General features: G+C 65.4%; 96 protein-coding genes, 1 tRNA gene and 1 riboswitch (1 of these 98 running past the window's edge). Of the genes, 51 read left to right on the forward strand and 46 right to left on the reverse strand.

Annotated elements, in window-relative coordinates; all coding sequences use genetic code 11:
* Positions 1-119: 119 nt before the first annotated feature.
* The 7 genes from MLE18_RS07050 to MLE18_RS07080 form a co-directional block, all read right to left on the reverse strand.
* Positions 120-848: an adenosylcobinamide-GDP ribazoletransferase gene (locus MLE18_RS07050; RefSeq protein ID WP_243368700.1), complete on the reverse strand. Its 729-nt coding sequence runs from the start codon at positions 846-848 to the stop codon at positions 120-122.
* Positions 845-1,645 (reverse strand): SAM hydrolase/SAM-dependent halogenase family protein, encoded by an 801-nt coding sequence (locus tag MLE18_RS07055; RefSeq protein ID WP_243368701.1) that lies wholly within the window; start codon positions 1,643-1,645, stop codon positions 845-847. Before MLE18_RS07055 ends, MLE18_RS07050 begins: the two co-directional genes overlap by 4 nt.
* Positions 1,646-1,768: 123 nt before the next feature.
* Entirely contained in the window at positions 1,769-2,410 is a 642-nt protein-coding gene (locus MLE18_RS07060) for a redox-sensing transcriptional repressor Rex (protein WP_243438214.1), read from the reverse strand.
* A 78-nt stretch (positions 2,411-2,488) separates the two neighbouring features.
* Complete coding sequence (gene atpE, locus MLE18_RS07065) at positions 2,489-2,809, reverse strand: ATP synthase F0 subunit C (protein WP_243313628.1); 321 nt, start codon at positions 2,807-2,809, stop codon at positions 2,489-2,491.
* Positions 2,810-2,864: 55 nt separating this feature from the next.
* Complete coding sequence (gene atpB / locus MLE18_RS07070; RefSeq protein WP_243368704.1) at positions 2,865-3,551, reverse strand: F0F1 ATP synthase subunit A; 687 nt, start codon at positions 3,549-3,551, stop codon at positions 2,865-2,867.
* 4 nt (positions 3,552-3,555) lie between these two features.
* Positions 3,556-3,975 carry an ATP synthase subunit I gene (locus tag MLE18_RS07075; protein WP_243368705.1) on the reverse strand — a complete coding sequence of 140 codons (420 nt, stop codon included), beginning with the start codon at positions 3,973-3,975 and terminating at the stop codon, positions 3,556-3,558.
* Positions 3,968-4,318: an AtpZ/AtpI family protein gene (locus MLE18_RS07080; RefSeq protein WP_243368706.1), complete on the reverse strand. Its 351-nt coding sequence runs from the start codon at positions 4,316-4,318 to the stop codon at positions 3,968-3,970. Before MLE18_RS07080 ends, MLE18_RS07075 begins: the two co-directional genes overlap by 8 nt.
* 372 nt (positions 4,319-4,690) lie before the next feature.
* On the opposite strand from MLE18_RS07080, the gene MLE18_RS07085 reads away from it, so the two are divergent.
* From MLE18_RS07085 to MLE18_RS07100, 4 genes are all read left to right on the forward strand, one after another.
* Positions 4,691-8,305 (forward strand): hypothetical protein, encoded by a 3,615-nt coding sequence (locus MLE18_RS07085; protein ID WP_243368707.1) that lies wholly within the window; start codon positions 4,691-4,693, stop codon positions 8,303-8,305.
* An 86-nt stretch (positions 8,306-8,391) separates the two neighbouring features.
* A complete protein-coding gene (locus MLE18_RS07090) occupies positions 8,392-9,579 on the forward strand; it encodes a glycosyltransferase family 4 protein (RefSeq protein WP_243368708.1) in 1,188 nt (395 codons plus the stop codon).
* A gap of 361 nt (positions 9,580-9,940) precedes the next feature.
* Complete coding sequence (locus MLE18_RS07095; RefSeq protein ID WP_243368709.1) at positions 9,941-10,825, forward strand: EamA family transporter; 885 nt, start codon at positions 9,941-9,943, stop codon at positions 10,823-10,825.
* Positions 10,826-10,873: 48 nt separating this feature from the next.
* The gene (locus MLE18_RS07100; RefSeq protein ID WP_243368711.1) at positions 10,874-12,070 is read left to right on the forward strand and encodes a glycosyltransferase family 4 protein; all 1,197 of its coding nucleotides are present in this window, start codon (positions 10,874-10,876) and stop codon (positions 12,068-12,070) included.
* A gap of 196 nt (positions 12,071-12,266) precedes the next feature.
* Here the strand turns inward: MLE18_RS07100 and MLE18_RS07105 are convergent, their stop codons facing one another.
* Positions 12,267-14,183, reverse strand: coding sequence for a potassium transporter Kup (locus tag MLE18_RS07105; RefSeq protein WP_243368713.1), 1,917 nt, complete (start codon positions 14,181-14,183; stop codon positions 12,267-12,269).
* A 47-nt stretch (positions 14,184-14,230) separates the two neighbouring features.
* Positions 14,231-14,468: riboswitch (cyclic di-AMP (ydaO/yuaA leader) on the reverse strand.
* Between the two features lie 99 nt (positions 14,469-14,567).
* Between MLE18_RS07105 and wrbA the strand changes: the two genes are divergently transcribed.
* Positions 14,568-15,179, forward strand: coding sequence for an NAD(P)H:quinone oxidoreductase (gene wrbA / locus MLE18_RS07110; protein ID WP_243368715.1), 612 nt, complete (start codon positions 14,568-14,570; stop codon positions 15,177-15,179).
* A gap of 211 nt (positions 15,180-15,390) precedes the next feature.
* Positions 15,391-15,978, forward strand: a complete 588-nt coding sequence (locus MLE18_RS07115; protein ID WP_243368717.1) for a hypothetical protein — start codon at positions 15,391-15,393, stop codon at positions 15,976-15,978.
* Here the strand turns inward: MLE18_RS07115 and MLE18_RS07120 are convergent.
* Positions 15,975-16,250: a helix-hairpin-helix domain-containing protein gene (locus tag MLE18_RS07120; RefSeq protein WP_243368719.1), complete on the reverse strand. Its 276-nt coding sequence runs from the start codon at positions 16,248-16,250 to the stop codon at positions 15,975-15,977. The two genes, MLE18_RS07115 and MLE18_RS07120, sit on opposite strands and share 4 nt — an antisense overlap.
* Before the next feature lie 30 nt (positions 16,251-16,280).
* On the opposite strand from MLE18_RS07120, the gene MLE18_RS07125 reads away from it, so the two are divergent.
* Positions 16,281-17,705: a cobyrinic acid a,c-diamide synthase CobB gene (locus tag MLE18_RS07125; protein WP_243368721.1), complete on the forward strand. Its 1,425-nt coding sequence runs from the start codon at positions 16,281-16,283 to the stop codon at positions 17,703-17,705.
* The gene (locus tag MLE18_RS07130) at positions 17,702-18,826 is read left to right on the forward strand and encodes a cobalt-precorrin-5B (C(1))-methyltransferase (RefSeq protein ID WP_243368723.1); all 1,125 of its coding nucleotides are present in this window, start codon (positions 17,702-17,704) and stop codon (positions 18,824-18,826) included. The genes MLE18_RS07125 and MLE18_RS07130 overlap by 4 nt, the downstream gene beginning before the upstream one ends.
* A gap of 74 nt (positions 18,827-18,900) precedes the next feature.
* Here the strand turns inward: MLE18_RS07130 and MLE18_RS07135 are convergent, their stop codons facing one another.
* Positions 18,901-19,206, reverse strand: a complete 306-nt coding sequence (locus MLE18_RS07135) for a Dabb family protein (protein ID WP_243368725.1) — start codon at positions 19,204-19,206, stop codon at positions 18,901-18,903.
* A 96-nt stretch (positions 19,207-19,302) separates the two neighbouring features.
* On the opposite strand from MLE18_RS07135, the gene cbiE reads away from it, so the two are divergent.
* The 5 genes from cbiE to MLE18_RS07160 all read left to right on the forward strand — a co-directional run bounded on the left by cbiE (position 19,303) and on the right by MLE18_RS07160 (position 23,919).
* Positions 19,303-20,547 (forward strand): precorrin-6y C5,15-methyltransferase (decarboxylating) subunit CbiE, encoded by a 1,245-nt coding sequence (cbiE, locus tag MLE18_RS07140; RefSeq protein WP_243368727.1) that lies wholly within the window; start codon positions 19,303-19,305, stop codon positions 20,545-20,547.
* Positions 20,548-20,623: 76 nt separating this feature from the next.
* Positions 20,624-21,493 (forward strand): hypothetical protein, encoded by an 870-nt coding sequence (locus MLE18_RS07145; RefSeq protein ID WP_243368729.1) that lies wholly within the window; start codon positions 20,624-20,626, stop codon positions 21,491-21,493.
* Positions 21,490-22,251, forward strand: coding sequence for a precorrin-4 C(11)-methyltransferase (gene cobM / locus MLE18_RS07150; protein ID WP_243368732.1), 762 nt, complete (start codon positions 21,490-21,492; stop codon positions 22,249-22,251). Before MLE18_RS07145 ends, cobM begins: the two co-directional genes overlap by 4 nt.
* A gap of 126 nt (positions 22,252-22,377) precedes the next feature.
* Complete coding sequence (locus MLE18_RS07155) at positions 22,378-23,352, forward strand: chemotaxis protein (RefSeq protein ID WP_243368734.1); 975 nt, start codon at positions 22,378-22,380, stop codon at positions 23,350-23,352.
* Between the two features lie 165 nt (positions 23,353-23,517).
* The gene (locus tag MLE18_RS07160) at positions 23,518-23,919 is read left to right on the forward strand and encodes a secondary thiamine-phosphate synthase enzyme YjbQ (protein WP_243368736.1); all 402 of its coding nucleotides are present in this window, start codon (positions 23,518-23,520) and stop codon (positions 23,917-23,919) included.
* Positions 23,920-24,298: 379 nt separating this feature from the next.
* Here MLE18_RS07160 and MLE18_RS07165 read toward each other — a convergent pair whose 3' ends face one another.
* Positions 24,299-25,291, reverse strand: coding sequence for an NAD(P)H-dependent glycerol-3-phosphate dehydrogenase (locus MLE18_RS07165; protein ID WP_243368738.1), 993 nt, complete (start codon positions 25,289-25,291; stop codon positions 24,299-24,301).
* 127 nt (positions 25,292-25,418) lie between these two features.
* Between MLE18_RS07165 and ahbB the strand changes: the two genes are divergently transcribed.
* From ahbB to MLE18_RS07180, 3 genes are all read left to right on the forward strand, one after another.
* Positions 25,419-25,898: a siroheme decarboxylase subunit beta gene (gene ahbB, locus MLE18_RS07170; RefSeq protein ID WP_243368740.1), complete on the forward strand. Its 480-nt coding sequence runs from the start codon at positions 25,419-25,421 to the stop codon at positions 25,896-25,898.
* A gap of 131 nt (positions 25,899-26,029) precedes the next feature.
* Entirely contained in the window at positions 26,030-26,278 is a 249-nt protein-coding gene (locus MLE18_RS07175) for a hypothetical protein (RefSeq protein WP_243368742.1), read from the forward strand.
* A gap of 422 nt (positions 26,279-26,700) precedes the next feature.
* Positions 26,701-27,426, forward strand: coding sequence for a nucleotidyltransferase family protein (locus MLE18_RS07180; RefSeq protein ID WP_243368744.1), 726 nt, complete (start codon positions 26,701-26,703; stop codon positions 27,424-27,426).
* A 31-nt stretch (positions 27,427-27,457) separates the two neighbouring features.
* Here the strand turns inward: MLE18_RS07180 and MLE18_RS07185 are convergent, their stop codons facing one another.
* From MLE18_RS07185 to MLE18_RS07225, 9 genes are all read right to left on the reverse strand, one after another.
* Positions 27,458-28,204 (reverse strand): TylF/MycF/NovP-related O-methyltransferase, encoded by a 747-nt coding sequence (locus MLE18_RS07185; protein ID WP_243368746.1) that lies wholly within the window; start codon positions 28,202-28,204, stop codon positions 27,458-27,460.
* Positions 28,205-28,700: 496 nt separating this feature from the next.
* The gene (locus MLE18_RS07190) at positions 28,701-31,235 is read right to left on the reverse strand and encodes a B12-binding domain-containing radical SAM protein (protein ID WP_243368748.1); all 2,535 of its coding nucleotides are present in this window, start codon (positions 31,233-31,235) and stop codon (positions 28,701-28,703) included.
* Between the two features lie 84 nt (positions 31,236-31,319).
* Positions 31,320-32,342 carry a GHMP family kinase ATP-binding protein gene (locus MLE18_RS07195; RefSeq protein ID WP_243368749.1) on the reverse strand — a complete coding sequence of 341 codons (1,023 nt, stop codon included), beginning with the start codon at positions 32,340-32,342 and terminating at the stop codon, positions 31,320-31,322.
* A 37-nt stretch (positions 32,343-32,379) separates the two neighbouring features.
* On the reverse strand, positions 32,380-33,126 hold the full coding sequence (locus MLE18_RS07200) for a methyltransferase domain-containing protein (protein ID WP_243368751.1): 747 nt from the start codon (positions 33,124-33,126) through the stop codon (positions 32,380-32,382).
* An 8-nt stretch (positions 33,127-33,134) separates the two neighbouring features.
* A complete protein-coding gene (locus MLE18_RS07205) occupies positions 33,135-37,526 on the reverse strand; it encodes a glycosyltransferase (protein ID WP_243368753.1) in 4,392 nt (1,463 codons plus the stop codon).
* 485 nt (positions 37,527-38,011) lie between these two features.
* Positions 38,012-38,527, reverse strand: coding sequence for a hypothetical protein (locus MLE18_RS07210; RefSeq protein WP_243368755.1), 516 nt, complete (start codon positions 38,525-38,527; stop codon positions 38,012-38,014).
* A 162-nt stretch (positions 38,528-38,689) separates the two neighbouring features.
* Positions 38,690-38,980, reverse strand: a complete 291-nt coding sequence (locus MLE18_RS07215) for a hypothetical protein (RefSeq protein ID WP_243368757.1) — start codon at positions 38,978-38,980, stop codon at positions 38,690-38,692.
* 228 nt (positions 38,981-39,208) lie between these two features.
* On the reverse strand, positions 39,209-39,535 hold the full coding sequence (locus MLE18_RS07220) for a hypothetical protein (protein ID WP_243368759.1): 327 nt from the start codon (positions 39,533-39,535) through the stop codon (positions 39,209-39,211).
* Between the two features lie 43 nt (positions 39,536-39,578).
* Positions 39,579-40,829 carry a biotin--protein ligase gene (locus MLE18_RS07225; protein ID WP_243368761.1) on the reverse strand — a complete coding sequence of 417 codons (1,251 nt, stop codon included), beginning with the start codon at positions 40,827-40,829 and terminating at the stop codon, positions 39,579-39,581.
* Between the two features lie 141 nt (positions 40,830-40,970).
* Between MLE18_RS07225 and MLE18_RS07230 the strand changes: the two genes are divergently transcribed.
* The 11 genes from MLE18_RS07230 to phoU all read left to right on the forward strand — a co-directional run bounded on the left by MLE18_RS07230 (position 40,971) and on the right by phoU (position 56,729).
* Entirely contained in the window at positions 40,971-43,634 is a 2,664-nt protein-coding gene (locus tag MLE18_RS07230; RefSeq protein WP_243368763.1) for a valine--tRNA ligase, read from the forward strand.
* 139 nt (positions 43,635-43,773) lie between these two features.
* The gene (gene hemL / locus MLE18_RS07235) at positions 43,774-45,042 is read left to right on the forward strand and encodes a glutamate-1-semialdehyde 2,1-aminomutase (protein WP_243368765.1); all 1,269 of its coding nucleotides are present in this window, start codon (positions 43,774-43,776) and stop codon (positions 45,040-45,042) included.
* A gap of 24 nt (positions 45,043-45,066) precedes the next feature.
* Entirely contained in the window at positions 45,067-46,113 is a 1,047-nt protein-coding gene (locus MLE18_RS07240) for a cobalt-precorrin 5A hydrolase (RefSeq protein ID WP_243368767.1), read from the forward strand.
* A complete protein-coding gene (gene cobJ / locus MLE18_RS07245) occupies positions 46,110-46,877 on the forward strand; it encodes a precorrin-3B C(17)-methyltransferase (RefSeq protein ID WP_243368769.1) in 768 nt (255 codons plus the stop codon). Before MLE18_RS07240 ends, cobJ begins: the two co-directional genes overlap by 4 nt.
* 142 nt (positions 46,878-47,019) lie before the next feature.
* Complete coding sequence (locus tag MLE18_RS07250) at positions 47,020-47,409, forward strand: cytochrome c3 family protein (RefSeq protein WP_243368771.1); 390 nt, start codon at positions 47,020-47,022, stop codon at positions 47,407-47,409.
* A 63-nt stretch (positions 47,410-47,472) separates the two neighbouring features.
* Positions 47,473-48,708 carry a hypothetical protein gene (locus tag MLE18_RS07255; RefSeq protein WP_243368773.1) on the forward strand — a complete coding sequence of 412 codons (1,236 nt, stop codon included), beginning with the start codon at positions 47,473-47,475 and terminating at the stop codon, positions 48,706-48,708.
* A gap of 33 nt (positions 48,709-48,741) precedes the next feature.
* Entirely contained in the window at positions 48,742-53,061 is a 4,320-nt protein-coding gene (locus tag MLE18_RS07260; RefSeq protein ID WP_243368775.1) for a BadF/BadG/BcrA/BcrD ATPase family protein, read from the forward strand.
* Positions 53,062-53,201: 140 nt separating this feature from the next.
* Positions 53,202-53,885, forward strand: coding sequence for a response regulator (locus tag MLE18_RS07265; protein ID WP_243368777.1), 684 nt, complete (start codon positions 53,202-53,204; stop codon positions 53,883-53,885).
* 11 nt (positions 53,886-53,896) lie between these two features.
* On the forward strand, positions 53,897-55,264 hold the full coding sequence (locus MLE18_RS07270; protein WP_243368779.1) for a sensor histidine kinase: 1,368 nt from the start codon (positions 53,897-53,899) through the stop codon (positions 55,262-55,264).
* Positions 55,265-55,288: 24 nt separating this feature from the next.
* Complete coding sequence (pstB, locus tag MLE18_RS07275) at positions 55,289-56,050, forward strand: phosphate ABC transporter ATP-binding protein PstB (RefSeq protein ID WP_243368781.1); 762 nt, start codon at positions 55,289-55,291, stop codon at positions 56,048-56,050.
* Between the two features lie 10 nt (positions 56,051-56,060).
* Positions 56,061-56,729, forward strand: a complete 669-nt coding sequence (gene phoU / locus MLE18_RS07280) for a phosphate signaling complex protein PhoU (protein ID WP_243368784.1) — start codon at positions 56,061-56,063, stop codon at positions 56,727-56,729.
* A gap of 156 nt (positions 56,730-56,885) precedes the next feature.
* On the opposite strand, the gene MLE18_RS07285 is transcribed toward phoU, so the two are convergent.
* Positions 56,886-57,119, reverse strand: coding sequence for a hypothetical protein (locus MLE18_RS07285; protein ID WP_243368786.1), 234 nt, complete (start codon positions 57,117-57,119; stop codon positions 56,886-56,888).
* 177 nt (positions 57,120-57,296) lie between these two features.
* Here MLE18_RS07285 and MLE18_RS07290 point away from each other — a divergent pair, with 177 nt between their 5' ends.
* A complete protein-coding gene (locus MLE18_RS07290) occupies positions 57,297-58,895 on the forward strand; it encodes a lytic transglycosylase domain-containing protein (protein WP_243368788.1) in 1,599 nt (532 codons plus the stop codon).
* A gap of 102 nt (positions 58,896-58,997) precedes the next feature.
* Here MLE18_RS07290 and MLE18_RS07295 read toward each other — a convergent pair whose 3' ends face one another.
* The 9 genes from MLE18_RS07295 to MLE18_RS07335 all read right to left on the reverse strand — a co-directional run bounded on the left by MLE18_RS07295 (position 58,998) and on the right by MLE18_RS07335 (position 65,643).
* Positions 58,998-59,543 carry a hypothetical protein gene (locus MLE18_RS07295; protein ID WP_243368790.1) on the reverse strand — a complete coding sequence of 182 codons (546 nt, stop codon included), beginning with the start codon at positions 59,541-59,543 and terminating at the stop codon, positions 58,998-59,000.
* Between the two features lies 1 nt (position 59,544).
* Positions 59,545-60,072 (reverse strand): hypothetical protein, encoded by a 528-nt coding sequence (locus tag MLE18_RS07300; RefSeq protein WP_243368792.1) that lies wholly within the window; start codon positions 60,070-60,072, stop codon positions 59,545-59,547.
* Positions 60,073-60,383: 311 nt separating this feature from the next.
* A complete protein-coding gene (gene aroE, locus MLE18_RS07305) occupies positions 60,384-61,232 on the reverse strand; it encodes a shikimate dehydrogenase (protein WP_243368794.1) in 849 nt (282 codons plus the stop codon).
* Positions 61,219-61,761: a 2-oxoacid:acceptor oxidoreductase family protein gene (locus tag MLE18_RS07310; protein WP_243438215.1), complete on the reverse strand. Its 543-nt coding sequence runs from the start codon at positions 61,759-61,761 to the stop codon at positions 61,219-61,221. Before MLE18_RS07310 ends, aroE begins: the two co-directional genes overlap by 14 nt.
* A complete protein-coding gene (locus MLE18_RS07315; RefSeq protein ID WP_243368796.1) occupies positions 61,755-62,516 on the reverse strand; it encodes a thiamine pyrophosphate-dependent enzyme in 762 nt (253 codons plus the stop codon). Before MLE18_RS07315 ends, MLE18_RS07310 begins: the two co-directional genes overlap by 7 nt.
* Positions 62,513-63,583: a 3-methyl-2-oxobutanoate dehydrogenase subunit VorB gene (locus MLE18_RS07320; protein WP_243438137.1), complete on the reverse strand. Its 1,071-nt coding sequence runs from the start codon at positions 63,581-63,583 to the stop codon at positions 62,513-62,515. Before MLE18_RS07320 ends, MLE18_RS07315 begins: the two co-directional genes overlap by 4 nt.
* Positions 63,580-63,816, reverse strand: a complete 237-nt coding sequence (locus MLE18_RS07325; RefSeq protein WP_243438138.1) for a 4Fe-4S dicluster domain-containing protein — start codon at positions 63,814-63,816, stop codon at positions 63,580-63,582. The genes MLE18_RS07320 and MLE18_RS07325 overlap by 4 nt, the downstream gene beginning before the upstream one ends.
* 34 nt (positions 63,817-63,850) lie before the next feature.
* Positions 63,851-64,948, reverse strand: a complete 1,098-nt coding sequence (gene queA, locus MLE18_RS07330) for a tRNA preQ1(34) S-adenosylmethionine ribosyltransferase-isomerase QueA (protein WP_336605568.1) — start codon at positions 64,946-64,948, stop codon at positions 63,851-63,853.
* Positions 64,945-65,643 carry a glycosyltransferase family 2 protein gene (locus tag MLE18_RS07335; protein ID WP_243438139.1) on the reverse strand — a complete coding sequence of 233 codons (699 nt, stop codon included), beginning with the start codon at positions 65,641-65,643 and terminating at the stop codon, positions 64,945-64,947. The genes queA and MLE18_RS07335 overlap by 4 nt, the downstream gene beginning before the upstream one ends.
* A 116-nt stretch (positions 65,644-65,759) precedes the next feature.
* On the opposite strand from MLE18_RS07335, the gene MLE18_RS07340 reads away from it, so the two are divergent.
* From MLE18_RS07340 to MLE18_RS07355, 4 genes are all read left to right on the forward strand, one after another.
* A complete protein-coding gene (locus MLE18_RS07340; protein ID WP_243438140.1) occupies positions 65,760-71,264 on the forward strand; it encodes an alpha-2-macroglobulin family protein in 5,505 nt (1,834 codons plus the stop codon).
* A gap of 155 nt (positions 71,265-71,419) precedes the next feature.
* Entirely contained in the window at positions 71,420-73,714 is a 2,295-nt protein-coding gene (pbpC, locus tag MLE18_RS07345; protein WP_243438141.1) for a penicillin-binding protein 1C, read from the forward strand.
* Positions 73,715-73,898: 184 nt separating this feature from the next.
* Entirely contained in the window at positions 73,899-74,765 is an 867-nt protein-coding gene (truA, locus tag MLE18_RS07350; protein WP_243438142.1) for a tRNA pseudouridine(38-40) synthase TruA, read from the forward strand.
* Positions 74,662-76,731: a hypothetical protein gene (locus MLE18_RS07355; protein WP_243438143.1), complete on the forward strand. Its 2,070-nt coding sequence runs from the start codon at positions 74,662-74,664 to the stop codon at positions 76,729-76,731. The genes truA and MLE18_RS07355 overlap by 104 nt, the downstream gene beginning before the upstream one ends.
* A gap of 577 nt (positions 76,732-77,308) precedes the next feature.
* Here the strand turns inward: MLE18_RS07355 and MLE18_RS07360 are convergent.
* Both MLE18_RS07360 and MLE18_RS07365 read right to left on the reverse strand, forming a co-directional pair.
* A complete protein-coding gene (locus MLE18_RS07360; protein WP_243438144.1) occupies positions 77,309-77,887 on the reverse strand; it encodes a hypothetical protein in 579 nt (192 codons plus the stop codon).
* 59 nt (positions 77,888-77,946) lie between these two features.
* A complete protein-coding gene (locus MLE18_RS07365; RefSeq protein WP_243438145.1) occupies positions 77,947-78,264 on the reverse strand; it encodes a hypothetical protein in 318 nt (105 codons plus the stop codon).
* A gap of 396 nt (positions 78,265-78,660) precedes the next feature.
* On the opposite strand from MLE18_RS07365, the gene panC reads away from it, so the two are divergent.
* From panC to MLE18_RS07400, 7 genes are all read left to right on the forward strand, one after another.
* Positions 78,661-79,506 carry a pantoate--beta-alanine ligase gene (gene panC, locus MLE18_RS07370; RefSeq protein WP_243438146.1) on the forward strand — a complete coding sequence of 282 codons (846 nt, stop codon included), beginning with the start codon at positions 78,661-78,663 and terminating at the stop codon, positions 79,504-79,506.
* Positions 79,507-79,635: 129 nt separating this feature from the next.
* The gene (gene metK / locus MLE18_RS07375; protein WP_243438147.1) at positions 79,636-80,805 is read left to right on the forward strand and encodes a methionine adenosyltransferase; all 1,170 of its coding nucleotides are present in this window, start codon (positions 79,636-79,638) and stop codon (positions 80,803-80,805) included.
* A 449-nt stretch (positions 80,806-81,254) separates the two neighbouring features.
* Positions 81,255-81,725, forward strand: coding sequence for a hypothetical protein (locus MLE18_RS07380; RefSeq protein WP_243438148.1), 471 nt, complete (start codon positions 81,255-81,257; stop codon positions 81,723-81,725).
* Positions 81,726-81,933: 208 nt separating this feature from the next.
* On the forward strand, positions 81,934-82,440 hold the full coding sequence (locus MLE18_RS07385) for a nucleoside/nucleotide kinase family protein (RefSeq protein ID WP_243438149.1): 507 nt from the start codon (positions 81,934-81,936) through the stop codon (positions 82,438-82,440).
* Positions 82,440-82,877 carry a DciA family protein gene (locus MLE18_RS07390; protein WP_243438150.1) on the forward strand — a complete coding sequence of 146 codons (438 nt, stop codon included), beginning with the start codon at positions 82,440-82,442 and terminating at the stop codon, positions 82,875-82,877. The genes MLE18_RS07385 and MLE18_RS07390 overlap by 1 nt, the downstream gene beginning before the upstream one ends.
* 23 nt (positions 82,878-82,900) lie before the next feature.
* On the forward strand, positions 82,901-83,239 hold the full coding sequence (locus MLE18_RS07395; protein WP_243438151.1) for a hypothetical protein: 339 nt from the start codon (positions 82,901-82,903) through the stop codon (positions 83,237-83,239).
* 84 nt (positions 83,240-83,323) lie between these two features.
* Complete coding sequence (locus MLE18_RS07400; RefSeq protein WP_243438152.1) at positions 83,324-84,181, forward strand: dienelactone hydrolase family protein; 858 nt, start codon at positions 83,324-83,326, stop codon at positions 84,179-84,181.
* Positions 84,182-84,348: 167 nt separating this feature from the next.
* On the opposite strand, the gene MLE18_RS07405 is transcribed toward MLE18_RS07400, so the two are convergent.
* The 3 genes from MLE18_RS07405 to MLE18_RS07415 are packed head-to-tail and all read right to left on the reverse strand — an operon-like array spanning position 84,349 to position 86,205.
* Positions 84,349-85,035 (reverse strand): MotE family protein, encoded by a 687-nt coding sequence (locus MLE18_RS07405; protein ID WP_243438153.1) that lies wholly within the window; start codon positions 85,033-85,035, stop codon positions 84,349-84,351.
* Positions 85,028-85,468, reverse strand: a complete 441-nt coding sequence (gene fliJ, locus MLE18_RS07410) for a flagellar export protein FliJ (protein ID WP_243438154.1) — start codon at positions 85,466-85,468, stop codon at positions 85,028-85,030. The genes MLE18_RS07405 and fliJ overlap by 8 nt, the downstream gene beginning before the upstream one ends.
* A gap of 32 nt (positions 85,469-85,500) precedes the next feature.
* Positions 85,501-86,205, reverse strand: coding sequence for a Crp/Fnr family transcriptional regulator (locus MLE18_RS07415; protein WP_243438155.1), 705 nt, complete (start codon positions 86,203-86,205; stop codon positions 85,501-85,503).
* 85 nt (positions 86,206-86,290) lie between these two features.
* On the opposite strand from MLE18_RS07415, the gene MLE18_RS07420 reads away from it, so the two are divergent.
* Positions 86,291-87,631, forward strand: coding sequence for a 4Fe-4S binding protein (locus MLE18_RS07420; RefSeq protein WP_243438156.1), 1,341 nt, complete (start codon positions 86,291-86,293; stop codon positions 87,629-87,631).
* A 100-nt stretch (positions 87,632-87,731) separates the two neighbouring features.
* Positions 87,732-88,748 carry a radical SAM/SPASM domain-containing protein gene (locus MLE18_RS07425; RefSeq protein ID WP_243438157.1) on the forward strand — a complete coding sequence of 339 codons (1,017 nt, stop codon included), beginning with the start codon at positions 87,732-87,734 and terminating at the stop codon, positions 88,746-88,748.
* Positions 88,749-88,839: 91 nt separating this feature from the next.
* On the opposite strand, the gene MLE18_RS07430 is transcribed toward MLE18_RS07425, so the two are convergent.
* The 7 genes from MLE18_RS07430 to MLE18_RS07460 form a co-directional block, all read right to left on the reverse strand.
* Positions 88,840-90,144 carry a glycosyltransferase family 4 protein gene (locus tag MLE18_RS07430; protein WP_243438158.1) on the reverse strand — a complete coding sequence of 435 codons (1,305 nt, stop codon included), beginning with the start codon at positions 90,142-90,144 and terminating at the stop codon, positions 88,840-88,842.
* Positions 90,145-90,147: 3 nt separating this feature from the next.
* Positions 90,148-91,557: a B12-binding domain-containing radical SAM protein gene (locus MLE18_RS07435; protein ID WP_243438159.1), complete on the reverse strand. Its 1,410-nt coding sequence runs from the start codon at positions 91,555-91,557 to the stop codon at positions 90,148-90,150.
* Positions 91,554-92,429, reverse strand: a complete 876-nt coding sequence (locus MLE18_RS07440) for a class I SAM-dependent methyltransferase (protein ID WP_243438160.1) — start codon at positions 92,427-92,429, stop codon at positions 91,554-91,556. The genes MLE18_RS07435 and MLE18_RS07440 overlap by 4 nt, the downstream gene beginning before the upstream one ends.
* Before the next feature lie 33 nt (positions 92,430-92,462).
* Entirely contained in the window at positions 92,463-93,704 is a 1,242-nt protein-coding gene (locus MLE18_RS07445) for a glycosyltransferase (protein WP_243438161.1), read from the reverse strand.
* An 8-nt stretch (positions 93,705-93,712) separates the two neighbouring features.
* Positions 93,713-95,227, reverse strand: coding sequence for a hypothetical protein (locus MLE18_RS07450; RefSeq protein ID WP_243438162.1), 1,515 nt, complete (start codon positions 95,225-95,227; stop codon positions 93,713-93,715).
* Between the two features lie 98 nt (positions 95,228-95,325).
* A complete protein-coding gene (locus tag MLE18_RS07455) occupies positions 95,326-96,582 on the reverse strand; it encodes a sensor histidine kinase (protein ID WP_243438163.1) in 1,257 nt (418 codons plus the stop codon).
* 228 nt (positions 96,583-96,810) lie between these two features.
* The gene (locus MLE18_RS07460; protein ID WP_243438164.1) at positions 96,811-97,461 is read right to left on the reverse strand and encodes a TMEM175 family protein; all 651 of its coding nucleotides are present in this window, start codon (positions 97,459-97,461) and stop codon (positions 96,811-96,813) included.
* A 322-nt stretch (positions 97,462-97,783) separates the two neighbouring features.
* On the opposite strand from MLE18_RS07460, the gene MLE18_RS07465 reads away from it, so the two are divergent.
* On the forward strand, positions 97,784-97,942 hold the full coding sequence (locus MLE18_RS07465) for a hypothetical protein (protein ID WP_243438165.1): 159 nt from the start codon (positions 97,784-97,786) through the stop codon (positions 97,940-97,942).
* Between the two features lie 234 nt (positions 97,943-98,176).
* On the opposite strand, the gene rbr is transcribed toward MLE18_RS07465, so the two are convergent.
* The 4 genes from rbr to MLE18_RS07485 form a co-directional block, all read right to left on the reverse strand.
* Positions 98,177-98,752, reverse strand: a complete 576-nt coding sequence (gene rbr, locus MLE18_RS07470; protein ID WP_243438166.1) for a rubrerythrin — start codon at positions 98,750-98,752, stop codon at positions 98,177-98,179.
* 67 nt (positions 98,753-98,819) lie between these two features.
* Entirely contained in the window at positions 98,820-100,433 is a 1,614-nt protein-coding gene (locus tag MLE18_RS07475; protein ID WP_243438167.1) for a DNA repair protein RecN, read from the reverse strand.
* A gap of 50 nt (positions 100,434-100,483) precedes the next feature.
* A complete protein-coding gene (locus MLE18_RS07480; protein ID WP_243438168.1) occupies positions 100,484-101,317 on the reverse strand; it encodes an ABC transporter permease in 834 nt (277 codons plus the stop codon).
* The gene (locus MLE18_RS07485) at positions 101,310-102,305 is read right to left on the reverse strand and encodes an ABC transporter permease (protein WP_243438169.1); all 996 of its coding nucleotides are present in this window, start codon (positions 102,303-102,305) and stop codon (positions 101,310-101,312) included. The genes MLE18_RS07480 and MLE18_RS07485 overlap by 8 nt, the downstream gene beginning before the upstream one ends.
* A gap of 133 nt (positions 102,306-102,438) precedes the next feature.
* On the opposite strand from MLE18_RS07485, the gene MLE18_RS07490 reads away from it, so the two are divergent.
* The 9 genes from MLE18_RS07490 to MLE18_RS07530 all read left to right on the forward strand — a co-directional run.
* Positions 102,439-102,514: transfer RNA gene (locus MLE18_RS07490), tRNA-Ala, on the forward strand.
* Between the two features lie 424 nt (positions 102,515-102,938).
* Complete coding sequence (locus MLE18_RS07495) at positions 102,939-104,747, forward strand: class I SAM-dependent DNA methyltransferase (protein ID WP_243438170.1); 1,809 nt, start codon at positions 102,939-102,941, stop codon at positions 104,745-104,747.
* Positions 104,740-106,059, forward strand: coding sequence for a restriction endonuclease subunit S (locus tag MLE18_RS07500; protein WP_243438171.1), 1,320 nt, complete (start codon positions 104,740-104,742; stop codon positions 106,057-106,059). Before MLE18_RS07495 ends, MLE18_RS07500 begins: the two co-directional genes overlap by 8 nt.
* Positions 106,056-106,916: a DUF3553 domain-containing protein gene (locus tag MLE18_RS07505; protein WP_243438172.1), complete on the forward strand. Its 861-nt coding sequence runs from the start codon at positions 106,056-106,058 to the stop codon at positions 106,914-106,916. Before MLE18_RS07500 ends, MLE18_RS07505 begins: the two co-directional genes overlap by 4 nt.
* Before the next feature lie 13 nt (positions 106,917-106,929).
* Positions 106,930-108,696: a GmrSD restriction endonuclease domain-containing protein gene (locus MLE18_RS07510; protein WP_243438173.1), complete on the forward strand. Its 1,767-nt coding sequence runs from the start codon at positions 106,930-106,932 to the stop codon at positions 108,694-108,696.
* A 3-nt stretch (positions 108,697-108,699) separates the two neighbouring features.
* Positions 108,700-111,840 carry a type I restriction endonuclease subunit R gene (locus MLE18_RS07515; protein WP_243438174.1) on the forward strand — a complete coding sequence of 1,047 codons (3,141 nt, stop codon included), beginning with the start codon at positions 108,700-108,702 and terminating at the stop codon, positions 111,838-111,840.
* A gap of 752 nt (positions 111,841-112,592) precedes the next feature.
* Positions 112,593-113,294, forward strand: a complete 702-nt coding sequence (locus MLE18_RS07520; RefSeq protein WP_243438175.1) for a DUF5131 family protein — start codon at positions 112,593-112,595, stop codon at positions 113,292-113,294.
* Between the two features lie 85 nt (positions 113,295-113,379).
* Entirely contained in the window at positions 113,380-113,643 is a 264-nt protein-coding gene (locus MLE18_RS07525; protein WP_243438176.1) for a hypothetical protein, read from the forward strand.
* Between the two features lie 283 nt (positions 113,644-113,926).
* A protein-coding gene (locus MLE18_RS07530) for a hypothetical protein (protein WP_243438177.1) crosses the window boundary here: on the forward strand, positions 113,927-115,085 show its 5' portion. It continues 998 nt past the right edge of the window; only the first 1,159 of its 2,157 coding nucleotides appear in the window; its start codon is at positions 113,927-113,929; its stop codon lies beyond the right edge, outside the window.

Genomic DNA, 115,085 nt, shown 5'->3' on the forward strand with positions numbered 1-115,085 from the left:
CGGGGGCCATTCGATATTCTTCAAATATATCGGATGGCCCCCGCCAGCGGAGCGCCCCAAGGAGGCTACAATAAGCGAAATATTCAATATCCAGGCCGGATCAGGCCGACCAAGCCGGATCAAACCAGCGCGGCCAGCGCCCCCAACAGTTCCCCAGCCACGATGGCCGCGCCCATGAAATCCCCGTTGAACCCGCACTGCTTGCGGGAAAGCGCGCTCATCCTCCAGAGCAGCACGCCGCAGAGCGGGGCGGCGATCAGCACAGTGCGCCAGCCGTCCAGCAGCAGCCCAGCCGCCAGGGCCTGGGCCGCAACGCACCCGGCGACGGCGGTCGTGGCCCCGGGAGCGAACAGCGACGCCAATCCGGGCCGCACCCGGTTCCGGTTCGCGGCCAGGGCGAGCACTGACAACGCCCGGCCCAGCACGAAGCACCAGGCGATGGCCCCGAACCGTCCCTGCCGGGCCAGTTCCCCGAAGGCCAGCACCTGCCCGCCCAGGCCCATCAGCAGCCCCAGCACCCCGAAGGGGCCGGCGCGGCTGTCTTTCATGATGTTCCAGAAGCGTTCGCCCACAGCCCCGCTGCCCCAGGCGTCGGCCACGTCGGCCAGGCCGTCAGCGTGCAGGCCGCGCGTGAGCCAGAGGCTCAAACCCACGGCCAGCCAGCCCAGGATCAAGGGGTACCCGGCGAACAGCCCGAGCGCGCCGGGAGCGGCGGCCGGCAGCCCGACCGCAAGCCCTACGACAGGGAACCAGGGCAGGGTGCGCGCGAACTCGCCTTCGGCCAGGATGCGCGGTCTGCCCAGGCGCGTCAGGAAGGAGAGGCTGGCCCCGAAGAGTCCCAGGCTCACGATATCCCGCCGGAATCGAAATGGAGGTTCAGGGTGTCGCCCAAGCTCAGGTTCAGGCGTTCGGCCGCGCTGGCCTGCCCCATGGCCAGCTCCATGACCCCCTGGCTCCCGGCGATGAAGCCCACCTCTCCGGGATTGAGCGATGCGTAGGTTGTGGCCAGCCTGAAGGCCGGACCGTTCCCCATGCGCAGCGTCCTGGTGGATGCGAGCTTCTCTTCCCATGTGGCGATGTCCATGTTCAGCAGGCAGTTGCCGAAGCGGTCCACATGGGCCACGTGGGCCATCGCCCCGTAAGGCGTGGCCTTGGCCTGCGCGTTGTCCAGCCGGACGAGGCCCGCCGGGTCGATGGCCTGGGCCAGCACGTCCGGGGCCGCCCCAAGGGCCAGCCGAACGGCCAGGGGGGCGAAGATGTCGCGGCCGTGGAAGGTGCAGGAGGCGCGCGGGAAATGCGACATGTCCACCGAGTGGGCGCGGCATGACGGCGATGCATCCAGCATCATGGTCAGCAGGCCATTGTCCGGTGCCAGGAAGAAGCGGTCAAGGGCTTCCAGGATGACGATGCGCCGGTCACCGCCCACACCAGGGTCCACCACGTTCACGAACACGGTGCCGGGCGGGAAGTGGGCGTAGCTGGCCCTCAGGATGAAACCGGCCTGGAGCGTGTTGTAGGGGGCGACGTGGTGGCACAGGTCCACCACGGGCACGCACGGCCCGTGCATGGCCAGCGCACCCTTCATCTGGCCCACGTAGGGGTCTTCCAGGCCGAAGTCGGTCAGCAGCGCGACGTGACGGTGCATGGTGCCTCCTCAATGAGCGAGTCTCGGCTGGGACGCCGGGCGATGATGGGGAGATAGCCGAAAACGAGGAAAATGTGCTCGAGAAAATCAGGCCTGAAAATTGAGGGACCCGTTGGAACGACGCTATTCTTTTTCGGCCTTGTCCAGGGTCAGGTTGAAGGCCACGGCGTAGAGGTGGTGGAAGAAATCGACGTATTCCACGTGGATGTCATCGGGCAGGGTCAGGCGGGCCGGAGCGAAGTTGATGATGCCCCGAACGCCCGCGTCCGCCAGGTAGTTTGCGGCGCGCTGGGCGCGCTCGGGCGGGGTGGTGATCAGCCCGATCTCGATGTCGAGCTCCTCAACCTTCTCCTTGAGCCGTCTGGAGCAGATGACCTCCAGCCCGGAGACCTCCTCGCCGATCTTGAAGGGGTCACAGTCGAAGGCGCCCACGATGTGGAAGCCCCTGCGCGGGAAGTCCTGATGGCGCAAGAGGGCCTTGCCCAGGTTGCCCACGCCCACCAGGGCGGCCTTCCAGACCCGGTCAACGCCCAGGGCCTGCTTGATGGAGGAGATGAGATCCTGGACGAAATAGCCCACCCCGCGGACGCCGAACTCGCCGAAGTAGGCGAGATCCTTGCGAATCTGGGAAGGGTTCACGTTGCACGCCTTGGCCAGGGTCTCGGAGGAGACGACCTCCGATCCCTCCCGGCGGAAGGTCTCCAGCACCTGGACGTAGAGGGCCAGTCGCTGGATTGTGGCGCGCGGTATGTGTTCGCTCTTCACCATATGGGCAGTTGGGGGGATCGGGTGGAAGAAAAAACCGGGAGGTCCCAGCGGGACCTCCCGGCGAACATGTCGTGATTAAGCGCCGAAGGGCTTAACGAACATGAGCAGCAGGCAGACGACCAGGGCGTAAATGGCCAGGGATTCGATGAAGGCCAGGCCCAGAATCAGGGTGGTGGTCAGCTTGCCGCCGATCTCGGGGTTGCGGGCCATGCCTTCGCAAGCGCCCTTCACGCCGATGCCCTGACCGATGCCGCAGCCCAGAGCGGCCAGGCCCATGCCGACGGCGGCGCCCCAGGCGGACATGGCGCCAACGGCGGAGCCGTCAGCGGCGAAGGACAGGGAGGCCAGGCCCAGCAGGGCGACGGTGTTCAGAGCGGTGAAAAGAACCTTACGCATGAGTAGTCTCCTCGAATGTGGTATGTTGTTTGGTCAAATGACCATTTCCCCCGGTTTAGTGGGCGTGTTCGAAAGCTCCCTTCAGGTAGATCAGGGTCAGCATGAAGAACACGAAGGCCTGGATGAAGTCGGCAAGCGTGAACAGGAAGTAGATGGGCAGCGTGGCGGCGATGGGCGCCAGCATGAACAGCAGCATCAGAACCAGTTCTTCGCCGCGGACGTTGCCGAAGAGTCGCAGGGTGAGCGACAGCGGCCTGGCCAGGTGGCTCATGAATTCGAGGATGAGCATCATGGGAGCCAGCGCGGGCATGGGGCCCATGAAGTGCTTGATGTAGCCGGGGCCCCAGTTCCTGATGCCCCAGTAGTTGTAGTAGACGAACACGAACACGGCCATGGCCGCGTTGGTGTTGATGGCGTTGGTGGCCGAGTCGAAGCCCGGGACCAGGCCCATGAAGTTACAGGTCAGGATGAACATGAAGATGCCGGCCAGAACCGGGAATACGCGGCGGCCGTCTTCACCCATGGTCTCCACGGTGAAGTTTTCCAGCCCTCCGATCATGTACTCGAAGAAGTTCTGAAGCCCGCCGGGCACCATCTGCAGCCTGGAAGAAGTGATAAGGCCCAGGGTGATGAGCAAGGCCATGGCCAACCAGGCGAAGAGAACCTCGTTGGGGATGTTCAGCCCCGCACCTTTGGCCGCCATTTCCAAAAACAATACCGGATGTTCCAATCCGCCAGCCATAGCCCTAGGCCTCCTTCGCGCTGTTAGACCTGGCCCTTTTACGGGCCCCCCACACCAGAATGGTCACCATCACAGTGATCGTCCCCGCCACGATGGCCCACACAGGCCACCCCGCCTCGACGATCATCGCATAAAGCCCCGCCCCGGTGACGCCGAGGCGCACGAAAAACCTGAAGAACGCTCCGCCCGCGGCTCCCGCCGCGTTGCTCATCACGTTCTGGGCGTACTTGACCAGCCACCAGAAGTTCACCGTGATGAGCGCCGCACCGCCCATGAAGGCCCATCCCCAGTCCGACAGCTCGGAGATGGACACCGCCGCGAGGCTCAGCCCCGTGGCAATGGCGATCTGCATCCGCACCAGTTCGCGGCCTTCCGCGTGGTGGAACCCGGCCCGCTCCAGAAGAGAATCGAGGCGCTCACGCATCCTTCTTCCCTCCGGGCTTCTCCTCCGGGGCCACCTCTGGCTTGGCGGCGTCCGCCTGGGACTTGTCCTGGGTTGTATCCTGCCCCGCGTCCTTAACGGAATGCGGGCCGCCCAGGGACTGAGAGCGGGTGATCTTCATGGCCTGCAGGTACATGTCGCGGAAGCCCGCCACGATGCCCAGCAGCAGCCAGACGATCAACCCCCAGGGCGCGGTGTTCAGCCACTTGTCGAAATAGTAGCCGATCACCAGGCCGACCACCGTGTGGGCGACGAAGTTCGTGCCCATCATGGCGGCTTTCTCGATGCCGTCCCAGTTAGACTTGTCTCGTTTTTTAAGGATCATCCGGGCCTCTCGCGTGCCTCTCGGAGGCGTTCCCGTGCGGCCCCGGAACTCGTGCATTGCTTCACAAGTCCGGCTGGCCTACCACAAGGGCGCTCTTTACGTCAACGCGCCAAAGGGTTCACGCTGGTTTTTTTCAGGATTTTTTTTGGGTATGCCCCGTGGGCGGGCGGGGTCCGCCTCATGGGCGCGCCGCTGCTTGTGCAATTTGTAACAAGTCGTCCCGGCCCTCACCGGCCCCGTGGAACGTCAGGCGCCCTCCCTGAGTACCCCAGCTCCGGCAAAAAGAAAATCGGGAACTGCTCCGGGCGCGCCCGTGCGATCCCGCTCCTCCCGGCCCTTTTCAAAACCTGCCGGGCGTGGCACTGACCCGGCGTGACAAGCGCACGCCCCAGCCCCCCGCACCGCTCCGTCCCCGGGTCGCCCCCGGGCTCGTTGTGGGGCCTCCTCGCCGCCTGCTGCCTGGTGGCGGGCCTGTTCGTGGTTTCGTACCGGGGCCTGCTCTTCGAGCCGGGTTACGTCTACCAGAACTGGGACCAGACCATCCCCCCCTATCCCACGCAGTTGGAGGCCTACGGCTCCATCTCCAAGGACGCCTGGTCCTCCGTGTTCGAGCTGGGCTCCCCGGCCACGTTCAACGGCATCTACTGGGCCTTCGACGCCCTCATGCGCCGGGGCCTCTCCTTCCTGGGCGGCGCGGCCCTGGCCCGCTTGCACTTCCTGCTCTACGCCCTGGCCGGGGCGGCCGGATACTGGCTGCTCTGCCGCAGGCTCGGGCTCGGGCTCGTGTCCAGCCTCGCGGTATGCCTGCTCAGCCAGTTCAACCCGCGCACATACACCATGGCCATCTCGGGCCACGGCTTCGAGATCGGCTTCGCCCTGGCCCTGGCCCCCTGGGCCGTCTACTTCGCGGAGCGGGCCGCCTCCGCAAGAGGCCCGGCCTTCTGGGCCTGGGCCCTGGGCTGCGGCATGGCCGGGGCGCTGGGGTTTTCGGCCTCGCCCATAGGCATCGTGCTCACGGCCGCGTTCCTGCTGGTCTGGGCGGTCGCCGCCGTGATCGCGGCGCGCGGGGCGCGGCCCCTGGCCGTGCTGGCCGTGGCCGGGTGCGTGGTGCTCGGGGCCCAGGCCCACTGGCTGCTGCCCGCCGCCGCCACCGGCTCGGCCGGGGCCAAGTACAACCAGCGCATGGAGGACGTGCGCGCCCACTACCTCCATCTCTATAAGGACTTCTCCGCCCCGCCCCGCATGGCCATGATCGGACACACCGACAACCTGGGCATGGGCACGGAGCAGGCCTACCCAGTGGAAGGCGCGTTCCGCGAGCCCTGGATCGTCTCGGCCTTCGCCCTGCTGGGCCTGGCCCTGCTGGGTCTCATGGCCCCGGTGAGGCCGCGCTCGCTCAAGTGGTTCGGGGCGTTGTGCCTGCTGGGCGGGTTCTGGATGCTCTCCGGCGTGCAGACCTGGCCCGGCCGCATCCTCTATGAAGGGCTGCTGGCCCGGGTGCAGATGGTCTTCTTCCTCATGGCCCGGCCCATGCGCTGGCTGCCGCTCTACCAGGCGGGCCTGGCGCTCATGGTGGGCCTGGGGCTGGAGGCGGTGCGCCGGCGATCCTTCTGGCGGGATTACCGCTGGCCCGGCGTTCTGGCCGGGCTGCTGGCCGCCTCGGCCGCCGGAGTCTACCTCTGGCCCTGGTGGAGCGGGGCGCTCACCGTGCCGCGCAACGCCACCACCCAGACCATGTCGCTCATGCTCCAGCACCTGCCAGGCGAGGAGCGCGAGCTGGTGCGGGCGCTCCACGACGACCCTGGGTTCTACCGCATCACGGTGCTGCCCACCGTGGCAGGGCCCACCGGCGACGTGCCCGCGCCGCCCGCCACCTCGCTCACCCGCAACTTCGGCCTGCTGGGCAAGGACAGCCTGATCGGCCCCACCTTCGTGGGCCAGCCATTCGGGCGCTTCCTGCTCTCCATGGTCAACCGGCCCGAGCCGCTCACGGACTCCTTCGGGCGTCTGCTGGGCCTGGGCGCGGTGCGCCGCGTGGTCTACGACGCGGCGGTTCCGGCGCTCAGCTACTCCGATTTCGGCTGGATGCCCCGCGTGAAGCGCGGCCCCGAGACGCTGTCCGATCCGGGCGACAGCCTGCCCCGTTTCCTGGCGGCCCAGCGCGACCTGCGCCCGGACCCGCAGTGGAGCCGCGGCCCGTTCACGGTGCTGGACAATGCCGGGTACCTGCCGCGCCTGCGCACCGCCCGCACCCTGGCCCTGGCCTCCGGGGGCGCGCCCCTGCTGGCGGGCCTGGCCGAGCTGCCCGGGGATCTTTTCGCCGCCGAGGCCCAGGTTTTCGGAACCGATGCGGAGGGAGAGACCCTGGCGGGCCTGGGCGACGCTTCGGGCGGCCTGCGCTCCTGGGGCGCATCCTGGCCGGAGCTGCTGCTGCCCTGGCTGCCCGCCGGCTCCTGGATTCCCGCCGCGTCCGCCGGCCGCGCCCTGCCCCCGGGCTGGGCCTCCCTGGCCGAGCGCTGGGACCGGCACATCTGGTTCGAGGGCTCGCCGCTCAACGGGGCCGCGCTGGTGAGCGACGGCCCTGCCCGCCTTGAGGTGCCCCTGCCCAAGGGCGGCGCCCTGCGCCTGCTGGCCCGGGTGGCCGCCGTGCCCGGCCAGTGGGGACCCTCCGCAAGCCTGGACGGCCGCGAGCTGCGCCCGGCGGACAGGCCCGAGCTGCTGGACCGGGGCTGGCGCTGGGTCGACCTGGGCCTCGCCCCTGAATCCGGGGGCACGCTGGTTTTCGAGTCACCCGGGCGCGGGGCCGTGGTCTCCGGGGTTTTGGCCGTGCCCGAGGCCGTCCTGGGCGAGGCGCGCGCCGCCATGGACGCCGCCTTCCCGCCCGCGCGCGGCTCGCTGGCCCTGTTCGGGGCCGCGTCCTGCGCGCTGCCCGGTTCCCATCTGGCGGCCGACTCCTGGGACGAGCCCCTGCTGGCCGAGCTGCCCGGTATCTCCCTGGCCACCGCGAACCTGCGCCAGGAGTCCGTGGACGGCGCGGGCGCGGGTATGCTGGCCGCCGAAGGATCGGACGTCGGCGTGGCCGAATTCGCCGTGGAGCTGCCCCGGCCCGCCTCCGGTTTCGAGCTGGAATGTTACCCGCGCCTGTTCGGGGACCCGGAGGGCGTCTCCTTCGTGCGGGCCGAGTGGTCCGTGGACGGCGGCCCCTACCGCCCGCTGTTCGAGCTGGCCGGGGGCATGGGCAACGCCTGGGAGGACGTCTACGGCCGCCGCATGCGCTCCGACGTGCAGGCCGCCTGCCGCACGGTGCGCATCCGCGTGAGCATGCGCCAGGCCCAGCTGCACTCCCTGGCCAACTCTCCCAACACGCCCATGCGGCTGCGCCTCAAGGCCCAAAGCCCTGTCGGCCCGGTCTGCATGGGCCAGGGCGTGGCCCTGCCCGCAGCCTTCGAGGCGTCTCCCCCGCGCCCTGGCCAGTACCGCGCCAGCGCGCGCATTCTCGGCCCCCAAGGCCCTCACTGGCGCGACCTCGGCCCGGTGGACGCCGGGCCGGACGCCCCCGCGCGACTGACCGTGCAGGGTGCGCCGGGCGGGCCGGACGAAGCCTGCGATCTGATCGTGCTGCGCCAGGGGCCGGAGGAACTCCACGAGCCGACGCCGCCCCTGGCCCTGGAGCGCGTGGACCAGGCCCACTACAAGGCCGTGGCCCCGCAGGCGTCCGGGCGGGTGCTGCTCTTCTCGGAGAGCCACAACCCGAACTGGCGGGCGGACGAGCGCGCCCCCATCAAGGCCTACGGGTTCATGAACGCCTATCTCTCGCCCGCGGAAACCGGCTGGCAGGGGCCTGTGGACGTGCTCTACGCGCCGCAGCGCCTGCGCTCCCTGGGTGAGCGCGTCACCCTGGCGGTCTGGGCGCTGGCCGGGTCGGCTTGCCTCGGGCTGGCCGCATGGGCCGTGCCGCGCGGGCGGCGCAAAAAACGAACCCCTTGACGCCGGGGCGCAATCCGGCGAACGTCCCCCGCGCGCCAAGGCGCGCCGCCGCACATAATCCTGGTTGAAACGGACGAGACCCCACGATGCATATTCTCTTTTTGAACCACAATGTGGAGAACTACGGCACCTACTTCCGTTGCGTGCACCTGGCGCGCGGCCTGGTGCGGCGCGGGCACAAGGTCACCCTGCTGTGCGCCAACCGGGAGGACACCCTCGCCACCACCAAGCGCGTGGAGGGCGGGCTGACCACGGTGCTGCTGCCCAAGTACCGGCTGAAGGGCTTCCACACCCTGCACAGCCTGCGGATGCTCTACAACACGGCCTACGCCCTGGCCCTGAAGTGCGACGTGCTGCACACCTTCGCCTTCCCCCTGCACCCCATGGCCGTGCCCACCCTGGCCGCGCACTACCTGCGCCCGGGCCTGCCCATAGTGCTCGACCACGACGACCTCTGGAAGGGCGGCTTCGCCAACCAGCACCCCGGGCTCTACCAGCGCTTCGTGGGCTGGTGCAACGACACCATGCCCCGCATGGCCCGCCAGTGCACCGCCGCCAGCGCCATGCTCATGGACTCCTTCCGGGCCGCCGGTGTGCCGGACGCGCGCATCCACTACATTCCCAATTGCCCCACCATGGGCAGGAGCCCGCTGGACAAGATGCAGGCCCGCGCCGCCACCGGGCTGGACGCCATGATGCCCGGGGACGCTCCCATGGTGCTCTCCATGGGGCACACCTACACCGAGTCGCTCTTTCAACTGCTGGACGCCTACGAGCGCGCCCGCCAGGACGTGCCCGAGCTGCGCCTGGCCTTCCTGGGCAAGATGCACATCCCGGCTGATTTTGAGCGCCGTCTGCAGCCTTACGTGGAACGCGCCGACGGCCGCATCCTCCGCTTGGGGGAGAAGCCGCCCGCCGAGGTGCCCGCCTATCTGGCCGCGGCCGACGCCCTGCTGCTGCCCATGGACGACGACCCCATCGAGAAGGCCCGCTTCCCCATCCGCTTCGGTGACTACCTGGCCTCGGGCGTGCCCATCGTCTCCAACGCCGTGGGCGAGATCGAACGCTTCCTCACCGAGAACGACTGCGGCTACGTGGCCCCGGTCAGCGACGCCCAGGCCTTCGGGGTCAAGGTCGTGGAGGCCCTCACGGACGAGACGAAGCGGGACGCCATCCGTGAGAACGCCCGCAGGCTCATTGAGGAGACCCTGAACTGGGACGCCGTGGCAGCCAAGCTGGAAGGGATTTACGAGCTGGCGCGGAAGAAGAGATAGCGAAGAGCCGGGGGCCAGCCCCCGGACCCCCGGCAGGGCGCTGCCCTGCACCCGCCAGGGGGAGGGCCTCCCCCTGGACCCGGCGACGGCTTCGCGGGATTCGTGCGGGTTGTGCAGGGGGGCGCGGGGGGATGCCGCCGGGACCGCGCCTAGAGCGGCGCTCGCCCCGGCGGACCGCCATCGCCGCAAGCGGCGATAGGTACACTTTATATCAGAGCCTGCTGTCAGTCAGTGCAGCCGGTGATCGACGCGAAGCGATGTAGGATTCCAAAGGAACGAAGTCCCTTTGGCGGGAGAGTGCAGAGAGGGCAGCGCCCTCTTTGCCCGCCGGAGGCATCTTCCTGAAAGCGGCAAAAGAGCAGTGAAACCCAAAGATATTCTTCTGGCCCTGCTGGTCGTGGCGCTCTGGGGCGGCAACTTCGTGGTCATCCGCGTGGGGCTGGACTCCTTCCCCCCGCTGCTTTTGGCCGCGCTGCGCTTCGTGCCCGTGGCCCTGCTCGCGCCCTTCCTGCCCCGCCCGGACATGTCCTGGACGAGGCTGGTGTCGCTTGGGCTGGCCTGGTTCGTGGCCCAGTTCAGCCTGCTTTTTCTGGGCATGGCCGTGGGCATGCCCCCGGGCCTGGCCTCGGTGGTGCTCCAGTTCCAGGCCTTCATCACCATCGCGGTGGCGGCCCTGGTGCTGGGCGAGAAGCCGGGGATGCGCCAGGCCGCCGGGTCGCTTGTGGCCCTGGCCGGGCTCGGCCTCATCGGCATGACCGCCGGAGCGGGCGGCGTGACCCTGGCCGGCTTCCTGCTCATCCTGGGGGCGGCCATGTTCTGGAGCGTGGGCAACATCCTCATGCGCGGGGCCAAAAAGGTGGACATGCTCGGGCTCATCGCCTGGCTCAGCCTGATCCCGCCGCTGCCGCTGCTGGGGCTGTCCTGGGCTTTCGAAGGGCAGGAGCGCATCGCGCAGGCCCTGACGCACCTGAATTTTTCGGGGGTGGGCGCGGTGCTCTACCTGACCGTGTTCGCCACAATCATCGGCTACGGGGGCTGGGGCAAGCTGCTCAACACCTACCCGGCGGGCACGGTGGCCCCGTTCTCGCTGCTGATCCCCGTGTTCGGGGCGGTCTGCGCCAAGCTGGCCATGGGCGAGACCTTCGGCCCGCGCCGCATGGCGGGCATGGCCCTGATCCTGGCCGGGCTGGCCGTGGTGGCGCTGCCGGGGTTCAAAAAGGGCGCGCCGAAGCCCGCGAAGCAATAACGGGTCCAGGGAACGAAGTTCCCTGGCCGCCGGAGGCACGAGACTCATATGCGCATATTCATCCCGGCCATGGGCCGCGTGAACACGAAAAACCGCGACGGCAGCGAGGTCCGCTTCTCGGAGATCGCCCGCCGCTGGCTGGCCGGGGGCGAGCGCCTCTCCGTGATGCTGCCCAAGCGCCAGATCGGCGTCTTCGAATCCCAGGACGTGCGGGGCATGGAGTACCAGGTGTTCCCCGAGCCCTTCGAGAGCGAGGCCGACAGCCTGGGCAACGTGCTCAAGACGTACCTCTGGCGGCTCTTCCGCTGCCTGTTCATGCCCTACCCGGAGCCCGTGGACGCCGTATACGCGCCCTCCGACTTCCTGGTGGACCTGATCCCCGCCCTGCTGGCCAAGATCCGCAACCCCAGGGCCGCGCTCACGGTGTGCGTGTTCCTCATCGCGCCCAACCCGTTCAAGGGCTACGAGAACGTGTTCCGCCCTCGCTGGCGCGTGCCCACCATCCGGGGGCTCCTGTACTGGTCCACCCAGATGCTGGCCGTGGGGCTGGCCAGGCTGTTCGGGGCGAGGCTCCTGGTGCTCAACAGCCTGGACCGCGACACGCTGCTGGCCCGCGGGGTGGACCCCAAGGCCGTCACCGTGGTGACCATGGGCGTGGACGTGGGGGCCTTCAGCGACGTGGAGGTCCTGCCGGAGACGCCGAAGTACGACGGCGTGTTCCTGGGCCGCCTGCACCCCCAGAAGGGCCTCCTGGACCTGGTGAAGATCTGGCGCGCGGTGTGCGACAAGCGCCCGGACGCCCGCCTGGCCGTTATCGGCGGGGGCAGCGACGCCTGGTTCAAGCGCCTGGGGGATGAGATCGCGGCGGCCGGGCTCGCAGGCAACGTGGACCTGCTGGGTTTCAAACAGGGCGCGGAGAAGGTGCGCCTGCTCAAGAACGCCGGGTGCTTCTGCATGCCCAGCCACTACGAGAGCTTCGGGCAGGTGGCCGTGGAGGCCATGGCCAGCGGGCTGCCCGTGGTCGCCTACGACCTGGCCATCTACGACGAGATTTTCCCCGGCGGCATGGTGCGCCTGCCCCAGGGCGACGTGCGGGGCTTCGCCGCCGAGGTGCTGCGCATCCTGGAGGACCCGGCCCGCCGCGCCGAGCTGGTGGAGCAGGCCGGTTGCGTGGCCTGCCGCTTCGGCTGGGACGAGATCGCCCGGGCCGAGCTGGAGCTTGCGCGCCGGGGCGGCAAAGACTGATTCGCCAATCCCTTCTTATCTCCAATAAAACAAAACGCCGGGTCTTCCCGGCGTTTTGTTTTTGATGTGTGCGTTCCCGCCCCAGATTCCCGGCAGACCGCCGGACCATGATTGGGGGTGCAGGGGAGTCACTCCCCTGCCCGAGAGCCTGGGCAGAGGGGTTCGGGGAGGCGGCGCCTCCCTGATATTCTTCCCGCTACAGCTCCACCTGGTTGCCCAGCTCCACCACGCGTCCCGGCGGGATGTTGAAGAACGACGTGGCGTTCCAGGAGTTGCGCGACATGAAGGTGAAGAGCACCTTGCGCCAGTTGGACATGCGGGAGTCGCCCGTGGTCAGGAGCGTTTCGCGCCCCAGGAAGAACGAGGTGGAGTAGACGTCCATGGGCAGGCCCTTCTCGGTGGCCAGCTCCAGGATTTCGGGCACCTGGGGGGATTCCATGAAGCCGTAGCGGGCCACGATCCGGTGGAAGCCCTGGCCCAGGTCCTGAATGGTCAGGCGCTCGTCGCGCGGCACCTGGGGCACCTCCGCGTAGGTGATGGAGAGCAGCACCACGCGCTCGTGCAGGGCCTCGTTGTGCTTGAAGTGGTGCAGCAGCGTGTGGGGCACGCCCTCGGGCGAGATGGACATGAACACGGCCGTGCCCGAGGTGCGCAGCGGCTTGTAGTCGGCCATGTCTCTCAGGAAGATGTCCAGGGGCATGCGCATGTTGCTGTAGTGCCTGGCCAGCAGGGCGCGTCCGTCGCGCCAGGTGACCATCAGGGTCAGCAGGGCCACGGCGATGGAGAGGGTGATCCAGCCGCCGTCCACCACCTTGAGCAGGTTCGCGCCCAGGAAGGAGCAGTCGAAGGCCAGGAAGAGCACCAGCAGGGGGAGGCTCTTCCACAGGGGCCAGCCCCAGTTCACGCGGGTGACCTCGAAGTAGAGCACCGAGGTGATGGCCATGGTGGCGGTCACCGCGATGCCGTAGGCGCCGGCCAGGCGGCTCGACTGCCCGAAGGTGACCACCAGGGTCAGGCAGGCCAACATGAGCGCCCAGTTGACGCTGGGCATGTAGATCTGGCCGATGGCCTTGTGCGAGGTGTGCACGATGAGCATGCGCGGGGTGAAGCCCAGGTGGATGGCCTGCTGCGTCAGGGAGTACACGCCCGAGATCATGGCCTGGGAGGCGATGATCGTGGCCATGGTCGCCAAGGCGACCATGGGGTAGAGCGCGGCCTCGGGCACCATGGAGTAGAACGGGTTGAAGGCCGCCTCCGGGCTGCGCAGCAGGAGCGCCCCCTGGCCGAAGTAGTTGAGCAGCAACCCCGGCAGGACGATCAAGTACCAGGAGAGCCGGATTGGCGTGCGGCCGAAGTGGCCCATGTCGGCGTAGAGGGCCTCGCCGCCGGTGATGCACAGCACCACGGAGCCCAGGGCCAGGGTGCCGTGGAAGCCGTTGAGGGCGAAGAACTCCACGGCGTGGGCCGGGTTGAGGGCGTGGAGGATGCCGGGGGCCATGAGGATGGAGTAGAGCCCAAGCCCGCCGATCACCAGGAACCAGAGCACCATGACCGGGCCGAACACGTTGCCGATGGCCGCCGTGCCGTGCTTCTGGAACATGAACAGGGTGACGAGGATGCCGCAGGTGATGGGCACCACGAAATCGGCCGCGGCCTTGGTGGCCACGTTGAGGCCCTCCACGGCGGAGAGCACGGATATGGCCGGGGTGATGACGCCGTCGCCGTAGAGCAGGGCGGCGCCGAAGGCGGCCATGAGCAGCATCAGGGGCCAGTGCTTGCCTTTGCTGGCCGGGCCGCCGCGCAGCATGGCCAGCAGGGCGAAGATGCCGCCCTCGCCCTTGTTGTCCGCGCGAAGGATGAAGACCACGTACTTGAGGCTGACCACGATCATCAGCGACCAGAAGACCATGGAGAGCACACCCAGGACGTTCTGCGGCGTCACGGGCATGGCGTGGAGGCCGTGGAAGCACTCCTGGATGGTGTAGAGGGGGCTGGTGCCGATGTCGCCGTAGACGATGCCCAGGGCGGCCAGGGCCAGCGTCGCCTGTTGGGACGGCGTGCAGGCGGCCCCGTGAGCGGGGCCGTTCTCTCCTGGCAGGGAGCAGGAACGCATGCGCGTAACTCCGGTTGAGGTTGCGGGGGAGGAGGCCCCGCAACGTACGGAAGCCCCTTCGACGCCTGCGAGGTTAGCTGACGGGCTCGGGCCGAAAGGTTGCCCTACGCCTTGCGTGACGCCCTCAAAAGACAGTGAGTATGAATTTTGAGGATAATAATTTAAAATCATTATTGTTCCATGAAAAACATGGACATGTTTTTCATGGACGCGACACACGCAGCGATGCGCCCCGTTGGGTGGTTCCCCCGCTCCCGCTCCAGCGGGATTCGGCGATTCGTACACGCGCTCTACGCCGGGGCATCGCGCCAGTCAACATTCGGGTCTTTGCTTTTATGTGAAATGAGGTAGCATGGGAACTCAGACCGACGAACGGAGGTTCGCATGAACGTGCTCATCGTCTACTATTCCATGTACGGACATATCCACACCATGGCCCAGGCCGTGGCGCAGGGCGTGGCCCAGGTGCCAGGCGCCACCCCGGTGCTGCGACGCGTGCCCGAGACCCTGCCCCCCGAAGTGCTGGAGAAGATGGGGGCCACGCAGACCCAGAAGCTCATGGCCAACGTGCCCGTGTGCACCGTGGAGGAGCTGGGCAAGGCCGACGCGGTCATCTTCGGCACGCCCACGCGCTTCGGCAACATGTGCGGCCAGATGCGCCAGTTCCTGGACGCCACGGGCGGGCTGTGGGTCCAGGGCGCGCTGGTGGGCAAGGTGGGCTCGGTGTTCGCCAGTTCGGCCACGCAGCACGGCGGGCAGGAATCCACCATCCTGACCTTCCACGTGACGCTCTTGCACCAGGGCATGGTCATCGTGGGCCTGCCCTACGCCTACCAGGGCCAGACGGGCGTGGAGGTGGTCAAGGGCGGCAGCCCCTACGGGGCCAGCACCATCGCCGGGGCCGACGGCTCGCGCATACCCTCCGAGATCGACCTGGAGGGCGCGGTCTGGCAGGGCAGGCACGTGGCCCAGATCGCGGCGAAGCTCACCGCGTGAGAGCCCATGAACGCGCCGCGGGCCCGGTTTTTGCGCGGTTCCGGGCTGGCGGCGCGAGAGGGTGCCGGGAGCCGGGGCAGTGCCCCGGCCCCCGGTCTATCGTTTCGGCCCGGGGCGCGGGCCGGGTGAAAATGGCTGCGGCCCGGCCCCGGGAATGCTATCAGCCGAGGCAGGGGAGCCTTCCCCGTATACGTCGAGAAGGGGACGGCTCATGAGCAGGGTGGACGAGATACTGGAGAGCATCGAGGAGCTGGAAAAGGAACTCGTGGAGGAGCTGCGCAAGACCGAGAACGAGTTCCTCTACACCATCAGGAACAAGAAGGTCCGCTTCGCCCGTGAGGTGGAGGCCTACCACCGGGAGCTGGCCGCCAAGTGGTCGGACTACGTGTACGACTCGGGCGTGATGATGATCCTGACCATCCCGGTGATCTGGTCGGCCCTGATCCCCTGCGTGATCATGGACGTGGTGGTGAGCCTGTACCAGCTGGCCTGCTTCCCGGTGTACGGCATCCCGCGCGTGAAGCGGGGCGACTACGTGGTCATGGACCGCCAGACCCTGCGCTACCTCAACTGGATCGAGAAGGTGAACTGCGCCTATTGCAGCTATTTCAACGGGGTGATCGCCTACGTGGCCGAGGTGGCCGCCAGGACGGAGCAGTTCTGGTGCCCGGTGCGCCACGCCCGGCCGGTGAAGGCGGTGCACAGCCGCTACAGGTTCTTCTTCGCGTATGGGGACGCCAAGGGCTACCGGGAGCGCCTGGATCAGGTGCGCAGGAACTTTGGGGATTTGAAGCGTTAGGGGGACTGGTCCTTCCAGTTCCACCACTTGAGCTTTTCGGGATCGCGCTTCTCCGGCGGCGTCGAGGCGTAGTAGACCGCCTCGCGGAACACGTAGAGCACGCAGCGGTCCAGCTTGCCGCCGGACATCTCCCGGAGCTGGTCGTAGAGCTGCCGCGGGTCGCGCCCGGCAAGGTCCTCCGGGGCGCGGACGCCCAGGCTGTAGAGGTCGCGGGCCATGGCCGGGCCGATGCCGGGTATGGTGCGCAGCAGCTTTTCGGTGTGCTTGTCCATGTCTGACAGTTCCCCTATCATCGCCGGGCCATGACGAAAACCCTGCTCGTGTCCGGCACCCACTCGGGGTGCGGCAAGACCTCCGTGACGCTGGGGCTGCTGGCCTGGTTGCGCCGCGCGGGCCTGGACGCGCGCCCCTTCAAGACCGGGCCGGACTTCATCGACCCCGGCCTGCACGCCCTGGCCTGTGGGCGAACCAGCCACAACCTGGACTCCTGGATGCTCTCCCCCCGGGCCAACCGGGAAATTTTCGGCCGCTACGCAGCCGGGGGGGACGCGGCCCTTGTGGAGGGGGCCATGGGCCTCTTCGACGGACTCTCGGGTACGAGCGAGCTAGGCAGCGCGGCGCACATGGCCAAGCTGCTGGGTATTCCCGCGCTTTTGGTGGCGGACGCCTCGGGCATGGCACGCAGCGCGGCGGCCCTGGCCCAGGGCTTCGCCCGCTTCGACCCGGAGCTGCACCTTGCCGGGGTGGTCTTCAACCGCGTGGGCGGGCCGGGCCACCGCGAGATTCTGGCCGAGGCCATGGAGCGCGCGGGCGTGCCCCTGCTGGGCTGCCTGCCCAAGGCCCCGGACATCGCGCTGCCCTCGCGCCACCTGGGCCTGGTCACCGCGCAGGACGCCCGGACGCCCCCCGACTGGCTGACCCGCCTGGCCGATTGGGTGGAGGCCCTGGACCCGGCGGCCCTGTTGGCCCGCCTGCCTGCGGCCGCGCTCGTGCCCGCGCCCGACGCACCAATCCCGTCCACGGCCCCGCCCGCCCGCGTGCGCCTGGGCCTGGCCCGGGACCGGGCCTTCTGCTTCTGCTACGAGGAGAACCTGCGCCTGCTGGAGCTGGCCGGGGCCGAGATCGTGCCCTTCTCGCCCCTGGAAGACGCCACCCTGCCTCCGGGCCTGGACGGGCTCTACCTGCCGGGCGGCTACCCCGAGCTGCACGCGGCCAAGCTCTCGGGCAACGGGTCCATGCTGGCCTCCATCCGGGCATTTTGCGCCTCGGGCAAACCCGTGTACGCCGAGTGCGGCGGTTTCATGGTGCTCATGGAGGCCGTGGAGGCCGTTGAGAACGGGGAGGGCCGCTCCTGGCCCATGTGCGGGGTCTTCCCCTGCCGGGCCGTCATGGGCGAGCGCTTCGCGGCCCTGGGCTACAGGGAGGCCGTGTTCCTGGGCGATACGCCCCTCGGCCCGGCCGGGACCAGGGCCAGGGGGCACGAGTTCCATTATTCGCGCCTGGCGGGCGGGACCCCGGCACCCGCGACCGCACCTGGGGCCGCACCTGGGGCCGCCCGTGGGGCCTACGCCCTGAGCGGGCGCAAGGGGGCCATCGAAGGGCCTGAGGGCTTCGTCTCCGGCAACACCCTGGGCAGCTACGTGCACCTGCATTTCGCCTCCAACCCGGAGCTGGCCCCGGCCTTCGCGGCGGCCATGCTCACCGCCCGCCTCAAGGACCGGGCATGAGCGCCAGGCAGCGTTGCGAGCGCCCCCTGCGTCAGGGCTTCACCACGGGCTCCGCAGCCGCGGCCGCAACCAAGGCGGCATTGAACCTGCTGCTCACGGGGGGCGCCCCCGGCGTGGCGGACATCCCCCTGCCGCCGGGGGCTCCAGAGGGCCGCCTGGCCGTGCCCGTGGCGGGCGCGGAGCGGGATGGGGACACGGCCCGGGCCTGGGTGGTCAAGGACGGGGGGGACGACCCCGACGCCACCCACGGGGCCACGATCGCCTGCGTGGCCCGGCTGCGGCCCCTGCAGGATATCGGACCGTGCATCGAACTGGACGGCGGGCGCGGCGTGGGCCGCGTCACCCTGCCCGGTCTACCCGTGCCACCGGGCCAGGCCGCCATCAACCCCGCGCCCAGGGCGCAGATACTTATGGCCGCGCAGGAGGCCCTGGATCAGGCCGGTTATGCAGGAGGGGCCGAACTGCTCATCGAGGTGGAGGACGGGGAGGCCATCGCCCGCCACACCCTCAACCCCAGGCTGGGCATCGTGGGCGGCATCTCCATCCTGGGCACGGCGGGCGTGGTGAAGCCCTTCAGCCACGCGGCCTGGCAGGCCACCATCGACTCGGTCCTCCGCGTGGCCAGGGCCGCGGGACTGCAGGCAGCCGCCTTCTCCACGGGCAGGCGCAGCGAACGCCTGCTCATGGCCCGTCGGCCGGACCTGCCCGAGCGGGCCTTCGTGCAGGCGGCCGACTTCTTCGCCCACGCCCTGCGCCAGGCCGCCGCGCTGGGCTTCACGGCCGTGGTTTGGGGCTGCTATTTCGGCAAGCTGGCCAAGATGGCCCAGGGCCTGGAGTACACCCACGCCCACGCCGAGCCCACGGACTTCGCCCTGCTGTCCCGCCTGGCCGGGGATGCGGGCTGCACGGCGGATATCCGCGAGGCCGTGGCCCGGGCCAACACGGCCCGCCACGCCCTGGAGCTGGTGCCTGAGGGGCCGCTGCGCCGGGAGTTCGCGCGCTTGACCGCCCAGGCCGCCTTGGCCGCGGCCAGGGGCTTCGGCGGCCCGGACCTGAAGATATCCATCTGCTGTTTCGGGTTCGAAACGGGGGTGCTGGCCGAGGCCGGGGCGGAAAAATAACGCGCCCGCGAGGGCCGGGATGGCCTTCACGAGCGCGGGCACGGGCGCGGGCTGGCGCGTTGCGGGCGGAAAGGCTAGATTTCGTAGTCGATCACGCGGCGCTCGGCCACCACGGACTTGATGAACTCCACCACCTTCATGTGCTCGGGGTGCACGGCGTAGGCCTTCAGGGTCTGCTTGTCGGGGAAGGTGGTGTAGAGGACGATGTCCGTGGGCGGCACGGACTCGAACAGCGATGCGGTGGCCACCTCCAGGTCGATGACGCCGGGCACCTTGCCGGGCAGGGCCTCCAGCAGGGACTTCATGGTGGCCAGGTTTTCGGCCTTGGTCTTGCCGCCGGCTTCGTCCTTGAGGGTCCACATGACGATGTGCTTGATCATGGCTTTTCCTTTTGTTTCGTATGGCGGCGCGGGCCGCGTGTGGGTGTTCACTAAGCCAGGGGCGCGGCCCAAGTAAAGCCGCGCCCGGAGGGAAACGTGCCGACGCAATCAGAGGGTGGCCTCCCGGCCATCGAGGTCCTGGGCCTGGGCATAGGCGGCGAGCCCTGCCCCCGCACGCTGGAGGCGGCTGCGCGCTGTGACGTGCTGACCGGGGGCGGGCGCCAGCTGGCGGCATTCGAACACCTGGGCAAAACGGCCATACCCTTGAGCGGCCCGCTGGACCAGGCCCTGGAGCGTGTGGCCCAGGCCCGGGCCGACGGGCTGCGCGTGGCCGTGCTGGCCGACGGCGACCCCCTGTACTTCGGCATCGGCGCGCGCCTGCTGGAGCGCTTCGGGCCAGGGGCCCTGCGCTTCACCCCCGGTGTCACGGCGGTGCAGGCCGCGGCCGCCCGCCTGGGCCTGCCCTGGCATGACCTTCCCGCCGTCTCCCTGCACGGGCGCGTCGACCCCGGCCCGCTGTTTTGCGCGCTGGCCTTTTCCGGCCGCGCGGCCGTGTACACGGACGCGGCCAACTCTCCTGACGCCCTCTGCGCCATGCTCCTGGCCAGGGGCCTGCCCCCGCAGACCCGCGCCCGCATCCTGGAGGACATGGGCCTGCCCGGCGAAAAGCTCCACACCCTGGACCTGCCCGGCGCGGCGGCCCTGCGCTTCTCCCCGCTGAACCTGCTGCTCCTGGAGATGCCCCCGGGCGCGCCCCGGCCTCAGCTCGGCAGGCCGGACGCCTTCTACGAGACCGAGGGGGGCCTGATGACCAAGGGCCCGGCCCGGGCCTGCTCCATCGCGGCCCTGCGCCTGGAGCCCGAGAGCCTGCTCTGGGACGTGGGCGCGGGCAGCGGCGCCGTGGGCATCGAGGCCAGCGCGCTCTTGCCGCGCGGGCGCGTGTTCGCGGTGGAGCGCTCCCCGGCCCGCTGCGTCATGATCCGGCGCAACGCGGCCCGCTGCGGGGCCTGGCAGGTGGACGTGGCCGAGGGCGCGGCCCCCGAGGCTCTCGCGGCCCTGCCCGAGCCCACGCGCATCTTCATGGGCGGCTCCCTCTCCGGCGGGACACAGGCCTTGGAAGCCTGCTGCGAGCGTATGGCTCCGGGCGGGCGGCTGGTGCTCAACACGGTGCTGCTCTCCTCGCTGGGGGCGGCCCTGGAGCTGTTCAAGCGCCTGGGCTGGGCCTTCGAGGTGCTCCAGGTGCGCGCGGACGAGGCCGAGCCCCTGGCCGGGGACCTGCGCCTGGCGGCCCGGAACCCGGTGTTCATCGCCGCTGCTGACAAACCGGCGCGTTTGCCCTAGAAATTCTCGCTCAAGTGGCGGCAGGCCCGCCGCACATCCGACAGGCCGCGGCGCACAGTGCCGCGGGAAGGCTGCCATGAAATCCCCCTATGAAATAACCACAGACATCTTCGAGCCCATCTCGCAGTTCTGGAACGACCACCGCACGGAGCGCACCATCTCGGGCGCGCTGGTGATCATCTTCCTGGCCTCGCTGGCGGGCATAGAGCTCAAGCGCCTGGGTCTGCTGCCGCCTTCCATGACGGGTTTCGTGCCCGACCACCACTTCGCCGCGGTGAACGTGGCCTTCACCCTGGTGCTCATCCTGGAGGTGCTGGGCCTGATCTTCATCCTGCCGTGCTCCTTCTCCAAGGCCATGGGCAAGCAGTTCGAGATCCTCTCCCTGATCCTGTTGCGCAACTCCTTCAAGGAGCTCATCAACCTGCCCGAGCCGCTGCATTTGACCACGGACTGGGCTCCGCTCATGCACATCGTCTCCGACGGGGTGGGCGCGCTGGTGATCTTCGGGCTGCTGGGCGTGTACGGGATGCTGCCCCAGCCCAACCTCAAGCTTTCGCGCTCGGGCTACGCCCGCTACGCCTTCATCGCCTCCAAGAAGATGGTGGCCCTGGTGCTGCTGGGCATCTTCACGGTGCTCGGGGCGAGGGCGCTCTGGCAGGGCCTGACCCAGCACCACACCTTCGACTTCTTCGACACCTTCTACACCGTGCTCGTCTTCGCGGACATCCTGCTGGTGCTGCTCTCCCAGCGATTCATCCCGGGCTACATGGCCGTGTTCCGCAACTCGGGTTACGCCCTGGCCACCCTGGGCATCCGCCTGGCCCTGGCCGCGCCGCCCTATTACAACACCTTGCTGGGCGTCGGCTCCGCGCTTTACGCCGTGGCCCTGACCTGGACCTTCGGCAAGATGGCCGCGAAGGCGCCCCCCGAAGGGAGCAAAGGGTGAGCGCGCGCGTGCACTTCGTGGGCGCGGGCCCGGGCGACCCGGAGCTGCTCACCCTCAAGGCCGCCCGGCTTATCGCCCAGGCCGACACGCTCATCTATCCCGGCTCGCTCACGCCCAAGGCCGTGGTGGACATGGCCAGGCCGGGCGCGCGCATCCTGGACAGCGCAGGCATGACCCTTGAGGAGACCCACGCCGCCATCATGGAGACCGTGCGCGCCGGCGGCCGGGCGGTGCGCCTCCAGGCCGGTGACCCGGCCCTCTACGGCACCGTGGCCGAGCAGGCCCGGCTGCTGGAAGCCGAGGGCGTGGACTACGAGGTGGTCCCGGGCGTCACGGCCGCCTCCGCCGCCTCCGCCGCGTTCAGAATTCCGGCCACGGCCCCCGAGATCACCCAGACGCTCATCCTTACGCGCATAACCGGGCGCACACCCGTGCCCGAGGCCGAGGCCCTGCGCGAGCTGGCCCGCCACGGCAGCGCCCTGGCCGTGTACCTGGCCTCGGCCGAGCCCGAGGCCGTGCGCGAGGAGCTGCTGGCCGGAGGCCACGCCCCCGATACCACGGTGGCCGTGGCCCACCGCGTGGGCTGGCCCGAGCAGGAGCTGCACCTCTCCACGGTGCGGGATTTCCCGGAGCTGGTGCGCGAGCGCGGCCTGACCCGCCAGACGCTCTTCCTGGTGCTGCCCGGGGCCGGGGCCGGGACGCGCTCCAAGCTCTACGACCCCGCCTTCACCCACGGCTGCCGCACCAGCGGGGCCTGATCCGGGGGCGAATACGGCCTTTCTTCCGGGCCCGCGCTGCGGTAGTGTTGCGTCGCGGGCCAGGCGCTCTTGTCCGGTCGGCCCCGCAAGACGAACCCTGTTTTTTCGTCCCCACCGAGGATGCGTATGAGCAACGGCCAGCAACTGGCGCTCACGGAAGTAGGCACCAACGAAGTCGAGATCATGAGCTTCTACATCGACCGCCAGGCCGGAGACACGGTGCGGCGGGAGTATTACGGCATCAACGTGGCCAAGGTGATCAAGATCACGCGCATCCCGGACCAGGTCATGCGCCCGCCCACCACCGCGCACCCCTCCGTGTGGGGGGCCTTCCACTTCAAGGACCGCGACAAGGTCATCCCCGTGGTGGAGCTGGCCCGCTACCTGGAGCAGGAGCAGGCCCCCTGCGACACCCAGAAGCTGATCATCACCGAGTTCAACCAGGTCATGACGGCCTTCCTGGTCACCGGCATCACGCGCATCTACCGCGTGAGCTGGAAGGACGTGGAGCAGCCCGACAAGCATATCAACGAGTACTCCCGCGACGCCTTCACGGGCATCGTGAACCTGGAGGGCCACATCGTCTTCATCCTGGACATGGAGAAGATCGTCATCGAGCTCAACCCGCAGTCCGGCAAGGATTTCTTCGGCATCGCCACGGGCGTGACCTCGGACCGCTGCGTCAGCGTGCTGCACGTGGACGACCAGGCCCTGGTGCGCCGCATGGTCAAGCGCGCCCTGGAGCAGGACAATGCCTTCACCGTGGAGTCGGCCGACAGCGGCAAGGCCGCGCTGGACGTCCTGCGGGAAAAGGCCTCCCAGGCCGCCGGGCAGGGCGTCCCCGTGACCGACCTGGTCACGGTTGTGGTCTCTGACGTGGAAATGCCGGTGATGGACGGCTACACCCTGTGCCGCTCCATCAAGGACGACCCGGCCCTCGCGAAGATTCCGGTGTACCTGTTCTCCTCGCTCATCACCGAGGAGACGCAGCACAAGGGCGAATCCGTGGGGGCCAGCGGCCAGTTCCCCAAGCCCCAGACCGAGTTCATGGCCAGGGAGATCCTGGCGGACCTGGCCAGGAAGTGCGCCTCGGGCCGCTAGCGGTCTAATCAAAATCCTTGCTGGCTGCGTTGCTTCAAAAAAGTCAAACCCTCGCGTATGCCCAATACGCGTCGGCCTTGACTTTTTCTTGCGCCGTGCCACCAGGGTTTTTGATTAGGCCGAATCGATGATTGGTCGCAGCACGCCGCTCAAGGAGGCACCGCCATGCACAAGCTCTCACTCTCCACTGCCCGCCGCGAGCAGATGCAGGACATCACCGCCCACCTCCAGGAGCTGGTGCGCGCAAACGACTGGCGCGACGGCCTGCTGCAGGTGCACTGCCCCCACACCACCGCCGGCCTGACCATCAACGAGAACGCCGACCCGGACGTGGTGCGCGACATGCTCGTCACGCTCGCCAGCCTTGTTCCCGAGCGGGGCGACTACCGCCACGCCGAGGGCAACTCGGACGCGCACCTGAAGTCCAGCTGCATGGGCTGCGGCTTGACGCTCATCGTTTCGGGCGGGCGCATCATGCTGGGCACCTGGCAGGGGGTCTATTTCTGCGAGTTCGACGGCCCGCGCAGCAGGCAGGTCTGGGTCGCCTGGGTGGGGTCGGCGGGCTGAAGCGCCTGTTGCCTGGTCCGGCCTTGGCCTCCGCGCCGCCGAAACGCCGCTGTATTTGAAGAATATCGCCGCTTCGTCGGCGCGGAGGCCAGGGGCGGACCAGGCGCGGTCCACCACGCTTGAAACACCGCAAGCAGGTGCGGTGTCTTCGGTGGGCTTGGGTTTAGTTGCGTGGCTATTCTTGGGGAGGCGCTGCCTCCCCAAACCCTGCCGCCCAGGCTCTCGGGCAGGGGGATGATCCCCCTGCACCCCCAGTAGCTTCGCGCTCGTGGGCGCTAATAAAGAAAACCGGGAAGGCGGAGCCTTCCCGGTTTTTGATTGCGGGGTCCAGGGGGATCATCCCCCTGGCGGGGTGCGGGGCGGCGCCCCGCTCTTCATCTTACTCGCCGCGCAGGGTGCGGGTCATCAGGTCGCGCACGGCCTGGGCGGGGTCCTTGCCCTCGTAGAGGATGGCGTTGACCTGCTCGGTGATGGGCAGCTCCACCTTGAACTTCTTGGCCAGGGCGTGCACGGCCTGGGTGGTCTTCACGCCTTCGGCCACCATCTTCATCTCGCCCAGGATGTCCATGAGCTTCTGGCCCTGGGCCAGGCGCTTGCCCACCTGCCTGTTGCGGGAGAGGTCGCCCGTGCAGGTCAGCACCAGGTCGCCCAGGCCGGAGAGGCCCATGAACGTCTTGGGGTCGGCGCCCATCTTCACGCCCAGGCGGGTTATCTCGGCCAGGCCGCGGGTGATGAGCGCGGCGCGGGCGTTGGAGCCGAAGCCCAGTTCGTCGGCCACGCCGGCTGCTATGGCGATGATGTTCTTCACCGCGCCGCCCAGCTCCACCCCGCGCACGTCGGGGTTGGTGTAGACGCGGAAGTATTCGGTGGCGAAGAGCTCCTGCACCTGCTTGGCCAGGTCCTTGTCCTTGCAGCCCAGGCTGATGGCGGTGGGCATGCGCCGGATGACCTCGTAGGCGAAGCTGGGGCCGGAGAGCACGGCGAAGCGGTGCTTCTTGCCCACCAGGGCTTCCTCGCAGACTTCGGACATGGTCTTGCCCGAGTCCAGCTCGATGCCCTTGCTGGCGCAGATGATGGCCGGGTTCTTGGGCAGCAGCTCGCGCATCTCGCCAAGCACGGCGCGCAGGAACTGGCTGGGCACGGCCATGAGGTACAGGGTGTGCTCGGCGCAGAGCTTGGGCAGGTCCATGGTGACCTGAAGGTTGGGGGCGAGCTTCACGCCGGGCATGTACCAGGTGTTCTCGCCAGTGGCCCTGATGGAGGCCAGCAGCTCCATTTCGCGCACCCAGAGGGTGGTCTCGATACCTTTTTTGGCCAGCAGGTCGGCCAGGGTCGTGCCCCAGCTGCCGGCACCGATGATGGCGATCTTCATGGGAGGCTCCTGAAATATTGGCGGGAGACTTGAAGCGGGGGTGTCGCTATCGCCCCGCCGGGATTGCCAGTAGCACAGGTTGCCGCTAGAGATAAAGTCGTTATACGTAGGGTAGAAAGGAGACGAAATGAGCGGAGCCAAGCAGTTCACGGAAACGCAGCGGCGCATCCTGTCGCTGGTGCAGGGCGACCTGCCCGATGTGCCCGATCCCTTCGCCGAGGTGGCGAGGCAGGCGGGGGTGAGCCAGGAGGAGGTGCTGGAGCTGGTGCGCGGCATGAAGCAGCGCGGCGAGATCAGACGCTTCGGGGCCACCCTGCGCCACCAGAAGGCCGGGTACGGCTCCAACGCCATGGTGGCCTGGTACGTGGACGACGAGGACATGCCCCGCATGGGGGCGTTCATGGCCGCGCGGCCCGAAATTTCGCACTGCTACCACCGCGTGAACTGCATGGACTGGCCGTACAACCTGTACACGATGGTGCACGCCAAGACCCCGGAGGAGTGCGCGCAGACCGTGGCCGAACTGGCCCGGCTCAGCGGGCTGGAGGAGTACGACGTGCTCAAGAGCAGGAAAGAGTTCAAGAAGACAAGTATGCGCTATTTTTAGGCGTGACGGGGTGACAATTTCAGGCTGGTTGAAGCCGGAATTCGCGGCACGGTTGTCCCTGTTCGCTCAACACCGTAGAGCGGTGTCTGTGGTGCAGTGCGCTTTGGGCATGCCTTCAAGGAGCAGTGTTCATGGATAAGAAACCAGAGAAAGACAGAATTGACGTTGTTTTCAATGCGCCGCCTACTGATTCGAAGGGTGTGGCAAAAGATGAGCATATCGAGCACGGCGTTTCGTCTCTGTATGGGCTGGTCAACGACAACATGACGTATGTCAATCGTTGTGCGTACAATAGGAACGCGGATATGAATACGTTCCCGCGGGCGTACATCAATTTGGTCAAGACATTTTTTAAGTCGTTGCTCATTTTTTGGAAATAGTGCCTCGCCAAGGTTGACGCCCAGGAGGCTCCCCCGGTGTGCGTCTCCTCATCCAGGTCCTTGATCCTCGCCCGGTGTGGCTTGGGGGCAGATGGATATGCCAGGGCAAGGACAGCCTTGATGATGCGTCCGGCCGATGCCAGCCAAAGCGGAGAGTGGCGTGACTCCGCCTTTCGAAAGCGTATCTATCTCGTGTCAGCGCCTCAGTTTGTAGTATCGCCTGTCCTGCAGAGGGTTGGGGGGGGCGGCACTTCAAAGTCACCTTCGCGCTCCCGACGCTGCATCGACAGGGTTGCGTTGCAATGCAAGCTCTGTTGGAGGTGGCTCAGTTGGCAGTATGATGTATCTGCTTGTGTTTTAAGCGCGTACTGTGGAGGATATCGTTGTCTCGTCACGTTCTTGCATCCCAAGTGGAAGTCATTATGCAACTCGATGAAGCTGTGATTTTGGCGGGTGGCCTTGGAACCAGATTGCGTAGCGAAGTTGCCGACTTGCCCAAGGTGATGGCCCCGATAAACGGGAGGCCGTTTTTAGAATATCAGCTCGCACACTTGGCGAAAAAAGGATTCAGGCGGGTGATTCTGGCGGTTTCCTATCTTCGGGAAACGGTCATGGAACACTTCAAATCCGAATTCGCTGGGCTGCGTATAGACTATTCCGTGGAGATATCCCCCCTGGGGACCGGCGGGGGCCTCCGGCAGGCGCTTTCGCAGGTGGAAGGGGCAGCGGCCTTCGCATTCAATGGGGATACATACTTTGACGTGGACTATGCAGGCATGGAGCGCCAATGGCTCGACGCCAGCGGTGCGGGCGTCTCCATGGCGCTTAGGAGTTTGTCAGACGCCAAGCGCTACGGCATGTGTCGCATCAATAATGGGCGGGTGGTCGGATTTGCTGCTGGTGGCGGCAACGAACCCGGTTTTGTGAACGGAGGCTGCTACATCCTCCCCAGGGACGTGTTTGGAGGCTTCTCCCTGCCGCAGACATTCTCTTTCGAGGCAGATTTTCTGGAGGCTCATGCGGACTCGTTGCGTCCGATGGCCTTTCTGGAAAGCTCTGACAATTTTTTTATTGATATCGGTGTTCCTGAGACGTACCGGCTTGCGCAAGGATTGTTCGGCCGGGTCGGGGAATTTCCGAAAGAATGATGCCAGGCGGGCGCGGTGCCTGGCTGCTCTGTCATCCGATGAAGTTCCGGAATACAAAGTGCGGGTATATCTGTTCGGAGCACAGGCCGTCGCGACGGATGACGAAATCCTCAACGGCCTCGGTGGCTCCGATGCAGGAGGATGCAGTGGCGTCGTCAAACACCAAATAACCACCATTCACCATGTAGGCCCTGCTGGCCTCGTAGGAGTATTTGACCGCGTGGTAGATGTCGCAGTCGATGTGAGCCAGAGAAATCGCTCCCGCCTGCTGCAACACCTGCGTGGCAGTATCCTGGAAGAGTCCGGGCACCACGTGGAGGTTGGTTAGGCCGAACGCGGTCGCGGCAGACCGGACTTCGTCTGCATTGGTGTTGGCGAAGTCGCCGGCATGGTGTGCGTCGATGGCGGGGTCGGTGGCTGGCATGCCGCTGAAGGTGTCCAGCGCGAAAACATGCGTTTGGGGGAGAAACTTCCGCGCCAGGGCAGCCATGAAAAATGCTGATCCGCCACGGTAGGAGCCGTATTCGATGATATGCCCCACCGGAATTCTCGGTAAGAAGTATTTGATCAGGAGAAACAGGTTCATTATCCGGTCGAGCATAAGGATCGAACGGCCTGAGGCGTATTGGAAAGCTTCCTGATAGTCGGGATCGGCGGCAATCTGTTCGCGCAAATTCTTGAATTCGAGCCCGACGCCGCGCAGGTATCCCTCCTGGACGCAGCGGCCGCGCCGGATGGGAAATTCGGGAGTTGCGGACAGGGGAAAATACTCGTCCATGATACTCTCCTGCGGTGAGTGAGGCGCGCCGCTATTGTATGTCGTGAGCCGATAGCGTCAGCGCCTGAATAAGGCGAGGCAAGGTAGGTTGCAAGCCTGTTTGCCCGAATTCCTGTTTGGGTTTACTCCGAACTCGTCGCGAATCGCAGCCATGCTGCGTACGAATGGATATCATCCATTTATTTAAGTCAAATAAATAAGAACGATTTGGTTGTCAATCTCCCGCATTCTCAGGTTGGCCGTGCCCAGTTTACAAATTCCATCCCTCGTATCTCTGGCATGTTTTTCGGCATGGTTCATGACCCAAACATTCTGAGTGGCTGCCTATTGTTAACCTGCGGTGGAATGCGGAATTCCGGCTTTGCGTTGTGCATCAAGAATGTCTGGGCCTTGCCGTGCGAGGCGAAAATCAGAGTGCCTGGCATGTCGGGGGGCGACCGAAACTGTATTGCGCTCGCCTGTTTAGCGTGACGGTTGTTGGCTGCTTTGCTGGAGTCTATATGATGCTTGTATAGCCAACGTACTTGTAAATGTCGGCGCACTGGATGTCGATCAGCTCCTGCTGGAGCGGGGTCAGGGAAGTTGTATTCGAAGACGCGGTCTTGCTGCAACTGGCAGACAGTCCGGCTCGGACACGCTCCTTCCAGTCTTCAGCGTACGCGATGCCGCATTTATGCAAGAAGTCCAACATGAATTCGTCCCCGGCAGGCGTGTCCAGAGCGCGTACCATGCTACGGAAGTGATCGAAGTCGAGCACGAATTGTGCGCGGGGAAGCCATTTTATACAGTAGTTGATGTAGCTTTCACGTAGCGATGGAAAGTAAAGGTTGTCCTCGTTGCCGTACAACACGAGGTTGAAAAGATCATCGTGTCCCAATTGGTGGGTGCGCGCAATTTGCGCCCAGGGGATGATGTTGGCCCAAGTTGGTGACGAGAGCATCGTAATAAGTGACGCGGCATATCTTTTCGGATGTCGTAGCAGCAGAAAGATGTTGGAATTGCGTACAAGCCACAATGCCTGCGGTGACCACCACAAATGCGCAAACGTGAATCCGTCAGTATGTCCGCCCCGTTCTTCGATCTTTTTGTGTGTGGCTAGAACCTCGGGGTTGTCGCGAAGCATTTCCCTGCTGTAGGTTTCCGTGTAATCGTAAGGTGTCTTGTGCATGTTGGCAAAGTGGCGGAGGATATTGCTGATCATGTGCGTCCCGCATTTGGGAAGAGACACCTGGATCAGGGGCTTTTCGAGTCTCTGGATGCTTGCGACTCTAGATATTGATGTCTCCAGATTTTCGTCGCACGACATAATGCTCTGGTCCTCGTTCAAGGGGTGACGCTCAAACCCGTAAAGCATCACAGATAGGGAACGTGAATCAAGCCAGTCGCCAAGTTCTGATGGAATGCATGACTTGTCGCATTCGAAACGCAGAGTGTATGTCCGGCGTTCAGGTGTGGCAATTGTTAATGAAATTGGCTGTCTGTCACGAATGTGCAGAGTGTCATGTAGCTTGCCGTCAATATAAATATTCAATTGTGCCGGAAGGTTGCCTGAGATTTCAAGCAGCGAAGTAGAGGCGATGGTGAATTTGAGACAACATTGCCCCGGTGAGAATGAGGCGATTTCAGAAAAGTCGGAGAGCATGACCCTTGCGCCATCTTCAATCCAGGCGTCCTTTATTGGCACAAGAGCCTGAAAAGGAGGAGGGTTCTTGAGAAGCATGTTCCCTGAAAGGTACTGGAGTGCATTGTTTCGGATCTTGATCGCCGTGATTTTGTCGCGGTATTCATCCACAAGGGTGTGCAGTTCCTGCACGCTCACGTTTGTCCCCATGTACAGTTCGTGCCCCATGCGAGAGGCGTCAAAGCGAGACCAGTCCATGTCGTCTGATACTAGACCCATGGTTTTGGCCTGATCCCAGACTGCCGTGCCAGGGTAAGGCCTGAGGGCGCCCCAGGCTATGTCATGGAGCTTGCCTGCTTCAACATTTTCTAAAACCTTGTCCAGCGTCAGCAGAATGTCTTCCCTGGTCTCGATGGGGGTGCCGAAGATGAAACCCGCATTGGCCATGATCCCGTGCTTGTGCAGGATATCGAGAGCCCTCTGATTTATGGCCGCAGTAACAGGTTTCTTGTTGAAGTAGGTGAGGATTTTATCATTGAAAGATTCGACACCAAGGCCGCAGTCCTTGACGCCCAGTTCAACGAGCAATTCGCAGACTCCATCAGTTATGAGATTGGTCCTGGCTTGGCACGAATAAGTACATTTGCCGAGGAGATCCCTTTCTTTCAACAATTCGATCAATTGGGCGACACGTTTTTTTTCGGCAATGAACAAGTCGTCAAAAAAAACGATGTGCTTGACATTGTCCGATATGAACTCCTCAATCTGTGTCGCGACTCTTTCAATTGAATTTGTCCTGTAATTATTGAAAAAGCGAGAGGAGGCGCAGAAGGAACATTTATAGGGGCAACCGCGGGCCGAGAAGATATGCGTGCATCCCGTGTTGCTGTAGAATGGCAGATTCTTGTAGTCAGGGACGGGTAATGAGTCAAGATTCTTGATGAGCTCCCTTCGCCGGGTCTGTACGGGTTTTCCGCCCTGAAAGAAGAACAGCCCGTCAATGTCGCGAAGAGCTTTGAAGTTGAAGCCGTTGAATGCTTTGTATGACTTGAGCAGTTCGACAATGGTTTGTTCGCCCTCGCCGATAACAGCGATGTCAAACGCCTCATGCAACGATAGAGGCTGCAGCGATATATGGACACCGCCCAGGATGATGGGGATGTTAAGCTTGTCTTTGATGGTTTTTGCAAAGTCGATGGCCAGATGGTAGTTTTCAGTAACAGCACTGATGCCGGCGATATCCGGCTTGGCTTCGAGCAACTCCTCTATGCTCTCGTGGAGGAGAACCTCCACGCCGGGACAACTCGTTTTGATGCTGGCGGCAATAAATCCTATGCCCAACGGAACAAGCCCGTTTGCGCTGCCAACGCCTTTCCCTTCCCTAGTAGCCAGAATTAATGAGATTTTCATTGAAATGTCCTGCGGGCACAAGTTTTGGTTGAATATGGTGGCAAATGGTAATGCTTGAAATCAGGATATGCAGGCGCGCGACTCTTACGCCCAAGTCACAAGGCCGTGTTCGACGAATTGAACGTTCAGGCACGTGACATCGAATGCCTGGAGCGACTTGACAACGTCGTACCGCGCCACCCCCGGGCAGTAAAGCATCATATATCCCCCGCCTCCAGCTCCGGATATCTTGGCGCCCAAGGCTCCGGCATCCAGCGAGGTGGAAATTATCGAATCCAGCCAGGGGTTGCTGATCCTGTCTGACGTTCGCTTTTTACTTTCCCAACTCATGCGTAGGATACGCCCCAGCGTGTCCAGATCTCCCGTCAAGACGGCGCGCTTCATGTCGTATGCAGCGCGTTTTACCTCGTGAAGAGCGGAGAGTTTCTGTTCGTCGCCCTCGGCCATGATCCCCTTCTGGGTGTCGATGATCTGCGCCGATTCCCGACTGACTCCGGTGCCTACTAGCAATAGGTTGTGTTCCAGTTCTCGCAGAGTATCCTGTTTGACGCGCAGCGGGTTGACCAGCACGTTTCCGTTGGTCTCGAACTCCATGAAATTGAACCCCCCGAACGTGGCGGCGAACTGGTCCTGCTTGCCGCCGGAGAGGCCCAGGTCAATGCGCTCGATGTCGAAGGCGAGTTGGGCGATTTCGTATTCTCCGAGGGGGATCTGCAGCCATTCGCAGAAGGCACCGATTATTGCCACAACCAATGTGGAAGAAGAGCCGAGGCCGGAGCCTGGCGGCGCGTCAACCGCGGTGGTCAGCTTGAAGGAGAGCGGAGCATGCGCGTAGTCCCTGACGATGCGGTTGTATACGCCGATGGCCAGCTTATGCTCGGGAGTCACGGCAAGTTGCGGGGCGCAATCGAATGTGCTGGAGATGCAGCGATCCATGGAGCAGAAGGAGATGGCGCCCTTGTCACAGGGTTCGATCGTTGCGTGGGCGTACCGGTTGATGGTCGCGTTGAGTATTGCGCCTCCATGCAGCGAGGAATACTCCGGGATGTCCGTACCACCGCCGCCAAGTCCGAGGCGCAATGGAGCACGTGATCGATAAAATTTCATACTTTGTTCTCCCCCGGTTCTGTCGTTACGGAGGTGATCATGCACGGCTTATGTCCCTATTGTCCGTGAAAGGCGGGGTATCACTGTTGGCCGCCTTTAATGTCTCGAGGTCATTACGGTACTGGTTGAAGTGAACGGTTTCCTCATTCCCCATGACAGCGTCTTGAGGTGGCCGACGCCCACCGGATTCTTGTTCAGACAGGGGGCGTTTTCTCACGATGAATTCTATGCCGCATTCGGCCACGGGCGTGAGAGTCTGATCGTATCGCGGTAAATGATATCTGTAGCCTGCGTTCAGCAGCATGATGCGTTCGATTTCGGCCTGCTGTCCGAGTCCTGCGAGCAACTCCGTCACATTTATTGAGCGAGTCGACCACGAAGCGCACTTGTGGATGGTGAAGGTCCACTTGTGGTCTTTGTTGAAGGTGGAAGGAAAATGACCTTGCTCGTAGAGATCCTCGTCGGGCACTGTGACGATCAGGAAGCCGCCGGGCCTGAGCACGCGCATCCAGTGCGCGAGACCTCTGCGCGGTTCGGCCAGGTGCTCTAGGCAATGGCTGGAGTGAACGAAGTCCACGCTTTCGTCCTGGACGGTTTCAAGCAGTTCGGCGTCACCTTCTTCCTTGTCCCAGGTTTTTACTGAGCGCATGAGCGGGAACAATTCCGCATAGAGCGCCAGCGGGTCAGGTTTTCCCCCCAGGTCGAGGCCATGGCCGACAAAATAGCGTCGCACGAATAATGAATCTTGGAGCCTTCTGGCTATGGATTTGCTGCATTCTTTCATGTCGGTTGCTATTGCCTGTTAAGCTGGCAGCCTACTGCGCGCAGAATGTCTTCCACCTGTCGCATTGCTGCCTTTGTTGAGTAGTTGTCCATCACAAAACGCAATCCAGCCTGGGAAAGACGCTCCCAAAGCGCGGCATCGGTATAGAGACGCACGACGGCGTCGGCGAAATCCTGAGGTTGTTCCGCGACCAGCACATGCTCCTGGTCCACGAGTCCCATGCCTTCCGTCGCCACCGACGTGCCGACGCAGGGGCGGCCAAAGCTGAGGCTGGTGGCAACCTTGCCTTTGATACCGGCTCCGTAGCGCAAAGGGGCGACACTGAGCCTGGCGGAGGTAAAGTAAGGCGTGAGGTCTTCCACGAAGCCGGTGACGATGACATCCTCGCGGGCCTGGGCGAGCAAATCCGCTGGAGGCTCGCTGCCAACGATGTAGAGCTTGACGTCGGGGAGGTGTTGCTTCACGAGCGGGAATATTTGCTGCAGGAAGTACAGGGCGGAATCCACGTTGGGCGGATGACGGTAGCCGCCAAGGTGTACGATATCCCGTGTTGATTCGAAGGGGGCCAGGCTGCCGGGTACTGGGATGCACCATCCATAAAGCTTGACCAGTGCGTTTGGTGCTTCTTTCTCCAAGTATTCCAACTCGTACTGGCTGTGTACAATGGTGCAGTCGGCTGCGCCGATTACAGCCATTTCCCGGACTTTGGTTTCCAGCGCAGACAGCATGAGCGCGTCGTCGGCACGCAATTCGGCTTCACGGATTTCACGGATATGGTGCAGGTCGGAAGTGAAGAACACCAGCTTGGCGGATGGTGCGTGCGTACGCAAGGTGTCCATGCAGCGTGCAGCTACGGTCATGCGGAACACAACGACAAGGTCGAAAATGTCCCCCTCATGCTCCAGGAATCCCTGCACAGTACGGTGGTGAGGGCCATGTATCACCTCGATGCCAAGACGCCGCAGATCGTCAGTGTATCGCGGAATATAGGCGAAGTTGTCTTCGGGGATGAAGGTGACTTTGTAGCCGAAATGCTGCAACAGACGCATCAGGCCGAATGCGGTTAATGAGCCGGCATCCTGGTCTGGCTGGGGGGTGCACGCATCAATGACCAGCACGCGGCCAAGCACGCAACGGTCCTTGGTAATCTGCGGCATGACGCCGGACCTGCCCAGCGGAGCTATCTCAGAGCGCCAACGCGTCTTGAGCTTGAGTGCATTCGCCTGTTGGTAGCTCTTAACGCCGCAGTTGACCGATTTACCGCAACTGATCCCCTCGAAGTGCACAAGTTTCGAAAGAGGTTGATACACCACCCGGCGACCCTTCTGGCGAACACGGAAGGCAAGGTCGGAATCTTCTCCATAGGCGGGGGCGAAGTGTTCGTCGAAGCCGCCGAGGCTGACCCAAAGATGTTTGGGGATGGCCAGTGACGCCCCGGAACAGTAATCGACATTGCGCAGGTAATTGTATTCGGGGCGGCTAGGGTCTTCGTAGCGGCCATAGTTCCAGGCGGAACCGTCTTCCCAGATGATGCCGCCCGCTTCCTGAAGTTGGCCGTGAGGATACAGGAGCATGCTGCCTGCGAGGCCAACGTCCGGGAAATTCTGGAAGGTGCAGATCAACTCATTGAGCCAACCAGGCAATACATAAGTGTCGTTGTTAAGCAGAACTACATACTGGCCCAAGGCTCCTGCCGCGCCCAGGTTGCAGCTGCGGAGGAAGCCTTGGTTCACCTCATTGCGCAAAACCTTCACCCACGGGATCATACCGAGGAGCTGGTGTGTGGGGTCAGTTGAGGCGTCATCAACGACGATAACCTCGAAGTCGCAGCTTCCGTCCAGTCTGGCTAGCGAAAGCAGGCACAGAAGGGTGTGGAATATCTGATTGTGGACAGGGATGACGATGGAGGCTGTCGGCTCGCTAGAACGTGTTACGGAGGTGCGGCCATTGATCTCGGTAATCATCCCCATGAGGGTCTCCGGAGTGGACGCCCTGCACCCTCCGACCACGAAGTTGTCAATGAAATCCCGCACCGGGGACACGCCCTCGGAGATATCCATGCTCCGCCAGGAAAGGTAGAAATCAAGATTGAACTCGGCGCAGGGCAATGCGTTCTGGTCGACCCCCTCAGTGACAAAGTGCTCCAAGGCTCCGCAAGACCGTGAGTTGAGTTCGGGGTGCTGGCTGCGGTAGAAATGCGGGTCAAATATGGGCAGCGGGCGCAGGCCCAAGTTTTCCCCCACTTCCAGGTAATGACGGAAAGGGGCAAGTCCGGACGCGCAAACCTCGGTATACTGCTCCCTGTAGTAGGCCGCGTCGAAAAGAGGATGGGGGCTCAAGCCTTGGTCAGCCCCCACTGCCAGGAAATGCTCGTAGGGGGGGAGGCCGCAGGTGGTACTCTCAGGGCATGCCGACACATAATAATCGGACGCAAAAAGGGGATGCGGGCTTACCCCTTGCATGAGGCCGTGTTCAAGAAAATGGGCGAACGCGGGGCCAGCCAAGCCTGGCGGCATGTGACGAGCCCTGTAGTATTCATCGGAAAACAGCCAGGAGCACCTTCTGTTCTCGGTTTTGCCGAAGTTAAGGTAGTGGGTGAAAGGAGCGATCCCAGCTTCGGCCACATCAGGATTGATAGTGACGTAGGCCGCAGGGTCGAACCCTCGGATCTGGCTGAAATTGTTTCGGATGGCCTGTTGCAGGGGCTTGTGCTGGATGCCCAGCCAGCGGACCAGGGCCAAAAGGCGGTTGGTGAAGGCCTCCCGGGCCTGAAGTGTCTTGCAGAGGGCCGCAAGGATCTGGCCGGAACTGGCTGCCGGGTGTTGATTTCCTGTCAGGTGCTGGGCGAGGTTCGCCAGACAGGATGACATTTCCGCATTATGGCGGTTTGAGGCGGCTAGATCGTGACGAAGTGTCGTTTCCCTGGCGACTGCGGCCTCCTGCTCCTTGCGTCCCTTGAGCAATTGTTGGTTAGCCTCGTCGTAGATGGCATTCAGCTTCTCCAGTTGGGCATAGCAATCGTTCAGGGCGTTCTCGTCGAGTAGATGGAGTTGCCGACTTTGCTCCGCATCCTCCAGTGCCTGCTCCAATTTTTCAATTTCAGTCTGACTGATGCCGGCTAGCTCCTCCGCATGAGAGCGGTAGCGGTTTAACTCCTCGTCTTTTTCTTTCAGACTCCGGGAGAGAATCTCCGCCTCCTGGCGCCGTGACGCTAGTTCGTTGCGGAGTGTCTCCAATTCAGCTCTTTTGGCGTTAAGGTCGGAGAGCGCTTGAGAAAATTGTGTGTCTTTATTGAGGAGCGCCGAAGTAAGTCTGCTGATGTCGCCTTCTAGGTGCTCGGAATGGGCGCGTTCATACGGACTGCTGGAAGAGTCTGCTGAGGTTCTTGGAGTCTGCCCAGGCGAAATGGAATCATTATGCACGGTGAAAGACGAAACAAGCACAGAATCATCGACAGGAGTGGCTGGCTGAGGAGGGGCGGCATCTGGGGAAGTGAAGCTGATGGACTCGTTGATAAATTGGAACTGAGAAAAAAAGAGGAAAAGATCGTTGCGAGCGGCTTCCTTTTCGGGATCAGATGAGCCTGTGTGGAGCAATTTAGAGTGGACGTAGCTATAAATAGTTTGCTTGTGAGGCTTCCCGGTGTTGTGCTGCAGGTCGCTGATGATCGTGCTTCGCAGTATCTGTCCTACAGAATAGGAGGAGCAATTCGTGGAAATGCCAAGAAACGCCAGGATGTTTTCAAGAGTCTCGGCTGGGTGCTGGAACCAACTGTCGTAATTGACTATGTGCCAGTCCAGGGGGTGTGCGTTGAGAAACAGTTCGCCGTAGTGCCTCAGCCAGAGCAGAAGTCCGGTACCGACGGGTATGGAGTTGCGTTGTTGCAACGACGACGCCACTTGATAAGGATCTCGAACGCACAGGATGATTTTAAAAGGGATCTGTAGCTTGTTGAATAATTCCAGCCAGAGGGGCAACAGGCGTAAGGCGCGGGGATCTTTGAAGCCAAAGGGGGTCTGCGTGTTCAGCGAACCGAGGTAATCGATCAGTCGTTGCTTATAGTTATGAAGTGCGGGGTCGCGCCACCAAGTGCAGGGCATGGCGTCGGTGCTGTCCCAAGATCTGCCGAGCGCATCTAGAATATCATCCTGTAGACGCATGATTTCCCAGCGCTCCCAGTGCCCTTCCTGGTTCGAGTCGCATTTGACAGGGTCGTCAGCCCCCACCATGTCGATGCCGATTTTGTGCAGGATGGAGGAGCAAAGGGATGTGCCACTTCGGTGCATACCAAGAATGAAGACAAGGGGCGGCCGTGTGCTGACGAGAGCAGGTGATTTCCGACCTTTACTCCGTTCTGAAGGTCTCAATTGGTGCTTTTCAGTCTTCTGCGGTTTAGCCATACGCAATGATCCCCATTCAGACATCAAAAAACAGGCCTTTGCAATAATGTCCTTGAATATGATGATCAGATAGGTGGTGCTGCACGTTTATGCCTACGAATGAACAGTTTGATCATGATTTGTAAGCTAAATTTGGTTGGTGTCAAGTTATATGTCGGGGAAAATAAGCTGACACTATTGCGCTGCCCGGTATGGCAAGAGTCGAAAAATTAGCCCCGGGGGTGAGTATACTGACTTGAAATCCATGAAAGACCGGCAGTCAAGCATCAGGCACAGGTGGAAGGGGTTGTCTCAGTCGAGCCAGCGATTCAGCGCCGAGGAAGGTAGATAGGTGAAGCAAATATGCAATTCTCCGAAGATGCCATTGGGAGGCGCGTAGTGTGCCTTCAACCCGTTGCACTTCCTTCCGGTCTCCCGGGAATGCAGGACAATGTGTGCGAATTTGCCGGATGCCGGTATCCGGACCGCTGGTTGAGTGAGTACAATTACTGCGGAGAGCGCTTGCCGAGTTTATCGAACAGCCGGAAGACCGGCTGGGAGAACCATGTGTAAAGGGGAAACCCGCCGCCAATCACCAAAAGACTGCCCAGAATCCCAATTGCAATGCCCGCAACGGTGCTGGAGTTCACTAGGCCATTTAACAGTGAAAATACGCCCATGGACAGCCAGATCACGGCGGAGACAGGGCAGGCTTTGATTCTGAGGGTGTCGCCTTGAGAACCTGTTGCCACAACGGCAACAAACGGAATCCAACCCCATGTGATGGGAGGATAGCGACGTCTGATATAGATGATAGCTGCTCGTGTGGAAACCCTAAGTTTCTCATGGTGGCATTCAAGTATTCTCCAACTATCTGGAGATATGGGCGCCATGATGCTCGAATGAACGGTGATTCCGAATTTGTAGGCGAATGTTCCTGGAAAGAGGCAGCTGATTTGTTCCAATACAAAACATATTGCGAGGAGTATGAGGAGTAGGTCTGGAATGCTTGTGATGCTCATGGTGTGACAAGTCGCTTCTTGGGATGCCACTGGTGGGTTACATGGTTTGAGTGCTCGTGTAGTGCCTCATCATGATTTCGAAGGCGGTATCAGCTATTCTTGGCATTCGCCAGAAGGCCGTGCATTGACGAACGTTGTTTTTATGAATGCGTATTCGCTGCTTTAAATGCCGAACACTGATTTGTGCCAGTATTTTATTGGGTCTGCGAACCAGTGCTCATTTTGTGCGGTGCGTAGAGGCTTCAGGCACTTCATGTCCAGCGAGTACCGGGCCATCAGTCCGATCAACTCCCTGAGGCTGGCGTCGTCGACGGGGTCATCCAGGGTGATTTCCAGCCCTTGTAGGCATCTGGAAACACTCTCAACAGATGTAATTGATTGTAGCCAGTGAAAGAAAAAGTCCTCATCCCCCTCAGAGTAGAACGGAACTGGTTCCTGTATGACAATGTACATCATTACTCCAATAAATCGGGGATTAGCTCATCCTAGGGGGTAGTCACCTGGCAGTTGGTCGGAGGCAATACTGATGTATCTGGCTCGACGCAAGGCAGGCTCCCCATCAAGAACCATGAGCTATTCACCCCACTCTCAACGGGCAACTCTCTCCACGAAGGCATGCCAATGAAAAAGGCGGCCACCTGTCCGGTGGCCGCCTCATTGAAAAGCATCCGTTCGCCCGCCTTATTGCGTCTTCGTCGAGGTCGAGAGCGCGGCGGCGCGCTGGTCATCCACCGCGCGCTGCAGCACCTGGGCGTTCTGCAGGCAGGTGGCCAGGTTCTGGCCGCAGCTGGCCTCGCACTGCTGGCGGCGGGTGAACTCGGTGATGGACTGGCAGCCGGTATTGCAATCCAGGTTCTGGGAGTTGCAGTCGCACGTGAAGCAGCTGCCGATGGGCGGCAGGGAATTGATCGTCACCTGGTTCTGCGAGGGCAGGGTGACGGTGACCTGGGCGGTGGCCAGGCCGGCGCAGAGCAGCAGGACGGCGGTGAAGAGGATGGTGTGTCTCATTGTTTGCTCCAGGCTGTGCGAGTAGGCCAGACCCCTCGGGAAGTCAAGCTGCGGGCCGTGTTTGCCCCTGGGTGAGGCAGATGCAGTCCTCCAGCACGGAGAGCACCCCGCCGCACAATCCGCCCGCCGTGCCCCCGGCTCCGGGCGGGGGGCCGAACAGGGTGAAGCGCGCTTCCTTGAGGCCGCGCTCGGGCACGGCTTCCGGGTCCACCCGCATGAGGCTGAGCGCCAGGCGCTCGGCCAGCAGGTAGCCCGAGAGCCCCTTGCCCAGCAGTTCCACGTGGCGGGCCAGGTCCTCCCGCTTGCGGTCCAGGTGCTTGAGCGACGCCTCCGAGGGGGTGAGCCGGCGGGCGTGGTCCAGCATGGCCAGGATGCCCGAAAGTTGCGCCCCTGGCAGGCCCTGCCGCCAGCCCAGCAGCCAGGGCTCGCGCCAGGCCAGCAGCCCGTGGGCGATGCCCAGCTCCACGACGCCCAGCATCAGCTCCATGGCCCTGGCCAGCAGGGGGTCGGCCCAGGCGGGCTCGCCCTCGCCGATGGTCCAGGCTGGGGCCGGATCGGAGGGCGCGGGCACGCCCGCCAACTCCGCCAGGATGTGCCCCAGCCAGAGGTTGGCCGCCGGGGACTGCGGCGTCTCCAGGTGGGCGTGGGAGAGCACGTAGCGCCCCTTGCCGAACTCCCCGGCCACGATGCAGGGGTCGCCCGGGGAGAAGGCCGGGGCCAGGCGCACGCCGTAGAGGGCCTCCCAGTCCTCCAGGGCCTGGCCGGGCACCAGGGAGAGCGGGATGTCCGCCATCATGAAGCCCGGGCCGGGGCGGCCATAGGCGGCCACCACGTCCACGCCCTGGCCGTGGGGCCGGAACGCGGCGGGCCACCAGACCGGGGCCAGGGGCTCGCGCAGCCCGGCGGGGGTGTAGGGCCCGGCCTGGGGCAGCAGCTCCACGTTGCCGGAGGCGAAGTGCTGCAGCCGGTGCTTGAATGGCTCGCGCGTCCAGGGGCACAGGGCCAGCCCGCCCGGCACCGTGAGGCCGAGGCCCGCGCCGCCGCAGATGCCCAGATAGCTGCCGCCGCCCCGCACGTAGTCGCGCACGGCCTCAAGCCCGGCCGGGCCCAGGCAGGCGGCCTTGCGGCTGGCGAAGCCGCCGGGCACGGCCAGCAGCGCCGGGGCCTCGCGCCGCAGGAGCCCCCGGGCCAGTTCGTGAGCGCGCACCAGGCGTGCGGGAAGCCCCCAGGCTTCGAGCGCCCGGATGAGCAGCACGCCCCAAAGGTGGGCTTCGTCCCAGAGCACGTGAATCATCGGCCCCTTGTGCCCCATCCGCCGGGCGGACACAACGCCGGAAAGTCCATTATCCCCGGGGGGAAGCGCACCCGGGGGGCGCGGTGATGACAACGGGGCGAAAAAAGAGTATTGCGCCGCGACCGAAAAGGAGCCGATTTCATGTCAGATACAACACTGGCCAAGGGCTACGAACCCGCCGACGTCGAAGCCCGCTGGCTTTCGTTCTGGGAAGAGTCCGGGGCCGGAACCGCCGATCCCGCCGCCGATGGCGATCCGTTCTCCATAGTCATCCCCCCGCCCAACGTCACCGGCACCCTGCACATGGGCCACGCCCTGAACCTTACCGTGCAGGACATCCTCTGCCGCCACATGCGCCAGTTGGGCCGCAAGGTGCTCTGGGTGCCCGGCACGGACCACGCGGGCATCGCCACCCAGAACGTGGTGGAGCGCGCACTGGCCAAGGAGGGCTCCTCCCGCCACGAGCTGGGCCGCGAGGCCTTTATCGAGCGCGTCTGGGAGTGGCGCAAGGAATACGGCGGCAAGATCCTCAACCAGATCAGGCGCATGGGTGCCAGCGTTGACTGGACCCGCGAGCGCTTCACCATGGACGAGGGCCTCTCCAAGGCCGTGCGTGAAGTCTTCGTGCGCCTCTATGAGGAAGGCCTGATCTACAAGGGCGACTACATCATCAACTGGTGCCCGCGCTGCCAGACCGCCCTGGCGGACCTGGAAGTGGAGCACAGCCCCAAGAAGGGCGCGCTCTACCAGCTGCGCTACGTGCTCGCCGACGGCTCGGGCGAGCTGATCGTGGCCACCACCCGCCCCGAGACGCTGCTGGGCGACACGGCCGTGGCCGTGCACCCCGAGGACGAGCGCTACGCCGCCTTCGTGGGCAAGATGGTCAAGCTGCCCCTGGTGGGCCGCGAGATCCCGGTGATCGCCGACGCCTACGTGGACCGCGAGTTCGGCACGGGCGCGCTCAAGGTCACCCCCGCCCACGACATGAACGACTTCGACCTGGGCCGCCGCCACAACCTGGAGATCCTCCAGGTCATGGACGGCGAGGGCAACATGAACGCCGCCGCCGGGGCCGCCTACCAGGGCATGAGCCGCGAGGCCTGCCGCAAGAAGGTGGTGGAGGACTTGAAGGAGCAGGGCCTGCTCGTCTCCGTGGAGGAGCACGACCACTCCGTGGGCGAGTGCTACCGCTGCAAGACCGTTGTCGAGCCCCACGTCTCCCCCCAGTGGTTCGTCAAGGCCGGGCCCCTGGCCGAGGTGGCCCGCGCCGCCGTGGAGACCGGGCGCACCCAGATCTACCCCGAACAGTGGACCACCACCTACTACCACTGGCTCGACAACATCCGCGACTGGTGCATCTCCCGCCAGATCTGGTGGGGGCACCGCATCCCGGCCTGGACCTGCGAGGCCTGCGGCAAGCTCGTCGTGGCCCGGCAGGACCCCGCCGCCTGCGACTGCGGCGGCCAGCTCCAGCAGGACCCGGACGTGCTCGACACCTGGTTCTCCTCCGCGCTGTGGCCCTTCTCCACCCTGGGCTGGCCGGACAAGACCCCTGAGCTCAAGGCCTTCTACCCCACCTCGGTGCTGGTCACGGCCTTCGACATCCTCTTCTTCTGGGTGGCCCGCATGATGATGATGGGCCTGCACTTCATGGACGAGGTGCCCTTCAGGCACGTGTACATCCACGCCCTGGTGCGCGACGCCGAGGGCAAGAAGATGTCCAAGTCCACGGGCAACGTCATCGACCCGCTGATCATGATCGACAAGTTCGGCACCGACGCCCTGCGCTTCACCCTCACGGCCTTCGCGGCCATGGGGCGCGACATCAAGCTCTCCGAGGAGCGCATCGAGGGCTACCGCCACTTCGTCAACAAGCTCTGGAACGCGGCCCGGTTCAGCCTGATGAACCTGCCCCAAGAAATGCCCGTGGAGCTGCCCAACGTCTCGCTGGACGGCGAGCTGCCCCTGCACCACGCCTGGATCCTCCACCGCCTGGAGGAGATGAAGCAGGCCACCAGCGCCGCTATCCAGGACTACCGCTTCAACGAGGCGGCCCAGGGGCTCTACTCCTTCCTGTGGCTGGAGTTCTGCGACTGGTACCTGGAGGCCGCCAAGTCCGACCTCTCGGGCGAGGACGAGGCCGCCAAGGCCCAGGCCCAGCAGTGCCTGTGGACCGTGCTCTCCGAACTGCTGGTGCTCCTGCACCCCGTCATGCCCTTCGTCACCCAGGAGATCTGGAGCCACCTGCCCGGCCACGCCCAGAAGGACATCTCCAAGGTGCCCTATCCCGCCGCGCGCCCCCAGCACGTGAAGCCCCAGGCCGTGGCCATGATGGGCCTCCTGCAGGAGGTGGTGGTCAGCGTGCGCAACATCCGCTCCGAGCTCTCCATCAGCCCGGCCCTCAAGCTGGACTGCCTGGTTCGCACCGCCGATACGGCCGACCTGGCCATGCTGCGCGACAACGAGCGCCTGATCATGCTGCTGGCGCGCCTGGCCAGCTTCACGGCCGGGCCGGACGTCACCGCGCCCAAGGCCTCGGCCAGCGCGGCCGCGGGCGGCAACGCCGTGTTCGTGCCCCTGGCCGGAGCCGTGGACTTCGACGCGGAGCTGGCCCGCCTGAACAAGGAGCTGGCCAAGACCTCCAAGGAGGCCGAGATCGTGGCCCGCAAGCTGGCCAACGAGGACTTCACCGCCAAGGCCCCCGCCGAGGTGGTGGCCAAGGAGCGCGAGAAGGACGAGATGCTGCGCGGCAAGGTGGCGAAGCTGGAGGAGCTCAAGGGCAGGATCGAGACGCTCAAGAGCTAGCCGGACACCCGACGGAAATGAAGACGGCCCCGCGCGCCTGTGATGGCGCGCAGGGCCTTACTGTATCCTCCCCACTTGCCCGCGCAAGCCCGCGAGGGTATGCACGTCTCTTCCCGAAACAGCATACCGGAGAACCGCCATGTCCCTCTCTTCCGAGCTTTACGCCAAAGCCCAGGCCGTCATCCCCGGCGGGGTCAACTCGCCCATCCGCGCCTGCAAGGCCGTGGAGTGCGAACCCCTGTTCATCGCCAAGGCCCACGGCTCCACCATCACGGACGTGGACGGCAAGGATTACGTGGACTACGTGATGAGCTGGGGCCCCATGCTGCTTGGCCACGCAGACCCCGTGGTGCACAAGGCCGCCCGCGAGGCCCTGGAGAACGGCTCCAGCTTCGGCGCGCCCTGCCCAGCCGAGGTGGACCTGGCCCTCAAGATCACCCAATTGATGCCCTCGGTGGAGATGGTGCGCATGGTCAACTCCGGCACAGAGGCCACCATGAGCGCCCTGCGCCTGGCGCGCGGCTTCACCGGGCGCGACCACGTGATCAAGTTCGACGGCTGCTACCACGGCCACGCCGACGCATTCCTTGCCGCCGCCGGCTCCGGCGTGGCGGTGCAGGCCGCCCCCGGCACCCCGGGCGTGCCCGCCGCCACCGTGGCCCACACCATCGTGCTGCCCTACAACGACCTGGAGGCCGTGAAGGCCGCCTTCAAGGAGAAGGGCAAGGACATCGCCGCCATCATCGTGGAGCCCGCCCCGGGCAACATGGGCCTGGTGATCCCCAAGCCCGGCTACCTGGAGGGCCTGCGCGCCGTGTGCGACGAGTACGGCGCGCTGCTGATCTTCGACGAGGTCATCACCGGCTTCCGCTGGGGCATCGGCGGGGCCCAGGCCCGCTACGGCGTGCGCCCGGACCTGACCACCCTGGGCAAGATCATCGGCGCTGGCTTCCCCGTGGGAGCCTACGGCGGGCGCCGCGACGTGATGGAGAAGCTCTCCCCCTGCGGCCCGGTGTTCCAGGCCGGCACCCTCTCGGGCAACCCCGTGGCCATGGCCGCCGGGCTGGCTAACCTGTTGGAGCTGGAAAAGCGCGACTACGCCGCCCTAGAGGCCCGCACCGCCGAACTGGCCAAGGAGTTCGCGGCCATCGTGCGATCCAAGGGCGTGCCCGTGCAGCTCAACCAGACCGCCTCGGCCTTCACTATGTACTTCACCGAGACCCCTGTGACCGACATGGCCTCGGCCCGCACCTCCAACGGCAAGACCTACACGGCCATCTACCAGCAGATGCGCGCCCAGGGCGTGTACCTGGCCTCGCTGGGCTACGAGTGCTCGTTCACCTCCTTCGCGCACACCGAGGCCGATTACGAGGCCACGCTCAAGGCCGCCAAGACCCTGTCGCTCTAGGCGTTCGATCCCAGGAGGCCGGGGGTGAGCAAGGGCACGGCGGTATACGCGCTCACGCAGCAGGGCGCGGCGCTGGCGGGGCGGCTGGCCCGCGAACTCGGCGGGGAGCTGTTCCTGCCGGAGCGCATGGCGGCGGATGCCCAGGGTGCGCATGGCTTCGCCTCGCTCACGGAGCTGGTTGGGGAAAACTTCCATAAGTATGCGCCCCACGTGTTCGTGGCGGCCTGCGGCATCGTGGTCCGGGCCATCGCCCCGCACCTGCGCGGCAAGGACATCGACCCCGCCGTGGTGGTGCTGGACCAGAACGGACGCCACGCCGTGAGCTTGCTCTCCGGCCACCTGGGTGGCGCCAACGACCTGGCCCGCGAGGTGGCGCTGCTCTGCGGCGGCGAGGCCGTGATCACCACGGCCACGGACTGCGCGGGCTTGCCCTCCCTGGACGTGCTGGCCCGCGACAGCGGCCTGGCCATCGAGAATGTGGCTGCCGTCAAGGCAGTGAACGCGGCCCTGCTGGAGGGGCGCACGGTGCAGCTCTTCGACCCGCAGGGCTGGCTTGCCGTACCGGGCGAGCATGCCGGGCTGTTCGAGTGGCTGGCAGCGCCCCACCTGTTGGACCCGGAGAGGCCCTGCGTGCTGGTGGACTGGCGCGCTGGCGGAGCCGGTCCGGGCTGCCTGGCCTTGCGGCCCAAGGCGGTCGTCGCGGGGGTGGGCTGCCGCAAGGGCACGCCCGGGACGGAGATCGTGGATGCGCTGGCCCAGGCCTGCGCGGCGCGGGGCGTGGCCCTGGGCAGCGTGGGCGTGCTGGCCAGCATCGAGGCCAAGCGCGGCGAGCCCGGGCTGGCCGAGGCCGCCCGTGAGCTGGGCGCGGAGCTGATATTTTTCCAGGCCGGGGATCTGGCCGGGGTGGCCGTGCCCAACCCCTCGCCCATGCCCCTCAAACATGTCGGAGTGGAGAGCGTATGCGAGGCAGCCGCGATGCTTGCGGCCGGGACGGCGAAACTGCTGGCCCCCAAGAGAAAGACGCCCACGGTCACCGTGGCGCTGGCCCTGAGTCCGGGGCGGAAGGCATGAAGCCCGGTCGCCTGAGCGTGGTGGGCCTGGGCCCCGGCGACGCGGCCCTGCTTTCCCCGCTGGCGGCCGAGGCGCTGGAGCGCGCCGCCGTGGTGGTTGGCTACGGAACCTATCTGGACCTGATCGACCCTGAGCTGCTGGCCAGCAAGGCCGTGGTCTCCACGGGCATGATGGGCGAGGTGCAGCGCTGCGCCAAGGCCATAGACCAGGCCATGGCCGGTGAGGACACGGTGGTGGTCTCCAGCGGGGACGCCGGGGTCTACGGCATGGCCGGCCTGGTGCTCGAACTCCTGGAGGCCCGGGGCCTGCTGGACTCGGTGGAGTTCCAGGTGGTGCCGGGCATCCCCGCGGTGATCGGCGCGGCGGCCATCCTGGGCGCTCCCTTGACCCACGACTTCGCCTGCGTGAGCCTGAGCGACCTGCTCACCCCCTGGGAGCTCATAGAGAAGCGCCTGGACGCGGCCGCATCGGCTGATTTCGTCATCGCGCTGTACAATCCCCGCTCCAAGAGGCGCAGCGGCCAACTGGCCCGGGCGCTGGAGATCATCGGCCGCCACGCCTCCCCGCAGACCCCGGCGGGCCTGGTTCGCAACGCCTGGCGCGAGGGGCAGAGCGCCCTGCTGACCACGCTCGGGCTGATGGACCCCGAGGCCGCGGACATGCTCAGCATCGTGGTGGTGGGCAATTCCCAGACGCGCGTTGCGGGCGGGCGGATGCTCACTCCGCGAGGATATGCCGGGAAATACTCTCTGGGCGGGAGTTGAGGCGCTCCAGTGTTGTTTCAAGAGTGCAGATTTCTCGTAACGCGCCTTGACACGGGCTTGCATCTAAAAGTAAACCCTATGTGAATTTTTTCATTCAACTTTTTGGTGAGGAGGTGGAAGGATGAGGAAACCGTTATTTGTCATGTTGGTGTGCGCCGCCCTGGTCGGCGTGTTCTGTCTGCCCGCTCTGTGGGCCGTGGAAGCCCCCAAGGACATGGTCCTGAAGATGCCCGAGGGCACCATGACCAAGGCCCCTGTGAAGTTCGCCCACGCTGGCGCCGGTCACAAGGCCCTGGACTGCAAGGCCTGCCATCACAACTGGGACGGCAAGTCCGACAAGGGCTTCAAGTGCTCGGACAAGGGCTGCCACGACATCTTCGACCCGGCCAACAAGTCTGACGTGAAGAGCTTCTACAAGGCTTTCCACGACATGAACTCCGCCAAGAGCTGCCTGGGCTGCCACAAGAAGGCCAAGGCCGACGGCAAGAACGCGCCGATCGCCTGTAACGCCTGCCATCCCGCTGCTCAGTAGCGACTAACCCCGGCGCGGGCGGCTTGTCCGTCCGCGCCGGATTTTTCCCGCCTGGAGGGTCCCGTGGCCAACGCACCCGAAGACATCATCGAGTTGACCGACATCATCGAACGCGGGCCGGGAGCACCCAAAACCGACGCCTCCGGTTCCGGGGGCGATCTGAACTTCGAGCGCGAGCTGGAAGACCTTTTTTCCGACACCAACGAGGCGGTTGGCGCGAAGGCGTCAGACTCCATGCCCGGCTTCGACGGGCTGGACCTGCCCGATGAAACCGGCGCCGCAGGCGCGCCCGGCGATGACATCGACCTGGACGGCCTGGACGCCCTGCTGGCCGAGGCGGGCAAGTCCTCCTCTACCGCCGCCAAACTCGAAATCCCCGACGACTTCATGGACATGGCCCTGGCCGCGCAGGCCCCCGAGCCCGCCCCGAAAGCGGCTGCGCCCGCATCGGCCGCCGCCTCCGAAGAGACCGCGCTGGCCCTGGAGGCCCTGACCGCCCGCCTGGACACCCTTGAGGCCAAATTTTCCGGCCTTGGCGAGACCCTCGCCCAGACCTTCATGCCCATGGTGGACGAGGCCCTGGCCGGGTTCAAGGCCGAGCTGCCCCCCGCCCCCGATGCCGAGGAGCTGCGCTCCGGGCTTGAGGCGTCCCTCGACGAGCGCCTGGAGTCCCTGAAGCAGGAGCTGGCGCCCGCCTCCGAAGCCGAGCCGTTCGACGCGGCCGCCCTGCTGGCCGACGTGGACGCCCGCCTGGAGTCCCTGAAGTCCGAGATCTCCGAGGCCGCCGCCTCGTCCGAACCCGTCGCCCCCGTGGACCCCGCTCCCCTTGTGGCGGAGCTGGGCGAACGCCTGGAAGCCGACATCGCGGCCTTGAGCGGGCGCATCGAGGAGCTCTCCGGCGCGCAGCCCGCCGCCGGGCCAGCCGACCAGACGGACCTGCTGGCCGAGGTGGACGCCCGGCTGGAGGTCTTCAAGGCCGAAGCCGCATCCCAGGCCGACGCCCTGGGCGAGCGCCTGAGCGCCGAGCTGGACGAGATTCGCCAGGGCCTTGCCGCCCTGGAGGCCCGCATCGCCGAACTGGAGGCCGCTCCCGCGCCTGCGCCCTTCCCGGAAATATCCGGGGATGAAGTTCCAGCCCCCGAATCCGCAGGGCCCGATCTATCCAACCTGGTGACCCAGGAGGCACTGGACGCCCTGCGCCAGGAGCTTCTGGCCGAGATCAGCCGCACCGTGCCCGCCGCCGCCGCCCAGATCATCCGCGAGGAGATCAGGGCCCTCGTGCAGGAAATGGGCGAATAGGGACGCAGACCCGGTCTTTCCCGGAATCCGTTCATGCCAAGCGCCCCCCGGGACGCCATCGGCCTCTGTCTTGGGGCCTCCTCCATATCCTTCGCCCAGGTGCGTCGTGAGGCAGGCGTGGTCCGCCTCACGCGGGGCGGTTCCGTGCCCCACAACGGCGATCCCGCCCGGACGCTCCTTTCCGTCCTCGAATCCATTCCCGATTGGCGCCAGCTGCCGTTGGCGGCCACCGGCAGGCGGCTGCGCTCCATGGTGGCCCTGCCTTCGCTCAGCGAGCCCGAGGCCGTGGAGCTGGCCGCCGCGCACGCCCTTGGCGGTGCCGGGGCCGTCACGGTGCTCAGCGTGGGCGGCGAGACGTTCATGGCCTACGGCCTGGACGCCCACGGCAGGGTGCGCTCCATCCAATCAGGCAACAAGTGCGCCTCGGGCACGGGGGAGTTCCTGCTCCAGCAGCTGGGGCGCATGGGCCTGGCCGTGGAGGACCTCTCCGGCATGGACCACGCGGCCGAACCGCACGCGGTCTCCGGCCGCTGCTCCGTGTTCTGCAAATCGGACTGCACCCATGCCCTGAACAAGGGCGCGCCCCGGCAGGAGGTGGTGGCCGGGCTTGGGCGCATGATGGCCGGGAAGTGCCTGGAGCTGCTCACGCGCATGTCCGTGGAGCGCGTGCTGCTGGCGGGCGGCTGCGCCGCGAACCCCTATCTGCTGCGCTTCCTGCGCCGGGAGCTGCCCGGGCTGGAGGCCCCCGGGAACGCGGCCTGGTTCGAGGCCACGGGCGCGGCCCTTTGGGCTTTGGACCACGCTGGGCCGGTGGGCGGCGCGGAGGTGTTCGCCCCGCGCGCCGGAAGCTTCGTCCGGTTCGGGCCGCTGTCCGAAGCGTTGGGCCTGGTGGAGTTCAAGGAGCACCCCAGGGGCCAGGCGCGGGAGGGCGACGTGGTGCTCGTGGGCCTGGACGTGGGGTCCACCACCACCAAGGGGGTGGTGGTGCGCCGCGGCGACCGGGCGGTGCTGGCCGGGGAGTACCTGCGCACCGAGGGCGACCCCGTGGGGGCCTCCCGGCGCGTCTACGCCAGCCTCGCCGCGCAGCTGGGCGCGCCGGTGCGCATCGTGGGCCTGGGGGTCACGGGCTCGGGGCGGGCCATCGCGGCCCTGCACGCCTCGGCCACGGCTGCCATCAACGAGATCGTGGCCCACGCCGCCGCGGCCCTGCACTACGACCCCGCCGTGGACACCATTTTCGAGATCGGCGGGCAGGACGCCAAGTACACCAGCCTGAGCGCCGGGCAGCCCTGCGACTCCGCCATGAACGAGGCCTGCAGCGCGGGCACCGGCTCCTTCCTGGAGGAGTCCGCCCGGGAGTCGCTGGGCGTTCCCACGGACGCCATCGCGGAGCTGGCCCTGGCCGCCGGGAGCACCCCCAACTTCAACGACCAGTGCGCGGCCTTCATCGGCTCGGACATCAAGCTGGCCGTGCAGGAGGGCCTGCCCCTGGAGGACATCCTGGCCGGGCTGGTGCACTCCGTGTGCCTGAACTACGTGAGCCGGGTCATGGGCAGCCGCCCCGTGGGGGAGCGCGTGTTCATGCAGGGCGGGGTCTGCTACAACCGGGCCGTGCCCGCGGCCATGGCCATGCTCACGGGCAAGCGCGTCGTCGTGCCGCCCGATCCCGGGCTCATGGGCGCGCTGGGCGTGGCCCTGGAGGTTGACCAGCGCATCGCCCGGGGCGTGCTGGCCGAAGGGTCGTTCGATCTGGACGAACTGGCCGGGCGGGAGGCCCGCCAGCGCGAGCCCTTCACCTGCCGGGGCGGCAAGGGCGGCCAGCACGGGTGCGACAGGGGCTGCCGCATCGCCCGCATCGAGGTGGGCGGGACGGTGCATCCCTTCGGCGGCATCTGCAACCGCTTCGAGAACCTGCGCCAGGGCCGCTCGCCGGACGCCGCCGCGCTGGACCTGGTCATGGCCAGGCACCGCCGCGTCTTCAGGGACCTGGAGCCGTCCGCGCAAGACGGCCAGCCGGACAATCGCCCCAAGGTGGGGCTCAACCGCTCCTATCTGGTGAACACCTTTTTCCCGCTGTTCGACGCCTTCTTCAAGGAGCTGGGCTACGGGGTGCTCCTGCCGGAGCGGGCCGACCCCGAAGGCGTGAAGCGTCGGGGCGCGGCCCTGTGCTACCCGGGCGAACTGGCCCACGGCTTCCTGGCCGACCTGCTGGCCCGCAGGCCGGAGGCCGTGTTCCTGCCGCACATCAGCGGCGTGCCGGGCGAACCGGGTCAGGCCACGTCCTGCACCTGCGTGCTGCTGCAGGGCGAGCCGTTCTACCTGCGCAGCGCCTTCGGGGAGCTGGCCGCCTACGGCCCCAGGCTGCTGCGCCCCACGCTGGACTTCACGCGCGGCCTTGAGGCGGCCGAAAAGGCCATGCTGGGGGCCGCCCGGGACCTGGGCGCGGACGCCCGCGCGGCGCGCCGGGCCTTCGCCGCCGGGGTGGATGCGCAGCGAGCCTGCCGGGCGGACCTGGAGGCCCTGGGCCGCGAGGCCCTGGAACGGTTGGCCCAGGGCGACGGCGCGGTGCCCGGGGTGGTGCTCTTCGGCCGGGCCTACAACGCCTTCGCGCCCGAGGCCAACAAGGCCGTGCCCGAGAAGCTGGCCACGCGCGGGGCCATGGTCATCCCCTGCGACATCCTGCCCCTGCCCCGGGACCTGCGTCCCGAGCGGGCCGTGTACTGGGGCCAGGGCCGGGTCATCCTCCAGGCGGCCCAGGCCGTGAGCCGCCACCCGGACCTCTACGGAGCCTACGTCACCAACTTCTCCTGCGGTCCGGACTCCTTCCTGCTGGGCTACTTCCGCGACGAGATGGGCACAAAGCCGTCCCTGACCCTGGAGCTGGACAGCCACACGGCGGACGCGGGCCTGGAGACGCGGCTGGAGGCCTTTCTGGACATCGCCGGGAGCCACAGGCGCGGCACCCAGGCCGGAGGGCATGGAGCCGGGAGGGTCGGCGCAGCGCCGCGCTCCGCGCCCATCTCCACTCCGAAATCGGGCTGCGTGCTGGAGTCCAGCAACGGGCGGCCCGGCGTGGTGGATTCCGGGGGGCGCTGGCTGCCCCTGACCCACGAGCGCGTCCGCCTGGCCCTGCCCAGCATGAACCCCTACGGCACAGCCCTGGCCGCCCGGGCGCTGGAGGGGATGGGCATTCGCTGCGTGGGCCTGCCCCCCGCGGACGAGGAGGCCCTCAAGCGCGGGCGCGGCAACTCCTCCTGCAAGGAGTGCCTGCCCCTGCAGCTCACGGTGGGCACCCTGCTGGACTATCTGGAAAAGCGCCCCGAAGACGAGGTCACGGCCTATTTCATGCCCGGGGCCCAGGGGCCATGCCGCTTCGGGCAGTACAACGAGTTCACCGCCAGGATGCTGGCCAAGCGAAACATTCCCGACGCCGTGGTGCTCACCCCCCTGGCGGACACGGGCTACGCAGGGCTCTCAAACAGCGCCACCCTAGGCATCTGGCGGGGCCTTGTGCTGGGCGACTTCGTGGACGAGATGCGGGCCGTGCTCCTGGCCGCCGCCACGGATCCTCGGGAGGCCGAGGCCGAGCTTCAACAGGAGCTCGGCACCATGCTCCAGGCCATGGGCCTGCCATGGAAGCGCGCCCTGGCCCGCCTGGGCGAAAGCGCCCGCCGCCTGGCGCGCATCCCCCTGCGCCTGCCCGCGATGGAGACCCCGACCGTCTCGCTGCTGGGCGAAATCTTCGTGCGCAACGACCCCATCTCCCGGCAGCGGCTGGTGGAGCGGTTGGCGGAAAAGGGCGTCGCGGCGCGCACCGCCCCGGTGCACGAGTGGGTCTTCTATACGGACTGGCTCCAGAACGAGGGGCACACCACGCCCCCCGGCTTGGGCGGGCGCATCCGCCAGTGGGTGAAGCGCAGGGCCTACCGCCAGATCCGCGCCGCGCTCGCGCCTTCAGGGCTGGTGCGGGGCCACACGCCCGACATCCCGGCCCTGGTCCGCGCCGGGCGGCGCTTCCTCACGCCCGCGCTCACCGGCGAGGCCATCCTCACCGTGGGCGGGGCCTTCCACGAGATGCTGGCCCCTGCCTGCGGGGTGGTCTCCATCGGGCCGTTCGGGTGCATGCCCGCGCGCCTGAGCGAGGCCCTGCTGGCCGACGCCTTCAACACCGGCACCCTGGCTGAACTGTACCCGGAGCGGGTCCGCGCCCTGCCCGAAAGCGAACGCGGCAGCCTGCCCTTCCTGGCGCTGGAGACCGACGGCAACCCCTTCCCCCAGCTCATCGAGGCCCGCTTGGAGGCCTTCTGCCTGCAGGCGCTCAGGCTGCACGAAGCCGCCCTGAAGCGCCCGTGACGCGCTCCGTAACACGCCCGTAACAACCGCCCATCCGGCCGTCCTTGCGCTTTGCCGGGGGAAATGTCACCAGATCGGCACATTGTCATCACGGCTCCGTCACGGCGCCGTGATGTATGGCCCCAGCGGAGGGTATGGCAATGACCAAGGAAAGCGTGCTGCTGGTGGAAGACGACGAGGACATCCTCCAGTTGCTTGAATACAATTTTCAGAACGCCGGGTTCGCCGTGACGACATCGCGCGACGGGCTGGACGCCCTGGCGCGCATCCGCCGCCAGCGCCCGGACCTGGTCCTGTTGGATATCATGCTGCCCGGGGCCGACGGCTTCGAGGTCTGCCGCAGCATCAAGCGCGACCCCAAGACCGCCCAGGTGCCCGTGATCATGCTCACGGCCAGGGGCGAAGAGGTGGACCGCATCGTGGGCCTGGAGCTGGGCGCGGACGACTACGTGGTCAAGCCCTTCAGCCCCAGGGAGCTCATCCTGCGGGCCAGGGCCGTGCTCAAGCGCCTGAGCCCCGAGGCTCCGGCCAAACAGGTGCTGCGCAAGGACGGCCTCAGCGTGGACATGGACGCCCACCGCGCCGAGGCCCAGGGCCAGGAGATCCAGCTCACGGCCACCGAGTTCAAGCTGCTGGCCGAACTCTTCAAGAGCCAGGGCCGCGTGCTCACGCGCGACCAGTTGCTCAACACCGTCTGGGGCTACGAATTCGAGGGCTACGCCCGCACCGTGGACACCCATGTGCGCCGCCTGCGCCAGAAGCTGGGCCATTATTCCGAAATGATCGAGACCGTGCGCGGCGTGGGCTACCGCTTCAAGGAGTAGGGGCCAGGATCATGCTCTCCTACGGAATGCGGCTTTTCTCCTCCCACCTGGCGGCCTGCGGACTGGGCCTGTGGGTCTACGCCGAGATGGCGGACCAGCGCACGGGCCTGGCCCTGGCAGTGGCCGTCTGCGTGCTGGTGGCCGCCATATCGAGCTACGCGGTCACGCGCCGCCACGCCCGCTTCATTCGCCAGTGCGCCGGGGTGCTTGGGGCCGTGGCCGAAGGCGACTACGGCCGCAGGCTCTGGCCCGAGTCCGGCCTGGCCCTGGAGGAGCTCGCCCAGAGCGTGAACGCCATGGCCAGCGGCATCGAGGCCCAGGTGACTGCCCTGGCGGCGGACAAGGCCCGCATCGAGGCCGTGCTGGAGGGCATGCGCGAGGGCCTGATGGTGCTCAGCGAGGAAGGCCGCATCGTCATGACCAACAAGGCCCTGGAAGACATCTTCCCCCAGGCGGCCGGGGCGGTGGGCAGGCTGCCCATCGAGGCCGTGCCCTGCCCTGAACTCCAGAACGCCGCCGAAACGGTGCTCAACTGGCAAGACGCGCAGCGCCCCGCCGTGGTTTCCGTGCAGATCGAACCCATGCACGACAGATTCTTCGACGTGAGCCTGGTGCGCCCGGTGCGCCGCCACCCCGGCCTGGGCGCGGTGCTCGTGTTCCACGACCTCACCGAATTCAGGCGGCTGGACAAGGTCCGGCGGGATTTCGTGGCCAACGTCTCCCATGAGCTGCGCACGCCCCTGACCTCCATCAAGGGCTACGCCGAGACCCTGCTGGGCGAGCGGCAGTTCCTGGAGGGCCAGGGCAAGCGCTTCCTGGACGTGATCCTCAAGAACGCCAACCACATGTCCAAGATGGTGGAGGAGCTCCTGAGCCTGGCGCGCATCGAGAACGACCGCCAGGCCCCGGTGAAGGCCCAGGTGTTGGCCGGGGAGGCCCTGCGCGCGGCCCTGCGCGAGTGCGCGGCCCTCTCGCGGGAGCGCTCCGTCACCGTGGAGAGCCGCCTGCCCGAGGAGGACGTGGTCGTCCCGGCGGATTTCGGGCCGCTTACGCAGGTGTTCCGCAACCTGTTGGAGAACGCCCTGAAGTACGGCCCGGCGGGCTCCGTGGTGAGCGTGTCCCACAGCGCCGGCATCGGGGAGGTCACCTTCCGCGTGGAGGACATGGGGCCCGGCGTGCCCGAGGCCGAGCGCCAGAGGGTTTTCGAGAGATTCTACCGCGTGGACAGGCCGCGCATGAAGAGCGAGGGGGGCACGGGCCTGGGCCTGGCCATCGCGAAGCACATCGTGGAGCGCCACGGGGGCAGGATCTGGGTTGAGCAGGCCCGCGACCGGATGACCGGAGCCGCCTTCTGCTTCAGCCTGCCCGATGCCTCATAATCGAGTCGTGAACAAGGATCGCAAATGACAACGCCACTTAAAATGTCCGCCAGAAACCTGGACTTCTACTACGGGGACTTCAAGGCCCTGCACTCCGTGGACCTGGACGTGCGCACCAACGAGGTCACCGCGCTGATCGGGCCGTCGGGCTGCGGCAAGTCCACCTTCCTGCGCTGCCTCAACCGCATGAACGACCTCATCGACATCGCGCGTGTCGAAGGCGAGTTGCTTCTGGACGGGCAGGACATATACAAGGGCGGGATGGACGTTGTGGAGCTGCGCCGCCGCGTGGGCATGGTCTTCCAGAAGCCCAACCCCTTCCCCAAGACCATCTTCGAGAACGTGGCCTACGGCCTGCGCGTCAACGGGTCCACGGACAACGCCTTCATCGCCGGGCAGGTGGAGAAGAGCCTCAAGCAGGCCGCGCTCTGGAGCGAAGTGAAGGACCGCCTGCACTCGAACGCCCTGGGCCTCTCCGGCGGTCAGCAGCAGCGCCTGTGCATCGCCCGGGCCCTGGCGGTGGAGCCCGAGATCCTGCTCATGGACGAGCCGGCCTCCGCGCTGGACCCCATCGCCACCCAGAAGATCGAGGAGCTCATCCACGAGCTCAAGGAAGACCTGACCATCATCATCGTCACCCACTCCATGCAGCAGGCCGCGCGCGTCTCGGACATGACGGCCTTCTTCTACATGGGCAAGCTCATCGAAATGGACCAGACCGAGACGATCTTCACCCGTCCGGCCAACAAGCAAACCGAAGACTACATCACCGGCCGCTTCGGCTAGGAGGGGACCCATGGACCAGCGTTTTCAGAAGGAAATGGAGCAGCTCAAGGTCAAGGTTCTCCAGATGGCCGCCTACACGGACCGCGCCCTGGAGCGCGCCCTGGCGGCCATCGCCAACCGCGACGCGGAGCTGGCCCGACAGGTCATCGACTCCGACCGGGAGATCAACGCCATGGAGTGCGAGGTGGACAACCTCTCCCTGCGCCTGCTGGCCTTGGACCAGCCCGTGGCCATGGACCTGCGCCTCATCGTCTCCAGCATGCGCATGGTGGTCGACCTGGAGCGCATCGGCGACGAGGCCGTGAACATCGCCGAGCAGGCGGTGCTGCTCTCCCAGCTGCCCACCTTGAGCCACCAGCCGGACCTGAACGCCCTTGGCGCCCAGGTCACGGACATGTACCGCCTCGCGGTGCGCTCCTTCCGCGACCAGGACCCGGAGCTGGCCCGCCAGGTCTGCGCCGCGGACTCCGTGGCCGACGACCTGAACATGAAGGTGCTCAAGCAGTGCATGGACTCCGGATCGGAAGAGGGAACCCTGAGCGGGCTGGACCGCGCCATCCGCACGGTGATCGTGGCCCGCGCCATGGAGCGCGTCGGCGACCTCTCCACCAACATCGCCGAGGGCTCCATCTTCGTGGTCAAGGGCGTCTCCGTGAAGCACCACTGCCAGCCGTTTTAAGCCGATCACGGCGCATTAAAATTAAGGCCGCCGGGACAGGCAACTGTCCCGGCGGCCTTTTCATGGCGCAAACCGCACACGCGGCGAAGCGGCTTCCGGCGGAAGGGGAGCGCGCGGGCGCACCGCCCCGGCAGGACCCTCTGCGGAAAGACGCGGCTAGAAACGCATGGCCGAGGAGTATCCCCGCGCCTTCATGCAATTGGCCGTGGCGTCGTCAACGGCGATGTTCTTGCCCGGAGTGTAGTGCTCCAGGCTGCCCAGGGAATAACAGTCCTGATAGTCGGCCGCGGCCTGTTCACGGGTTGCTCCCTGCTTCGAATAGGGCGGGCTGGCGCAGGCGGCCAGGCTGGCGAGGGCGGAGAGCAGCAGGATGATACGCAACGTACGCATGGCGGGCTCCTTGATAGTCGATGCCTTTCTGGTTAGAGCAAGGTGGGCTGGGAGTCAACGCGGCCGATGCGGCGCTGGTGCGCCGGAATCGCGCCGCAGTGCTGCCCGGCCGCATTGCGGCGCATGGGCAACAACTTGAAATCACGCGCAAGGTTCCGTACTTGCAAGGAGCGGGCGTTGCATTTCACCTTCAAGGGTACGACCATGCTCAAGCGGCTCCTCCTTCCCCTGTGCCCCCCAGCCCTGGCGCTGATGCTGGCCCTGGCGCTGGCGCTGACCGGGTGCGCGCCTTCCCCAAAGAGCGTCGGACACGGCTCGCGCTCCAACCTGGAGCCGGAGATCACCGGCCTCGAGGCCCTGAGCCAGAGCCGGGGACGCCCCCTGACCCCCGCCGAGAAGCAGGCCCTCGACTCCCGCCAGGAGATGACCTTCAGGCTCACTCCCGAGGAAACCGAGGAGATGCGCCTGTTCTTCCAGTACTTCACCCGCGACAAGCGCGACACCGTGCAGCGCTGGATGCTGCGCAGCGAGCCCCACCTGGAGTACGTGCGCGCGGTCATGGCCAGCCACCGCCTGCCGCAGGACCTGCTGGCCCTGCCCTACATCGAGTCCGGCTACAACGTGCTGGCCGTGTCGCACTCCGGGGCGGTGGGCATGTGGCAGTTCATGCCCGCCACGGGCCGGCGCTTCGGCCTCACCGTGGACTGGTGGCTGGACGAGAGGCGCGACCCCTACCTGGCCACCGTGGCCGCCGCCCGCTACCTCAAGGCCCTGCACCAGCAGTTCGGGGACTGGCAGCTGGCCCTGGCCGCCTACAACGCGGGCGAGGGCAGCATCTCCCGGGCCATGGCCTCCACGGGCACCCAGAACTTCAACAGCCTGGCCAAGTCCTCGAGCCCCCTCAAGGACGAGACCAAGCACTACGTTCCCAAGTTCATGGCCATGCTCAAGATCGTGCGCAACGCCAAGCGCCTGGGCTTCAACGCCCCGGACCTGACCGCCTCCAAGGACCTGCAGGAGGTGCGCGTGCCCGCCGGGTCGGACCTCTCGGGCCTGGCCTCCAACCTGGGGCTCTCCTGGGAGCAGTTCCACGCCCTCAACCCGGCCTACCGCAGGCAGGTGAGCCCGCCGGACCGCACCACGGCCGCCTGGGTGCCCAAGAACTCGGCCCGGTCGGCCCTGGCCTTCCTGCAGAACCCTTCGGGCCAGGGCGGCGGCTCCAGCCGCCTGGCCGCCCCCGGGGACACCTGGTGGAACCTCTCCCGCCAGACCAACATCCCGGCCAGCGTGCTGCGCGAGGCCAACGGCAACAAGGACGCCCCGGCCCCGGGCAAGCCCGTCCTGATCCCCCTGGCGGCCTGTTCGCTGGACAACGGCACGCCCGCGCCCGAACCCGCCCCGAAGTACGCCAAGGCGGGCGGCACCCAGGGCGGCAAGGCGGCGGCATCGCAGCCATCCTACTCGTCAGGCCCCGCGCCGGCCCCCGCCTCCAGCCAGCCCACGCTCTACGTGGTGCGCAAGGGCGACACCCTGGAGAGCGTGGCAGGGAAGACCGGCGTGGCCGTCCAGGAGCTCATCAGCTTCAACAAGGCCAACCCCAAGGACGCCCTGGTGCCCGGCACCCCGCTGCTCATCCCTGTGCGCGGGCAGGCTCCGGCGCCCGCGCCTTCACCGGTCGCCTCGCAGGCCCCGGCCTCACCCGCCTCGAAAGACGCAGGCGGCACCGGGCTGGACCCCAACCCCAAGTACAAGATCATCAAGCGCACCGGCATTTGAGCCGAAGCGGAGCGGAGAGAAAGAAGAAGGCCCCGGGAGCGATCCCGGGGCCTTGTTTTGGCGGATCAATCATCCGGCCTCGCGGGGCCGGTGCGAGTCGATCTATTGCGCAGCGTCGACATGGATCAACAGCCTCTCCTGCACCTCCTGGCCGTCCGCAGTGATGGAGAGGAGCAGCCCCACATCCCCGACGAACGGGGTATTCCATATCCTGTCGTTCCATCCCACCAGCGCATACGGAAAGACGACCTTTCGCAGCACACCCTTGGAAGGGATGATGTCTGGCTGTATCTGGCCGCAATCCTTTTCGATCTCCTTTCCTCCCTTGAATTGGAAGCCGCAGCGCTCTTTGCATTCGTAAAGGAACTTGGATTTCCCCCAATCCACGGCGATATCGCTGTGGTGGAGGTTGGTGATGGAGATTTCAAGGGCGTTGAACGCCTGTTTGCAGTCAGGGTGCACTTTCCCTGCCGTGAGCGGTGTCATGTAAGCCGAGAAAAATGCGTTCGTAACGGGATTGCGAGGACTTCCCGAGAAGTATCCCATGCGGGTCTGTTCATTGCTGGGCCAGAACCTCTTCCGCTCACTGGTTCCCAGGCAGAAGACGGAACACAACAGCAAGAGCAGGGTCCATCGCAACGCGTTCATGTTACCTCCCGCGGTGGATGAGCCACATTATCGTGTAGGCCATGAGGCATCCGGCTCCTGCCGAAGCCAGGTCCAACGGGTCGAAGCGATCGCAGCTGAACCGGCCGGAAACGGTGATCCGTTGCGCCCACTGAAGCACCTCGAAGCAGGCCAGCATCAGAAAGGCACCGGCGCAGAGCCTGGCGGATTCCCCAGGTTTGAAGAGCGGAGCGACGAGGAGCGGGGCGCCGCAGGCCGCCGCGAACGAGGGGAAGGACGCCCAGATAAGGTATCCCAAGCCTGCCGAATGCGGGCCGAGCACCATGCCGGAAGGAAGTACCAGCCCCTTCATGCCCAGTAGCTGGAAGACAAGGACGTTCTCTATGCGCCTGAACAAGGCGTAATGCAGCACGCCAAGGCCAAGAATGCCAAGGCCGAGGCCCACGAGAGCCACATTTGCGCCGCTGAAGGCGAAGCTCCGGGTGAGCCAGGGCGCATTTGAAGGGTTCTGGATGGGGATGGCCGGGTTGCCGCTATCCGTCGGGTTCACATCGTCCTCACGGGTTGCCAGTGGGATGAAAAGCATTGTGCGGAACAAAGTTGGTTTTGTCGATAGCTAATTGTGCATATCGTGCGGATGCGCCGTGCGCCTCGCTGTGACGTTTCAGACGGGTTTGGGGGGCGTATCCAGTCTTATGGGATACGAGCGATGGAGAGCGGGGGCATCCTGACTGGCGGCCGGGGTAACGGCCCTGGGCGGGATTCCTGCCGGCGCGGGACAGGATGCTGCGCCGGGGTGCTTTCAGTAGAGGGAAATGCCGGCCATTTCCCGCGCCCGTGCGCGGAGAAGGCTGGCGAAGGCTATGCGCCGAGCGCCCGCAGCAGCAGGGCCTTGGCCTCGTCCAGGGGCAGGTCCAGCCCGGTCCAGAGCTTGAACTGGGCCGCGCCCTGGCCCGCGAACATCGCCAGCCCGTCGATGACGGACGCGCCGCGCTCCCGGGCCTGGAGCAGGAAGGGGGTGAGCAGGGGGTTGTAGACGATGTCGTAGGCGATGTGCCTTGGCGTCCAGTATTCGGCGGGCATGGGCGAGAGCCCGTCGCCCTTGCCGGACATGCCCACGGGCGTGGTGTTCACCACCAGTTGGGCGTCGAAATCGGCTCTTTCCTCCCAAGGGATGGCCTGAACACCGAAGGTTTCGGCCAGGGCCAGGGCGCGCTCGAAGGTCCTGTTGGCCATGGCCACCCGGGCCACGCCCAGTTCGTTCAGGCCCGCAAGCACGGCCTTGGCCGCGCCCCCGGCACCCAACACCAAAACGCTTTCAGGCGTGCTGGGCAGTCCCAGGAGCGGCGCGCAGAATCCGGCCACGTCGGTGTTGTGGCCCACCAGCCGCCCGGCTCCGGGCTCGCCCTCCCAGACCAGGGTGTTCACCGCGCCCACGCTGCCGGCCAGCGGGTCCACCGCGTCCAGCAGGGGCATCACGGCCTCCTTGTGGGGGATGGTCACCGAGAGGCCGCATACGGGCATGGTCCGCACGGCGCGGATGAAATCCTCCAGGCGCTCGGGCGGGGTGGGGAAGGCCACGTAGGCCGCGGCCACGCCCATGCGCGCGAAGCCCCAGTTGTGCAGCAGCGGCGAGAGCGTCTGGCCCAGGGGGTGCCCGATAATGCCGTAGAGCAGCCTGGGCGGTACGGCGCTCTCAGGCGGCGTCATACCCGGCCTGCAGGGCCTCGGCGTTCTTGGGGATCAGGTGGCCGTAGTGGGCGGGCACCACATGGGTGAGGGCCTGCTTGAGCCGCTCCAGGGGCAGCGCGCCCGTTGCCTTCACGAAGGCCCCCATGGCCACCATGTTCACCATGCGCGCGTTGCCCACCTTCTCGGCGATGTCGTTGCAGGGCACGCCCACCACCTTGATCCGCGCGGAGTCGGCCAGGGCCGGGTCCGCCAGGGAGGAGTTGACCACCACGGTGCCCCCGTCGGCCAGCTGGACCTGGAACTTTTCCAGCGAGGGCCTGTTCAGGGCCACCACGTTCTGCGGGCGGCGGATGATGGGGGAGCCGATCTCCTCGTCGGAGAGCACCACGGTGCAGTTGGCGGTGCCGCCGCGCATCTCCGGCCCGTAGACGGGCATGAACGTCACGTTGAGGCCGTGCTCCATGGCGGCGTAGGCCAGAAGCGTCCCGGCCAGGACCACGCCCTGGCCGCCGAACCCGGCGATGATAACGTCGGCGTACATCAGCAGGCTCCCGCGTTTTTGGCGATGTCCTTGAAGACCCCCAGGGGGAAGGTGGGGATGATGGCGGCCTCGATGTGCTCGTTGGCCTGCACCGGGGTCATTTTCCAGTTGGTGGGGCAGGTGGCCAGAAGCTCCACGAAGCCCATGCCCTGGCCCGCCAGCTGCACCTCGAAGGCGCGGCGGATGGCCTTGCGGGCCTGGGCCAGGTGCTTGACGTTGTTGAGCGCCACCCGGGCGGAGAAGGCCACGCCGCCGAGCCCGGCCACGATCTCGGCCATGCGGAAGGGCGAACCCTCGGTGCTGGCGCAACGGCCCGCCGGGCTGGTGGTGGTCTTCTGGCCCACCAGGGTGGTGGGGGCCATCTGGCCGCCGGTCATGCCGTAGACGGTGTTGTTGACGAACACCACGGTGATGCGCTCGCCCCGGTTGGCCGCGTGCATGATCTCGGCCATGCCGATGGAGGCCAGGTCGCCGTCGCCCTGGTAGGTGAAGACCACCTTGTCCGGGCTCACGCGCTTGACGCCCGTGGCCGTGGCCGGGGCGCGGCCGTGGGGGGCCTCGACGGAGTCGAAGCGCAGGTAGTTGTACAGGAAGACCGAGCAGCCGATGGAGGTGACCATGATGGTCTTCTCCGCCAGCTTCTCGGCGTCGAGGTATTCGGCCACCATGCGGTGGGCCACGCCGTGCTGGCACCCGGGGCAGTAGTGCGTGGGGGTGACGGCCACGGAGGGGGTGCGGGTGAAGGCCAGGGTCTCGCTCATTTGGAGCCTCCGGTGAGGGCGGCCTCGATGGCGGCCTCGTATTCGTCCGGCGTGGGGATGGTGCCGGAGAGGGTGCCGTGGAAGGCGCTGTCCGCGATGCCGCACACGGCCAGGCGCACGTCGTCGAGCATCTGGCCCATGTTGTGCTCGATGGTCAGCAGGCGCTTGCCCTGCCTGGCCAGGTCGGCGATGGCCTCGGACGGGAAGGGGAAGAGCGTGATGGGCCTCAGCAGGCCGACCTTGAGCCCCCGGGCGCGCAGCTTGCGGATGGAGGATTTGACGATGCGCGCGATGGAGCCGAAGGAGACCACCACCAGCTCGGCGTCGTCCGTCATGAAGGATTCGCACCGCGTGAGGGAGGACATGGCCTCGAACTTGGCGCGCAGCCGCTGGTTCACGGCGGTGAGCAGGCCCTCGGCCAGGAACAGGGAGCGGAACACGCGCTGTTCGCGCCCTTTCGCGCCGCTCAGGCCCCAATCGGCCGATTCGGCCGGGTCGGCGGGCCTGGGTTCGCCTCGCGTGATGGGCTCCTTCATCTGGCCCAGGATCGCGTCGCCCAGGATCATCACCGGGGTGCGGAAGCGGAAGGCGATGTCGAAGGCCTCGCGGGTCAGGTCGTAGGCTTCCTGGCAGGTGGAGGGCGCCAGCACCGGGGTGCGGTAGTCGCCGTGGCCGCCGCCGCGCGTGGCCTGGAAGTAGTCGCCCTGGGCGGTGTTGATGTCGCCCAGGCCGGGGCCGCCGCGCATCATGTTCACCACCACGCAGGGTGTCTCGCTGGCCGCCATGTAGGAGAAGGACTCCTGCATGAGCGACACGCCGGGGCTTGAGGACGAGGTCATGGCCCGCGCGCCCGTGGCGGCCGCGCCCAGCACCATGTTGATGGCCGCCATCTCGCTCTCGGCCTGGACGAACGCGCCCCCGGCCTTGGGCAGATGCAGGCTCATGAACTCGGGAATCTCGTTCTGGGGCGTGATGGGGTAGCCGAAATAGCCCTTGAGCCCGGCGTCGATGGCCCCCATGGACACGGCCTCGTTGCCTTTGACGAAGATGCGGCCGTCGGCGCTCATCGGCTGGCCTCCTTGGCTTTGACGGTGCGCCAGACCACGATGGCCAGGTCGGGGCACATCTGGGCGCAGGCGGTGCAGCCGGTGCACTCTTCAGCGAGCTCCGGGGCGCACTCGGCCACCTTGTATCCTTGCGCGTTCATGCGCGCGGACTGGCGGAGTATGTTCTTGGGGCAGACAACGGTGCAAAGCAGACAGCCTTTGCAACGCTCCTCGTCGAGGACGATTCGTGACATCGGGCAGACTCCCTTGGTGTCGGGTTTGGCCGCGTCAGCGGATGAGCATGGCGTCGCCGTAAGAAAAGAAACGGTATCCCTCGAGCACGGCACGGGCGTAGGCGCTAAAAATCGCCTCCCTGCCGGCCAAGGCCGCGACCATAATCACTAGGCTCGAACCGGGCAAATGAAAATTGGTGACCATTGCGTCAACTATACCGAACCGGTAGCCGGGAGTGATAAAAATGTCAGTCCACCCGGCGAAGGGGCCGACGCCCCCCAGGGCCTGGAAGGAGCCCTCCAGGGCCCGGGCCGAGGTGGTGCCCACGGCCACCACGGGGCGGCCCTGGGCCTTGGCCTCGCGGATCTGCTCGGCGGTCTCGGCGGGCACCTCGGCGAATTCGGCGTGCATCCGGTGCTCGCGGATGTCCTCGGCGCGAACTGGGCTGAAGGTGCCGTAGCCCACATGCAGGCTCACCTCGGCCCAGCCGAAGCCCCGGGCGGCCAGGTCCGCCCGGAGTTCGGGCGTGAAGTGCAGCCCGGCCGTGGGCGCGGCCACGGAGCCGCGCTTGTCCTGCCGGGAGTGCAGGGTCTGGTAGCGGGCGCGGTCCGCCTCGGAGTCGGGGCGCTGGATGTAGGGCGGCAGGGGCATGTGCCCGATGCGCTCGAACAACGCGGCCAGGTCGCCCCGCCAGTGCAGGCGCACCCGGCTGTGTCCGAAGTCGCCGCGTTCGATGACTTCAATTTCCAGGTCGGGGTCGAAAGTGAGGCGCTGGCCGGGCTTGGGCTTCTTGGAGGCGCGCAGCAGGCCGTGGGCCTCGGCGTGGAACCAGGAAGAGCCGGGGGTGCCCTCCGCCACGGGGGAGATCAGCGGCAGGGGCGTGAGCAGCAGGAACTCCACGGCCCCGCCCGTGGGCTTCCTGGCCAGCAGGCGCGCCGGGAGCACGCGGGAGTTGTTGGCCACCAGCAACGCTCCAGGCGGCAAATGCGCGCCCAGGTCCGCGAAGCGGGCCTCGCCCGACGCCCCACGGCCCCTCTCCACCAGCATCAGGCGCGAGGCGTCGCGCCGGGAGGCGGGCTCCTGGGCGATGAGGGCTTCGGGGAGGTCGAAGCGGTAGGCGTCGAGTCTGGTTTCGTCGGCCAATGTTTTCAGCGGCAGATGCCGAAGCGGAGGATCCAGTAGATGGCGGCCACGCCGTCGCGCCAGCCGATCTTCTTGCCCTCGTCGTAGGTGCGGCCGTAGTAGGCCACGGGCACCTCGTAGACGCGGGCCTTGAGCCGGGCGCACTTGGCGGTGAGCTCCGGCTCGATGCCGAAGCGGTCGCAGACCAGGTTCATGCGCGTCAGCAGGTCGCGCCGGAAGACCTTGTAGCAGACCTCCATGTCCGTGAGGTTGAGCCCCGTGAACACGTTGGACAGAAGCGTCAGGAAGCGGTTGGCCAGATAGTGCCAGAAGTAGAGCACCCGGTGCGTGCCGCCCAGGAAGCGCGAGCCGTACACCGCGTCGGCCCGGCCGCGCAGGATGGGGTCGAGCAGGTGCGGGTAGTCGGCAGGGTCGTACTCCAGGTCGGCGTCCTGGACGAGCACGATGTCCTTGGTGGCGGCGGCGAAGCCGGTGCGCAGGGCCGCGCCCTTGCCCCTGTTGCGGGGATGGTAGAGCACCGTGACCTTCTCAATGCCCTCCAGGGTGCGCAGCACGTCTCGCGTGCCGTCGGTGGAGAAGTCGTCCACCAGCACCACCTCGTCGACCGCCGGCTGCGCGAGCACCAGCTCCAGGATCTCGCGGATGGTGGCCTTCTCATTGTAGACGGGGATGACGACGGAGAGCGTCATGGCGAAGCCGTTCATAGGAGCCCCCCTTATGGTGAATGCCGTGGGGCGTCAAGGCGGCAGGGTTTCATGATCGTTGCGATATTTCGCCGGGATGGTATGCAGCGTGAAACAAGCCCCAAGCGGAGACACGCATGAGCCAGAACGGTCCCTCCTCCTCTCCCTCCTCGCTCAAGTCCCTCGTCATCGTGGTGTTGCTCCTCGTGGTGGGGGTGCAGGCCTACTTCCTTTGGGGGGGCAGGCAGTCCGCCCAGGAGCCAGCTCCGGCCCCGGCATCGGCCCCCGCGCAGCCCCAGGCCCCCGCGCAGCCCCAGGCCCCGGCGCAAGCTCCGGCCAAGGCGGTGCGCCAGGCTGAGGGGCAGCTCTCCTATTACCACACCTGGAACCGGCGGGACACGCTGCACATCATGTTCTCCAAGCCCGTGGGCGACACGGAGTACAACGGCCCCCTCTCCAAGCCCCCCTTCGAGATGGACCCGCCCGTGCCCGGCGAGTGGGTCTGGATGGGCCCCTACATACTGAGCTTCAAGACGGCCCAGAAGGGCGGGTTCAACCCCTCCGACTCCTACACGCTCACCGCCCGGCCCGAGAACTTCCTGCCCGTGGGCGAGACGCTCTCCGGGGCGCAGTCCTTCACGCTGCAGGGGCAGGCGCTCACCGCGTACGACTTCAGCGCCGAATCCGAGCCTGTGCCTGGCCGCCCGGGCTGGTACGTGATCAAGGGCACCATCCGCTTCAACGCCGACATCAAGCCCACCGACATGGCCGCCGCCGTGACCCTGGTGGACCCCAAGCTGGGGGCCGCCCAGCCCGTGCCCCTGGAGGTCGCCAAGGACCAGGGTTACGGCACCTCCGAACTGGCCTTCCAGAGCGCGCCCGTGCAGGGCGAGGCGAAGACGCGCATGTTCACCCTGCTGGTGGACAAGGCCAAGGCCCAGTCCGAAAAGGGCCTCAAGCTTGAGAAGCCCCTGGTCTACTCCATCGCCGTGTCCCACTCCGACACGCTCACCGTGGCCGCGCCCAAGCCCGTGGCGGGCGGCCAGGGCGGCTGGGAGCTGCCCTTCTCCGCCAAGGTGGACACCGAGGCCCTGCGCCGCAAGCTGGTGATCGAGCCCTCGGTCGATTCCTTCAGCATCGGCTCCGAGCGCGGGCGCAGCGTGGTTCTGGGCGGCGGCTTCAAGCCCGGAGCCACCTACACCCTGACCATCCCCGCCGGGGTCACGGCCCTGAACGGGGCCGCCCTGGCCAAGGACGCCCGCTTCACCTTCAAGGTGCCCGACCTCGCCCCCGCGTTGGGCTTCGCGCACCCGGGCATCTTCCTGCCGCGCAGCGGCTCGCGCAACGTGGAGCTGGAGTCCGTGAACGCGGGCAAGGCCAACGTGCGCATCGAGCGGGTGTTCCGCAACAACATCTTCTTCAGCCTGAGCTACTACGGGGATTCCACCTTCGAGAGCGAAGGCTACGAGGACGTGCTGCCCTACCTGGGCGACGAGATCGCCAGCTTCGCCGTGAACCTGAAGCGCCCTCGCAACGAGAAGCAGCTCACCCCCATGGACGTGGAGTCCCGCGTGAAGGACTCCGAGCCCGGGCTCTACCGCATCACGGTGGAGCAGGCCGAGGGCGGGACCGGCAGGCGCCAGAAGTGGCTCCTGATGACGGATCTGGGCGTGGCGGCCAAGCGCGGCCAGGACGACCTGCTGGTCTGGGTGGCCTCCTACAAGGACACCGCCCCCGTGGCCGGGGCGCGGGTGAAGGTGATCTCCACCAAGAACCAGGTGCTCTTCCAGGGCGTCACGGACAAGAACGGGCTCTGGCGCGCCACGGGGCTTGCCAGCCTGCCGCCCGAGCGCGAGCCCTTCATCGTGACCGTGGAGAAGGACGCCGACTACTCCTTCCTGCACTTCGACCGCTTCCGCACGGACATGACCGGCTTCGACGTCTCGGGCACGGGCGTGCCCGCCGTGGGCTACGTGAGCACCATCTGGGGCGAGCGCAACATCTACCGCCCCGGCGAGACCGTGAACGGCATCATGGCCGTGCGCGACCCGCAGCTCAAGGCGCCCCCGGCCGGGATGCCCGTGAAGCTGGTCTGGAGCGACCCCCAGGGCCGCGAGGTGGCCGTGGAGAACGTGAAGACCGACGCCCAGGGCCTGGCCGCGTTCACCCGCGTGATCCCCGCGCATTTCATGACCGGCGCCTACCTGATGGAGCCGCGCGTGGGCGACGAGTCCATCGGCCAGTACCGCTTCGAGGTGGAGGACTTCAAGCCCGACCGCATCAGCACCTCCATCGAGCCCGGCTCCGAGCGCGCCTCCCCCGGCGCGGACCTGGCCTTCACCGTGGAGTCACGCTACCTCTTCGGCGCCCCCGCCGCTGGCCTGGCCGCCGAGGCCCAGGTGATGCTCGTGCCCGCGCCGTTTACGCCCAAGGGCTTCGAGGAGTACACCTTCGGCGACCCGGACCGCTCCTTCGAGACCCAGGTCATCACCCTTGAGCCCGGCAACCTGGACGAGCAGGGCCGCCTGGGCTTCAAGGCGGCCATCCCGGACGGGCTCAAGCCCCCGGCGGCGCTCTCGGCGGTGATCACCGCGCGCGTCAGCGAGGCGGGCGGGCGCGGCGTGGCCGCCAGGCTCAAGATGCCCGTGGACGCCTACGCCGTGTACCCGGGCCTGAAGAAGCTGGGCGAGTCCGGCCTGACGCCGGGGCAGGCCCACGCCTTCGACTACGTGGTGGTGGACGGCATGGGCAAACCGGCCAAGTCCTCCGGGCTGCTGGCCGAATTCTTCGAGGACCGCTGGCAGACCGTGCTGCGCCGCGCCGACGACGGCTCCCTCAAGTACGAGACCAAGCGCGACTCCCGCCTGGTGGAGCGGCGCGAGCTGCCCAATCCGGGCGAGAAGGGCCAGGTGGCCTTCACCCCGCCCAAGGTTGGCTCCTACCGCGTGGTGCTCACGGACGTGGCCTCGGGCTCGGCCTCGCAGCTGAGCCTCTGGGCCTCGGGCGAGGGCTACAACCCCTGGGCCATGGAGAACCCGGCCAAGCTGGAGCTGGTGCCCTCCAAGGCCGACTACCTTGCGGGCGAGACGGCCCGCTTCCAGGTGCGCGCGCCCTTCGCGGGCAAGCTGCTGCTCACGGTGGAGTCCATCGGCGTGATGGACAGCTTCGTGGTGGACATGCCCTCCAACACAGCGGAGGTGAGCGTGCCCATGAAGCAGGGCTACAGCCCCAACGTGTACGTCACGGGCGTGCTGGTGCGTAAGGGCGGAGACATCCGTCCCGGCCAGGCCGGGCGCGCCTTCGGCACGGTCAGCGTGGGCGTGGCCCGCGAGGCCGGGCGCCAGAACGTGACCATCCTGGCCCCCGAGCTCATCAAGCCCAAGACCAAGCTGACCATCACGGCCAAGGCCGACCCCGGCGCGGTGGTGACCCTGGCCGCAGTTGACGAGGGCATCCTGCAGCTCATCGCCCAGAAAACCCCCGACCCCTGGGGCGAGCTGTACGCCAAGCGCAGCCTGGGCGTGACCTCCTTCGACACCTGGATGATGCTCCTGCCGGAAGTGAAGGCGCTCACGGGCAAGTCGCCCGCTGGCGGCGACGAGATGGGGCGCTACCTGCGCACCGAGTCGCCCCAGGGCGACAAGTCCGTGGCCTTCTGGTCCGGCCCGCTCAAGGCCGACACCCAGGGCCGCGTGCAGTGGACCATCGACGTGCCCCTGTTCCAGGGCGCGCTTCGGATCATGGCCGTGGCCGTGAACGGCAACCGCTTCGGCTCGAGCCAGCACTTCACCCGGGTCAGGAGCCCGCTGTCCATCCTGCCCACGTTCCCGCGCTTCGCCCAGCTGGGCGACGGGCTGCGCCTGCCCGTCACCGTGCGCAACGACACCGACAAGGACGGCAGCTTCCAACTGGCCCTGGCCGCGTCCGGGGCCGTGAGCAGCGCGGAGCAGCCCCGCACGCTGGACATCCCCAAGGGCAAGGACCGCACCGTGTTCCTGGCCGTCACCGCCGGAGCGCAGGAGGGCACGGGCACGCTTGCGCTATCGGCAACCGGCAACGGCGAAAGCTACGAGGTGCGCTCCGAGTTCCTGGTGCGCTCGCCGCTTCCGGCCGTGAGCCGCATACAGGCCGGGGCCAACGGGACAGGGCCAGTCGAGTTCGGGGAGGATGCCTCGGGCCTGCTGCCCGGCTCCGTCAGCCGGGATCTGCGCCTGGGCCGCTACCCCGTGGTGCGCTTCAGCGGCAAGCTGGAGAGCCTGCTGGGCTACCCCTACGGCTGCCTGGAGCAGAGCGTGTCGCGCAGCTTCCCTCTGCTGTACTTCGCCAACCTGGCGCGGGAGCTGGAGCCCGAGGCCCTGGCCAAGGCCTCGCCCGAGTCCCTGGTGCAGGTGGGCATCAGCCGGGTGTACTCCATGCAGCTGCCCTCGGGCGGGTTCGGGCTGTGGCCCGGGGCCCAGCGCGAGCACGCCTGGAGCTCGGTGTACGCCATCCACTTCCTGCTGGAGGCCTCCAAGGCGGGCTTCCAGGTCACAGGCCCGTCCATGACCCAGGCCCTGGAGTGGCTGGCGGACTTCGTCAAGCAGGAGCAGCCCGTGGGCCTCATCAAGGCCCAGGCCTACGGCCTGTACGTGCTGGCCCGGGCGGGCAAGCCGGACAAGGGCATGATGGACCACCTCACGGGCAAGCTCGCGGGCAAGCTGGGAGCCGACGCCAAGGCCCTGCTGGCGGCCGCCTACGTGGCCACGGGCAACGCCAAGGGCTCTGACAGGCTGCTCACGGGCCTGGGCCAGCCCGTTCCCGCGCCCGCGGCCGACGACATCCTGGATTCGCCGCTGCGCGCCCAGGCGCTCATGCTGGCCGCCCTGGTGGACGCCGCGCCGGATAATCCCGCGACCGCGCAGGCCGCGCGCGAGGTCTCCCGTCTGCTGGAGGCCAAGGGCCCCTGCTCCACGCAGGAGGCGGGCATGGCCTTCATGGCCCTGGGCAAGCTCTTCGCGCGCCAGCAGGCGGGCGAGCCCTGCACGGCCCAGGTCATGGCCGGGCAGAGCTCCCTGGCTGCCTACGACGGCGTGAAGACGCTCACGCTCAAGCGCATCAAGGCCGCGGGGCCGCTGCGCATCGCCACCGGGGCGGACTGCAAGCCCGGCGCGCTGTTCTACAGCCTGGATACGCGCGGCATCCCCGAGGCCTCCAGCTACGCGCCCTTCGCCAAGGGCCTGGAGGTCAAGCGGGAGTTCCTGGGCCGCGACGGCAAGCCCCTGGACGTGGCCAAGCTGCCCCAGGGCGCGCCGGTGGTGGTCAAGACCTCGGTGCGGGCCACGGCCGGGCCGGTGGCCCATGTGGTGCTCACCCAGCTGCTGCCCTCCGGGCTGGAGGTGGAGAACCCCAGGCTCGCCACCACGGACAAGCTGTCCTGGATGGAGTCCGAGCCCGCGCAGACTACCTACGCCGACTACCGGGCGGACCGGGTCAACGTGTTCCTGGACCTGCCGGGCGACAAGTGGGTGGACGTGTACACCCTGTGCCGGGCCGTGATTCCGGGAACCTACGCCCTGCCGCCCGTGCAGGCCGAGGCCATGTACGCCCCTGAGCTGCAGGCGGGCACGGCGCTCGGCAGGATCACGGTGGAAGGCGGGCAATGAAGCAAGGTTTGAGGGGAGGGGGCGGCGCGGACCGGACGCCCGCCGCCCCCCCCGCCTGTGGAAACCCACCCCCTGGCACCGGGCCGGAGGGGAGGCCGCGCTGGTGGCGGCCAGGCCGCAGCCCTGCCTCGGGGCGGCGAGCTTGGCGGACGGTCTTGGGCCTGGCGCTGGCCCTGCTGCTCATCTGTGGGGCTTCCTTCGCCGCGCTGGACGCCCTGTTCCCCTTTCCCTGGGAGCGGCTCGCGCCCCCTGCCTCCACGGTGGTGCTGGGCAACCGGGGCGAGCCCATCCGCTTCTTCCTGGCCAGGGACCAGGCCTGGCGCTTCCCCGTGGCGCTCGATGAAGTCTCCCCCATCTGCCTGGACACCCTGCTGGCCAGCGAGGACCGCTACTTCTTCAGCCACCCGGGCGTGAACCCGCTCTCCATCCTGCAGGCCGCGTTGGGCAACATCCAGGCCGGGCGCGTGGTGCGGGGCGGCTCCACCATCACCATGCAGGTGGCCCGGCTGGCCGAGCCCAAGCCGCGCTCCTACTGGGCCAAGGCCGTGGAGTGCTTCCGGGCCCTGCAGCTGGAGCTGCGCCTGAGCAAGCGCGAGATACTCAATCACTACGTGAACCTGGTGCCCTGCGGCGGCAACATCGTGGGCCTGGGCGCGGCCAGCTGGTTCTATTTCGGCAAGACGCCGGACAAGCTCTCCCTGGCGGAATCCGCCCTGCTGGCCGCCATCCCGCGCGCCCCGGGGCGCTACAACCCGGTGAAGCGCCCGGAGGCGGCCCAGGCCGCCCGCGACCGCGTGCTGGCCGCCGCCCTGGCCGTGGGCGCGGCCACGGCCGAGGAGGTGGAGCACGCCAGCGCCCAGGGCCTGCCCGAGCGGCTGCGCCGCCCGCCCCTGGTGGGGCCGCACCTGGCCCAGATGGCCGCCCCCGGGCGGGACCGCCCCGCGCGCGTGCGCACCACCCTGGACAGCCGCGTGCAGGAGCTGGCCCGCCAGGCCATGCGCTCCCGCCTGGTGGAGCTGCGCGCCCAGGGCGTGGAGAACGCCTCCGTGGTGGTGCTGGACTTGGCCAACCGCGAGGTGCTGGCCCTGGCGGGCTCGGCGGACTTCTTCGACGACGCCCACCACGGCAAGGTCAACGCGGCCACGGCCCCGCGCTCCCCCGGCTCGGCGCTCAAGCCCTTCCTCTACGCCCTGGCCTTCGAGAAGGGCCTCATCGCCCCAGAGAGCCTGCTGCTGGACATCCCCATCGCCACCGGCACCTACGACCCGCGCAACTACGACGGCAGCTACCGGGGCCGCGTGGAGGCCCAGGAGGCGCTGATCCACTCCCTCAACGCCCCGGCCGTGCGCCTGCTGGCGGACGTGGGCGCGGAGCCTTTCCACAGGCTGCTGGTCGACGGCGGGCTTCGCACGCTCACGCGGCCCACGGCGCATTACGGGCTGTCCCTGGTTCTTGGCGGCGGCGAGGTGAGCCTTCTGGACCTGACCAACCTCTACGCCACCCTGGCCCGGGGCGGCATGCACGGCCCGCCCTCGATCCTGGCGGACGGCCGCTCCCCGCGCGAGGCGCGGCTGCTCGGCCCCGAGGCCTGCGCCCTGGTCACGGGCATCATCTCGCGCCTGGAGCGCCCGGACCTGGCCGCTGGCGTGGAGAAGGCCCGGGGCGTGCCCGCCGTGGCCTGGAAGACGGGCACATCCTTCGGGCACCGCGACGCCTTCGCCCTGGGCTTCTCGGCCCGCTTGGCCGTGGGCGTGTGGGTGGGCAACGTTGACGGCCGCCCGGTGAAAGGCATCTCGGGCGCGCGCCAGGCCGCGCCCCTGCTCTTCGACGTGTTCCGCGCCCTGGAGCCCGACGGCATGGGCCTGCCCCGGACCGAGGGCCTGAACCTGGCCGAGGCCGAGGTCTGCGCCCTGTCGCGCCAGCTGCCCGGGCCGGACTGCGATAAGCGCGTGCGCATGAGCGTGATCCCGGGTGTGACGCGCCTGGAGCCCTGCCCGGTGCACCGGCGCGTGCTGGTGGACGCGGCCACGGGCTTGCGCGTCACGGGCGAGTGCCTCACGGGCCGCGAGGTGCGCCAGGAGCTGGTGACGCAGTTCCCGGCGGAGCTGACGGCATGGTGGCGCTCCGGGGGCATGCCCGCGCCGGGCCTGCCCGAGCCCAGCCCGGACTGCCCCGAGGCCATGGCCGGTCTGGGGCCGCGCATCACCTCGCCCAAGGCGCGGATGGTCTACCAGATCAGGCCGGACTCCCCGTCGGGCTTCCAGCGCGTGGGCCTGTGCGCCCAGGCCGGGGCCGACGCCGGGGCGCTGACTTGGTTCCAGGACGGCGCGCACGTGGCCGCGTCCCAAGTGGGGGAGACGGTGTTCCTGGAGCTGACCCCCGGGGCGCACAGGCTGGTGGTGGTGGACGCCCAGGGCCGCTCGGACGCGCTGCGCTACGAGGTGCAATAGGGTCGGCCCAGGCCCTGGCAGCGGGAGGAACGCCCCCAGCGAGGCCATGAACGCCCGCTGCGACGTCCCGGCCATGCCTGGCCGGAGAAAACCGCTACTTTTGTAATTGAATATCACTTTGCAACATTCGGGGGCGGGGCGCGACGTCTTCCCTCCGGGGCGGGGCCGGTGTAGGGGCAAGCCCATGACCAAGGACACCATCCGTCTGAAGTTCACCCTGGCCTACCAGGGCACGGAGTTCGCGGGCTGGCAGCTCCAGCCCGAGGGGCAGGGGCGCAGCGTGCAGGGCTGCCTGGAGCAGGCCCTGGAGCAGCTCTGCGGGCAGTTCGTGCGCGTGCACGGGGCCTCCCGCACGGATTCCGGGGTCCACGCCCTGGGCCAGCACGCCCACGCCGACATCCCCGCCGACCGGGCGCACCTGCCCTTCCGCCGCGCCCTCAACGCCCTGCTGCCCCGGGACGTCTCCGTGCTCGGCGTGGAGCGGGTCCCCGCCGATTTCCACTGCCGCATCCACTCCGTGCGCAAGTTCTACGCCTACACCCTCTGGCACGAGGCCGAGTTCATCCTGCCCCAGCGCAGGCCCTTCGTCTGGCGGGTGGGCCGCCTGGACACCCGGGCCATGCTGGAGGCGGCCAGCCTCCTCATCGGCACCCACGACTTCGCGGGCTTCCAGAACACCGGCACCCCCGTGCGGGACACCGTGCGCACCGTGGAGTCCATCGCGCCCCACCCCGGCCAGACCCCGCAGGAGACGGTCTGGCGCGTGACCGGGCCGGGCTTCCTCAAGCAGATGGTGCGCAACATCATGGGCTGCCTGGTGGAGGTGGGCAGGGGTAAAGCCAACGCGGACTTCGTCCGATCTCTCTTAGTTGAGAAGGACAGGAGCCTGGCCCCGGCCACGGCCCCGGCAAAGGGGCTGTGCCTGGAAGGCATGGAGTTCGCGTACCGTGAGCGATGTGAGGATCAATCCCGCGCAGGAGCAGAGCGCCCCGAGCTCGACCCAGGTGAAGAAAGCCTGGGCCACGAGGGAGGTGCTGCACCGCGAGGATGACTCCGCCGGGACCGGCGGCGGCCTTGCCATTTCAGACGCCGTTGGCGCCGGGCTGGAGCGCAGGCTCACGGATTTCGACCATGCCCTGGCGGCCTTCCAGTGGCCAGCCGGGCACACGCCCTGGTTCCAGGCCCGGCTGGTGACGGGGCCCGAAGCAGCCCGAGGCTATGCGTCTGGCGTGGCCCTGCAGGACGCCCAAGCCACGCCGGAGCTCAAGGCCTTCTCCAGCGGATTCCAGGCCTGGCAGGCCACGAGCCTGGCCCCGGGCAAGTATTCCTTCAATCTTTCGCTCGGCGGCAAGACCGAGAGCCTCAGCCTGGACGTGGGGGAAAACGACACCTGGGGCTCCGTGCTGGCCGGTGTGGCCGCACAGGTGAACCGCGCCGGGCTGCCCGTGCGCGCCGATGTAGCCTGGCAGAACGCCGCCTTCCAGCTCGGGCCGGACGTGTCCGGGGCGGGCTCAGTGCTGACCTTCTCCATCAACCCCGCCCGCAAGGACCAGGACCTCGCCCTGGCGGACACCTCCGGCGGCCTGCTCTCCAGGCTCGGCGTGCGGGCCTCGCAGAACGCCATGGGCCCGGCCAGTGAGGGGAACTACATATTCCAGGGGCTGCAGGGCGCCGCGCCCACCGTCTTCGGCTCAAACCCGGTGGACCCTGGCGCGGCTACCGCCCTGGCCGTGGGCAGGCACGACCTGGCCTTCGCCGTGGGTGACGCCGCGCAGCCCTCGTCCTACATTTCCAAGGCCTACGACCCCACCCAGGCCACCACACTGGCCGCCGGGACCTACTCATTCACCTCCACCTACGGCGGGGAGGCCCGCTCCCACTCCGTGAAGGTGCTCGCGGGCTGGACCTGGAACGACGTGCTCCAGGCCGTGCGCGCCGAGATCACCGGCTCCCCGGCCGTGCTGAACCTCGCCGCCCCGGCCGTGGCCGGCTCCAGCGGTTTCTCCCAGACCGGGGTGAGCGCCTCGGTGGACCCCTGGACCATCCCCTCGGCCACGTCATCCACCTCCACCAGCAGCGGCAGTTCGCTCACGGTCACGGGCGCGGCGGGGCAGGATTTCAGCCTCACGGACGGCACCGGCGGGCTGCTCTCGAACCTGGGCCTGACCACGAAGCTCACCGGCACGCCCGTGAGCTTCAACGTCTACGCGGGCGACACCTGGCGCGACGCCTACCAGCGCATGGCCGTGGCCCTGGGCGGTGCGCAGGATTCCTTCACGGCGGACATCAGAGAGACCTCCATCCCCTCCGCGGTGACTCCGGGCCTTGCGCTTACGCACCTGGGCATCACCTTGGAGCTTACCCAGCACAACCAGCGTATCGGCGAGCGCGTGAATCTTTCGGACGGACGAACCGGGGCGCTGTCGGCCACGGGGTTGCGGGCGCAGAGTCCGGGCGCTGACGGCCTGGCCATCATCAACGGCGCGCTCCACCGGTCGGAGAACAACCTCTTCAGCCAGGACCAGGGCCGGGTGATCCTGGGCCTGGAGCGCGAGAACGCCAATCCCCTGCCCCTGGCCGTGACTTCGGCGGTGGACGGGGTGGAGAAGGGCTGGAGCCGGGTCACGGAGGCCTGGAACTCGCTTGCCAAGTACTTAAGCGCCAACGCCGACGCGCTGGAACCCGCCGTGGGCGCGCGCCTGGAGGCCCCGCTCAAGGCCCAGGCCGCCAACCTTCGCTGGCTGGGCGTGAGCAACGCCGGGCGCAAGGGCCAGCTCTGGACCAACGCGAACACCTTCTGGCGCTCACTGGCCGCAAACAAGGACAAGGCCGAGGCAACGCTCTGGCAGGCTCCGGACGGCCTCATCCCGGCCTGGAGGCGAGCCGTGGAGGAGGTGCGCGGGGCCGGGGTGGCAAGCTGGCTCAAGCCCGCCACGGGCTTCGAGGCCCACCGCCCCAACCTGACCAGCGAGTTCCAGCTGGAGCAGAAGCACCGGCTGGTGAAACTGCTGGGGTGATGCCGATTGAGGTTGCTCCCGTTGTCCTTGTGAGTTATATATCTACCAGCAGATTTCGCCTTGGCTGTATTTGGTGCTGTTCGTTCACGGCAAATTGGTTTCTCTCTCGGTGAAGGTGGTGTGATGGGGGAAGATAAACTCCCGGTCTGGAAAAGGGTGGTTCTGAGCGTGATTCCGTTCCTGGCGGCGTTGCCGGTGAGCGCGCTGATCATCTACTGCATCAGGAGGTTTGTCCTGTGAGGGACATGTACTTTTCTGGAGATGATTATGTTTATTTTTTCGTGTCGCGGATGATACAGGCTACGATGATCTATCTGAGTATATATTACGGAGGCATTTCTCCGTGTGAATTTCCCGTGTGAGGTTTGCGATGAATGAAAATAATGATATGATTCGAGATTTTGTGATCTACGTTTTTGGGATCGTTGCCCTGTACTTTATCGTGTATAATAAGCACCTTGCAAATTGTGGCTGAGTGGTCCGTGGCAAGTGGGTCAGTATATGTGGGGATGGCTGGCACTCATGGCAGAGGGCTGGCCCAAAAGCCAGCCCCGTCTCCGAACGATGGACCTTAAAGCTACGGAGTATTCCCCTCCTTGGTCTGTGCATCTGGTTTCCGAGGTTCATATGATAACCACGGCCACCGGACGTGTTCATTGATTAAATCCTCGGCACCATAGCCGGCTGCCCATTGACTGAAGAGGTTGCCTGGGGTCACTGAACCGATAAGCGCCCCCGAAAAGCTGCTGACAGCCCCAGGAAGCGGTTTCCACCTCAGGTACGTGTCGTCCCCAAACCGGACGTCTCCATTCGGCAGGACCTCCGCCCAGGGCCGGACCTTCGGGGGCATCCCTTCCTGATGGATGCGCTGACCCGCTTCCCTGGCCTCCCGCTCCGCGGGTGTCTGGTACGATGGCGGATAGCCGGGATTGGCTTCCCTGGCTTCGCGCTCAAAGGGGCTCATGCCGTTCCCGACGTCTTGTTGTCCGCCGCTGACCGGTGAATCGGAGTTGCCGGTTTGCTGCCCGGCCGGTTGGACCCACAGGCCTCCCGGACCGTGTTCCTCCTGGGCGAACTGGCCCAGCGCCGTTTTGGGCGTATCGTCCGCAAGCCCGTTGTCCATCATGTAGTCGAGAGCGATGGTTTCGCTGCTCATCAGTATTCTCCTCTATGTCGCCGGATATTGCATCCGGGGCTCTGGTTGATGTCTTGGCGTTATGCGACGGAAAGCTCCAGATACCGAAGCAGGTCGCCTTCTCTCGCGCCTCCCGACTTGACCCGGCGGACAAGTTCTCTGCGTTCAGCCTGTTCGGCCTGAGTGAGCTTTCGGCTCTTAAGCCGATTCCCACTTTCCTCTGCGGCAAACCTTGCGCTGTCCTTTCCGCTGTGGAGGCGTTGGTGGTTCTCGATGATCACGGCGGCCTTGCGCAGATAGCTGTAAAGCGCCGTGAATTCCCTGATCTCGCGTGCCATGGCGGGCATAGCCAAACGCCTGATGGGCTCGGGGAGCTTGCCGAGGTAGTGCTCCATCACGTGCATGGTCCTCGCATACAGAGGGTCATGGGAACTCAACGCGCGGACCACAGTATGGTACGTGTGGTGTTTCAGGTTTCGAGTGGACCGCCCATTTCCTGAATGGACCTAGCCTGTGCCAAAGAGCCGGAGTGGATCGCAGTGTTGGGGTGTCTCAAGGGAATGCATGGTGTCTCCTGGAGTTGGTTTCCAGCCAAGGAATTGGCTGGTAACCGGGCATTGTAGTCAGAAAAAATCCACTGCACCCCATATAGGGCTATGTAGGGAACTTTCTTCTTGTTCGGGTATTTTCCTGCCAAGCCCCAACCGGTCGCGAGCCTGTTGCGGCTGAAGCCCCCTCGACACCCGCCCCGCGCGGGAGTAGAACCCGGCCACTCCACACCGGGAGGCATCCCCATGCAGATCATCACAGACCCCAAGGAATTCCAGTCCGTGTGCTGGTCCTGGCGGGGCCAGGGGCTTACCAGCGCCCTCGTCCCCACCATGGGCTTTTTGCACGCGGGCCACATATCGCTCTTCACCTGGGCCAGGGCCAACGCCGAGAAGGTGGCGGCCAGCATCTTTGTCAACCCCACCCAGTTCGGCCCCAATGAAGACCTGGACCGCTACCCCCGCGACCCCGAGGGCGACGCGGCCAAGGCCCGCGAGGCCGGGGTGGACGTGCTCTTCCTGCCCGAACCCGGGGCCATGTACCCCGAGGGCTTCGCCACCACGGTGAGCGTCGCGGGCCTGACCGAGGGGCTGTGCGGGGCGTCGCGCCCCGGCCACTTCGACGGCGTGGCCACGGTGGTCGCCAAATTGCTTCTGCTGGCCATGCCCACCACGGCGGTGTTCGGCCAGAAGGACTGGCAGCAGCTGGCCGTGATCCGGCGCATGGTGCGCGACCTGGACATCCCCGTGGCCATCGAGGGCCGCCCAATCTTCCGCGAGTCCGACGGCCTGGCCATGAGCTCGCGCAACGTCTACCTCTCCCCCCAGGACCGCGCCCTGGCCCCGCACGTGCAGAAGGGGCTCCAGGCCGCGCGCGCCTGGAAGGCCCAGGGAGTAACCTCCGCCCGGGAGCTGACCCAACGACTGACCGCCTATTATAAGGACGCCATCCCCACTGCCCGGCCGGACTACGTGGCCTGCGTGCATCCCGAGACCCTGGCCCCCCTGGAGGACGCTTCCGGCCCGGCGCTCATGGCGGTGGCCCTGTTCTTCCCTGGCGCGCGGCTGATCGACAACCTGTTGCTGGATTGAAAAAAAAGCCCGGAGGCATTTGACAAGGCTTCCGCAGTTGTGACACATGGCCTAGCGGCCTCATAGGCCGCTCCGCATGATTTGCCTTTATCGCCGCACCGGCGAATATATTCCCTGGGAGGAACCTTCATGTCCGCAGCCAAGGGCAAGTATCTCTTCACTTCCGAGTCCGTCACCGAGGGCCATCCCGACAAGGTGGCCGACCAGATTTCCGACGCCGTCCTGGACGTCATCTTCAAGCAGGACCCCGAAGCTCGCGTCGCATGCGAAACCCTGGTGACCACCGGCGTGGCCTTCATCGCGGGCGAGATCACCACCACCGCCTTCGCGGATTTCGCGGGCATCGTGCGCGAGACCGTGAAGAACGTGGGCTACAACAGCTCCCAGATGGGCTTCGACTGGGAGACCTGCGCCGTCATCTCCTCCGTGGACAAGCAGTCCGCCGACATCGCCCAGGGCGTTGACCGCACCAAGCCCGAGGAGCAGGGCGCAGGCGACCAGGGCATGATGTTCGGCTTCGCCGTCAACGAGACCGACACCCTGATGCCCGCCCCCATCTACTACGCGCACAAGCTCTCGCGCCGCCTGGCCTACGTCCGCAAGGAGAACATCCTGGGCTTCCTGCGCCCCGACGGCAAGACCCAGGTCTGCGTGGAGTACGAGAACGGCAAGCCCGCGCGCATCGACAACATCGTTGTCTCCTCCCAGCACGATGAGCACATCAGCTACGACGACCTCGTGGACGCCATCAAGCTGGAGGTCATCCACAAGGCCCTGCCGCCCGAGCTGCTGGACAAGAACACCAAGATCTACATCAACCCCACCGGCCGCTTCGTCATCGGCGGTCCCCTGGGCGACTGCGGCCTGACCGGGCGCAAGATCATCCAGGACACCTACGGCGGCATGGGCCACCACGGCGGCGGCGCCTTCTCCGGCAAGGACCCCTCCAAGGTGGACCGCTCCGCGGCCTACTTCGCCCGCTACGTGGCCAAGAACGTGGTCGCCTCCGGCGCGGCCGACCGCTGCGAAGTGCAGATCGCCTACGCCATCGGCGTGGCCGAGCCCGTCTCCGTGCTGGTGAGCACCCAGGGCTGCTCCCGTTTCAGCGACGCCGAGTTGACCAAGGCCGTGCGCGAAGTTTTCGACATGCGCCCCTACTTCGTCACCAAGCGCCTGGACCTCAAGCGCCCCATCTACGGGCTGACCTCCTGCTACGGCCACTTCGGCCGCGAGCTGCCCGAGTTCACCTGGGAGAAGACCGACGCCGTGGCCGACCTCAAGACCGCGCTGAAGATCTAGCTCCGCACCCGCCCCTTGAGCATCAAGCGCCCGGACGAAAGCCCGGGCGCTTTTTTGTTTCGGTGCCGCGCGACGGGGAAGGCTTGGGCGTGGTGGATTCCGGCCAGCGCCTGACGTATCGAGGCGTAACACATTCTCGCGAAGGGCAAAGGGTGCCGGGCGCCCGCCCGCAAGTGGAACCGAGGGGCAGGTGACAGTTCTGCAGAGGCCAAAAGAGCACCTTCTTGACAGCAATGGTGCTGGAAGATAGAAGAGTGTATCAAGTAGTAATGTTGTTGCAATTTGCCTTGGCTGGTTCTGGTGCGAGCATCATGATGTTTCGCACTGTTCCGCACGAGGCATGCTCCAACGCCCAGAGGCAGCAACGCCGTCTGAAGCAGCAGTTGCATTGACAATGACAAGTTTCCTGTTTCACCCAGGCAGATACAGCCCATGAAGGATGCCGGAATATGGTAAAACAAGTCGTCTTCTCCCTGCTGCTGGCCACGTGCGTTGTGTCATGCTCGCCAACTCCGCAGGAGCAATTCTTCAAGTCGGAGCTTCATACGCGAAATGATCTGTTTAGATCCTACGGTTCGCTTCTCGGGGTCGTGGATACGCTGTTCTCCAAGATCGTGCCCGGGGGTGTCGACCAGAAATCGGGCTCGCCAGAGAGGCAGTTCAGCTTCACCGTCAATGATTTCATTCGCAGCTTGAAGGCCTACGGGCCCAGTTCGAAGTGGGAAAAGAAAGAGAACAGCTGGATACTCCATGCCGAAGCCAAGGATGCGCTGACCGGGAAAGTGTATACGTCTCATGCCCAGTTCGATGTGGACCCCTCCAGCGGCAAGGTGACGCTCACGCGCTATATCGGCATCGACGGGGTGGAGAGTGAGGATATGGATAAGTTGCTGATATCGATTTTATATTCTCCGCAATAAAGAAAGGCTCCCCTCTCCCGGCCTCTTGTTGAGCGGGCCGGGCCGTATCGGGCGCTTTGAAACGTGCTCCATCGATATGACGGCTTGCGTTGACCCGGCCGAAAGCTCGCGTCGCGGCCGCCAAGTCCGTTGACCTGAGTGCCGAGGATTCGATTGCGTCCCCGCGCCCTCCCTTTGACATCCTGCCCAAACGCGTTACGTAGCCCCCATGACGATCAAACTCCCCAAGAACCCCATGAAGCTCCGCGTACAGGTGCTCGAAGAGGAAAAGTCCATGACCTTCGGGCCCGGCGAGGAGACCTCCATCGGCGGGGCCTCCGGCAACCTGTTCTTCATCGGCATGGCGGGGGCGGGCAGGCGCGAACTGGCCCGCCTGGCCGCCGAACAGCTGGGCCTGTCCTACGTCGAGGCCCCGGACCCCCAGGCCCTGGCCCAAGCGGCGGCGGGGTCCGGCCTGAGCGTGGCCGTAACCGGTGAGGCCCTGGCTGGCCCGGAGCAGGTCCAGGCCATGCGCGCGAGCGGCAAGGTGTTCTTCGTCATGCGCGACATGGCTCACCTGGCCCGCGACCTGGGCGACCCGGCCCGCATCGAGGAGTTGGCCGCCGAGACCGCGCGCCTGGAGCCCATGCTCATGGAGGCGGCGCACTTCATCGTCCCCGTGGACGCCACGGCCGAGGAGCGCATCGAGGACGTGGTCTGGAAGGCGAGGCTCTGATGCAGCCGCTGGGGTCGTTGATCGTTGGCTTCGCCAGCCGCAGCGACGCCGTGCTTGGCTTCAGGCTGGCCATGCTCTGGCCGCGCTGGCGCGAGGTGCTGGGGGACGTGGCCCCCTTCGCCCACCCCATGGGCCACCGGCGCGGCACGCTGCTGGTGGGCGTGGACGACCCCATCGCCATGCAGGAGAGCCACTACGAGGCCCCGGACATCCTGCTTGCGGTCAACAAGTTTCTGGGCCAACAAGTCTTTGACAGGGTGCAGTTCGATTTGCTACAGGGCAAGACCCCTCTGGACGCCGCGAGCGGCGAGGCGCCGACCTTCTGGCGGCCGCCCGCCCCCCGCATCGCCAACCTGGGGAACCTGCGACTGGACCCGGACACTGCCGTGGGGCGCTCGTATGCGGCCTACGTCCGCCAGTATGGCCCCGGCAGGTGACTATAACTCTTTGGAGGCGGAAAATGGCCGACGAAATCACTCTGGACCTGAAGAAACCCCTGGACAAGATGACCGCCAAGGAACTGCGCGACCTGGTCATCAACCAGATCCCCAGCATCACCGGCGCCTCTGGCATGGATAAGGACACCCTCGTCAAAGAGATCAAGTCCGTGCTTGGCATCAGCGAGGAAGAGGGCGGCGCGTCCCCCTACAAGGCCCAGATCCTGTCCATGAAGGCCCAGATGCGCGAAATGCGCACCAAGAAGGCCGCCGAGGGCGCCTCCCGCAAGGAGAAGGACATCCTGCGCCGCAAGATCAACGGCCTCAAGAAGCGCACCCGCCACATGGCCCGCACCGCCTAGCATTGGCAGACGACGCACTTCGCGCCCGGCCGGACAAACTCCGGCCGGGCTTTTTGCGTTGGGGCAAGCAAAAGGGAGAGGCCCATGCTTCGAGTGATCGTTTTGTTGTGCGTCTTGGCCGTTGCGCCCGTCTGGAGCGCCCACGGCGGGGAGGGCTCCGGCCTCGGCGGCCAGGCGGTGGATTTCGCCTCAGCAGGCCAGGATCATCAGCAGGTCAGGGGCTACCTTTCCCTGCCTCCCGGCGAGGGCCCGTTCCCGGCGGTTGTGCTGCTGCACGGCTGTAGCGGGACGGGAAAATATCTCGGCTTGTGGAAGGATTATTTCCTGCGCGCGGGCTACGCCTGCCTGGTCGTGGACAGCTTCAGGCCGCGCGGTTTCACGGAAATCTGCACCGATTTCAAGCGGGTTACCGATGCAATGCGCGTGGCGGACGCCTATGGCGCGCTGGAATACCTTGCGGCGCATCCCAGGCTGAGAGGCGGCTCCGTGCTGGTCGCCGGTTTCAGCCACGGGGCGGGCATCGCGCTGGACGCGGTCTCCACGGTCGGGCTGTCCGGGCGCGCCCCCGGTTCGCCCGCCTTCACGGCCGCCGTGAGCATCTTTCCCGCGTGCGACCAGAAGAAGCGCATGGAGGCCAAATACCGCGCCCCGGCGCTCATCCTGATCGGAGAAGCGGACGACTGGACCCCGGCGCGTTTCTGCCGGGAGCTTGTGGACGCGCGCACCGCCGGGGAAGCGCCCGTGGCCCTGAAGGTCTATCCTGGGGCGCACCACGGGTTCACCACGCCATATCTGCCCCACACCTACCGGCCGGACGTGCTGAACAAGCACAGCCCGACGGGGAAGGGAGCCACCCTGGCGGGGAGCCCGGAGGCCACGGCGGACGCCCAGGAGCGGATTCTGGAGTTTCTTGTCGGCCTGGCGGCCGCGAAGGCCCCTTGAGGGGGAGCTCTTGAAGCGCGGCGCGGCCGAGGCCGGGCGCAACGGTTGGCCCGTATGGGCCCGACACGGCTTCGGGCGCGGCGTCCATCCCAGTGCCTGTGCGGCCACGCAAAAGCCCCCGCCGGGATGTCCCGGCGGGGGCTGTTGCGTCATGATCGGTCCCTGAGCTAGGGCCTTTCGGGCAGGTCCTTGCCGGCCTGGAACTTGGTCAGGTCCTCGGAGAGCTTTGCGGCCTTCTTGGCGGCGACGAAGGTCAGGATCTCCCCGGCCTGGCGCCCCTTCATGCCCGACAGAATCTTGACGGCCACGCCCTCGTCCAGGGTCTCCAGCACCGAGGCGGCCTGCTTGGGCTTCATGTTGGTGTACATGTCGATGAGGTGGCGCATCTTCTCGTCCTTGACGGACTTGGCCTCGTCCAGCAGGCCCTTGAGCGAGCTTTCCAGCTCCTTGAGCGAGGCCAGCCGGGCGTTGAGGTCGGCCTCCAGGGTCTTGAGGGCCTGCTCCTGGCGGTCCAGGGCTTCGGCGCGCTGCCTGAGCACCTGCACGGAGAGCACGGACTCGGGCTGCTGGGCCGGGGGGATGGCCTTCTTGTCAGGAGCGGCAGGGGCGGCTGCGGCCGCCTGGGCGTGGGCCGGGGCATCATCCAGGATGGAGGCGCGGACCACGGGGGCCGGGCCCGACATCTGGCCCGATATTTGGCCTTGAGCCTGGGCCACGTTCTGTACCGCGGCGGGGGGCGTGGCCGTGACGGCGGCGACGGGCACCGGCGCGGGCGCGCCGCGCAGGCCCATGGTCAGCAGCAGGCCCAGCTTGGCGGCCGCGAGCACGGCCACTGCCAGGGCGATTCTAGACAACCGGAGGCTGGTAACGAAGCGTTGCCATCTCGTCGAAGCCTGCCTGCTCTTTTCTGTTCTCTTCCGCAACATGTCTGGCCGCCTGGGTTTCCTTGAGTTTTTCGAGGAGCTTGCGATCCTTGGCGCGGGCCGCCAGCTCTTCGCGCCTGTCATGCACGTCCTGGGCCAACTCGATGCGCCGCTGTCTGCCCAGGGCCAGGTCCTGCTCCAGGCGCTGGATATAGGAGCGCAGCAGCCAGAGCTCCGCCGCGGTGAGCGCGCTGGAAGCGAGCTTGTCGCGCTGGATGTCCAGGTCGCCCTCCAGCATCTCCAGGAAACGGTCGTGATCCCGCAAGGCCTGCTGGGCCTTTGACAGGGCGATCTTGGCCTGGTCCTCCAGCTGGGAGCGGTATTCCAGGACCTTGTCCAGGTTGAAGCGGAAGGGTCTGGGCATGATGCCAAGACTCCAAGCAAGGACCGGGCCAGCTACTTGAGCTTGAGGTCCCCTTCGGAGAGGGCTTCCAGCCGCTCGCGGTCCAGGATGGTGATGGTGCGGTTGTCCATGGAGATCCAGCCCGAATCCTCCAGGCGGGCCAGCGCGCGGGAGAGGGCCTCGCGCGTGGCCCCCAGCAGCGCGGCCAGGTGGCCCTTGCTCATGTCCAGCACGAAGGTGTCGGACTGCTTCTCGTCGGCCTGGAGAAGCAGGTAGGCGGCCAGGCGCGCGGGAACCTCGCGCAGGGTGAGCTGGCCGATCATGGAGGCCATCTGCCGCAGCCGCTGGGAGAGCGCGGCCAGCATGGCCATGGAGAGCCCGGCGTCGCGCTCCATGAGGCGCATGAGCACGGCCTTCTCGGTGTAGAGCACCGTGCTCGGCTGCACGGCCATGGCGTTGGCCGGGAAGACCCCGCCCTGGAACATGGGCACCTCGGCGAAAGGCTCGCCCGGGCCAAGCATGTGCAGAATCTGCTCCTTGCCTTCCGGCGAGGCCTTGAAGATCTTCACCTGGCCTTGCAGCAGGATGTAGAGGCCCTTGGCCTCCACGCCTTCGAGGAAGATCACCTGCCCCTTGTCCGCCTTGATCACGGCGGAGTTCTGTTCGATGGTCTCAAGCTGGGCCGGGCTCAGGTTGGAGAACAGGGGCACCATGCTGAGAAGCGCGCCGGTGGAGGAGGTCTGTTTTTTCATGGGCATGGAATGACCCGGATTGTGACGCAAATCAATGCCCCGGTGGGCATCCGTGCTAGAAAACGGGTGAACGCCTTCTGCGGAGCGACACATGAACCGATTCAAGAACGCGGGCCTGGTTGCCCTGGTCGTGCTGGGCGCGCTGATCCCGGCGGCGCACCTCAACCGGTGGCACGGCATCTGGGAGGCACTGGCCTGGCTGGCACCGGCGGCGTGCCTGATCTTCACCCGGCGCGAATTCCCGCGCCGGGCCAATCAGGCGCTGGCCCTGGCCGGGTCGCTCATCACCGTGGACACCATGCTGCACTTCGTGCGCCTGCGGCAGGCCACGGGCGAGCCCTGGCTGCGCCTGGCGGTCATCCTTTCGGTTGCGGCCCTGGTCACGGCGCTGGCGGCCTGGGCCCTGGAGCAACCCCTGTTCGCCCGCAACAGCCGGGCAAAGGCAGATGCGTCCGGCCCCCGCGAGTTCCCCGTGGCCGGGTTCGCGGCCTGGGCCGTGGCCCTGGCCCTGCTGGCCGTGGTGCAGCTCAAGGTGCGCCCGCCCATGCTGCTGGCGGAGCGTTTCGCGCACGGGGCTGGCTGGCTGGAGATCTCGCTGCTGGCGCTCTATGCGGGGTTTACGGCCGAGGCCCTGTGCGACCCGCTGCGGGCCTCGAAGGCGCGCAGGCGGGCCTGGGGGCTGTTCTCCCTGGCGTTCTTCGGGCAGCTGGCCCTGGGCCTGGCCGGATTCAAGGATTTCCTGATGACCGGCGCGCTGCACCTGCCCGTGCCCGCGCTCATCGTGGCCGGGCCGCTGTTCAGGGGCGAGGGGCTGTTCATGCTGTGCCTGTTCTCGGCCACGGTGCTGCTGGTGGGGCCGGCCTGGTGCAGCCACCTTTGCTATATCGGGGCCTGGGATTCGGCCATGAGCCAGGCCCGCAAGCGGCCTTCGGCGGCCCCGGCCTGGCTGCGCCGGGGGCGCATCCTGCTGGCGGCGGCGGTGTTCGGCGTGGCCTGGGCGCTGGGCCGCATGGGGGTTACGTCCATGACGGCGGTCTGGCTGGCTGGCGGGTTCGGGCTGGCGGGCGTGGGGATCATGGCCTTCGCCTCCCGGCGGACGGGCGTGATGGCCCACTGCTCGGGCTGGTGCCCCATGGGCCTGCTGGCCGGGCTGGCCGGGAAGTTGTCCCCCTGGCGGCTGCGCATCGGGAGCGGCTGCAAAGGCTGCGGGGTGTGCTCCCTGGCCTGCCGCTACGACGCCCTGCGCCCCGAGGACCTGGGCCGCAAGCGCCCGGGCGTCTCCTGCTCGCTCTGCCGGGACTGCCTCGGCGCATGCCCCAAATCCGAGATGGAGTTGACCTTCCTGGGGCGCTCCGGGCCGTGGGTCTGGGCGACGTTCAGCGCCGTTGTGGCGGCGCTGCACGCGGTGTTCCTGGGGGTGGCCCGGATTTAAGGGCTGGCGGCCGGGGCGCTCGGTTGCAAGGCCGGGGGAAACCTCGTACGAAGCCTCAGCGCGGCACACCCCGCCAGTGCCCATAGCCCACGGGAGCAGCATGAAGCCCATGTTCGAGAGCCTGATCCTGGAGTTGACCAACGCCTGCAACTTCAGATGCCCCTTCTGTCCGAGCGAATCCATCACCCGGCCCAAGGGCTTCATGTCCATGGACGTGTTCCGGCGCATCGTCCGGGAGGGGGTCGAAGGCGGCTTCTTCGACACGATCCAGCTCGGGCTCATGGGCGAACCCTTCATGCACAAGGGGCTGTTCGAGATGGCGGCCCACGCCTCCGAGGCGGGGCTTACGGTGCGCTGCTTCACCAACGGCAGTCTGCTCTCCGCGAAGAACATCGACAGGTGGGCCGAATCCCGGATCGACGAGCTCTACATCAGCTACAGGGGGATCGACCCCGAGGCCTTCTCCTCGCTGTCGTCCATGAACCACGAGGCCTACGTGGCGGGCATCCGCGAGCTGCTCACCCGCGCGGCGTCCTGCCCCGAGCGCAAGGTCATCCTCAAGTGCTTCAAGCCGAGCCTGGTGGACTCCCTGGTCCAGACCGGGGCCATGGCCAAGGACATGAAGGCCGCCCAAAGCGCGGACTACGTGAACCGCCTGCTGGAGAGCATCGGCCTGGAGGCGCGGGTGAAGCACAGCGCGGCGGCCTTCCACGACACGGTGCGGCTGAGCCCCAGCCTCTCCGTGCGCCTGGAGAGCATCGCCCGCTGGAACGACATCCCGGACACATCCAAGGGCGGGCGGTTCCACCACGGGCTTGTGGGGGCCTGCGACGGCATGCGCGGGCATATCGGCGTTCTCTGGAACGGCGACGTGACCACCTGCTGCAAGGATTACGACGGCCGGAACGTGATGGGCAACGTGTGCGCCCAGCCCCTGGGGGACATCCTGTCCGGCCCCGAGGCCACGCGGTTCAGGAAGCTCATGCGCTGGTGCGTGCTGCCCACGCCCTACTGCAGAGTCTGCAGGGGCGGGGAGACGCTGAAGGATTCGCTGGTGAACCAGCTGGGGAGCATCGCCTACTTCAGGACGCCCTTCTTCGGCTGGAAGGGGCGCTAGCCCCGCCCCGCCGGGAACAACCGGGCGGCCTCGGGCTCATTCCGGCTGGCTCACTGCGGCCGCCCCAAACCGGAAGGCGGAGCCGCGCCGGTCAGGGCCTCCTGGCCCCCACCGCCAGATCAAGGATGTCCTGGGTGTAGCAGGCGACCTCTTTCTTCATGATCGTCCGCCAGTCGTACTCGCGCTCCACCAGCTCGCGCCCGGCCGCGCCCATGCGCCTGCCCAGCTCGCGGTCCTCGATGAGGCGCAGGAAGGCCGCCGCGTAGGCCGCCACGTCCTCCGAGGGGCAGACCAGCCCGTTCTCGCCGTCCTTCACGATGCGCCCGATGGCCTTGAGCTTCGTGACCACCACGGGCAGCCCGCAGGCCCAGTACTCGAAGAGCTTGAAGGAGAGGTAGTTGTCGTGGTTGAGCGTGGCCCGCAGGGTCATGGCGCCCACGTCGCAGGCGTTGACGTAGGCCGGGACCTCGTTGTGGGGGATCCAGCCGGGGCTGACGATGTGCCCGGCAAGCCCCAGGCTCTCGATCATGGGCTTGATCACCCCGTCGAAGTAGGGGCCGCCCCCGCCCAGGATGAGCAGGCGTGTGTCCGGCCGGACCTTGACCACCTCGGCCAGCACGTTCAGGAGCACGTCCACGCCGTCGTCGTGCTTGATGTCGCCGTGGAAGATGATCAGCGGGGTCTCGTCGGAGATGCCCAGCTTGCGGCGCACGGCGGCCCCGTCCAGGCCCGGGCGGAAGGTCTGGGCGTCGGTGCCGTCGGGCACCACCACCACCTTCTCGGGCGGCAGGCCCTTGTGGGCGATGAGGTGCTCGCGCATCACGTCGGAGACCACGAACACGTTGCGCGCCCGGCCCAGCACCAGGTTTTCCAGCCAGACCAGGGGCTTGGCCAGCATGGGCATGTCCGTGCGGGCGATGTCGGAATAGAAGTCCGTGAAGTCGAGGAACACGGGCCGCCGGATGAGCCAGCCCGCCACCACGGCGGCCATGCCCGCCAGGGGGTTCCAGGCGTGCACGGCGCAGAAGCCGCGCGCCCCGGAGCGGCGGTACCAGACCTCCAGCACCACGATGGAGATGATGGAGGCCAGGAAGTGCCACAGCCGCACCGGCAGCCTGAAGGCCCCGTAGAGCGACTTGCCGAAGCCGGGGTACTGGTTCATCCAGATCCACTCGGTGAAGTAGGAGGCCCTGGAGCCCAGGTCCCGGCTGGGGGCGATCATGTTCACCAGGGCCTTCTTCTGGGCCAGGATCTCACGGGCCAGCCAGTACATGCGCAGGTTGGCGCGCGACACCGGCGGGATGGTGGTCTCCACGATGATCGCCACCTTGGGGTGGCTCTCCAGGTCGAACCCGTCGGGCACGTTGCGGGCGGCTGTCTTGCGGAATGAGGTCATGGTTTACTCTGTGAGGCTCACGGTGGAGTGGCCCTTGCGGATCATGCTGATGAACTCGCGGATGTCCTCAAGCAGGTACTTGGGGTTGAGCAGATCGCGCTTGAGGCGCGCCAGGATGTATTCCGGGCGCAGGTAGTACTTGAGGTAGCCCTGCTTCTTGAGCTCCAGCACCCGCTCCTTCGTGATCCCGTCGGGGTAGTACTTGGGCCAGACGGAGAAGAAGTCCTCGCCGTACTCGAAGTTGATGTAGCGGTCGATGAAGTCGGGCGGGATCTTGCCCTCGTCCAGGGCGATCTTCCACAGCCGCGAGCCCGGCATGGGCACGGCCAGCTTGAAGCCCACCTGGGTCAGGCACTTGACGCCCATGCTCTTGAGCTTGGCCGGGAAGAAGCAGGTCTGGGCCAGCTCCTCCTCGGTCTCGGTGGGGTGGCCCAGCACGAAGGATGCCTCCACCTCGAAGGGGTGGCGGTCGAGTATCTTGAAGGATTCGAAGATCTGCTTGTCGCTGATGCGCTTGCCCACGATCTCCTTGCGCACGCGCTCGCTGCCGGTCTCCACGCCCACGAAGAAGTCCCTGCACCCGGCCTTCCACATCAGGTCCAGCACGTCGGGGTTGATCTGGTCCAGCCGGATGCCCCCGGCGGTCCAGCGCACGGGCTTGCCCCACCGGATGAGCCCCTCGCAGAACTCGATCACGTTCCTTTCCCGCAGGGTGAAGCTCTCGTCCAGGAAGCCGTAGCGCCCGCCGAAGACGTCGTAGCCGCGCTTCATCTCCTCCAGCAGGTTCTCCGCCGAGCGGAAGCGCACCTTGCGCGACATGGGCGAGCGCGAGCAGAACACGCAGTTGAACGGGCAGCCCCGGGTGCCGAGCAGGGGGTAGTACTTGAGCCCGACCTGCTTGTAGTTGTCCAGCGGGGTGAGGTCGTAGGCCGGGAAGGGCATGTCGTCCAGGCTGGCGGTCATGGTGCCGGTGAAGGTGCCGCGCACCTTCTCGCCGCCGACCACCCGCTGGGCGATCTCCGTGAAGGTGATGTCCCCGTCGCCGATGACCCCGATGTCGATCTGGGGGTAGCGCTCCAGGAAGGTGGCGTCGTTGCTGATGTGGAAGCCGCCCAGGGCGATGGTCAGGTCCTGGCCGAAGCGCTCGCGCAGCCCCCTGACGATCCGCATGGTGTTGTGGATCTGCGGGGAGTTGGAGGAGAAGCCCACCAGGGGGATGTTCTCCCGGGCCACGATGTCGCCGATCAGCTCCGTGGTCAGGGGCTCGATGCCCAGGTCCACGATCTTGGGGCGCAGCCCTTTGAGGCGCAGGGAGGCCGCGAGGTAGTTGAGCCCGATGGGCGGGTAGAACTGGATGCCCCGGGCCACCCGCCCGTAGGTGAAGGATGAGTTGATCAGCAGGACGTCGGTCATCGGGGTTCCTTTTTGCGGGCCACGGCCACCAGGTTGCCGCCGCCCAGCGGCCCCTGCAGCTTGAGCCCGCCCACGACCAGGGCCATGAGGTGGGTCCAGGGCGAGGTGTAGTGCACGCCGCGCACGAAGCGGTGCGGGTCGCCCATGCCCTCGATGCGGATGGAGAGCGGCGCGAAGCCGGAGCCTTCGAGCGCGCGGGTCATGGACTTGGCCTCGAAGTAGCAGAGGTGCTCCAGCATGTAGTGCACCGCGAAATCCTTGCGGCCCAGCAGGTTGGAGAGGGTGTTCTGCAGGTTGGACTGCCGGGGCACCTCGCAGTAGAGCACGCCCCCGGGCTTGAGCAGGCCCCACACGCGGCTCAGGGCCTCCATGGGCTCGAAGAAGTGCTCCAGCACGTGGTTGAGGTGCACCAGGTCGAAGGACGCGTCCGGGAAGGGGCACTCCTCCGGGAACACGCCGTAGGCCAGCTCGGCCGCCGGCACGGTGCCCTTCAGCACCTCCACGGTCTGCTCGGCGAACTCCTGGCCGCAGGCGCTCCAGCCGCGCTCCAGGGCCGCCTCCAGGAACTGCCCGCGCCCGCAGCCCACCTCCAGCACGCGGCCCGGCCCGCCCGTGAGGGGCTCCAGGGCGGCCAGGCGGTGGGCGAACATGGCCTTGCGCTCGGCGAACTGGGCCGGGAAGTACTGGCCGTCGTAATATTCCTGCGAGGCGTAGAGCGCGCTCAGGGCCTCCAGCGTGGGCATGGGGCTCTGGTACTTGAGCCCGCAGCTTGCGCAGCGCACAAGGCGCACGCGGGAGTCCTGGTGGTACTGCGTGGCGCGGTCGCAGCGGCAGACGGGGCAGACGGAGACGGGCGGGGAGGCGTGGTTCATTTGGGCGAGCCTAGCGTTTGACCGCGAAGGGGGTCAAGCGGGTCCTGGGCCGTAGCCCATGGCGGCCAGGGTCCGGCCGTAGATGTTGTCCCAGAGGTTCTCGCGCGACGCGGCCACCACATTGGCCCGCACCGCGAAGTAGGCCGCCGGGTCAGAGAGCAGTTCGACCACCGCGCCTGTCAGGGCCTCGGGGGAATACTCGATGACGCGGCCCAGGTTCTTCTCGCGCACCTCCCGGTGGGAGGGCGGCACCTCGGTGGTTATTATGGGCAGGCCGCAGCCGATGGCCTCGCGGATCTTGATCACGTCCCCGAAGCGCTTCACGCTGTTCTCCAGCGGGGCGTAGGGCGCCAGGGCCAGCCCCGCGCCCAGCTGGGCGTCCAGGATGCGCCTGCGGTCCGTGACGTAGCCGTGCCAGGTCACCGCGCCGCCAACGCCCAGGGCCTCGGCCCGGGCCTTGAGGCGGGGAAGGTCCGGCCCGTCGCCCAGCACGTCCAGGCGAATCTCCGGCAGGGCCGCGCGGATGGCGGGCATGGCCTCCACGATGACATCCAGCCCGTTCTCGGGGCCGATGCCTCCACAGAACACCAGACGGTTCAAGTCCACCGCGCTGTCGGGGGGGATCGCCACCCCGTCGGGGATGAAGCCGAAGGGCACCCAGTGCTGCTGGCCGAATTTTGAGTCGTCGAAGTGCAGGATGTCGCGCCGGGCGTCAGCGATGGCGTAAGTGTAGTTCCAGATGTGGCTGCTCAGGCGGCAGGCGGCCTTGTCCATCTCCAGGTAGACGCGGTTGAGCGCCTTGTTGGAGAACTTCCAAGGCGACCAGTCCGAGATGTAGTAGACCGACTCGTCCACGAGCCTGAGTTTGCGCAGCATCCCGCCCAGGATGGCCAGCAGGGACTCCACGCCGATGAACAGGTCGTAGCGGCGGTTGAAAGCTTGTGCCGCCCAGAGGCAGGCCAGCAGGTCGCGGACCTTGAGGCGCATGTAGGTGCGCGGCCCGGCCTCGCCCTCGGCCACGAGGAAGGGCCGGGTGGCCAGCGGCCCCCAGGTTTTGAAGGCCGTGCGCCGTCCGTTCTCGAACAGGCTCAGCTGCGGGCGGCAGACCATGCCCTTGCGCGGCAGGGACAGCTCCAGCAGCGCGAGCGTGCGGCAGCGCCTGGAGAAATAGTCCATCATGGGCCAGGCCGGGCTGTTGTGGCGGATGGCCTCGCCGGACTCGTCCAGGATGTCGGAGCAGGTGGCGATCAGCGCGGAGTCGAGTCGCTTGGGCATGGCTGTCCTTACGCGTCCGCCTTCTCGAAGAGGATCAGGTTGTCCTGCCGGAAAGTGATCTCGTAGCCGGGCAGGTCCAGCTCCTCGGGCTTGACGAAGTTTGTGCTCACCAGGAAGGCGTTGAGCTGGTACTTCTCCGCGATTTCCGTCAGCGGCTTGGTGATGAGCGGGAACCAGTCCACCAACTCCCACACGCCCACCGAGTTGTCGGAGAGCAGCACCTGGCCGTTCTCCAGGAAGTAGGTCACGGCGTCGGCCAGCCCGTGGGGCAGGCAGGCCAGGCGCACCGGGCGCGGGCGCGAGTTGAGGTGGGCGATGAGCGCGCGCAGGGCCGGTGTGATGGACTTGTCCGGGTTCTTCACCACCAGCTTGAGCTGGAAGAAGAGCACCAGGGCCAGGCAGCCAAGGCCCAGGATGCAGGGCACGGAGCGCACCACGCCCCAGACCTCGGGGTTGTGCTGGAACTTGAGGATCATGGTTCCGGCCACGGCGGCGGCGGCCGAGGTGCCGAACTCCAGGTAGCGCTGGCCCTCGCCCAAAAAGCGCAGGAGCGGCAGGTTGAACAGGATGCCCAGGAAGAAGAGCGTCACGCTCCAGAGCACGAAGGTCTTCATCCAGGGGTCCACACCCCCCGTTGTCCCGGCCATGGGCAGCACGCTGAACACGGCGCAGAAGCTGTAGAGTATCCAGGGGTTCACGGCCAGGAAGGGCGCGACGGGTATCTTCCAGATCAGGTATTCGATGCGGCGAACGAAGTCCGTGTGCTTGCGCTCGGCCGTGGGGTTGCCGCGCACCTGGTGGGCCAGCCGGTTGTGGATGTTGTACATCCAGAAGCAGATCATGAGCATGTGCCCGCGCAGGTAGCGCAGGTAGAGCCCCTTGGTGCAGAACACCGCCGCCAGCGCGCCCAGGGCGAACACCAGCAGGTGGTGAACGTCGCCGGTCACCATGCTCATCCAGAACAGGGTGAAGAAGAAGACCTGCATGGCCATGCGGTGCGTCATGGAGAGCAGCACCACGCCCGCCACGCCCACCAGCATGGTCCACCAGGCGGGGTGCAGCACGTAGCTCTGCACCATGAGCATGGACCAGGTGAAGATCAGGCCGCCCAGGGTGCGCAGGCTCAGGTTGGAGGCCTCCAGGGGCACCACCGGGGTGAGCAGATAGGCCATCTGGGCGTAGTGCCCGCCCGCGGCCTGCCCCGAGGCGGCCAGGCCCATGAAGTAGACCGTCAGGCTGGTCAGGATGTCGAACGCCGGGGAGATCAGGCCCTGGTTGCGGTCCAGCCAGTCCTTGGGCAGCAGCGAGCAGAGCCAGGGCAACAGCGGCGGGTTGTCCACGGAGCCGGGCACGATGTACTTGTGCGGCAGGCTCTCGGGGAGCTTCCTGTTATCCCTGATGTATTGGGCCAGCAGGGTGAAGCGCCAGGTGTCGATGCCGAAATAGCGGTTGATGAGCCGGGGCCAGACCTGGAGGGCGAAACCCGCCAGGCTGATTCCCAGCGCGATGAGAATGTCTTGCATGGGGTCTCCGCAGAGGGGGAAGTGAAAACAGGCAAGGGCTTACGGCCGAAGAGGGGCGAAGTCAATGCGGGCGCGGGCGGGCCGTGGCTCCCGGCTGGTCAGCAGTGGTCCGGGTGCTGTTCGAACCCGGCGGAGCCCCCCCTGCTCAGGGGCAGGCGGATGATGAAGCGGGCGCCGTTGCCGGGGGACGAATCCACCTCGATGCTGCCCTTGTGGTTGTTGGTCACGATGAAATAGGAGACCGAGAGCCCGAGCCCCGTGCCGCTGCCGACGGGCTTGGTGGTGAAGAAGGGCTCGAAGATCTTGCGCCGGGTGGGCTCGTCCATGCCGGGGCCGTTGTCCTGCACTTCGATGCGCACGGCGTCGCCGTCGAGCAGCGTGCGCAGCACGATGGCGGGCTGCGGCGTTCCCCGCAGGGCGTAGGCCGCATTGCCCAGCAGGTTCATGATCACCTGCTGTATCTGCGTCCTGGAGCAGGGCACCTGGGGCAGCCCGCTCTCGAACCGGCGCTCCAGGCGGATGTTCCTGAAGTCGTACTTGTTGTTGAGGTCGTAGTCGGTGGAGTAGAGCTCCACGGTCTTTTCCAGCAGGTCGTTGATATCGGCGGGGGCGTTGGTCGATTCGCTCCTGCGGCTGAACTCCAGCATGTTCCTGACCACCTGGGCCACGCGCACGCTGGACTCCCGGATGCTGTTCAGGCCTGTGAGGATGCCCCTGCGCTCCATGTAGCCGGTCACGGAATCCAGGGTGCAGCCGGACTCCCGCGCGGCCATCGCGTTCGGCCCGTTGGGCTCGCCCAGGCGGCGCATGATGACCTGGATGCTCTGCAGGATGCCGCTCAAGGGGTTGTTGATCTCGTGGGCCATGCCCGCGGCCAGGCCGCCAACGGACATCATCTTCTCCGTCTGGACCATGAGCTCCTGCATGCGGGTGCGTTCGGTGATGTCGTTGATGGAGCCGTAGAGGCGCAGCTGGTGGACGTGCTCGCCCTGCTCGCAGAGGTACGTCTCGCGGACGTGGCGCACGCCGCCGTCCTTGTGGATCAGCCGGAACTCGATCTCGCCCGCGTCGCCCGCCTTCAGGCGCATCAGGTGCGCGCCGACGCGCTCCTGGTCCTCCTGGTGGACGAAAGTCAGCCAACAGCCGGTGGTGAGTATTTCGAGTGAGTTGTACCCGGTGACCTTCTCGTAGGCCCCGCCCAGCCAGGTGACGCGGAAGGGTTCGAGCCCCTCGCGCTCGCAGGCGTGGGTGAAGTCGCAGGACACGGCCGCGAGCTTGCGGCGCAGCCTTTCGCTGCTGCGCAACTCCAGCAACTCGGCCAGAAGCTGTTCCCTGGTCTTCCCGGAATCCGGCATGAAAGCCCCGCAACCGCGGGCGAAAAACCCCGCGCACGACTCAGACCTGATAAACAGAAGCCAGGCTTTCGGCCGGATGGCCGTCCGCTCTCCGTGCCACACCAGGATGCCCGATATCCGGGGGCCTCACCCGCGCCGTGTCAGGCGGGATGTCCAATTCGCATTACGCGATGTCCTGAATTGAAGACGTGACAACTTCTCACACTTTACGGGCCGAGCGCAAGCCTGTCAGCCATCCGAAGTGATCCCCCCGCGCTGTTTCCTTCCCACCAGGACCCGCTCGATGCGCTGGTCCGGCACGAGCCAGATCAGGGCCACCAGCACGTAGATGGCGTCGGCGATCCACTGGGCCAGGAACGCCGAGGGGATTGCCAAAAGGTAGAGCACCGGGGAGAGTTTGCCCTTGAGGTCGCGCCCCACAGCCGCCTTGAGCAGGGAGTCCGGCCCCTGGGCGTTCATGATGGTGCGCTGCAGCATCCAGTAGGCGATGGCGGCCATGAGCAGCACCACGCCGTAGAGCGCGGTGGGCGCGGGCGCGAAGTGGTTCTCGCCCATCCAGCCCGTGACGAAGGGGATCAGCGAGAGCCAGAACAGCAGGTGCTGGTTGGCCCAGAGCATCCCGCCGCTCACCCGCTGCACCGTGTGGAGCATGTGGTGGTGGTTGTTCCAGTAGATGCCGACGTAGACGAAGCTCAAGACGTAGCACAAAAACGTGGGGATGAGCGGGAGCAGGGCGGCGAACGTGTCTCCGCGCGGGACCTTCAGCTCCAGGACCATGATGGTGATGATGATGGCGATGACGCCGTCGCTGAAGGCTTCCAGCCTGTTCTTGCCCATGTGCCCCTCGGTGCGCCCGCAGCGCTCTTCACGATCCTCCATCAATAGGCGAATCCGGGGGCCGCGACAACATTCCGGCTGTCCGGGCGGGCCGGAATTCCCGAAGGATTGCGCGCAAACCTGGCGCGGGGCGTGAACTTCACTTGATACTCGTCGAGCCTTCCTTCATAACCAAGGAGGCAACGTGGCGCATTCCCCGCGACTCAATCCATTTCTTCGTTCTCCGATCAAGAATGAGCCGGACACGCGGGCTGCCTCCCGATGCGTCCGCGATGCAGCTGGACTCGGTATTCGCCCTGTTGCCCGCGTCGGGGGGTCGCCCCTGGCGAGTGTGTTTCCTCCACTCTTTAACACAAGGTTGACCGTGGCTAAAAAACCTAACTATTCATTTGAGAAGCGCGCCAGAGAGGCTGCGAAGAATAAGAAGAAGGAAGAGAAGCTCCAGCGCAAGCGGGAGAAGAGCGCCTCAGGCGCGGAGGGCGACCAGGAAGAGCCCTCGCAGGAGCCGGCTCCGGCGGAATAAGCCCCGGACCGGTTTGGTCCTCGCGCCGAGACGGCCAATGGTGTGCAGATTCATCGGCCGGACAGGGACCCGAGCCGGGCGCGGAGCGCCTCGCCGAACGGCGCGGCTGCCCGCTCGGCCGCGGTCCAGATGGCTTCCGCTCACCCCGCGCATCTTCAGACGCCAGGGAGCCCCCGCACAGCCGGGGCGCCCTGGCGCTTTTCCGTCACGTCCGCCGGGCAAGGCCCCGGGCGGCTAGAAGTTCCACTCGCAGACCTGGAAGTAGGCCTGGGGATGCATGCAGGCGGGGCAGCTCACCGGGGCGGCGTCTCCCTTGTGGTTGTAGCCGCAGTTGCGGCACTTCCAGGTGGTCTCGCAGGTCTTCTTGAACACGGTGCCGTTCTCCACGTCGGCGGCCAGGGCCTTGTAGCGCTTCTCGTGGAACTCCTCCACGGTGCTGATGGCCTCGAAGACCAGGGCCACGGCCTCGAAACCCTCCTCGCGGGCCACGGCTGCGGCGGCCGGGTAGAGCACGGTGTGCTCCTCGTGCTCGCCGGCGGCGGCGTGCTTGAGGTTCTCAAGCGTGGTGCCGATGCGCCCTGCGGGGTAGGTGGCGGTGATCTCCACGTCGCCGCCCTCCAAGAACTTGAAGAAGCGCTTGGCGTGCTCCTTCTCCTGCTCGGCGGTCTCGGTGAAGATGGCCGCGATCTGCTCGTAGCCCTCCTTCTTGGCCACGCCGGCGAAGAAGGTGTAGCGGTTGCGGGCCTGGGACTCCCCGGCGAAGGAGGCCAGGAGGTTCTTCTCGGTCTTGGTTCCTTTGAGCGATTTCATGGGGATCTCCGGAGGTTGGGGTATCGGCCGCGCGACGGCGGGGCGAGGCCTGGAAATGTGCGCCGCCTCAGCCCAGCGGCAGGAGGAGCTTCTCGGCCAGGGCGTGCCCCTGTTCGCCGCCGCCCGCCATGCGGCTGAGCTCCTCGCGCAGGGCCTTGCCCTCCAGGGCGGTGACGGTGGTCTCGGTCTGGCCGTCGGCCACGTGCTTGGCCACCATGAAGTGCCGCCCTGCTAGCGCCGCCAGCTGCGGCCAGTGGGTGATGAGCAGCATCTGGCGGTGGCGGGCCAGCTCCTTGAGGCGCTCGCCCACGCGGTTCAGCGTCACGCCGCCGATGCCCGCGTCCACTTCGTCGAAGATCAGCGCGGCCTGGTCGTTCTCGGAGCGCAGGCTGGTGACGGCCAGCAGGAAGCGCGAGAGCTCGCCGCCTGAGGCGATGCGGTCCAGCGGCTGTGGCGGCTGGCCCGGGTTGGGCGCGAAGAGCAGTTTGGCGGAGAGCTCGCTGAGCGCCGGCATGTCGCCCTCGGCCGGGTAAAGCTCGGTGGGGGTCAGCTCGAAGAGCACGCGCACATGCTCGGAAAACCCAAGGCTGCGCAGCTCCCCCTCGATACGCGCGCAGAGCCGCCCCGCGGCCTCGGTGCGGGCCGCGTCCAGGGCGGAGAGCACCTGGGCGGCTTGGGCGCGCAGCTCGCGGGCGCGGCGCTCCAGGCGCTTGAAATCCAGCCCGGCGCTGTCCAGGAAGTTCAGGTTCTCCTCGATCTCGCGGGCCAGGTCCAGGATGGCGGGCATGTCCAGCTTGAGCTTGCGTTTGAGCTGGGCCAGCTCCCACAGGCGGGACTCCACGGCCTCGGGGTCCTCCTCCAGGCCGGGCACGCCGGAGCGCAGCCGCTCGGCCAGATCGGAGAGGGCCACCCGGGCCTCGCGCACGGCCGCCTGATCGGCCTCGAAATCCCCGCCGGTCTGGGCGAGCACGCCAAGCTCGCGCTCCAGGCGCCCGAGCCCCGCGGGCAGGCCCTGGTCGCCGTAGAGCATGTCCAGGGCGGCCTCCACGGCGTCCTTGGCGCGCCGGGCGTGGCGCAGGGCCTGCTGGCGGGCCAGCAGCTCCTCCTCCTCGCCGGGGCGGGGGGCCACCTTGTCGATCTCGGCGCGCTTGAGCTCCAGAATCTCGCGGCGGTCCTCCAGGTGGGCCAGGCGCTCGTGCAGGGCCTTGGCCTCGCGGGCCACGTCGGCCAGTTCGCGCAGCAGCGCGGTGCGGCTCCCTGCCAGGGAGTGGTCGGGCAGGAAGTGGTCCAGCAGCTTGGCCTGGAAGGCGGGGGCCAAGAGCTTCTGCTGTCCGTGCTGGCTGGCGTGCAGCAGCAGGCGGGGCTTGAGCTCGCGGGCGGTCTCCTGGGTGGCCAGCTGGTCGTTGACGTAGAATCTGGCGCGCCCCGTCTCGGCGGAGAGCTCGCGGCGCAGCATGAGCTCCTCGCCGTCCAGCACGAACACCGCCTCCACCTGGGCCTTCTGCGCGCCGTGGCGCACCATGTCGGCGCTCAGGCGCTCCCCGGTGAGGAATTCCAGGGCCTTGAGGATGAAGGTCTTGCCCGCGCCGGTCTCGCCGGTGAGCACGTTGAGCCCCGGGCCGAACTCCAGTTCCACGTCGGCTATCAGGGCCAGGTTTTTGATGCGCAGAAGATCGATCACTGCTTGGGGCCTCCGTCGGGCCGGTAGGTGAGCATGCCCGGCGGTCCCTCTTACTGCTTGAGCCTGGGGTCGAGCAAGTCCCGCAGGGATTCGCCCAGCAGGTTGTAGCCCAGCACCGTGAACAGGATGGCCAGCCCCGGGAACACCGAGAGCCAGGGCGCGATCTCCAGCACCTCCTTGCCTTCCAGGAGCATGTTGCCCCAGGAGGGCATGGGCGGCTGCACCCCGAGCCCCAGGAAGGATAGCGAGGACTCGGTCAGGATGGCCCCGGCGATGCCCAGGGTGGCCGAGACCAGCACCGGCCCGGCCGCGTTGGGCAGGATGTGGCGCAGCAGGATGCGCGCGCTGCCCGCCCCGGCCAGCCGCGAGGCCAGCACGAAGTCGCGTCGGGCCAGGGAGAGGGTCTCGGCGCGCACCAGGCGGGCTACGCCCATCCAGGAGGTCAGGCCGATGATGATCATGATGTTGCCCAGGGAGGGCTCCAGGAAGGCGATGACCGTGAGGATCAGGAAGAAGGAGGGGAAGCAGAGCATCACGTCCACCCCGCGCATGATGACCTCGTCCGCCAGGCCCCCGAAGTAGCCCGCCACCAGCCCGAAGAACAGTCCCAAGGCCACGGCCAGCCCCACCGCGAGAAAGCCCACCCACAGCGAGACGCGCCCGCCGTGCAGCATGCGCGAGAGCACGTCGCGCCCCAGGGCGTCGGTGCCCAGGAGGTGTGCGGCGCTGGGCGGCTGGAGCAGGGCGTCCACGTTGAGGGCCGTGGGGTCGAACGGGGCGATCCAGGGGGCCAGCACCGCCGCCAGGGACATGCCGCCCACCAGCAGGAAGCCCGCCAGGAACATGGGGTGGCGCAGGGCGCTCTGCCAGAATCCGTCAGTCATTTCGGGCCCCGGAGCGGATGCGCGGGTCGGCCAGGGAGTAGCCCACGTCCGCCAGCATGTTGCCCGCCAGGGTGAGCACCGCGCCCAGCACCAGGTTGGCCATGATCAGCGGATAATCGCGGGACATGACCGCCTGGTAGAAGAGCTGGCCCAGGCCCGGCAGCGAGAATATCTGCTCGATGATCACCGAGCCGCCGATCAGGCCCGGCACCGAGAGGCCCAGGAGCGTGATCACCGGCAGCAGGGCGTTGCGCAGGGCGTGGCGGTAGATCACCAGGCGCTCGGGCAGGCCCTTGGCCCGGGCGGTGAGGATGTAGTCCTGCCGCAAGGCCTCCAGCATGGAGGAGCGCATGTAGCGGCTCATGCCCGCCAGGCCGCCGAACACGTAGATGAACATGGGGATGGCCAGGTGGGAGCAGATGTCGGCCGCGCGGCCCCACCAGTCCATGCGGGCGTGGTCCAGCGAGGTGATGCCGGAGATGGGCAGCACCGGCCAGACGATGCCCAGGAGCAGCATCAGCAGCAGGGCCAGCCAGAATCCGGGCACGGCAAAGCCCAGGAACACGAACACCGTGGAGGCCCTGTCGAAGAAGCCGTTCTGCCGGGCCGCGGCCGTGACCCCTATGGGGATGGCCAGGGCCAGCGTCAGGACCAGGGCGGCCATGTTCATGCCGAAGGTCAGGGGCAGGCGCTCCTTGATCTTGTCCCACACGGGGCGGCGGTCGCCGGTGAGGGCGTTGCCGAAGTCCAGGCTGCCCAGGCGCTTCAGCCACAGGCCGTACTGCACGTGCACGGGCTGGTCCAGGCCGTAGAGCTTCTCCAGCCGGGCGATGGCCTCGGGCGTGATGAGCGGGTTCATGTCGGTCTGGAGGTCGGTGGGCTTGCCAGGGGCCAGATGGATGACGAAAAAGCTCACCAGGGTGATCCCGAGGAACACCACAGCCAGCCAGATGGACTTGAGGATGAGACGTTTCAGCAGAACAAGCACGTTGGGGCCTCCGGACGCGCAGACAATAGCAGGGCGGACGCCGGGGAGGGAAGGGGTGGAAAAAATTTTTCCGGGTTTGGATTTTTCCTGTTGACGACCGGCCGAGTTTCGGTCAAAAGCAGTTCTCCCGTGTGGGGCTGTAGCTCAGTTGGGAGAGCGCTTGAATGGCATTCAAGAGGTCGTCGGTTCGATTCCGTCCAGCTCCACCACACATTTCCCAATGAATGAGGCCGGTTAGGTAACCCTAGCCGGCCTTCTTCTTTTCCCAAATTCAAGCGGTGTCACCCATGATGTCACCCACCCCCCCGGGTGACATGGAAATCCCAGCGCGTTAGGCCTGGAACTGATTTCCTGGCACCGTGCGCTTGAACGTAATCCCACCGAAAATGCGTTTCCACGCCATCGAATCATCCTGGTTGACCAATCTAGCAGGGACAACCTAACTAGCACTGATCGCCTTGATAATATGGAGAAAGCCCTGTCTGTGTGACTCCCGGAATTGTCGAGGCGGAAACGCATTGGGCATTGCCCGGCGCTTCAATGGTTTCAAAATGGCGCTTGTCCACGCCGAATGTGACCGCTGAGAACTGGCGGCAGCGAATAAGGTGATGATCAATGGCATCTCAGGAGCAAATGGAGCAGTTCATCAAGGCCCTCTCCGACATGGGCGGCAGCGCCGGTAATATTCGGTTGCGAGAGGAACTTCACTGGCCGGAAGCGATTTATGATCAGGTCAGAGATGCGCTTGTCGCAGATGGTCGGATCAACAAGGGGCGGGGTCGAGGCGGTTCCGTTGCACTGGCAGGGGAGGTGGTGGGCGATCAAGGGACATTAGTCACGCCGCAGCCGAAACAAATTCCTTCAACCGGAGAAGCTCCGAAAGCCCGAGGCCGGAAGGCCTCTGCTTCTTCCAATGGTAACAACGGGGCCAGCCTGGGCTTCGAGGCCGAACTATTCAAAGCCGCCGACAAGCTGCGCGGCAACATGGAACCCTCCGACTATAAGCATGTTGCCCTCGGCCTCATCTTCCTCAAGCACATCTCCGACAGCTTCGAAGCCAGGCATGCGTCTCTTCTCGCTGAAGACCCTGTTTGCGCCGAAGACCCTGATGAATACTTGGCCGATAACATCTTCTGGGTTCCCAAGGTGGCCCGGTGGTCCTTCCTTCAGGCCAGCGCGAAGCAGCCGACCATCGGAAAGCTCGTCGATGACGCCATGGTCGCCATCGAGGCCAAAAACGAGAGCCTGAAAGGCGTTCTACCCAAGGATTATGCGCGTCCGGCCCTCAATAAGGTGATGCTGGGGGAATTGATCGACCTCATTTCCGGCATCGGCTTGGGCACTGAAGAGGGGCAGGCCAAGGACATCCTGGGCCGGGTCTACGAGTACTTCTTGAGCCAGTTCGCGGGTTCCGAAGGCAAAAGGGGCGGTGAATTCTATACGCCACGCTCCGTGGTCCGCGTCCTGGTCGAGATGCTTGAGCCCTACAAGGGCCGCGTTTACGACCCCTGCTGCGGATCGGGCGGCATGTTCGTCCAGTCCGAGAAGTTCGTGGCCGAACACGGTGGGCGCATGGGCGACATCGCCATCTACGGTCAAGAGTCGAACTACACTACATGGCGGCTGTGCAAGATGAACCTCGCTGTCCGGGGTATCGACGCGGATATCCGCTGGAACAACGACGGGAGCTTCCACAAGGATGAGTTGAAGGACCTCAAGGCCGATTTCATCCTGGCGAACCCTCCATTCAACATCTCCGACTGGGGCGGCGACCGCCTGCGCGAGGACGTGCGATGGAAGTTCGGCATCCCGCCTGTTGGGAACGCCAACTTCGCATGGTTGCAGCACATCATCCACCATCTGGCTCCGAGCGGCACGGCGGGCGTGGTGCTGGCCAACGGGTCCATGTCGTCTTCGCAGTCGGGCGAGGGTGAGATCCGCAAGGCCATGGTCGAGGCCGACGTGGTGGACTGCATGATCGCCCTGCCTGGGCAGTTGTTCTACTCCACCCAAATTCCGGCGTGTTTGTGGTTCTTGGCCCGGAACAAAGGGAACCATGGATTCCGGGACCGCCGGGGCGAAGTGCTGTTCATCGATGCCAGGAAGCTGGGGCATCTGGTGGACAGGACGCGGCGAGAGTTCTCCGACGAGGACGTGGAGAGGATCGCCAGGGCCTACCACGCCTGGCGCGGCGAGAAGGAAGCCGGGGAGTACGAGGACGTGCCGGGGTTCTGCAAGGCGGCGACGCTGGAGGAAATCAAGGGGCATGGGTTCGTACTGACGCCAGGACGGTATGTTGGCGCTGAGGTCGAGGATGACGACGAGACGCCGTTCAAGGAGCGGTTCGCGGCGCTGCGGGAGAAGCTAGAGGGGCAGTTTGAAGAGGCAGAGAGGCTGATGGCGACTGTTCGTGTCAAATTAGCTGGAGTACTCTGTGGCTAGCTCTTTTAAAGAATACACCGTCAGTCATTTAATTCGTGACGGAATCCTCGAAGTCGGAGATGGGTATCGGGCTAAGAATTCTGAAATGAGTCCGACAGGTTTACCATTTATTAGGGCTGGAAATTTAAATGGGCAGATAGACACCGAGCATTGTGAATTACTTGGGTTTGACAGCGTACGACTCGCTGGCAACAAGATAAGTAGATATGGCGATGTTGCCTTGACAACAAAGGGCACAATTGGGCGCATAGCATTTGTAGACAGTGACACAAAGAAATTTATCTACTCACCTCAAATATGCTATTGGAGAGTGTTGAAACAAGACAAGTTGTGTCCGCGTTTTTTATTCTACGCCATGAAAGGGCCTGCCTTCAAACACCAGATGGACTGGTCTTCTGGTCAAACAGACATGGCACCGTATATTTCTCTGACAGATCAGCGCACTGCCTTCAAAATTGAGTTTCCTTGTATTGAGTACCAACAAGCCATCGCCTCCATCCTCGGCTCCCTCGACGACAAAATCGACCTCAACCGCCGCATGAACGAAACCCTCGAATCTATGGCCCGCGCCATCTTCAAGGACTGGTTCGTGGATTTCGGCCCCACGCGGGCGAAAATGGAAGGCCGCGCCCCCTACCTCGCGCCGGAGATGTGGGAGTTGTTCCCGGGTCGGTTAGATGAGGAGGGGAAGCCCGAGGGGTGGCGACTTAAACCAGTATATGACATGGCCGTCTGGACCAATGGTGCTGCTTACAGTCAAGAACACTTCAGCGATGATCCGTACGCTTTGCCAATCGTTAAAATTGCAGAGCTTAAATCTGGTATATCTGCAAATACGAAGCATTCCGTTGTTAACCTTGGAGATAAATACAAAATACACAGCGGAGAGCTTTTGTTTTCGTGGTCAGGAAATCCAGACACATCTATCGATACGTTTATATGGTCGCATGGTGAAGCGTGGCTCAATCAGCATATATTTTCTGTTCGAGAGAATGGCGAATGCTCCGTGGTGTTGCTGTATAGTTTGCTTAAATACCTCAAACCACGCTTCTCAGAAATTGCCAGGAATAAGCAAACAACAGGGCTCGGGCACGTAACTAAAAATGATCTTCAGAACCTTTTTATTTGTATTGGTGATTGCCAAACGAGGAAAGCCTTCGACAGGCTAGTGGGGCCGCTTGATCAGAACCTTCGAAGCAACATCCGCGAGGACAAAACCCTCGCCCGCACCCGCGACCTCCTCCTCCCCAAACTCATGTCCGGCGAAATCCGCGTCAAGGACGCCGAGAAAGCCGTGGAGAACGTCCTGTGACCCCTACCCCCACGTTCAAGGAAGGCGACTATGTAACCCACGCAACCCTCGCCAAGTGGGGCCTGGGCAAGGTTCTGGAACCGCTCAGCGGCGGCATCGTCCGCATCTTCTTCGAGTACGAGGGAGAGAAGAAGATGCGCCAGGACTTCCTGGCCCCAGCGTCGAAACCCGCCAGCCACCCCGTCCTGGACAGGATCGACCGCCTCCGCACGGTGAAGGGCTTCATCCCCTTCCCCGGCATGGAATCGGCGTTCCTCGCCAAGTTCCCCCAAGGGTTCTCAGACCCCGCTTACGTGGAGAACGAGCGCGTCTACAAAGCCAACGCCTCCGCATTCCTGCGGCAACATCTCTCCCGGGAGTCGCTTCTGCCGTTGATCACGAACGAGGACTTCGAGACCGTTTGCAAACTGGCAAAGAAGGTCGTCAGCAAGACGAACCTGATTTTCGCCAACGAGTCCATGGACCTGGCGGACGGGATCAAAAAAGGGGAGGCCGAACGGAGGCTGTTCGCCCTGGCCTTGGTCGACCTCCTGCATGGGGAGGGCGACCTCGGCCCCCGATTCGACGGTTTCGTGGACGCCCTGGAGGCGCTCGACGCCTGCAAGTGGACCACGGCGACCTACTTCCTCTCGCTGTACGATCCAAACCAATACATCTTCGTCAAGCCGTCTTACATCCAGAAGGCCGCCCAGGCCGTCGGCCTCGACATCGGCTATACGACACGGCCAAACTGGGCCTGCTACCAGCGGATCCGGGGGCTGATCGACTACATCTCCGGTCAGCTCTCAAAGCGCGACCTGCTTCAGCCCGCAGACCTCATTGACGTGCAGGGTTTTATCTGGACCTCACTCACCTAAGGGACATTCCGTTATGAGCGAACCCAAGACCTGCTTCAAACGAGTGGACTACGACCTCTCCAGCCTGCTCCACTTCATTGACGTGGGGGACATTGGCCTGCCGGACATCCAGCGTCCGTTCGTCTGGGCCAACGCCAAGGTCCGCGACCTCTTCGACTCCATGTACCGGGGATTCCCGGTGGGCTACCTGCTGTTCTGGGAGAACGCTAACGTCAATGGCGCGAAGGCCATTGGCTTAGATGCGAAGGCTCATACGGTCCCTGCGCGGTTGATCGTTGATGGGCAGCAAAGGCTTACCTCCCTGTATGCGGTGTTCAGGGGGAAGCTTGTCCTGGACGCGGATTACAAGGAGCGGCGGATAGAGATCGCCTTCCGGCCACGGGACGGCAAGTTTGACGTAGCAGACGCTGCCATCAGGAAGGACCCGGAGTGGATACCCAACATCTCCGAGCTGTGGGTGTCCAGCAAGTCGAGCTATAAGCTGGTCAGTGAATTCATCCAGATGCTCTCTGCCCGGGCTCCCCTCACGGACGATGAAGAAGAGATGATCGCCCACAACCTGGATAGGTTGTTCGACCTGCAAAAGTACCCATTCACGGCTCTGGAGATCGCTTCGTCGGTGGACGAGGAGCAGGTGGCGGATATCTTCGTCAGAATCAACAGCGAGGGTGTGAAGCTCAACCAAGCCGATTTCATCCTGACCCTGCTTTCGGTGTTCTGGGACGAGGGCCGTGCGGCTTTGGAGACGTTTTGTCAAACTTCGCGGTATCCGGCAAAGCCGGGTGCGGTGGCGTCTCCCTTTAACCACTTCATCCAACCGGACCCGGACCAGCTGCTGCGTGTGAGTGTGGCCTACGGATTCGGAAGGGGCAGGCTCAAGAGTGTCTATCAGGTTTTACGAGGCAAGGATCTGGAAACGGACATCTACTCCCCGGAACACCGGGAGAAGCAATTCGGTATACTGGCTGTGGCTCAAGCCCAAGTGCTGGACCTCACCAACTGGCACCAGTTCTTGAGCTCCCTCGTTGGGGCGGGGTTTAGGAGCGCGGAGATGATTTCTTCGCAGAACGCCCTTCTTTACGCCTATGCGTTCTATCTGATCGGCAGGATTCGCCACAACGTGCCAGAGCATGTTCTGCAAAAGACCATCGGTAGATGGTTCTTCGCGTCCACCTTGACGGGACGTTACACGAATTCACCCGAATCGATCATGGACGCGGACCTCAACCGTATCAAGACGGCCAAGACCAGCGATGACTTTGTACGAATTCTCGATGAGATCATGTCCAGCGAGCTGACCAACGACTACTGGAGAATAACCTTGCCTGCCGACCTGGACAGTTCATCAGCCCGGAACCCTGGACTGTTCGGTTACGTTGCCGCCCAGAACAGGCTTGGTGCGCCCGTGCTCTTCTCGCACAAGAAAGTTTCAGACCTGATCGACCCCGCGCTCAAGACTAAGAAGAAGGCCCTTGAGCGCCACCACCTGTTCCCGAGGGCGTGGTTGGAACGCCAGGGCGTAGAGGACATGAAGCTCATCAACCAGATGGCAAACTTCGCACTATTGGAATGGCCGGATAACATCTCCATTAGTGACACCTCGCCGATGGAATACGTTCCCGAGGTGCGGTCTCGGTTCACTGCTGTCGAGTGGGCTACCATGTGCGAGATGCACGCCTTACCCGAGAACTGGGAAACACTCTCCTATGATGCGTTCCTCCTGCGTCGGAGGGAGCTGATGGCAGATATCATCCGCCGGGGATACGAAACATTGAGGTAGATCATGCCGGGAATCGCTGAAAGCCACGTGGAAGAAGCCTCGCTGACATGGCTCCAAGAGCTGGGGTATTCCGTTGATTTCGGACCGGATATCTGCCCCGACGGTTCCCGGCCAGAACGTGTCGGCTACGACCAAGTAGTCCTCCAAGAGCGACTTTCGGAATCCATTCGCCGGATTAACCCACATCTTCCTGCCGACACTATCGAAGAGGTCATTCGGAGGATATCCCAAAGCGAAACTCCTTCCCTGGTGGAAGAGAACCGCCGCTTGCACCGGATGGTCGTCGAGGGCGCGGACGTAGAGATTGCACGCGAAGATGGAACCATAGGCGGCGACAAGGTTCGCCTCATCGACTTCGAATCTCCCGAGAACAATGATTGGCTTGCGGTGAATCAGTTCACAGTGATCGAGGGGAAGGTGAATCGCCGTCCTGATGTGGTGGTTTTTATCAACGGCCTGCCCGTGGCGGTCATTGAGCTAAAGAACCCCGGCACCGAGAATGCCACCTTGGAGAGCGCCTACAACCAGCTACAGACCTACAAGGATCAGATTTCTTCGTTGTTTCGTACCAACGCGGTTCTGGTCGCCTCGGACGGACTCCAGGCCCGCATAGGCTCCCTGACGGCCAACCAGGAACGTTTCATGCCCTGGCGCACCACTGACGGGAAGGACGTGGCCCCGAAGGGCCACCCAGAATTGAGTGTGCTCATCGAGGGTGTTTTCGAGAAGCGCAGGCTCCTGGACCTCATTCGGGACTTCACGGTGTTTGGCGACACCGGGGCCGGAGTGGTCAAGATCGTGGCCGGATACCATCAGTACCATGCCGTTAAGCATGCCGTTGAGAGCACCGTCGCGGCCACCTCCCCCAAGGGAGATAGGAAGATCGGCGTCATCTGGCATACACAGGGGTCGGGAAAGAGCCTCCTGATGGCGTTTTATGCCGGACAGCTGGTTCGGCGGCAGGAGCTGGAGAATCCGACGATTTTGGTCATCACCGACCGAAACGACCTGGACGACCAGCTTTTCAACACCTTCTCCATGTGCCGGGAGATCATCAGGCAGACGCCGGTCCAAGCCAACAGCCGCGACGAATTGCAGAAGCTCTTGAACAGGGCTTCCGGCGGCGTCATCTTCACAACCATTCAGAAGTTTTTTCCGGAGAAGGGCGAGGCGGAGTACCCGCTGCTGACCGAAAGACGCAACGTGGTGGTCATCGCCGATGAGGCCCATCGAAGCCAGTACGGGTTCAAGGCACGAGTTGCCCAGAAGTCCGGAGAGATGGCCTATGGGTTCGCCAAGTACATCCGCGATGCTCTGCCCAATGCTTCATTCATAGGATTCACCGGGACGCCCATTGAGCAGGATGACGTGAACACACCTGCGGTTTTTGGCGACTACATCGATATCTACGACATCAGTCGAGCCGTTGATGACGGGGCCACCGTCCCTCTCTATTATGAAAGCCGCTTAGCCCGGATCGAGCTGCCCGAGGAAGAGAAACCCCGGATAGACGCTGAGATCGCGGAACTCACTGAAGATGACGCCTTGAGCGAACAAGAACGGCTCAAGCGCAAATGGGCCACGGTGGAATCCTTGGTCGGCGCACAGAAACGGTTGAAGTTGGTCGCCCAAGACCTGGTTCGGCACTTTGAGGATCGCGTGGCCGCCATGGACGGCAAGGCCATGATGGTCTGCATGAGTCGGCGCATTTGCGTGGCCCTATATAACGAACTCGTGGCATTGAGGCCGGAGTGGCATGGCGAGGATGACAATTTCGGTGCGATCAAGGTGGTGATGACCGGCTCCGCCTCGGACCCGAAAGAGTGGCAGGCCCACATAGGGAACAAGAGCCGCCGAGATTTGCTCGCTAAACGGGCAAAGGACCCTAATGATCCGTTGAAGCTCATCCTGGTTCGGGACATGTGGCTGACCGGGTTCGATGCGCCTTCGATGCATACCATGTATGTGGACAAGCCCATGAAGGGCCATGGTCTCATGCAGGCGATAGCCCGCGTTAACCGGGTATTTCGGGACAAACCAGCCGGGCTCATCGTGGACTATATCGGGATCGGCCAGAATCTGAAGAATGCCTTGGGACAGTATTCGGACTCTGATCGTAGGCAGGCCGGGATTGATGAGGCAGAAGCCGTTGCGGTCATGATCGAGAAGTTCGAGGTGGTGAAGGCCATGTTCCACGGCTTTGACTACCAAAAGGGGCTTTTCGGAACTCCACATGAACGATTGCTGGCCTTGGCTGGCGCAATCGAGTGGATTTTGGATAAGCAGAACAAGGCGGCGGCCAAGGAAAAGACAGAGGACGCCAAGAAGCTTGCTAACCGCCGGTTTCAAGACGCGGTTCTCGCTCTATCCAAGGCGTTTGCCCTGGCTGGGGCCAGTGATGAGGCGCGGGCTATCCGTGACGAGGTAGGCTTCTTCCAGACAGTACGAGTGGCACTGGTTAAGTCGGTTCCGGGCTCAGGCGTATCTGCCACCAACAAGGAGTTCGCGATCCAGCAAATAGTGAATCGGGCCGTTGTTTCCACGGATATCGTGGACATCCTCGCTGCTGCGGGCCTGACCTCGCCGGACATCTCGATCTTTTCTGATGAGTTCTTGGCCGAAGTTCAGCAGATGGAGAAAAAGAACCTCGCGCTGGAGGGCCTGAAAAAACTACTCAATGACGAGATTCGGTCCCGAAGCCGGTCGAACATTGTTGAGACCAAGAAATTCTCCGAGTGCCTGGAGCAGGCGATCAAGCGCTACCATAACAATGCGATCAGCACGGTAGAAGTGATTCAGGAACTCATCGAGTTGGCCCGGGAGATACGGGAGGCGAGAAAGCGCGGAGAGGAATCTGGATTAAGCGACGAAGAGATCGCCTTCTACGACGCCCTGGCAGAAAACCAGAGCGCCATGGAAGTGATGGGGGATGCCTCGTTGAAAGTCATCGCTCATGAACTCATGACAACCCTGAAGAAGAGCGTGACCATCGACTGGGTCCACAAGGCCAGCGCCAGGGCAAAGATGCGGGTCTTGGTCAAGCGTATCCTTCGAAAATACGGATATCCGCCAGACCTTCAGGACGCCGCTATCCAAACAGTACTTCAGCAGGCCGAGGTCTTGTCGGCGCAGTGGGCGGCGTGACCGCAAAAGCTGTCGTTACGCACGTATAGGTGGTATTGCCGGGGACCTTGCCGCTGCCTATTGGTCAGCTTCGTGCGATTCCGATCTTTTTTTGGAAAAAAACCCCAGCACCCTCTCGACATCCGTCCTGGGTTGGTTATATGGCTCCTTCGAGCGCTGTTGATAAGGTTCTTTGACAAGGCCACGGCGGGTGTTGCGCCCCTGCCAATCGGCAGGGTACCGCCCTGCCGAGAACTGGCACCGCCTCAAAGCGGCGAAAGTGTGATGCGACTCACCCCTTTGTCATAGCAATTATGCTGAAGAGAGGCCGCTGTCTTTTGCTCGCTGCGAGTTGCACGCGTTAGGTCAAGCTTCTTGTTCTCAACACGTCCTTTTGGTTTCGCTTTTTCGCAGGAATTCACTGCCCGTTACATGCTACTTTTCAAAGATCTGCCGACGCTTCACACCTCTTAGTGGCGAATCAGCCACACATTATCCAAACAAAATTGTTCATTTCGCGACCACTGTTTCCTTGATCTGCATCACCGCACAGCGCGCGTAAGTTTTTATTGTACGCTTGCGCTTGTCGCTGTTTTACTTCTCAACCAGAAGAAGTGTCCCCAACACCCTCTGTGCGGCTTCCACACCTGACAAGCGGAAGCTGGAATTCCTTCACCGAGGAGAAATCATTCTCCCTACACGTCGACATGAGGCATGTGGCACGATCCACTGTGGGTCGCGCCTAAAAACATAATGAGAACAGGAGCTAGCCGATGGCTACAAAGATTTCGTGGACTGATGATACCTGGAACCCCGTCACAGGATGCACGAAGCACAGTGCCGGGTGTGACAACTGCTACGCGGAGCGTATGGCCCCGCGTTTGAGAGGCATGGCAAACCAGAATGGGAAGTACCGGAACGGTTTTGAAGTGACCTGCCACCCCGAGGTTCTCTCGAAACCGCAGAGGAGCCACGTAAGGCGCATGTTTGTAAACAGCATGAGCGACCTCTTCCATAAGGATGTCTCGCTGTCGTTCATCACCCAGGTATTTGAAGTCATGGGGCAGGTGCCAGCGATAACATTCCAGATCCTGACGAAACGCGCGGAGCGCTTGGTGGAATTGGCTCCTCAACTTACTTGGCACCCAAATGTTTGGATGGGGGTCACGATTGAGGCCGACGACTACACCTTCCGTGCCGACTTGCTGAAGCAGACTGCGGCAGCGGTCAAATTCGTTTCACTTGAACCCTTGCTGGGTCCCTTGCCAAGTCTTGATGTCGCTGGCTTGGACTGGGTGATCGTTGGCGGAGAAACCGGACCCGGAGCAAGGCCGATGCTTGAGCCCTGGGTGCTGGACATCCGTGATCGCGTTGTCAGCGCAGGCATCCCGTTCTTCTTCAAGCAATGGGGCGGCCGTGGCAACAAGACACGTGGAAAGATGCTCCAGGGAAAGCTCTGGCACCAGTTCCCGTAGACGGCCTGAGGAATGCGGTTCTTCCGTTTGATCGATGATGAGGCAGGAGCACAGTACGAATAACCTTCTAACAGGAGTGATCACCATGAAAATGTTATCGGTTAAGAACCCAGATTTGGGCAAGCTTACTAATGATGCTCGCGTGTTTCGGGCAATTGCAGGCGCGAGTAACAACCAGATGAAGTCCATCATGGAAGACGTCCTTGTCATCCAGGATCTCCAGGAGTGCATCGAAACGCGCATGGCAGTTATGGTCTCCAAGGTCGTTTCCGCGATGGACTACGGCAATGCGTTGGAGGAAGGACTCGGCAAGACGGTCGAGACTAATGCTGGGTCCATCAAGGGCTAACCATGTACGCTGTCCTCTCCGAAGTCGACCACGTCCACGGCATCCCCGTGGACATTATACATACCATTATCCGTTGCAACGGACTCCCACATTATTTGTTTGCTGGCCAAACGGCCGTCTTGGTCTCTGATGTCGTCGAGTACGTAGAAGCCCACAAGCTTGTTCCATCTGGCACTACCCTCGATGAGAACGGCGATCTTGAGATTTGTTATAACTATTCTCACCCCATTAAATAATTAGGAAACCAGGGGGAGGCCAACGCCTCCCCCTTTTGGAGCATACCATGGCCAGAAAAACTTCAACATCGCAAGCGTTTGATACAATCATGAAGGGTATCAAGCTTTTCCCGGATAGGTCTGGAATGGTCTACGCGAAAGCGTCTGTTCATAATGCAACAGCGTTCATGGACGTTAACGGCGAACAATTTGAGAATTTTCTCAACGCCGAGCTGTATGCTGCAACGTCGGAATTCCCAGCCCCCACATCGGTCAAGTCTGCAATACGGATCGCCACCTACCTGGGTAAAGCGAATCCCCCTGAAGACGTGTTCCTTCGCTTCGGCGTGTTGAACAATGTCCACATGCTGGACCTCAGAAACAGTCTTGGTATGGTGGCAGAGATCTCCCCCACTGGATGGACGCTCACTACTACCCCACGTGTCAACTTCCTCCGCCTCGATGGCGGACTCGAGATCGCCGCGCCTTCACCTTCTGGAAATTACCTGCAAATCCTGGACTACTTGAATCTCGACGAGGATGGTAAGTTGCTCACCTTACCCAGCATGCCACTGCTGATGATGGTCAACCTCGAACGTCCCATCATTCAGTTCATCGGCAATGAAGGGTCAGGTAAATCTACCGTGGCCAAACGCTTTCGGAAGCTGATGGACCCTGCATGTCCTGAGGTCAACGACGCAAAGGCGGATAAGCGTGAACTTGCTCTGCTGCTCAACGATAATGCGATGCCTGTCCTGGACAATCTCACATACCTTCCGAAATTCGTGAGTGACTTCTACTGTGCAGCGTTCTCAGGAGGAGGCGTACAGTTCCGGGCTCACTATACCAACGCCGGAGTCTACCGCTTGCACTACAGGAGGGGGGTAGTCATCACCGCCATGGAGTTGCCGACGCTGGCCCGCGATTTCCTTGATCGCTCAATTATTGTGGATATGAATCGCGTGCAGGTCTTCGAAGAGGGTTCAGGGGAATGCCTTGAGGCCATGTTCGAGCTGGATCGTCCGAAGATTTTGGGGGGCATGCTTGATATCTTGGTCGAGGCCAAGAAAATGCTTACGAAAGTGACGGTGAAGAACCTTCCCCGCTTTACGGACTTTGCCCGCTACGGTGCTGCGATTGCGGAAATATTGGGCTATGGCGGTCAACGGTATGTCGACGCGATACGTGCTTCGAAGCAGGGTCCTACTCAACAAGCTCGGGCCAACG

Source organism: Fundidesulfovibrio soli (assembly GCF_022808695.1).
Classification (GTDB): Bacteria; Desulfobacterota; Desulfovibrionia; order Desulfovibrionales; family Desulfovibrionaceae; genus Fundidesulfovibrio; species Fundidesulfovibrio soli.

What these genes read in the sequence shown, in the direction of transcription:
- MLE18_RS07055 (WP_243368701.1), bottom strand. Translation starts at nt 1,645, where the DNA reads ATGCACCGTCACGTCGCGCTGCTGACCGACTTCGGCCTGGAAGACCCC.
- atpE (WP_243313628.1), bottom strand. Translation starts at nt 2,809, where the DNA reads ATGCGTAAGGTTCTTTTCACCGCTCTGAACACCGTCGCCCTGCTGGGC.
- atpB (WP_243368704.1), bottom strand. Translation starts at nt 3,551, where the DNA reads ATGGCTGGCGGATTGGAACATCCGGTATTGTTTTTGGAAATGGCGGCC.
- MLE18_RS07075 (WP_243368705.1), bottom strand. Translation starts at nt 3,975, where the DNA reads ATGCGTGAGCGCCTCGATTCTCTTCTGGAGCGGGCCGGGTTCCACCAC.
- MLE18_RS07080 (WP_243368706.1), bottom strand. Translation starts at nt 4,318, where the DNA reads ATGATCCTTAAAAAACGAGACAAGTCTAACTGGGACGGCATCGAGAAA.
- MLE18_RS07090 (WP_243368708.1), top strand. Translation starts at nt 8,392, where the DNA reads ATGCATATTCTCTTTTTGAACCACAATGTGGAGAACTACGGCACCTAC.
- MLE18_RS07100 (WP_243368711.1), top strand. Translation starts at nt 10,874, where the DNA reads ATGCGCATATTCATCCCGGCCATGGGCCGCGTGAACACGAAAAACCGC.
- MLE18_RS07105 (WP_243368713.1), bottom strand. Translation starts at nt 14,183, where the DNA reads ATGCGTTCCTGCTCCCTGCCAGGAGAGAACGGCCCCGCTCACGGGGCC.
- wrbA (WP_243368715.1), top strand. Translation starts at nt 14,568, where the DNA reads ATGAACGTGCTCATCGTCTACTATTCCATGTACGGACATATCCACACC.
- MLE18_RS07115 (WP_243368717.1), top strand. Translation starts at nt 15,391, where the DNA reads ATGAGCAGGGTGGACGAGATACTGGAGAGCATCGAGGAGCTGGAAAAG.
- MLE18_RS07120 (WP_243368719.1), bottom strand. Translation starts at nt 16,250, where the DNA reads ATGGACAAGCACACCGAAAAGCTGCTGCGCACCATACCCGGCATCGGC.
- MLE18_RS07125 (WP_243368721.1), top strand. Translation starts at nt 16,281, where the DNA reads ATGACGAAAACCCTGCTCGTGTCCGGCACCCACTCGGGGTGCGGCAAG.
- MLE18_RS07130 (WP_243368723.1), top strand. Translation starts at nt 17,702, where the DNA reads ATGAGCGCCAGGCAGCGTTGCGAGCGCCCCCTGCGTCAGGGCTTCACC.
- MLE18_RS07135 (WP_243368725.1), bottom strand. Translation starts at nt 19,206, where the DNA reads ATGATCAAGCACATCGTCATGTGGACCCTCAAGGACGAAGCCGGCGGC.
- MLE18_RS07145 (WP_243368729.1), top strand. Translation starts at nt 20,624, where the DNA reads ATGAAATCCCCCTATGAAATAACCACAGACATCTTCGAGCCCATCTCG.
- MLE18_RS07155 (WP_243368734.1), top strand. Translation starts at nt 22,378, where the DNA reads ATGAGCAACGGCCAGCAACTGGCGCTCACGGAAGTAGGCACCAACGAA.
- MLE18_RS07160 (WP_243368736.1), top strand. Translation starts at nt 23,518, where the DNA reads ATGCACAAGCTCTCACTCTCCACTGCCCGCCGCGAGCAGATGCAGGAC.
- MLE18_RS07165 (WP_243368738.1), bottom strand. Translation starts at nt 25,291, where the DNA reads ATGAAGATCGCCATCATCGGTGCCGGCAGCTGGGGCACGACCCTGGCC.
- ahbB (WP_243368740.1), top strand. Translation starts at nt 25,419, where the DNA reads ATGAGCGGAGCCAAGCAGTTCACGGAAACGCAGCGGCGCATCCTGTCG.
- MLE18_RS07175 (WP_243368742.1), top strand. Translation starts at nt 26,030, where the DNA reads ATGGATAAGAAACCAGAGAAAGACAGAATTGACGTTGTTTTCAATGCG.
- MLE18_RS07180 (WP_243368744.1), top strand. Translation starts at nt 26,701, where the DNA reads ATGCAACTCGATGAAGCTGTGATTTTGGCGGGTGGCCTTGGAACCAGA.
- MLE18_RS07185 (WP_243368746.1), bottom strand. Translation starts at nt 28,204, where the DNA reads ATGGACGAGTATTTTCCCCTGTCCGCAACTCCCGAATTTCCCATCCGG.
- MLE18_RS07190 (WP_243368748.1), bottom strand. Translation starts at nt 31,235, where the DNA reads ATGAAAATCTCATTAATTCTGGCTACTAGGGAAGGGAAAGGCGTTGGC.
- MLE18_RS07195 (WP_243368749.1), bottom strand. Translation starts at nt 32,342, where the DNA reads ATGAAATTTTATCGATCACGTGCTCCATTGCGCCTCGGACTTGGCGGC.
- MLE18_RS07200 (WP_243368751.1), bottom strand. Translation starts at nt 33,126, where the DNA reads ATGAAAGAATGCAGCAAATCCATAGCCAGAAGGCTCCAAGATTCATTA.
- MLE18_RS07205 (WP_243368753.1), bottom strand. Translation starts at nt 37,526, where the DNA reads ATGGCTAAACCGCAGAAGACTGAAAAGCACCAATTGAGACCTTCAGAA.
- MLE18_RS07210 (WP_243368755.1), bottom strand. Translation starts at nt 38,527, where the DNA reads ATGAGCATCACAAGCATTCCAGACCTACTCCTCATACTCCTCGCAATA.
- MLE18_RS07215 (WP_243368757.1), bottom strand. Translation starts at nt 38,980, where the DNA reads ATGTACATTGTCATACAGGAACCAGTTCCGTTCTACTCTGAGGGGGAT.
- MLE18_RS07220 (WP_243368759.1), bottom strand. Translation starts at nt 39,535, where the DNA reads ATGAGACACACCATCCTCTTCACCGCCGTCCTGCTGCTCTGCGCCGGC.
- MLE18_RS07225 (WP_243368761.1), bottom strand. Translation starts at nt 40,829, where the DNA reads ATGATTCACGTGCTCTGGGACGAAGCCCACCTTTGGGGCGTGCTGCTC.
- MLE18_RS07230 (WP_243368763.1), top strand. Translation starts at nt 40,971, where the DNA reads ATGTCAGATACAACACTGGCCAAGGGCTACGAACCCGCCGACGTCGAA.
- hemL (WP_243368765.1), top strand. Translation starts at nt 43,774, where the DNA reads ATGTCCCTCTCTTCCGAGCTTTACGCCAAAGCCCAGGCCGTCATCCCC.
- cobJ (WP_243368769.1), top strand. Translation starts at nt 46,110, where the DNA reads ATGAAGCCCGGTCGCCTGAGCGTGGTGGGCCTGGGCCCCGGCGACGCG.
- MLE18_RS07250 (WP_243368771.1), top strand. Translation starts at nt 47,020, where the DNA reads ATGTTGGTGTGCGCCGCCCTGGTCGGCGTGTTCTGTCTGCCCGCTCTG.
- MLE18_RS07260 (WP_243368775.1), top strand. Translation starts at nt 48,742, where the DNA reads ATGCCAAGCGCCCCCCGGGACGCCATCGGCCTCTGTCTTGGGGCCTCC.
- MLE18_RS07265 (WP_243368777.1), top strand. Translation starts at nt 53,202, where the DNA reads ATGACCAAGGAAAGCGTGCTGCTGGTGGAAGACGACGAGGACATCCTC.
- MLE18_RS07270 (WP_243368779.1), top strand. Translation starts at nt 53,897, where the DNA reads ATGCTCTCCTACGGAATGCGGCTTTTCTCCTCCCACCTGGCGGCCTGC.
- pstB (WP_243368781.1), top strand. Translation starts at nt 55,289, where the DNA reads ATGACAACGCCACTTAAAATGTCCGCCAGAAACCTGGACTTCTACTAC.
- phoU (WP_243368784.1), top strand. Translation starts at nt 56,061, where the DNA reads ATGGACCAGCGTTTTCAGAAGGAAATGGAGCAGCTCAAGGTCAAGGTT.
- MLE18_RS07285 (WP_243368786.1), bottom strand. Translation starts at nt 57,119, where the DNA reads ATGCGTACGTTGCGTATCATCCTGCTGCTCTCCGCCCTCGCCAGCCTG.
- MLE18_RS07295 (WP_243368790.1), bottom strand. Translation starts at nt 59,543, where the DNA reads ATGAACGCGTTGCGATGGACCCTGCTCTTGCTGTTGTGTTCCGTCTTC.
- aroE (WP_243368794.1), bottom strand. Translation starts at nt 61,232, where the DNA reads ATGACGCCGCCTGAGAGCGCCGTACCGCCCAGGCTGCTCTACGGCATT.
- MLE18_RS07315 (WP_243368796.1), bottom strand. Translation starts at nt 62,516, where the DNA reads ATGAGCGAGACCCTGGCCTTCACCCGCACCCCCTCCGTGGCCGTCACC.
- MLE18_RS07320 (WP_243438137.1), bottom strand. Translation starts at nt 63,583, where the DNA reads ATGAGCGCCGACGGCCGCATCTTCGTCAAAGGCAACGAGGCCGTGTCC.
- MLE18_RS07325 (WP_243438138.1), bottom strand. Translation starts at nt 63,816, where the DNA reads ATGTCACGAATCGTCCTCGACGAGGAGCGTTGCAAAGGCTGTCTGCTT.
- MLE18_RS07335 (WP_243438139.1), bottom strand. Translation starts at nt 65,643, where the DNA reads ATGAACGGCTTCGCCATGACGCTCTCCGTCGTCATCCCCGTCTACAAT.
- MLE18_RS07340 (WP_243438140.1), top strand. Translation starts at nt 65,760, where the DNA reads ATGAGCCAGAACGGTCCCTCCTCCTCTCCCTCCTCGCTCAAGTCCCTC.
- truA (WP_243438142.1), top strand. Translation starts at nt 73,899, where the DNA reads ATGACCAAGGACACCATCCGTCTGAAGTTCACCCTGGCCTACCAGGGC.
- MLE18_RS07360 (WP_243438144.1), bottom strand. Translation starts at nt 77,887, where the DNA reads ATGAGCAGCGAAACCATCGCTCTCGACTACATGATGGACAACGGGCTT.
- panC (WP_243438146.1), top strand. Translation starts at nt 78,661, where the DNA reads ATGCAGATCATCACAGACCCCAAGGAATTCCAGTCCGTGTGCTGGTCC.
- metK (WP_243438147.1), top strand. Translation starts at nt 79,636, where the DNA reads ATGTCCGCAGCCAAGGGCAAGTATCTCTTCACTTCCGAGTCCGTCACC.
- MLE18_RS07380 (WP_243438148.1), top strand. Translation starts at nt 81,255, where the DNA reads ATGGTAAAACAAGTCGTCTTCTCCCTGCTGCTGGCCACGTGCGTTGTG.
- MLE18_RS07385 (WP_243438149.1), top strand. Translation starts at nt 81,934, where the DNA reads ATGACGATCAAACTCCCCAAGAACCCCATGAAGCTCCGCGTACAGGTG.
- MLE18_RS07390 (WP_243438150.1), top strand. Translation starts at nt 82,440, where the DNA reads ATGCAGCCGCTGGGGTCGTTGATCGTTGGCTTCGCCAGCCGCAGCGAC.
- MLE18_RS07395 (WP_243438151.1), top strand. Translation starts at nt 82,901, where the DNA reads ATGGCCGACGAAATCACTCTGGACCTGAAGAAACCCCTGGACAAGATG.
- MLE18_RS07400 (WP_243438152.1), top strand. Translation starts at nt 83,324, where the DNA reads ATGCTTCGAGTGATCGTTTTGTTGTGCGTCTTGGCCGTTGCGCCCGTC.
- fliJ (WP_243438154.1), bottom strand. Translation starts at nt 85,468, where the DNA reads ATGCCCAGACCCTTCCGCTTCAACCTGGACAAGGTCCTGGAATACCGC.
- MLE18_RS07415 (WP_243438155.1), bottom strand. Translation starts at nt 86,205, where the DNA reads ATGCCCATGAAAAAACAGACCTCCTCCACCGGCGCGCTTCTCAGCATG.
- MLE18_RS07420 (WP_243438156.1), top strand. Translation starts at nt 86,291, where the DNA reads ATGAACCGATTCAAGAACGCGGGCCTGGTTGCCCTGGTCGTGCTGGGC.
- MLE18_RS07425 (WP_243438157.1), top strand. Translation starts at nt 87,732, where the DNA reads ATGAAGCCCATGTTCGAGAGCCTGATCCTGGAGTTGACCAACGCCTGC.
- MLE18_RS07430 (WP_243438158.1), bottom strand. Translation starts at nt 90,144, where the DNA reads ATGACCTCATTCCGCAAGACAGCCGCCCGCAACGTGCCCGACGGGTTC.
- MLE18_RS07435 (WP_243438159.1), bottom strand. Translation starts at nt 91,557, where the DNA reads ATGACCGACGTCCTGCTGATCAACTCATCCTTCACCTACGGGCGGGTG.
- MLE18_RS07440 (WP_243438160.1), bottom strand. Translation starts at nt 92,429, where the DNA reads ATGAACCACGCCTCCCCGCCCGTCTCCGTCTGCCCCGTCTGCCGCTGC.
- MLE18_RS07445 (WP_243438161.1), bottom strand. Translation starts at nt 93,704, where the DNA reads ATGCCCAAGCGACTCGACTCCGCGCTGATCGCCACCTGCTCCGACATC.
- MLE18_RS07450 (WP_243438162.1), bottom strand. Translation starts at nt 95,227, where the DNA reads ATGCAAGACATTCTCATCGCGCTGGGAATCAGCCTGGCGGGTTTCGCC.
- MLE18_RS07455 (WP_243438163.1), bottom strand. Translation starts at nt 96,582, where the DNA reads ATGCCGGATTCCGGGAAGACCAGGGAACAGCTTCTGGCCGAGTTGCTG.
- MLE18_RS07460 (WP_243438164.1), bottom strand. Translation starts at nt 97,461, where the DNA reads ATGGAGGATCGTGAAGAGCGCTGCGGGCGCACCGAGGGGCACATGGGC.
- rbr (WP_243438166.1), bottom strand. Translation starts at nt 98,752, where the DNA reads ATGAAATCGCTCAAAGGAACCAAGACCGAGAAGAACCTCCTGGCCTCC.
- MLE18_RS07480 (WP_243438168.1), bottom strand. Translation starts at nt 101,317, where the DNA reads ATGACTGACGGATTCTGGCAGAGCGCCCTGCGCCACCCCATGTTCCTG.
- MLE18_RS07495 (WP_243438170.1), top strand. Translation starts at nt 102,939, where the DNA reads ATGGAGCAGTTCATCAAGGCCCTCTCCGACATGGGCGGCAGCGCCGGT.
- MLE18_RS07510 (WP_243438173.1), top strand. Translation starts at nt 106,930, where the DNA reads ATGAGCGAACCCAAGACCTGCTTCAAACGAGTGGACTACGACCTCTCC.
- MLE18_RS07515 (WP_243438174.1), top strand. Translation starts at nt 108,700, where the DNA reads ATGCCGGGAATCGCTGAAAGCCACGTGGAAGAAGCCTCGCTGACATGG.
- MLE18_RS07520 (WP_243438175.1), top strand. Translation starts at nt 112,593, where the DNA reads ATGGCTACAAAGATTTCGTGGACTGATGATACCTGGAACCCCGTCACA.
- MLE18_RS07525 (WP_243438176.1), top strand. Translation starts at nt 113,380, where the DNA reads ATGAAAATGTTATCGGTTAAGAACCCAGATTTGGGCAAGCTTACTAAT.